Source organism: Kitasatospora sp. NPDC087315, assembly GCF_044744345.1.
Lineage (GTDB): Bacteria > Actinomycetota > Actinomycetes > Streptomycetales > Streptomycetaceae > Kitasatospora.
Map to the genome: position 1 here is coordinate 122523 of NZ_JBIUYD010000004.1, position 112803 is coordinate 235325.

The window sequence follows — 112803 nt, forward strand, 5'->3', positions numbered from 1 at the left end:
TCCACCGGGCCCAGGGCGAGGATGCGGTCGGCCGTGCGGGCGAAGCCCTGGTCGTGGGTGATCAGGAGGGTGGTGCGCCCTGTCATGAGGTGGCGCAGCGGGGTGATCACATGGGCGGCGGCCTGCTGGTCCAGGCCCGCGGTGGGCTCGTCCAGGATCAGGACGGGGGTGTTGCGCAGGAAGGCCCGGGCGATGGCGATGCGCTGGCTCTGTCCGCCGGAGAGCTGGAAGCCGTCCTCCCCGATCTCGGTCCGGTAGCCCTGCGGCAGGGCCATGACGAAGTCGTGGGCACCGGCGTTGCGGGCGGCGTTCTCGATCTCGCTCCGGGACGCCTCCGGCCTGCCGTAGGCGATGTTGTCCCGGATGGTGGCGTGGAAGAGCGGCGCCTGCTGGGGCAGCAGGGTGATGGCCTCGCGCAGTGAGGCGAGGGTCAGGTCCCTGAGGTCGTGGCCGTCGAGGCGGACGGCTCCGGCGTCCGGGTCCAGGAAGCGGATCAGGAGCTTCGCGAGCGTCGACTTGCCGCTGCCGCTCGGCCCCGTGATCGCCAGGACCTCGCCGGGGCCGATGTCGAAGGTGAGGTCCGTCAGCACCGGCCGGCCGGGGGTGTTCGGGTAGCTGACGCCGACGCCCTCGAAGGACACCCGCCCTTCGACGTCGTGCACGTCGCGGGCGGTGGGACGTTCCTGGACCGGGCTGCGCATGTCCAGGAGTTCCAGCACGCGTTCGGCCGAGGCGCCTGCCGCGCCGATGACGGTGGCCAGCCCGGACAGCTGCTGGGCCGGCTCGAAGAGCTGCGCCATGAAGGCGGCGAAGGCCAGCAGTCCGCCCAGGGTCAGCGCCCCGTGGTCCAGCTCGTAGGCGCCGACGCCGACGACGACGAGTCCGGCGATCACTTCGAGAACGCTGAGCACCGGCGGGTAGAGGCCGGCCACCCGGGCGGCGCCGAGTTCGCTGTTCAGCAGGGCCGTGCCTTCCCGGTGCACGCGCTCGACCTCATGCTTCTCCTGGCCGTGGGTGTGGGCGACGACCGCGTTGCGCAGGCTCTCCTCCAGCACGGCCGTGACGCTGCCGACCCGTCGGCGGACCTGCCGCTCCCGGGCCATGATGCGGCGCCCGAAGAAGCGTGTGGAGAGCCAGAACAGGGGTGCCACGGTCAGGGCGGCGAGCGTCAGCGGCCAGCTCAGGTACACCGCCGCCGCTCCGAACAGCACCAGACTGACCAGCGCCGTGCCCCCGGTGATCAGGCCGGAGGAGACCAGCTGCTCGATGGCGGCGATGTCCGCGGTGAGGCGGGACATCACGTCGCCGCGCCAACGGCTCTCCAGCGTGTCGGGGGTCAGCGTGTGCAGATGGGCGACGGTGGCCGTCCGCAGCCGCAGGATGTACCGTTCGGCCACTCTGGTGGCCGCGTAGCCGCCCGCGAAGGCGAACAGCGCCCCCACGACGGCCACGGCCACCATGGCCCCGGCGAGCGGCCAGAAGGCGGAGAAGTGTCTCGGCACGAGCACGTCGTCGATCAGGTACTTGAACAGCCAGACCGACACCACCTCACCGAACGCGCCCAGGAGGAGCAGGCCCGCGCTGACCGGCAGCCACCGCGCGTCGGGGTGCACCCACGGCCAGAAGCGCCGGAAGGCCTCCCGCAGCGGGACGGTACGTGCCGCCGCCACCGGTCCCTCGGCTCTCAACGCGCTCGAACCGCTCGATGCACTCGATGCGCTCGATGGGCTCGATCCGCTCGACCCGCTCGACCCGCTCGATGGGCTCGATCCGCTCGATCCGCTCGCCAGGGGATCGGCCCGGGGTTCCAAAGACATCGCTTCGGCCACAGAATCACTGCCCAATCATGGAAGCAGGGACCGGCGGCGTACCGCCGGTCCCCGGCATGGGAGTTAATCCCAGCTCGACCTAGGAGATCAGTACCACCAACGGTCACGGCGTCCGTATCCGAAACCCCGGCCGTATCCGCGGCCACGGCCGAAGTCGCCGCGACCGAAGTCACCGCGTCCGAAGCCGCCGCGTCCACGTCCGAAGTCACCGCGACCCCGGCCTCGACCCCGGCCGAACCCGCCATCGAAGATTGCCATCATGGTGTCCTTTCTGTGATGGCACACCGCCGGACCCGCGTCGCCCCTGTAAGGCAGGCTGCGGCTGAACCGACAACATAGGTATGCCATTGATTGGAAAGGGGGTTCTTGCCACCCACACGCTTGGCGCACGGGTCGAACCCGTTTCCATACCTCCATTATCCGCCTTCGCCAGGAATGCGCGCCCGGGGCAGAGGGCGGGTGACATGCACGTGCACGTGCACCCTCACCTGGTGACATGCACACTCACTCTCGGCTGGTGACAGGCGTGTTCACCCTCGGTTGGCGATGGCCGCGGCCAGTTCGGCGACGCCCGGATGCCTCGGCACCCCGTGGTGGCCACCGGCCGGTTCGACCACCGCCGGGGGGGACGGCGGAGTAGCCGGAGTGCCCTTCGGTGAACGAGTAGTTGTCGCCCGCGGCCTTGCGGACGGTCACCGACGCGCTTGTCCGACGTTCCGTCAGTTCTGCGAAACCGTCATCGAATTCACAGGTCTCGCCGACGATCCCGGCGATCCCGGCGATCCGCCGGATCAACTCCTCGTCCGGCTCCGGAAGAAGGCGGTGGACGAAGGCGACGAAGCCGTCCGCGTCCCCGGCCTCGGCCAGGCAGCGCTCCAGCCCGCGGCCGCCGATCGAGCCGGTGAACACGGAGAAGGGGATCGCCACGTACGCCGGGACGCGGCACCCTGGCCTGCCCGGGTCCGTACCGGCGGGACGGGGCCCCGGGCTCAGGCGGGCAGCGGTGGGGGCCTGCTCAGCCGCGGCCGAGGAGGCGGCGGAGGAGGCCCGGGCGGGGTGCCACGGGCTTGGGCTCCGCGGCTTCCTCGGCCTCCGTGGCCTTCTCGGCCTCCAGGGCTTCCTCGGCCTCCTCGGCACCCTGGGCCGCCCTGCCCCCTGTGGCCTCCGGGTCCTCCGCTTCGGCGGGGGCCGGCGCCTTCGCCTGCTCGATCGCCTCCCGCTCGCGGTGCTCGTCCTCCTCGGTGGGTTCGGCGGCACGGGCGAGGTCGTCCCGCTCGATCAGGCGACGGGCCAGGTCGAGATCGGCCTCGTCCAGCCACGGGCAGGCCAGCACGAGGGTGCAGACCGACCGCAGCACGGTCACCTCGCGCCGCTGGGACGCCTCGGCCGAGTACCGCAGCCGGGTCCGGAGCTGGGCGGCGATGTCGGCGCGGACCTCGGGGTGCGTCCAGCCGATCGCGGTCAGGGCGAAACCGGCCGCCTCGACCACCCAGTCCTCGGAGCCGAGCAGCAGGTCGAGCAGTACCCGGCGGCGGTCCGAGCCCTCCCACGGCTGGTCGGTGCGGTGGTGCGCGATGCCGAGGCAGGCGAAGGACTGGACGGCGCGCACCCAGAGTTCGGGCTGGTGGGCCAGCAGCGCCTGCCCCAGCTCCTCCTCACGCGGCGCGGGCGGGTGGGCGAGCACGCCGACCAGGTCGTCCAGCGGCAGCGCGGCGAGCCGGACCGCGTGGTCGTACGCGGCGGGCAGGCTCGGCCAGACGATCTCGGCGGTGCCCCGGACGAGTTCGGCGCCGCTCGCCGAGGGCGGCGCGACGGCCGGGCGCGGGTCGGTGCCGTCGTACGTCCAGACCCGGGTGCCGACCTCGCACAGCGGCAGCCGGGGGTCGGGGTCGAGGACGGCCCGGTACTCGACGGTCGCCCGGGGCAGCGCCAGGTGGAGGGCCAGCAGCGAACTGGGCGGCTCCAGCGCCGAGACGGTGCACGTGATCTCGTTGTCCCGGCCGGTGTCGGACGACTTCAGGACCTGGTGGAGGACGTTCACCGTGGCCTCGGTCGCGCCGGGTACCATGCCCAGCCAGGGCTGCCGCCTGCAGAGCCGGGCCAGCAGATCGGGTGCGTAGTCGTGCTCGGGGTGGGCGCGGTAGTGGTCGACCAGCGCGACCAGGTGGGCGGTGCCGCCGTCGACGGCGTGCCGCAGGCCGTGCAGCGCCGGGCCCGCCTTGGGGTGGTCCGGCTCGGTGGCGAGGACCCGGTCCAGCCAGGGCAGCCCCTCGGCGGGCCGGCCGGTGGCCCCGTACAGCTCGGCGATGTCCACGGCGAGGTAGGTGTCGGAGGGGTCGCGGGCCAGCTCCGCCTCCCAGACCTCCAGCGCGCGGTCCGGCTCGCCGTGGGCGCGCAGGGCGTTGCCGAGCATCACGGCGGGCAGGTACTCGGGCGCGAGGCGGTGGGCGTGCTCGGCGAGTTCCACGGCGCGCGCGGTGGCACCGAGGCGCCGGGTGAGCCCGGAGACCACGGCCAGCAGCAGCGGGTGGTCCGGGTGACGGGCCACCACGGCCTGGGCGAAGTCCTCGAACGGCTGGACGGCCGGGCGCAGTTCCTCCGGCAGCGGGTCCGGGAGGGTACCGGCGGCCCGCATCACCGCCTGGGCGACGGCGTCCGGGGAGACCAGCTCCGGCAGGTCCTCCCGGCCCAGCCAGGCGGTGTGCGCCCAGGGCTTGCCGGGCTCGTACTGGATCGCCGAGGCGAGCAGCGCGACGGCGGCGTCCCAGTCCCCCGCCGCCGCCTCGACGTGCGCCCGGCAGACCACGGTGCCCAGGTACACCTGCCCGTCGAGCGGGAACAGCTCCCGCGCCGCCTCCGCGCCGCCCGCACGGGCCCACAGCTCGGCCAGCGCCTCGTGCAGCTCGGGCAGTTGGGGGTCGGTGGTCATCGCGTCCGCGAGGTGGTCGGCGGCGTGCGGGAGGTCCCCGGAGTCCATGGCCAGCCGCGCGACGGCCACCTCCCCCTCGGCCGCCAGTCGCTCGTCGCAGCCGTCGGTGTGCTCCATGGTGTCGCGTCCCCCGTCGATCCGTTCCAGCCGTGCGCGGACGAGGCTATCCGGCGGCGGCGACGGCGAGATGATCACCCCCCGGGGTGGGAGCGGGGGTGCGGGACCGATGGCGCGGGGACGACGCGCCGCAGCCCATGGGCTGCGGCCTCGTTACGGCAAGCACTACCCCATTACCAGGGTGCGATCCAGAGGTACACCCCACAGAGCACGGCGGCGGCCAGCAGCATCTGCGCCATCATGGCCGGCGGCCACGTATCCTCGTCCGACTCACCCTTCCGCTGTGCCTCCATCAACCGCTGTGCCAGCTTCCGGCGATGGCCGATGGCGCCCAGCGGGAAGACCAGGATCCCCGTCACGTACATCACCAGGATGGTCGTCGGCTCCATGTGCTTCACCGCGTAACTCGCATACGCGAAGGCCGCCATGGCGAGCGGTGCCAGCGCGGTCTGGATCCGGTACGTGCGCGTGGGCATCCCCGGTACCAGGACCGCCAGGAACACCGCCGTCGCCAGGACGGCGATCCACCACCACGACACCACCCCGAGTCCGAGTGGATACACGTCAAACCCCCCTTGCTGCTGCCGTGCGACCCACGCCGGGCGCGGCCCCCACGGCCCCGTTCAGCCACGGACGTTCGATCACGGACGTCCGCTCGCAGCCAGCCTAACCACAGGCCCGGACGCCCCCGAACCGACCCGGGCCCGAGCGGCCGCGCCCCGCCGAGTCGCGCCCGGAGCCACCGGGGCTGGACGGGCCCGGCCTCACCGCACCGAACAGGAACGGCGCGACGCCCCCGCCCCCACGGGTCAGAACGTCTGGCCCTGGGCGGGGCGCCGCCGGGCGGCGTGGACGAGCAGGGCCAGAACGGCGGCGCCGGCCACCAGGAGCACCACGCCCAGGATGATGGCGAAGGGGGTGGACGCGTGCTGCTCGGCGGCGATGGCGTCGTAGTTGCTCGCGGGCGGCCCGCCGCTGCCGGTGATCACCCGCCCGGCGAGCGGTCCGCAGTAGTCGCCGGGGTACATGGTCGAGCTGCCGCACGTGACCGGTCCGTCGTCCGGCAGGCCGAGGTAGAGGCTCAGCCCGCCGAACCCCATGAGGACGAGCGGGGCGGCGAACGCCCACACGTCGAGCTTCTGCTGAGTCATCGTCACTCTCCTTGGCAAGCAGTCGATTTACCGAGTCATTACCCCTTTTCCCGCTCACTCTGTCACGCCCCCGCCGAATGCGGGGCGGCCCGGAGTCGCCGGTGTCCCACCACTCCCGCCCGCCCGGGTCGGTGGTGGACGAACGGCCGGACCGCTCGGCGCGCGGCCCGGTCGGGGAGGCGGGCACGAACGGCGGGCTTCAACTGGGCACTACCCCACCACCCGTAGGACTCGCGGGGTTTCGCCGGGCTGTACCGGTCGCCGCCGTGGAATCATCGGACGCCGGGTGGACGTGGATCGGGAGAAGGGTGGTGGGTGGACGTGGCCGCCGACTGGGAGTGGGACGACTCGTTGTTCTCGGGCACGGCCGCCTACTACCGGCGCGGAAGGCTCCCCTACGCTCCCGGGCTGGCCGATGTGCTCGCCGGGGTTCTGAGGCTCGACGGACGGGGGCGCCTGGTCGACGTGGGGTGCGGTCCTGGCACCCTTGCGGTGGGCCTGGCCGACTTGTTCGGCGAGATCGTCGGTGTGGACCCGGACGGCGGGATGATCGCCGAAGCCGGGCGCGCGGCCGCCGAGGCCGGGGTGGCCTGGAAGGCGCGGTGGGTGCGGGCCCGGGCGGAGGATCTGCCCGCGGGGCTCGGAACGTTCACCGTCGCGACCTTCGGCCAGTCCTTCCACTGGATGGACCGCGGGCCGGTGGCGGCGACCATGCGGGGCATGCTCCGACCGGGGGGCGCACTGGTGCACATCTCGGATCTGAAGACGGAGACCCGTTCCGTGGAGGGCCTTCCGCACCCGGCGGTGCCCGGTGCGGCCGTGGACGCGTTGGTCGGGCGGTACCTGGGGCCGGTCCGACGGGCCGGCCGCGGGGTGCTGCCGCACGGGACGCCCGACGACGAGGCCGCGGTGCTCGCCCGGGCGGGGTTCTCCGGCCTCCAGCGCCATGTCGTCCCCGGTGGGCAGGCGTTGGAGCGTACGCGCGACGAGGTGGTCGCCCAGGTCTTCTCGATGTCGTCCTCGGCCCCGCACCTGTTCGGCGCGCGCCGGGCCGGCTTCGAGGCGGACCTGCTCCGGCTTCTGCGGGAGGTCTCCCCGTCGGGCCTGTTCTCCGAACGGCAGCCGAGCACCGAGGTGTTCGTCTGGTGGAGGGACCGCACCGGGCTGTGATCGCGTCCGACCTCGGGATCGACGCCCCCGAGTTCGACGAGCCGCAGTCCCGCACCCCGCTGCCCTGAGGCGCCGCACTTCCCTCGCCCGGCCACCGCGGCCCGGTCGTGACCAGGCGCTGTCAGGAGCGTTAGTTCTCCTGTGAAGGTGATTGAAGACCGCCGGGTGCGCCGTACGCGCAGTGCGCTGGGTGCGGCGCTGGTCGAGCTCGTGCTCGAGAAGGGGTTCCACACGGTCACGGTGGATCAGCTGGTGGAGCGGGCCGACGTGGGCCGCGCCACGTTCTACGCCCACTACCGGGACAAGGAGGACCTGCTCGTCTGGGTGGTCCGCGACCTCGCGCTGGACCGCGTGCGCGTCATGCCGGCGGTCGAGCAGGCCGACGCCGGGGCCGAGGGGATCGCCGAACTGCCGCTGCTGCACCTGTTCCAGCACGCCGAGCGGGAGCGGCCGGCCTGCCAGGTCATCCTTCGCGGCGAGGGGGACGGCCGGGCGCTGCGGGAGTTCACCGGGATCATCGGCGAGCTGGCCGGGGACGTCTTCCGGAGCCGCTGCCGGCAGGCCGGCGTTCAGCCGCGCGTCCCGCTGGAGGTGGTGGCCCGGGCGTGGACGGGAGAGGTCGTCGGGGTGCTCTCCTGGTGGATCGAGGGCGGCACGGGTCTCAGCGCCGCCGAGGTGACCCGGTACCTGTGCGACTACTCGGCCTACGGCCGGATGTGGGCCTCGGGCCTGTCCGACGCGCCCGCCCTGGGGAGCCGGGAAGCCGCCCCGCCGCCGAGGACGTGAAGAGGAGCGGCGGCTGATCCGGTAGCCCCTTCCGCCGCAGGGTGGTTGCCGGCCTGATCAGTGCCCGGGGTGGGCCGCCGTGGCGGCGAGCGGCTCGCGGCCGGGCTGCGGTACGGGGGTCCGCCCGGGGGCGAGGTAGCGGCTGCGGACCGCGGTGACGATGTCGGCGCTCGCCTGTCCGGTGCCGTAGGGGGAAGGGAGCCTGGCCAGCCGTTCGGCAGCGGCCTCGTCGTCGAGCAAGTCCCTCAGGGTCCGGGCGAGTTCGTGACCGGGCCGGGCGAGGCGGGCGAAGCCGGCCTGCACGGCTTCGGGGCGCTCGGTGGAGTTGCGCACCACCACGAGCGGGCGCTTGAGCACGGTGCACTCTTCCTGGACTCCGCCGGAGTCCGACACCAGCAGGCGGCAGTGCCGGGCCAGGGCGAGGAAGGCGGCGTGGTCCAGTGGCTCGATCTGCCGCAGCCGGGCGATCGAGGCCCGCAGGCCGAACGCGTCGACGGCGGCCTGGGTCCGTGGGTGCAGCGGCAGCAGCACCGGTATGTCCAGGGCGGCGAGTTGGTCGAGGATCTGGGCGAGCCGTGCGGCGTCGTCGGTGTTCTCGGGGCGGTGGATGGTCGCGAGTACGTAGCCGCCCGGGGCGACGGCGTGCTCGGCCACGATGCGGCGGGCCTCGGCTTCGGCGGGCAGGGTCTCCAGGGTCGCCTCGACGACGGTGTTCCCGGTGATCACCACCCGGTGCGGTTCGATGCCCTCGCGCAGGAGGTGCGCGGCCGCGGTCGGGGTGGGCGCGCAGTGCAGGTCGGCGAGCGGGGCGATGAGGCGGCGGTTGGCCTCCTCGGGCATGTCGGGGTCGAAGGAGCGCAGGCCGGCCTCGACATGGACGACGGGGATGCCGGCGCAGTGTGCCGCCAGCGCGCCGGCGGCGGCGGTGTTGGTGTCGCCCTGAACGACGACGGCGGCCGGCGGGCGTGCCGCGAGGTGGTCGCTCAGCGCGCTGACCATGTGGCCGATCTGCCGGCCGCGCGGCTCGCCGCCGACGCCCTTCAGCAGGTGGTGCGGGCGGGGAAGGCCGTACTGCGCGAAGAAGGCGGTGGTGAGGGCCGGGTCCCAGTGCTGGCCGGTCCACACGACGCGGGCCTGGGGGCCCAGGAGGCGGACCACACCGGCGAGTTTGACGATTTCCGGCCGGGTTCCGAGGACCAGGGCGACATCGGTCGAGGACATGGCGCTCCGAAGGGGGCGAGAGGCGGGATGAGGTCGGTGCAGTAACAGCAGACGGTAGGGAGGGGATTCGAAGAAAAGATCAATACATGCCCCTAATGTCACCCAATTGGCCCAATAAAAGCCGGTTCACCCCGGGCGCTATCACCCGTTCGGCGGACAACGATCGGCCCGTCGGGCCGTCAAGGGCGAGGTCAGGGACGGGTGCCGGATGCGCACCCGCCGGGCGGCTCCGGTGCCGGATACCTGGTCACCAGCAGTTCGTGCTCGGCCAATTGAGGCAAATGAGTGATTTCCCCTCAGATGGGCGCGGCACCGGTCAGATCATCCGGCCGATGCAGCAACATACGGGCTGGCCAGATCGGAACAATCCGGTCAGAACGAGAGGAACTGTCCATGTACGGACCCATTACCGGCGGCCTTCCCCCGACTGCGGCCGGCGGCGGCATTCTGGCCTCGACCGGCTCACCCGGCCTCGGCATCGCGACCGCGGCCGCCACGGCGCTGGTGCTGGTGGGAGTCGTGCTGATCCGGCGCAGCCGGCTGGCCGCCGACACCGCCGACACGGCGGAGCCGACCGATCGGAACCGCGGCGGGGCATAGCCGGCACCAACGCCCGGACACCGGCCACACCTTGTCGTTCCGCCGGGTGCCGGAAAACCGCCCTCGGCCCGCCCCGGAGCCCATTCCGGAGCCCCTACCGGATCAGCCGGCGGTACGGGCCGGGGCGCCGATTCCCGCCACCCGCCCTTCCCCCAGGGGGTTTTCCTCGTGACCGCAGACGCGTACCCGCAACGTTCCCAGCCGTCGCGGCCGGCCCGCTCGCAGGTGTCGCACCCCGGCCGCACCCCGCTGCCCGGCCGGGTGTTCGGTCCGCTGCTGCTGGGTCTGTGCGGGTTCCTGGTCGCCGGCGAGCGCTACTACCGCTTCCACGAGATCGCCGGAGCGCAGTGGCTCGTCTCCCACACGCTGGGCCTGAAGACCATGCTGCTCACGTCCCCCGACGCGCCGGTGCTCTACGCCGGCGACGACGGCGGCTTCGGGCGCGGGATCGCGCTGACCACCGGTTGCAGCAGCGCCCTGCTGATCGCCCCGCTCGCCCTGCTCTCCGGCGTCCTGCTGCTGTTCAGCGCGCGCAGGCCGACGCGGGTCCTGCTGGGCTTCGTCCTGGCGGCCGCCCTGATCGGCGCCACCAACCTGGGGCGCCTGACGTTGATCGTCGCCATGCAGCACCGCTACGGCGACGAGGGATTCGGCTGGACGCACGTCCTGTTCGGCTCGGTGCTGATGATGGCCGCCGCCCTGGTCGCCCTGCTGTTCTTCCTCCACATGATCACCCGAACCTCCACCCACGACGTCGAGGATGGCGCGCCGTGACCCTGCTCGACATCTCCATCTCCCTCTCCTTCGTCCTGGGGGTGAGCTTCCTCGCCTATGTCGCCGTCATCGTGCGCAACTTCCTGCGGGCCCGCCCGGACACCCCGGGTGACCCGACCCGGTTCAGCTGGCACTTCTTCATCCCCTGCCGGGACGAGGAGGCCGTGATCGGCACCACCCTGGACTACCTCGCCCGGCACTTCCCCGAGGCCCGCGTCTGGGTCGTCGACGACCACTCCAACGACCGGACGGCCGAGGTGGTGCGGGCCCGGGCAGGCGCGGGGCAGCCCGTCCAACTGGTCGGCCGCCGGCTGCCACAGGCGCGGACGGGCAAGGGCGACGCCCTGAACGCCGCCTACCAGGCGCTCGAAGCCTGGCTGCCCGGGAACGCCGACGCCGACCGGGTCGTCGTGACCGTCCTGGACGCCGACGGGCGGCCCTCCCCGGGGATGCTGCACTGCTTCGCCGGACCGGCGTTCTTCGGCGACCCGGCCATCGGCGCCGTCCAGGTCGAGGTCCGGATGTCCAACCGCGACGTGGCCGTGCCGCTGCCCGGCCGGGGGCGCCTCGCCAACCGGTTCGCCCGCCTGCTGGCCCGGTTGCAGGACATCGAGTTCCGCGGGCCGATCTCCGCCATGCAGATCACCCGCCGGTACACCCGGACCGTCAACGTGGGCGGCAACGGCCAGGCCAACCGGCTCAGCGCACTGCGCTCGATCGACCAGGGCAGCGCCGAGCCGTGGGGCAGGGCGCTGCTGGAGGACTTCGAGCTCGGCCTGCGGATGATGCTCGGCGGCTGGCGCAACGGCTACACCACGGCCGCCTGGGTGGACCAGGAAGCCCTGTGGAGCGTACGGCAGTTGATCACCCAGCGGGTCCGCTGGGCACAGGGCGCGATGCAGTGCGCGCCCTATCTGCGCCAGGTCTGGCGATCGCACCGCTTCAGCACGACGGGCTTCCTCGAAGTCCTCTACTTCATGGTCCAGCCCTGGCTCCAGGTCATCGGCCTGGTCGTGTACACCGTGCCGATCGCCGCCTTCGCCTACAACTCGGTCGCCTACCCCGAGTTCGTCCTCTCCTTCCTCAGCCGGGGCGGCGCTCCGCTGATCGCGCTCTACCTGCTCGTGGGGGTCGCCGAGTTCGCCGTCTGGGGGCCGGTGTACCGGCGTCGCAGTGAACCGGGGATCAGCCGCCGGGCCGCGCTCGGCTACGGCCTCGCGCTCGCGGTCTATGCCGCGACCACCTACCTCGTCGCGGTCCGCGCCTTCTGGCGGATCGTGCGGCGCAAGAACTCCTGGCACAAGACGGCCCGCACGGCAGAGCCGCCGCCCGCCGTCCAGGAGATCGCCACCGCCTGACCGACGGAGCTTCTCCCCGGCCGGTGATCCGTGGCCAAAGCCACGACCGGTCGGCGGAGTCGATGACCCGCACCTCACCCGTATCCCGTGACAGATCCAGTGGTCTGCCAACCGAAAGGCCCGACCTGTGAGAACTCGCACCCACGTCCGCGTCCTGGCCGGCACCGCGCTCGCCGCCGGAATCCTCGCCTCCGCCGCCCCGGCGTACGCCGCCCTCCCCTCCCCCGAGGCCGACGCCTATGTCGTCTCCTCGGACGCCCTGAGCGGGCTCGTCGCCGTGTCGCCGACGCCGCACTCGACCTACCCGTCGGGCGGCACGCAGACCCTCGTCGGCCTCGACCTCGGGCCGTTCAGCACCACTTCCGTGCTCACCGCGACCACCGCCGGCAACCCCGCCGACGGCACCTCGACGGCCTCCGCGACGGTCGACAGGATAGGGCTCGACCTCGGCCTCGCCCAGGCGTCCCTGACCGGCATCAACACCACCTGCAACGCCACCCCCGCCGGGGCCACCGGCAGCGGCACGATCGCGGGCGGGACGGTCACCATCGCCGGGATCCCGACCACCCTCCAGGCCAACGCCCCCGCCAACACCAAGGTCAGCATCCCCGCCATCGGCACGATCATCCTCAACGAGCAGACCACCGACGCCAACGGCGTGCTGACCGTCAACGCCGCCCGCTTCGCCCTGCTGCCGGTCCTGAACGGCGCCAACCTGACCATCGGCCACTCCCAGTGCGGCGGGGCACAGCCCGCCGAATCGGTGCCGATGATCAACCCGGCCGTCGCCGGGGCGACCGGGGGCGTCGCGCTCGCCGGCGTCCTCGGCGCCGTCCACCTGCGCCGCCGGAACGCCCAGGGCACCGCGCCGACCGCCTGACGGGCGGGCGCGCCCGGCGCAGGGAGGGTGTCCGGCCTGAGGTCGTCCCCGGACGACGAGCCGGACACCCTCCCCGGCCTCCGCGTTCGGCCCGGCGGGCGCGCGTCAGCCGGCCGCGTTCCGTCGGGCGAACGCCGGTGCCAGGTGCGTCCAGACGACCAGGACCGCAGCGACCGGGATCATCGCCGTTCCGGCCGCCAGCCCGTCCGCGGCGGCCTTGCTCAGGTGCTCGCGCAGGATGTCCACGAGCAGGAAGGCCACGGCACAGCCGACGATCGTCCCGGCCAGCCCTACCCGGACCGACGGCCGGTGGCGCGCCCACCACCCCCCGGCGTACATGGTCGCCGGTGCCCAGACCGTCAGTCCGGGATCGTCGAACAGGAGCGCCACCAGGTAGGCCCCGCCCAGGAACAGCCAGACACCCGTCAGCAGTCCCAGCGCCTGCCTCACCGAGATCCGGCCTTTCACGGGCCCGCCTTTCTCAACCCCGCCAACGTGGAGGTGCCCAAGGCTACTCAGGGCCGAAGGACCGCACACCGGTCGAGTCCGTCGCAGTCCAGGACAGCGGTGGCCTCGACCTCGACCAGGTGCTCGGGCAGGTCCAGTGCCGCGACGCCGATCAGGGTGGCCGGGGGTGCGGGGGCGGTGCCCGGCTTCCCGGCCGCCCGGGCGATGCGGACCTGACGCGCGCGGACTCGCTGGCACGGGAGATCTTCTCGGACGTCGCGAACAAGTGGGCGCTGCTGATCGTCGAGTCCCTCGGCGGCCCTCCGGCGCGCACTGATCTCCCCGCTGTTCCTTGACGTTCGGTTTCTCGGGCCCTCTGCGGGTACGCAGAGGGCCCGAGCAGCTTCAGGAGTGGGAAGTCGGACGGTCGACGGGCCGGCTTCCGGCCCAGAGGTCGCGCATGGCCCCATGCCACGCGTGCGTTCACTACCTCAGGAGTTCGGCGAAGCGATCCAGCGCACGATCGGCACGGTGGCGGTCGCCGGTGGCTGTGAGATCGAACAGCAGACCCCGGAGAACGGCCATGACCAACGTGGGCGTGACGGTGTCGTCAGGGCCGGTGGAGACGTCCCGGAATGTGGCACCGAGGGTGTCGAACCAGTCCGTGATCGCCCGCCCCTGGTCGGGATAGGCCTCGGGGTGGAGCAGGCCGTCGGCGTGCACCTCGAAGAACAGCCGGACGAACGGCGCACGTTCGTCCGCGCTGATCCACGCCCAGATGCCACGCAGCCGCTCCTGCACGGAACCCGTCTCCGGCGGAAGGTGCCCGGCCAGGCGCACCGCACCTCGGCGCCGGGCCTCGGCGAGGACCGCGGCGACCAACTCCTGTTTGCTGCCGAAGTCGTAGAGCAGCATCCGTGGGCTGGTGTCGAGGGCTGCGGCCAGTGGTCGCAGGCTCAGCCCGGCCAACCCGTGCGCCAGCACGTAGTCGGTCGCCCGCGCCAGTGTGCGCTCACGCCGGGTGGGATCTGCGGGTCGCCCCACGGTGGATCTCCTCTCGGAAACCTGAACTGAAACAGCGTCAGCAAATATATGGTACGACTGTTTCAATAACGAGGGGAGACCACCATGCCCACCTTCGACCGAGCACTCGTCCTGGGCCCCGGGAGTCACGTCGGCACGGCCTGGATGGCCGGCCTGGCCTACGGGTTGCGCCGCGACGGCGTGGATCCGGGCGAGGCCGATCTGACCGTCGGCACGTCGAGCGGCGCGATCGTCGGAGCACTGCTCGCCACCGGGCAGAACCCGGGTCGGCTCGCGACTTCGGCTCGCCCGGCAGCTCACCGGCTCAAGGCGGACCCCGAGCGGACGGGCGCGGTGTTCGCCGTGCTCGGCGACCGCAGCCTGGAACCCGGCGAGGCCAGGCGTCGCGTCGGCCGGCTCGCGCTCGACAGCACCGACCCCCAGGCCGATGAGGCGCTGATCGCGGGGCGCGCCGCCTTGATCGGTGCGGACGCGTGGCCGGAGCGGCGACTGCTGATCACCGCCGTGGACGCGACCACCGGTGAGCCCGTGGTGTGGGACCGCGACAGCGGAGTGCCGCTGGTGCACGCGGTGGCGGCGAGCAGCGCCTTCCCCGGAGCCGCGCCGCCCGTCGCCATCGACGGCCGGCGATACATGGACGGTGCGCTGCGTGCGGGCACCAACGCCGATCTCGCGGCCGGTGCCCGCACACTGGTCGTGATCGAGCCGATGGCCCACCTGTTCCCCCGAGAGCCACTCGACCAGCAGCTGGCGGCCGTGGGGGCGGACACCGTGGTGACCATCGGCCCCGATCCGGCCTCGGTGCGCGCTTTCGGCTCGAACCTGGGCGACCTGGCAGCCTGGGAACCGGCCTACCAGGCGGGTCTTCGCCAGGCCGGCGACGTCGCCGCGCGACTCCGCCCCGCGTGGAGGGCAGAAGCCAGTGCGACCTGACCGCCGATCAGGTCGGTGACACGTGGGCGGTGGCAGCCCGGCGGACGAGTCGCCGCGCCGGTCGACCCCTCCGGCAGCACAGCGGCGAGTTGGTCCCAGGGTGGTTCAGCCTGCCATGACGGCAGTACAGGCTCAGGTCTCCCAGGTGATCGCAGAGCGTCGCGACTTCGCGGTCGCCAAGACCGGATCCCGCACTCCTGGGAGTGACGGTATGCCTGTCGCCCTCGGCACCGGCCTCGCGCTCACCGTCGGCGTGCCCAGTGCCGACGCCGACGACTACCACCCGTCCAGGGTCCCGAACGTCGTCACCCTGGGCAGCGCCATCAGCCCGCACTGCCTGGAGATCGGCGGCTGGAGCACCGGCAACGGCGCACCCGCCCAGCAGTGGTCCTGCACCGGCGGCGCCAACCAGAAGTGGCTCTGGATCCACGTCCCGGGCGGCGACTACACCTTGCGCAACGCGTGGAGCGGCAAGTGCCTGGACGTCCCCGCCGGGGCGAACACCAACGGTGTCCGCATCCAGCAGTGGGACTGCTGGAACGGCAACAACCAGATCTGGTACACCTACGCGGCCGGCCAGGGTTATCCTCCCGTCAATTACTGGGGACCGCGTTGGGTTGTGATCAAAGGGCAGTCTGGGTTAGGTCTTTGATCACAACCCGATACGGTCCCTAGGCCCGGTCCGGGCCATCCAGGAGGACCGGCAGGGTGCGGTGCCCGTTGGAGATCAGCGAGTCGACCGGCTCCAGCTCGACGCCCGGGACGAGTACCAGGTGCGGGAAACGCTCGAACAGTGCGCGCAGTGCCGTGCGGGCCTCCAGGCGGGCCAGCGGTGCGCCGAGGCAGAAGTGCGGGCCGTGCCCGAAGGCGAGGTGGTCCTTGACGTCCCGGGTGACGTCGAATTCCGCGCCGCTGTCGCCGTGCCGCGCGGGGTGGCGGCCGGCGGCGGCGTAGGAGGCCAGGATCGCATCGCCCCGGCGGACGGTCACCCCGCCCGGCAGCTCGATGTCCTCCAGGGCGTAGCGCATCGGAAGGTGCGCCAGGGGCGCCTCCCGGCGCAACGACTCCTCGACCACGTCGTCCCAGCCCGCCTTGCCGGCGCGCACCAGGCCGAGCTGGTCGGGGTGGGTGAGCAGCAGGGAGATGGAGTTGTCGATCAGGTTGACGGTGGTCTCGTAGCCGGCGGCGACCACCAGCATGACGGTGTCGAGCAACTCCTCCTCGGTGAGGGCGCTGCCGTCGCCCTCGGTGTCGCGGGCGGCGATCAGCAGGGAGGTCATGTCGTCGCCGGGCTGCTCGCGCTTGGTGGCGACCAGCGTCGCGATCACCGTGTAGAGGGCCACGTTGTTGGCCTGGGACTCCTCCGGGGTGAGGGTGGTGTCGAAGACCCCGTCGACGTGCCGGCTGAAGCCGTCGCGCAGTTCGTCGGGCAGTCCGAGCAGGTGGGCGATGACCAGGATCGGCAGCGCGCGGGCCAGGTGCTGCCGCAGGTCCACCGGCGCCCCGCCGGTGCCGGCGGTGGCGATCGTGTCGATCAGCCCGGCCGTCATCCCCTCGATCCGGTCCGCCAGAGCGGCGACCTGGCGGGGGGTGAAGGCCGCGCTCACCAGGCGGCGCAGCCGGCGGTGGTGCTCGACGTCCGTCGTGGACATGTTGCGGGCCGTCACCCACAGGGCCAGCGGCCAGCCGGCCGCCACCGACCCGTAGTCGGGCCAGTGCTGCGGGCCGTTCTTGGCGATCCTCGGGTCCTTGAGCAGCGCCTCCAGCAGGTCGGGGTCGGACACGGCCCACGCCTGCACCCCGAGGATGTCGGCGGGCGTGGCGGGCCCGCGCGCGATCAGCTCGGCGCTCTCGGCGTCGCGGGCCCGCCCGGTGGGGTCCAGGACGAGCACTGGGCGGTTGACCGGACACTCCAGGGGGCGGTTCAGCGGGGCCGGCCGATTCTCCAACTGACGCTCCACGAGGGCTCCTTCACACGGGTTGAGGTGACGGGTCACGCACGCATGTTCGAGAATGGTCGGCCGCCCGTCACCTGTCGAGTGCGCATCCCCTCGCCCCCGCGCGCCCCAGCGCGCCTCCGCGCGCCCCTGGGCGCGCCCCCGCCCGGCCGCCGAACCGCCCGCCGTCGCCTGCCCCGATTGACGAGGACCGTCAACTCACGTGACCCGCGAGGACCGGGCGAAGGCGATGGACGGCATGACGACGATCACGATGCCTCGACCGACGCCCCGTCAATTCGTGCAGGCCGGCGGCGGGGCGCGCTACGCGGTGGCGGTGGACGCGGTCGGGACGGGGCTGCTGCGGCCGTTCCTGCTGCTGTACGGGATCACGGCGCTCGGGCTGGGCGCGGCGGCCACCGGCCTGGCCATGACGGTGGGGATCGTGGAGCCGATGGCCGCGCGGCCATCGGCTCCACCGACTTGCGCCGCCCCTCCAGCAGCAGCCCCCGCACATACGCCTGCCCCCAGCGATGCTGATCCGCGCCCCACAGGCATGGATGGAGCCGACCCGACTGGACTCCGCAGCCCGGGCAGGACGCCCCGACCACCGCAGACCTCGCGTCCATGACCGCCGGAAACAGCAACCCCTCCAGCCGGACCAACACCTCGTTCACGAGCCAGAAGTGTCAACGGCAGCACGACGGCGCCCGACGATCTTCAGGCAACCTCACGAGGACGGCCGGGGATCAGCCATCACGCAGCGTGAACCTCTGCCCGCCGAAGACAGCCAGCGGTTTCCCGGGCCCTCTGCGGACGCGCAGAGGGCCCGGACGGCTTCGGGAGCGGGAAGTCGGACGGGCCGACTTCTGGCGCAGGGGCGCCTGGGGCCCAGCGGTCACCGACGGCGCGCCGATGACCCTGTGCGAGGAGCACGGCTCCGGCCTCGGCAGCTACTGCCGGGTCGCCGAAGCCGTGGTCGCGTTGCTGCACTGGTTCCGCCGCCCGCGCATCCGCCGGGGGATCCGCGACGACATCCACGAAGCCTTCCTTGCCCTGGGCTGCGCCGTCATCTGCCGGCGACGACTGCGCGACACGCCTTGCCAGGAACCCTTGGCACTTACTCGCAGCCGTTGGATCTCAGCACGTCGACCTCGCAGCCCGGCGCGGACGGGTCGAAGCCGTGCTCGACCAGCCAGCGGACCGCCAGCAGGCTTCGCAGCGACCACCACGCGCGGATCACGTCGAGGTCGACGTCGGTGCCGTAGCCGGCGACGACGTCGCCAAGGTGCTCCTCGTGTCCGAGCGTCAGGACGGCGAGGTCGAACAGGGCATCGCCCCGGCTCGCCTCGGACCAGTCGATCACGCCGGTGATCTCGTCACCGTCGACGAACATGTGGGCGACCTGCAAGTCGCCGTGCGTGAACACCGGTGTCCACGGCCGCAACGCACCCTCGGCGACGCGGCGGTTGCGCGTGACCAGGTCGGCGGGAAGGACACCGTTCGTGACGAGCCAGGCGCATTCGGCGTCGAGGGCCGATGCGAGTTCGTCAGGGCTACGACCGGGCCATGGCGGCAGCGGCGCGTCGTGCAGCGTCCGTGCGGCGGCACCCGCCGCGGCCCACGCCGCCGGCGACGCGGTCGACGGCTCACCGAGGCGGCCGAGGGCCGTGCCCGGGAGGGCGGCGAGCGCGAGCACGGGCGGCTTCCGCCACAGGACCTCCGGAGTCGGGACCGGCGCCATGGCCATCGCCTCGATCTCGACGTCGGTGCGCATCTGGTCAGCGTCGATCTTCAGGAACACGTCGCCGACGCGCAGGGTCGCGCGCTCCTGATGGGCGACGACCACCTCGACCTTCTCCATGTCGACCATTATCGCGGGACGCCCGCCGATGTCACCGGGGTTTATCGCGGGCGACTGCACGGCTGACCGCGTCCCGCCGCCTGCGGCCTCGCGCACGACACCGACCACTGACCAGGCCAAGTACACCACCTGCCAGGAGTCCCAAAAGCGGTAGGGGAAGCTTTATCTGACCCACGGTCATGGATGGAGCGGAGCGCGCTACCGCAGGAGGTCGAAGCCCGCGCGACCATACGTCGGGCTCGGCACCTGCTTGGCAGAAGTCTGCCGCTCACACGATGTGCCGGCGCAGATCAACCGCCGGACGTGCAGACGCAACAGCGTTCGTCGGCCTACCCGACCGACAACATCCTCACGTCCGCGACCGCCGGAAACAGCACCCCCTCCAGTCGGACCACCACCTCGTTCACGGGCCAGAAGTGTCAACGGCAGGACGGCCGGGGGGATCGGCCATCACGCAGCGCGAGCCTCCGCCCGCCGAAGACGGACAGCGGCCTCCCGGGCCCTCTGCGGGTGCACAGAGGGCCCGAACGGCTTCCGGAGTGGAAAGTCGGACGGGCCGACTTCTGGCTCAGCGGGGTCTAGGGCGGGGCCTGGGGTTGAGGCGGCCCGGGTGCCAGGTGGCGTTGCGGCCGGCGGCTTCGCGGTAGGCGATGCGCTGGACGGCGGTGAGGAGACGGTAGAGGTTGAGGGCGACGTCGGACTCGTCGGCCTCGTAACCGAGTTCGTACAGGAAGGCTTCGAGTTCGGGCCAGTCGAAGTCGTCCGGGACGACGGGCCCGCACGGGTGGTCGGCGTACGCGTCGAAGGCGGCGGCGACGGCGTAGTGCGCGGCGGCGAGGGCGTTGGCGAGCGGGGGCGGCACTTCGGGCATGAGGGTGCCCTTCAGGGAGGGTGGTGCACCGGGGGGTTGGGGGGGGTGAGGGCGGCTGGGGCGGCAGCCGCCCTGGGGCGGGGTCGATCAGCCCGGTATGCCCTGGTTGGGCTCGTCCTCGTCGGCCCTTGCAACGTTGAGGGCGGTGATGACGCCGAGGACGACGGTGAGGATGGCGAGGGCGAGGAGGACCGCGAAGGCGGTGGCGACGAGGAAACCGGTGGTGCCGGGCCTCATCGGCGGATTCCGAGGACGCGGGTGCCGAGGTGGGCGGCGAGGCCGTGAAGGAGCTCTTCGGCCTGGTCGCGGGTGAGCGGGAAGGCGAGCTGTTCGCCGGGGCCGGCGGCCACGTCGAGGTCGACGGCCAGGCGGAGCTGGACGGTGGCGTCGGGGACGTGTTCGACGGTGAGGTAGGGGACGGTGGTGCGCTCGACGTGCACGGCCTGGGTCGAGGAGGTGGCGAGGGGGATCACGACTCCCACGGGTCACCGCCCCGACCGGCGTCGAGGAGGAGGTTCAGGAGGTTGAGGAGAGTGGTGGACGGCGCGGTGCCGAAGTTGACGAGGACCCGGCCGTCCATGGTCCGGTCCGTGGTGGCGGACGGGAAGATGATGCCGAACTTGCGGCCGCGCTCGTGGACTTCGGCGATCAGGCTGGTGATCTGGGCCTCGGTGTAGACGCGGGTGCGCGGGTCGGTGGGCTTGATCGGGTGGCGGCCGCGGCTGTCGTTCACGCGGCGGCGTCCAGCTCGAACCAGACGATTTTGCCCTTTTTACGGGGGTTTGCGCCGAAGCGGTGGGTGAGCTCGCGGACCAGGTGCAGGCCCCGGCCGGACTGCGCGTACGGGTCGGTCGGTTCGCGCTGCTCGGGGAGGTCCGGGCTGTCGTCGCAGACCGAGACGCGGAGGGTGCGGTTCAGGAGCAGGACGACCACGAGGGGCGCGGAGCTTCCGGCGTGCTTCCAAGCGTTGACAAACAGCTCATGAAGGGCGAGCTCGGCGTCGTAGATGGTGTCGTCCGGCCACCCGGCGCCGGTCAGGGCCTCGCGCAACTCGGTGCGGGCGGCGGACCAGTCAGGCGGTTCGGGCAGGTTGAAGGCACACATAGGGGACCTCCGTGGGGATGTGAGGGGTGGTTCACCGGCGGAGATGTGTCGCCGTGAGCCAGGCCAGGGCGGACTGGCGAATGTCACGCGTGGCTGCTCTGCGGTGCGCGGGCAGAAGGCGCCTACTGCCCTTGTTACAGGCGTTACTGACGCTCCGTCGTGTGATCGGTGCAACACTGAGAGTAGGGTGGAGCTAAGCAACATTGCAAGTGGTTCGATGGGTCTCCCGGGTGCTGTCACCCGTTGGTGGCGTCGTGGACGACTTGTGCGCGAGACTGCGTCGACAGGAAAGGAAAGCCGTGGGATACAAGGGGCCGATCAGTCAGCGGCAGCGCCGGTTCGGGGAAGAACTGCAGCGCCTGCGCCTGGCAGCCGGGCTGTCCGCTCCGGAGGCTGGCGCGCTCGTGGGGATGAAGAGCCCGGCGGTGAGCCACACTGAGGCCGGACGGATCACCCTCAATCCGGAACGCCTTGAGATCTGGCTCGATGCCTACGGCTGCACCAATCCGGCCTACCGGGCGACGCTCGCCGAGATGGGACGCAGTACCGGCAAGGGGTGGTGGACGGAGTTCGAGGGGCGGGTTCCACCACTTGCCCTCGAACTCGCCGAAATCGAGGACAGGTCCGTTCGTCTGGACAGTTACGACTCTCTCTACGTTCCCGGAGTCCTTCAGCTGCCCGGCTATACGGAAGCTATCTACGAGGATGCCGATCCCGAAAGCAGATGGGAAGCTACAGCAGAAGTCCGGTTCCGGATGGAACGGCAGCGGATCCTCACCGATAACAAGCAGCGACAGTTCCGGTTTGTAATCCACGAGGCGGCCCTGCGCATGCGTTTCGCTGGTGAAACCGTGATGAGGGCACAACTGCTGCACCTGCTTGAGACGGCAGAGCTCCCCAACGTCACCATCCAGGTGCTGCCGTTCACCGCACCGAAGCACGCACCTCTCTCAGCTTCGTTCCTTTTCTGCGACCCTGGCTGCACCGACCTGTCGACAATCATCCTGTCCGGACCCAAGCGCGCCGAGCACCTTGGTGATCCAGCAGACATCGCGGCCTACCATCAGAAGTTCCAGCAGCTGAGCGACCGTGCACTCCCTGCCATAGGCGCCAGCGAGTCCCTACGTAAACTCGCCTGCCGTGACTCATGGGGGCTTGTTCAACACCTCCTCTACCTGCTCCAGAGCTGAAAGGCACCTGATGTCCCACCTCGTTTGGCAGAAGTCCTCCTACAGCAACGCGGAAGGCGCCGACAACTGCCTCGAACTCGCCCCGGGAGCCGGTGATCTCCGCCATTTGCGCGAGTCCGACGACCCGAACATCGTCATCACCACCAACACCGCCAAGCTCCGCGCCTTCGTCCTCGGCGCCAAAGCCGGCGAGTTCGACCACCTCCTCTGACAACTCCGACTGCCGCACGGGTATCAACCCATCACATCCACCATTGCGGAGGTACCCGTGCAGCAACTTAACTGGCAGAAGTCGTCGTTCAGTGGTCCGGATGACGGCAACAACTGTCTCGAACTTGCCGTCGGGGCAGACGATCTCCGCCACCTGCGCGAGTCCGACAACCCGGACACCGTCATCACCACCAACACCGCCAAGCTCCACGCCTTCATCCTCGGCGCCAAAGCCGGCGAGTTCGACCACCTCCTCTCATTAGGCCACGACGTAGAGCGCGCTGCACGGGGTATCAACCCAGCACATCCACCATTGCGGAGGTACCCGTGCAGCAGCTCAACTGGCAGAAGTCGTCCTTCAGCGGAGGCGACGACGGCCACTCCTGCATCGAACTCGCCCCCGGAACCGGCGACCTCCGCCACCTCCGCGAGTCCGACGACCCGGACGTCGTCATCACCACCAGCACCGCCAAGCTCCGCGCCTTCATCCTCGGCGCCAAAGCCGGCGAGTTCGACCACTTCCTCTGACAACTCCGGCTGCCGCACGGGTATCAACCCAGCACATCCATCGCCATGGAGGTACCCGTGCAGCAACTCACCTGGCAGAAGTCGTCCTTCAGCAACGCAGAGGGCGGCAGCACCTGCCTCGAACTCGCCCCCGGAACCGGCGACCTCCGCCACCTCCGCGAGTCCGACGATCCGGACGTCGTCATCACCACCAGCACCGCCAAGCTCCGCGCCTTCGTCCTCGGCGCCAAAGCCGGCGAGTTCGACCACCTCCTCTGACAACTCCGGACGCGACGCCTTCACGCCCGCCACATGATCACAGCCACTCAAGAAGAGCCGCACCGCGTGCCACGAGCACGAGAAGGTGATCGACACATCCTCAAGTCGGTGCAGGCCAAAAAACCTTGAGGAGGCTGCAAGAAGGTCCTAAACTTGTCCGGTGATCGACAAGGCGCGCGCGTTCGACGAACTCGGCCCCGTTGTCAGCAGGCATCCGGTGGCCAGCGGCAAGCGATGGGTGAATGCCTCCTGGGCACTGGGTATCGGCGTCCCGGTCGGCTGCTTGGGCCTATGGGGAATGCTCGCCACCGGCGATGACGCGTCGGTCGGTGCCAACAAGGCGGTAGGCATACTCATCGGCCTCGGCCTGGCCGGGGTCTACATCGCGGTGACTCAGGCCCTCCGGGCAGTACGTGGCGGATCGGCGGAGTACTTCGAGATGCGCGAGCACGGCCTGGTCCACGGCTCCCGGCAGGGGCCGACGGTCTTCGCCTGGGACCAGGTCGCCACGATCGCCATCCGGACCGCCGACCGGGACAGCGGGCTCGCCCGGCAACTGGGCATCGGGTACCGGTGCGTGCTCCGCTCGGCCGACGGCAGGCGGGTCCGGGTGGACGGACTGGCCGAACGGCACGGCGAGTTGGGCCTCGCGGTGCTCAGCCGGTGCCCGCATGCGACCCGGCTCACCGGCAATGAGTGGGAGCAGAAGGCGGGCGGTCGGCTGCTGGCCGCAGGCGCGGCATGCCTGGCCGCGGTCGTCGCCATGATCCTCTTCATCGCGAGCCGCCCGGACAAGGTGATCACCGACCCCCACGACATCACCTACGTGCGCCACATACCCGGCCTCAGCGACACCCAGATGTTTCTGCTCGCCATCGGAATCATGGTGTGCCTGATCGCGGGCATCACCTGCGTCGTCCTGTTCGTACGGGCTCGGATGATGCGCAGGTGAGGACGCCCTAGGCAGTTGTCCACTGCTCTCGGGCCAGGGATGGATCGGAGGAGCGGCCCCGGCGGGGACACCTGCGGTGTCGCCGGCTCCCCCGGCAGCCCGGAACGGGTCGTAAGCACATCTCCATCCCGGCACCGACCCGCGGTGGCCACCCCCTGGTACGCGTTCATCCCGGCGACCGTGGTCACGGGCCCGGGAATCGGCCGCGTGGTCGCTCCGATGTCCACCGAGGCAATGCGGAACGTCGAACCCCGGCTGGCCGGCGCCGCCTCAGGCATCGACAACACGATCCGTCAGATCGGCTCCGTCATCGGCGCGGCGACGGCCGGTGCTCTGCCACAGGGCCGACTGGCTGCCGAGCTGGCCACCGGCAAGACGTACGCCGACGCGTTCATCGCCACGATGCACGTCACCGCGATCCTCCCGATCACCGTGGTCCTGGCCGGAGCACTTGCCTGCCTGCTGGTACGCAACCACACCAGGGCCGAGCCCGCAGACCCCGTACCGGCTACGGCCACCCGGGAGACGACGCCCGGTCGCTGAGTTCTTACCGGCACCCCGTGTCGGCGAAGACGTGAGAGGTACCGACAACGCACCGCGGTCGGCCCCCGTCGGGCCGGGCGTCGCGCCTCCGGCCCCCGCGGAGCGCTGGTGACGCGGCAGCGGTGGAAGAGAAAGTGCCCGCCCGCGCGACATCCTGACGCCTCACGTAGTCATGAGGGGTATGCACGGGGATCACCGAACAAGGGAACAGGCGGGGACCGAGTGAAATCAGCACAGGAGGACGAGTATCTGGAGTTCGTGGCCGCGAGGGCGAAGGCGCTGTACCGCTCGGCGTACGTCCTCGCGGCCGGCGACACGCACCTTGCCGAGGACCTGGTCCAGGAGACCCTCAGCCGGGTGTACGTGCACTGGAAGCGGGTGGCCGGTGCGGACAACCCGGTGGCCTACGCCCAGACGGTTCTGGTCCGCACCTTCCTCAGCCTGCGGCGTCGGCGCAGCACCGGCGAGCGCCCCACCGGGACCATGCCCGACGGTGCGGCGTCCGGCCCGGACACCGCGCTGCGGCTCACCCTGCTGGACGCGCTCGGCCAACTGCCGCCCCGTGACCGGGCGGTGCTGCTGCTGCGTTACTGGGAGGACCGCAGTATCGAGGAGACCGCCCGGATGCTCAGGCTGAGCAGCAGTGCGGTCCGCTCCCAGGGCACCCGGGCACTCGCCAGGGTGCGTGCGCTGCTCGGCGACAGCCTGTCCGACCTGGTTCCGCACTGAGCACCGGTGCGCGCGGGTCAGAGCCACCACAGAGCCCCCATCGTTGACAGAAAAGGTGACGCCAGCATGCCGTTCGAAGCAGACCTCGCACATGCCCTGGACCGCACGACCGACTCCCTCGAACCCGATCTCACCGCGCTCCTGGGCGGAGCCGTCAAGCGCGGGCGGAGCCGTCGGCGTCGGCGCGCCGCCGGCGTCGTCGCCGGGGTCGGTGCCTGCGCCGTGATCGCGGCAGCCGGCCTGATGCTCCCCGGTGTGCTCGCCGGGATCCGCCCCGCAGGTTCCGAGCTCGAGCCGGCGGCGCAGGCGGCGCCCCGGTCCGCTATCACCGACACCCAGATGATCCAGGCTCTGGAGATGACGTTCCCCGGGGGCCGGTTCAGCGAGGTCACCGGGCAGAGCAACAACCCCTCGGATCCGTCCGGCGGGGCCGTCGCCAACGCCGGTCTGGTCCTCGACGACGGGCAAGGGGCCGCCTACGTCGGCATCTCGGCCGTGCGGCTCAAACTGCCGCTCAGGGACGGCGACGGGCTGAGCTGCAAGTGGAAGCCCAAGCGCGACGCAGCTGACACCTGCACGCTGCGCGAGCTGCCGAGCAGCGCCGAGATTCCGGGCGGGGCCCTGGTGATGTCGGAGCAGAACGCGGCCGAGCACCCGGCCCGTGCCGACACCGCCCGTCGCTGGACGATCACGGTGACCCTGAAGTCGACCGGCGCGCAGCTTCAGATGGTGCAGTGGAACAGCACCGGCGGTGGCACTGGCGCCGATACACCGAAGCCGACCCGCGCCGCGCCCCCGCTCTCCGAGCAGCAGGCGGTGGCCGTACTCACCGGTGCCACCTGGGCGCCGATCCTCGCTGCCGTCGGCTGACCGGTCGCACTGCCGGAAACGGGGGCAGAACCTCCATGGCCTGCTGCGCCGGCAGGTCATGGACGGTCCGGCCGGTACCGTCACCCCGCCACAGGCCGACGTAGTGGTACACCGCGCCGCTGGGCGGCAGGTCGCCCGGCAGGTAGGCAAACTGACGGCCTGTCCGCATCCAGCAGTGGGACTGCTGGAACGGCAGCAACCAGATCTGGTACCCCTACGCGGCCGGCCAGGGCTATCCCCCCGTCAACTACCAGGGCGTTTTTCGAAGTGCTGGTCACAGCCACTCGTTGATGGCTGCGACCAGCACGGTCGCTTCGTAGCGGACGGCAAGAACCGGGTGCGGGGGGCGACGAGGTGCTCGTGCTGCTGCGGGAGCGAGAGGCCGCGTGCCGCAGAGAGGCGGAGCGGTTGCGCGGGGAGGCCGAGCGGACCGCCGGGCCGCTGCGGGTGCGCGAGGACGGGTTGGCCAGGAGAACCGGCGTGCCACCTGCCGGAGGGCACGCCGTCGACCGGATGTCCTCGTCCTGGTCGGACGGTCTCGTCTACTGTTCTTCGGCCGGTTCGCCGTTGGCTGCCGTGGTGTCCGGCGGCAGCGTGTCGGCAGCCGCCCGGGGACGGTCGGGAAGCAGGTGCCGGGCAGGCAGCGGGATGCGCTCACCGGAGGCGTCGCTGGTGAAGGGGATGACACCCGATCCGCCGGGGAACTCGCCGGTCACGTAGTAGTCCGTACGGAACCCGAGGGACGCCTGGGCGCTGAGGGTTTCGCCATTGGCGCGGACGGGCACGAGTTCGTGCTGCTCCATCCACAGACAGCCGGTGCTGCGCGGCGGAATGATGAGCCCGCGTTCCTTTCTCTCCTCGGCCATGGTCGACACGTTGCGGCGGGTTTCGTAGCCCAGTTCGATGGAGGCGGAGACGGAGGCGGTGGTGGTCACACTGGCGCCCATGCCGAACGGTTTGGCGGACGCCTCCACACCGACCGACGCGCCCACGGTGATGCCCGTGGCCACGCTGAAGGAGAAGCCCGCCTCCCGGGTGACCCCCGTGGTGATCGTCTGCGACTCCGGCTGGGCCACGGTTCCGGCGCGGTTGTCGCGGAAGAGGACGAGATCGAAGATCCGGTGGCGGCGGATCCGGTAGAACGGCGAGTTCTGGATCTGCCAGGCCGCGGTGCGGTTGGGGTCGTTGACCAGGACGTAGGGCACGGTCACGGTGCGGTCGGTCACCCTCGTCTGCGCCGGCGGCCTGGCGGGCGACGTCAGGACCGGGATGCCGGGGCCGGGTGCGCGTTGCACGACGGCGGGCAGGTCGAGGATCCAGGTCGTGGGAGTGGGGTTGGGCCGCCCGGCGACGCGCACGGCGGTGAACCCGCCCACGGGCAGGAACAGGCGTTCGTCGAGGTCCCCGTCCGGGTACGGCGGAGTCACCACCGACCACAACCGCGTCCCGGCGCCGTCGAACAGCTGCTCGCCGACCTCGCCCTGACGCGCGTAGCGCCGTCCGTTGTGCACCTGCCTGATGCACACACCGGTCTCCAGCGAGGGCGCGGAAACGGAGGCGCAGTCGCTCAGGGCGACGTATCCCGGCGGAGGTATCGGCCGCCAGACCGCGGAGGACAGTTCATCACCGGCCCCGGGACCGCTGACAACCCTCGGGAGATCACCGATCCGTTCCCACCTCACGCACGGTTGTATCAGGCTCCGGTCGGCGGAGACGTCCCGCAGCAACAGCGACCCCGCGTCCGCGAGGTTCGTCCCGTTCGAGAACTGGAACCCCGCGGGCCACCAACCGCTCTGCCCCACGTGACCGACGAGGATCCGGGGGTGGCTGCTCGCACCTTCCGCTCTGGGGATGATCGATGTCGGCCAGGCCGTCCGAACGCTCGTGGTGTAGTGCAGTTCCAGATCGCCATAGCGTTGGGTGATCACACAGGCTCCTTCGTGCAGAGGACGATTGCCGTGCGGTCTCCTCCAGACCGTACTGCCCCGGCCCCGCCTCGAAGAGGGACAAACAGGCCAACAACACGACGGGCCGCGGGTTCACAACCCGTAGGAAGCGGCAGCGGCCCGTTGCGGTGCGGTGCAGGCATCCGGCAGGCACCGCCCTGTCGCACCGCAAGCCGGCCAGGGGCGAGCGCGCAGAGCCGACCCCAGCACCGTCGCTCAAGTAGACCCGCACCCTTCGGCTGACCGGCCAGGGAGCAGTGGGCCCCGGACGGGCTTCGGCCGTGCGGTTGTCTCGGGCGGCCAGAAGTCGTGAGGCGTGTCGACTGAACCGGCTTCGGCATTTACGCAAGTCAGAGGAAATTTCGCTGTCTCCCGGGTCCGGAGCGAGCGGGGAGTCCCGAACGGGACCTGAGCTGCCAAGTAATAAGTGCCGTCTCAGCGGACCTCTGCCCCGTGGTGACATGGCGCGTCGTCCGGATTCCACGTCGTCGACAGGGCTAACGCCGCCTGATGCAGCACCAGGTGCTCCGGTGCGATGATCAATCGGCGGCTTCGCAACCGCGGCACGCCATCCGGCGGGCCCGGGCCGCACCGCAGCAGCGAACCTACGGAAGGGACTTGGCGTGCGCAGACTCGTCCACTACATCGCCACCACTCTCGATGGCTTCATCGCGGGCCCGGACGGCGCGGACCCCAGCGGACCGAACGGCTTCTGGCCCATACCGGAGGACTACATCCAGCACCTCGTGGCCGAATATCCGGAGACGCTGCCCGTCCACGCCCGGCAGGCACTGTCCGTCACGGCGGGGGGCACCCACTTCGACACCGTGCTCGAAGGGCGGCGCAGCTACGAAATCGGCCTTGCGGCCGGGATCACCGACGCCTACCCCCACCTGCGGCACCTGGTGTTCTCCCGGACCATGACCGAGAGCCCGGACCCGGCCGTCGAACTGGTCGCCGACGACCCGGTGGCGACCGTGCGAGAGCTCAAGCAGCAGGACGGCAAGGACATCTGGCTGCTCGGCGGCGCCGAGCTGGCGGGCTCCCTGTACACCGAGATCGACGCGCTGATCCTCAAGGTCGGACCGCTGACCATCGGCAACGGGATCCCGCTGTTCTCCCGCAGGGCCGCCTTCGACCCGCGCACCTGGACCCTCACCGACCACACCGTCCTCAGGAGCGGCGCGATGTTCCTCACCTACACCCGCGTCACCGGCTGAGCCCTCCGGGCGGGCGGCGCTGCGCGAGGCCGGGCTCGCCGGGCATCCGGGTTGTCTGCCGAGTGCCGGTTCGGACAGTCAGAGGTGAGGCCAAGGATCGGTGCCCGCCTCCTTGAGACGTCGTTCCTCCCGCCAGTTCAGGAAGACCGGCTGGAGTTCAGGAAGACCGGCTGGTCCGGGGAGAACATGCCCATGGGTTGAGGACTGATCTCTTCGGTCAGGAACCCGACGAGGAAGTCGGCCATGCCGCAGTCGTACTCGACCCAGTCGCCATCCCGGGTGAGTACGAGAGTGGTCCACCTGTCGGGATCCGGATCCGCGGTGTCCCGGAACGCTTGGTCGGCACTGCAATCCATGGCCCATGAGAACCTCCCCCGCAGGGCCGGGTCCTCGTCGGGGTCCAGGTCGAGCAGCTCATACCCGCACTCGATCAACTCCTCGAAGCCCAGGGGACCGCGAGCGCCTTGGGCAACCTCCAGCGGCAGCCCTATGGAGAACGAGCAATTGATCGACCCACCACCGTAGGTGGAGGGGCCGCCTCGGCCACCGTCCAGCCATGGGACACCCCGAAGGGGGCTCCGGCATCACGATGCACGGGTGGCCGCACGGCACGGGAGACGAAGCGCACCTTCAGGTGGCGCGTAAGGCCCCGGGGATCAAGCCAATGCCCTGGCCGGATCACCACCCTTGTACGTAGTCAATCGTGCACATAGCGTGACGACCTGTCCGCAATGCGGCTCCCTCGCACTGACGTGAAAGGTGGTTTCGCCATGTCCGACAAGCCCGGGTACGCCGACCTCATCGAGCCCACTCCCGGCGTCGCCGAGGCGAACCGGAAGTCCGTGGAGGCCGTCGAGACCGGCGACCAGACGGGCGGCCAGGACTTCGCCGATGCCAGCCGCGGTCTGATCGCCCTGCCCGGGACCAACGTCATCTGGTCCCGCAAGGACTCCGGGAAGGTCGTCTGGGACTTCACCGCGTACGAGTTCCTCGATCCCGACCCGAGCTCCGAACCGCCGACGGTCAACGGCAGCCTGCAGCGGCAGGGCCAGCTGACCGCCATCGCCGGGCTGTTCCTGGTCCACAGCAGCCGCGAGTACCGGATCTACCAGGTCCGCGGCTACGACCTGTCCAACATGACGATCGTCGAGCACGATGCGGGCCTGGTCGTCATCGACCCGCTGGCCTGCTACGAGACCGCGCGGGCCGCGCTCAAGCTGTTCCGGGACCGGACGGAACTCTCCAAGGAGCAGCGGCCCGTCAAGGGCGTCGTCTACACCCACTGTCACGTCGACCACTTCGGCGGCTCCCGCGGCCTCTTCGCCGAACAGGGCGACCCGCTGGAGCCTGGTGTTCCCGTCGTCGCGCCGGAGGGCTTCCTCGAACACGCGATCAGCGAGAACGTCTACGCGGGCCCCGCGATGGCCCGGCGCGCGCAGTACATGTACGCGGCGCAGCTGGACAAGAGCCCGACGGGCCAGGTCGGTTCGGGCCTGGGCACGACCATCTCCACGGGCGAGGTGACCCTCGTCCCGCCGACGGAATACATCGGCGGCCCGCTCCACCAGCCGGTCCCGAAGGACCGGTGGAAGGACACCTACGTCATCCCCTGGCGGCCGGGGCTGTACGAGTTCGACCTGGCCAGCGTCCAGATGCTGTTCCAGCTGACGCCGGGCACCGAGGCCCCGGCGGAGATGAACATCTACTTCCCGGACGCCCGGACCCTGTGCATCGCGGAGAACGCCACGCACACCATGCACAACATCCTCAGCCTGCGCGGGGCGCAGGTGCGGGACGCGCACGCGTGGTCGAAGTACCTCACCGAGGCGATCCAGACCTTCGGCAAGGAGACCGACGTCCTGTTCGCCTCGCACCACTGGCCGATGTGGGGTGACGAGCAGGGCAACGGGCGCATCCTCGAATTCCTCGACAGGCAGCGCGACATGTACGCCTACCTCAACGACCAGGCCCTGCGGCTGATCAACGCCGGCCGCACCGGGACCGAGATCGCCGAGGAGTTGCCGACCCTCCCGGCGGGCCTGAACGACCACTGGCACAACCAGGGCTACCACGGCTCGGTGAGCCACAACCTCAAGGCGGTCTACCAGCGTTACATGGGCTGGTACGACGGCAACCCGGCCCACCTGTGGCAGCTCCCGCCCGTCCAGTCGGGCGCGGCCTACGTGGAGGCGATGGGCGGTGCCGAGGCCGTGATCGCCCTGGCCCAGCGGGCCTATGACACCGACACCCCGGACGGCTTCCGCTGGGCCGCCGAACTGCTCAACCACGTCATCTTCGGGGCGGCGGCCGAGTCGGGCAGCCCGCTCGCCGAGCCGCAGGTCACCCGGGCCAGGGAGTTGCAGGCCAAGGTCCTCACCCAGCTCGGTTACGGCAGCGCCAACGGCACCTGGCGCAACGCCTACCTCACCGGCGCCCAGGAGGTCGTCAACGGCCCGCAGCCGCTGATCACCAGCCAGAGCTCGGCCGACCTGGTGCGCAGCACCACCCTGGAGCAGTTCTTCTCCGCCCTCGCCCGGAGCGTGGACGGGCCGACGGCCGCGGACCGGCACCGCCTCCCGATCGCCCTCAACTGGGTGTTCACGGACACCGGCGAGAAGTGCACCACGACTCTGCGCAACGGCGTGCTGGTGTTCGTGGCGGACGGCGACCGCCTCCTCGAGGTGCCGGACGCCACCATCACGCTCAGCCGTCAGACGCTCAACGAAGTGGCTCAGACCCCCGGTTTCCGGAGGAACTTCGACCAGGCGGTGCGGGAGAACAAGATCACGCTGGACGGCGAGAAGGCTCAGCAGGCGGCCGACGCCGTCTTCGACACCCTGACCCTCCCCGACCCGAAGTTCCCGATCGTCACCCCGCGCACCCGCTGAGTGTCACGACACCGGGCCGGCTTCACCCGAAGCCGGCCCGGTTCGCGCCCCCTCCCCCGGCGCTTCCCGGTCCTTCCCCGTCCGACTGAAAAGTGATATCACTTTGCTAAGTCCGTGACCGTGCGGACCGAGGACGAGAGGAGCCGGCCCGATGGCCGCTCAAGACCACGCCTTCGAGGGCGTCGAAATGCCCGCCCCCAAGGTCACCGAACGCGTCATCACCGGAAGCGCCGGGCTGCCCGTGCTCGCGCTCGGCCTGCTGCTGCTCCTCGGCAGCGCCGCGACGACCGTCGTCGGCATCGTCCTGGCCGCCCAGAGCGGCTCGGCCGCCGGAATCGCCCTGACCTCGGCCGGCCCGGTCGTACTGCTCGCCTCGGTGATCCTGCTCTGCGGCCTGACCGCCGTGGCCCCCGGCCAGGCCCGGGTGGTGCAGCTGCTCGGCCGCTACCGGGGCACCATCCGCGCCGACGGGCTGACCTGGGTCAACCCCTTCACCTCCCGCCGGCGGATATCCACCCGGATCCGCAACCACGAGACCGAGACCACCAAGGTCAACGACTCCGACGGCAACCCGATCGAGATGGCCGCCGTGGTCGTCTGGCAGGTCGAGGACACCGCGAAGGCCACCTTCGAGGTGGACGACTTCACCGAGTTCGTCGCCATCCAGACCGAGACCGCGGTGCGCCACATCGCCAACAGCTACCCGTACGACGCCCACCAGCCCGGACAGTTGTCGCTGCGCGACAGCGCGGACGAGATCACCCGCAAGCTCTCCGAGGAGATCTCCACCCGGGTCGCCTCGGCCGGCGTGCGGGTGGTGGAGTCCCGGATCACCCGGCTCGCCTACGCCCCCGAGGTCGCGCAGGTGATGCTGCAGCGCCAGCAGGCCAGCGCCGTGGTCGCCGCCCGCCGCTTGATCGTGGAGGGCGCGGTGGGCATGGTGGAGCTCGCCCTGGACCGTCTCGCCGAGCGCGACGTGGTCGAGCTGGACGAGGAGCGCAAGGCCGCCATGGTGAGCAACCTGCTGGTCGTGCTCTGCGGCGACCGGGGCACCCAGCCGGTGGTCAACACCGGCTCCCTGTACCAGTAGGAGGTGCGTCCAGGTGGCGCCGGAGCGAAAGAAGATCCTGCTGCGCCTGGACCCGGCCGTCCACGACGCACTGGCCCGCTGGGCCTCGGACGAACTGCGCAGCACCAACGCGCAGATCGAGTTCCTGCTCCGCCGGGCCCTGACCGAGGGCGGCCGGATGCCGGGCGGCGTACCCCGCCTGCCCAGGCGCGGCCGCCCGCCCAGGGACGGCGAGCCGGAACCGGACCAACACCAAGCTCCCTGAGGACGGTTGGAGTCCCGCCATGGAACTGCCCGGCACCCTGCCCGGCCAGCTCTACCTGCTGGCCCACGACCCCGAACGGGGCCGCCTGACCGGTACGCACAACCTCGAACCGCTGCTGCGCGCCGCGGCCCTCACCGACCTCCTCCAGCGCGGCCTGCTCCGCGACGCGAACGGCAGGCCGGAGGTCACCGGCCGGGCCCCGGCCGGGCTCGACCCGGTGCTCGCCGGCATCCTCACGGAGCTCGCCGACGGCCGGCCCCGCCGCTGGAGGAACTGGATCGGACGGCGCCGGCGCACCACCCGCGCCGTCCGGGACGGCCTCGCGGCCACCGGCTGGATCCGCCTCGACGAGCACCGTGTGCTCGGCCTCTTCCGCACCGTCCGGCCCACCCCGCGCGACCCCCGGGTCCGCAAGGCCCTGGCCGCCGCGGTCTCCTCGGCCCTGCACGGACCGCTCTCCCGGGTCGAGCCGGGCGACGCGGCGCTGGTCGCCCTCGCCGACGCGGCCCGGCTCGCTCTGGTCCTGCCCCCGAAGCTGCGCCGCGAACAGCGGGAACGGATCGCCGCACTCGCCGCGCTCTGCGGCCCGGTCCCGCGCGCCCTGCGCCAGGCGATCGCCGCCCGGGACAGCGCGGCGACCTGACCCCGGCAGGGTCCGGAACGGTATCGCGGCAGGTGAGGCGCCCCGAGGCCCCCGGGCGGGGTGTGGCTATCCCCCCGCGAAAGTCTGATGCTGGCCGCAGCGCGCGACGAACGCTTCCCGGGAAATGATCATCCTCAGTTCCGCGAGAGCGAGTTGAGGAGTGATCGGCATGACGGGAAAGCACCTGCGGCGACGGACGCTGCTGACCACGACGGCCGTCGCGGCGGGAGCCCTGCTGGCTCCCGCCGCGGCCCAGGCAGCCCCGACGGCCCAGGGAGCCCCGGCAGCCCCGGCGACGGGCGGCGGCGGGCAGGGCCCGGTCCGCGCGCTGGAGCGGGCGGCCCACCCGCTGCGGTCGACGGAGCCCGGGACGGACACGGCCGACCTGCGGCCCCTGGGGGCGATGATCGGCGGCGCCAAGGTGGTGGGCCTCGGCGAGGCCACGCACGGCTCGCACGAGTTCTTCGCCATGAAGGAACGGGTCTTCCGGTACCTCGTCGAGGAGAGGGGATTCACCACCTTCGCCCTGGAGATGAGCTGGCCCGCCGGACTGCGGATCGACGAGTACCTCCAGGGCGGCCGGGGAGACGCACGCCGGATCGTCAAGGAGGAACTGGGCGAATCCCCCTGGGAACGCGAGGAGTTCGTCAGCCTCATCGAGTGGATGCGGGACCACAACCGCCGCCACCCCGGCCACAAGGTCCACTTCATGGGCGACGACATCGGCGCCCCCAAGGTGGGCGACGACCTCTTCGCGCGGGTGACGGGCTACGTGCAGCGGCAGCACCCGGAGCTGCTGCCGCGCTTCACCGAGCTCTACAACGGCCTGCGCCCCCTCGACGACAGCTTCGCCTACCTGGCCGGCCCGCTCGCGGAACGACAGCGGCTCGCCGCCAACGCCCGGCAGGCCCTGGAGCTGCTCACCGGCCGACAGGGCGCAGGCGGAACCGAGTTCGAGTGGACGGTGCAGCACGCCCGGTCCATCGCCCAGACCGCCACGTTCCTCGCCTTCGACCTCGCCGACCCCGCGGTCATCCCCGTCGCGATGCTCTACCGCGACCAGCTGATGGCCGACAACACCGCCTGGTGGCAACGGCACACCGGCCACCGGATGCTGCTGTCGGCGCACAACTCCCATGTGGGGTACGTGACCGACATCCCCGAGACCTACCCCAAGGTGCAGGGCGCGTTCCTGCGCGACCTGCTCGGCAAGGACTACCTCCCCATCGGATTCACCTTCGACCGGGGCTCCTTCCTGTCCAAGGACCAGAGCCTCGGCGGCCCGTGGAAGAAGTACACCGTCGACGCGGCCGGGCCCGGCACCAACGAGGAAACCCTCGACAAGGTCCGCCACCGGGACTACTACCTCGACATCCGCACCGCCCCACCCGCCGCCCGCACCTGGCTGGACACCGCCCGCCCCACCCGCAGCATCGGCACCGAATACCCCGTCCCCCTCGCCGACATCCGGATAGCCTCCAGCTACGACGTCCTCATCCACCTCCACCGCATCCGCGAAGCCGACCAGCTGCGCCCCTAGCCGCTGACCGAGGGGCCGGTCTGGACCCGGCGCCGGTCCGGGTCCGGGCCGCGAGGAGATGTGCGGCCGCCGAACCCCGCCCGCGCCGGGCCGGTCAGACCTGGTTGAGGCCGCCGTCGACGAAGAGTTCGGCTCCGGTGGTGAAGGAGCTCTGGTCCGAGGCGAGGAAGAGGGCCGCGGCGGCGACCTCGTCGGGGCGCCCGATCCGGCCCAGCGGAATCCTGGCGACGAGCTCGTCCACCACGGGCGCCTCCCCCGCGCCCAGACCGCTGACGGCGGGAGTCTCGATCGGGCCGGGGCTGATGGCGTTGACCCGGATGCCGCGGCCCGCGAGCTCGGCGGCCCACGTGCGGACGAGGTTGCGGTCGGCGGCCTTGGTGGCGCTGTAGACGCTCATCGACTCGACGCCCCTCGACGCGTTGGTGGAGGAGAGCACGACCACCGAGGCGCCGTCCGACAGCAGGGGCAGCGCCTTCTGGACGGTGAAGATCGCCCCCTTGACGTTGATGCCGAAGGTCCTGTCGTAGTGCTCCTCGGTGATCTCCCCGAGCCGGGCGAACGCGCCGACACCGGCGTTGGCCACCACGACGTCCAGCCGTCCGCTGCGTGCCTCGATCGCCGCGAAGAGCCGGTCGAGGTCATCGAGGTTCGACACATCGCTCTGGACGCCTACGGCCCGTCCGCCGATGGCTTCCACGGCCTCGTCCAGCTCGGCCTTGCGCCGGCCGGTGAGGTAGACGGTGGCGCCTTCGGCGGCGAACCGGCGGGCGACGGCGAGACCGATCCCGGCCGAGCCCCCGGTCACCAGGGCGATCTTTCCATCCAGCTGTCCCATGGTTTCCACTCCCTTGACCAGCACTGCTTCGACCATCACTGGAGCTGCTTCTGGTGGGAGCGCCGAACCCCCGCCGGGAATTCCCCGGGGCGTTCCGTGTCCACCGGCGCCGCCCGGCCCCGGAAGGGGCGCGGAGGCGCCGCGTGCGCGGCCGCCGGGATGCGAGCCACCCGGGTGTGGTGGAAATGTGGAAGAGAGAGCCCGGCACGGCCCCGGCCCCTTGCCCTGGCCGCGCCACCGGGTTCCCGAAGGCCGTGTGCACCGGATGAGGACGATCGAGGACTCGCACAGACCTGCGGCGGTCACACGCCGACCGCCCGGAGGCCCCCGTCGCTCACCCTCCGTAGCGCGAATCGATGCCGGATGCGTGCTCTGCCGAATCGAGGCGGTACCAGTGGATCTCAGGATGTCGGTCGAAGCCCGGGAGGCGTTCCTCGCCGGCCCGCACGTGGGAGTCCTGGGGGTGGACGACACGCGCGACGGCGGCGGACCGCTGCTCGTCCCGCTCTGGTACTCCTACCGGCCGGGCGGGCCGGTGACGATCCAGACCGGGCGGGAGACGCTGAAGGCCCGGCTCATCCGCGGTGCGGGCCGGTTCAGCCTCTGCGCGCAGGTCGAGTCGGCGCCCTACCGCTACGTCAGCGTGGAGGGGCCGGTGGTGGCCGTCGAGGACCCGCTGCCGCCGGCCGAACGCGAGGAGCTGGCCCGCCGGTATCTGGACGCGGACACGGCGGCGGCCTACCTGGACGCCAACCAGCGGCAGCTGGCCGACGACGTCCTCATCCGCATGAGGCCCGAGAGATGGCGGACCGCCGACTTCGCCGCCTTCGCCGAGGAGTTCGAACCGTAGCTTCCCGCGCACGCGGTCGGTGCGCGGCAGAGAGCGTGACATCCCGATGAACACCCGAACAACGACGCATCACGCGACGGCCGAGCACGCCGCGGCGGTGCCGTATCCACGCGATCGGTGCCTCCACGAGCTGTTCGACTCCAGGGCGGCGCACCGCCCGCGGGCCATCGCCTCCGTCCAGCACGGCCGCAGCATCAGCTACGGCGAACTCAAGCTCCGCTCCGACGCGTTGGCGGCCCGGCTGCACGACTCCGGCGTGCGGTACGGCGACACGGTCGGGGTGTGCGGGGCCCGCTCTCCGGAGGCGCTGGTCGCGTTCCTGGGCATCCTCAAGACCGGTGCGGCCTACGTCCCGCTCGACGACGCCTCACCGCCCGCGCGTCTGCAGGCGATGGCCGAGGACGCGGGGGTGCACACCGTCGTCGCACTGCCCGGCAGCTCCCGCCGCATCCGGCGCGTGCGTTCCCGCATCGACCTGGGCGGCCCGGCCCCGGCCGCCCGGACCGGACCGCCCGCCCCGACCGCCCCGGCCGCGGTACCGCAGGCCCGGGCACTCCCCGCGGACTGCGCCTACGTGATGTTCACCTCCGGCTCGACCGGCCGCCCCAAACCGGTGGCGATCCCGCACCGCGGAGTCGTCCGGCTGGCCGCCTCCGACCTGGTCCGGCAGCGGCCGCGACCCGGTGAGCGGGTGCTGCACGCCTACGGCCTCTCCTCGGACGCCTCTTCGATCGAGATCTGGCCCGCGCTGCTCGCCGGCGCCTGCCTCGTGATCGCCGACCAGGAGGAACTGCTGTCGCCGGCCGCCCTGGAGTCGCTCCTGCTCTCCGAACGGGTCGGCGTCGCCTACCTGACCACCGGGGTGTTCCACCACATCGCGCGCACCAGGCCCTCGGCGCTGCGGTCCCTGCGGTTCGCCTCGGCCGGAGGCGAGGCGATGGACGCGGAGCTGGCCCGCGCGATACTGGCGGCCTGCCCGGACACCACCGTGGTCAACTTCTACGGCCCGACCGAGAACAGCGTGGTCTCCACCGCACACATGCTGCACGACCTGCCTCCCGAGGCGACGGCCGTGCCGATCGGCCTCCCCCTGGAGAACTCCACCTGTCATGTGCTGCGCCCGGACGGCACACTCGCCGGCACCGGCGAGGAGGGCGAACTCCTCGTCGGCGGGGACGGGCTCGCACTGGGGTACCTCGGCGACCCCGAGCTGACCGCCGAGCGCTTCGTCGACGACCTCGTCGAGCCCGGTACGCGCCTCTACCGCACCGGTGACCGCGTGGTCCGGCGCCCCGACGGCTTACTGGAGTACCGGTCCCGGGTGGACCGGCAGATCAAACTGCGCGGGCACCGCATCGAGCCGGACGAGGTGGAGACGCGGCTGCGCGCGGACGACGCGGTGGGCGAGGCCGTCGTCGAACGGGACGGCGACGCCCTGATCGGGTACGTGACACCGGCCCGCCCCGGCCGGGCGCTGCCCCTGGACCGCATCCGCGGCGGTCTCGCCACCTGGCTGCCCGCGGCCGCGGTGCCCGCGCGGCTGGTGGAACTCGCGCGGTTCCCGGTGACGGCCGGCGGCAAGGTCGACCGCCACCGGCTGCGCGGGCTGGCGGCCGCCGAGGAGGCCGCCGCCCAGCCGGCGGTGAACGGCACCGCGCCCGGCCCGCAGGACACGGTGGCCCGGATCTGGCAGGTGGTGCTGGGTGTGCACCCGGCACCGGGCGACAGCTTCTTCGACATCGGCGGCGACTCCCTGCTGGCGGCCGAGGCCGTCACCCGTACGCTGACCGCCTTCGACCTCGACGCCCGGCACGGCCGCACGCTCGTCCACAGCCTGCTGCGCTCCCCCACACTGGAGGACTTCACCGCCGCCGTCACCGCCGTCCAGGGCCGGCCCGGCGGGGTGAACGCCGACGCGGGCCCGGTGGACTTCCGCGCCGAGGCACGGCTGGGCTTCACCCTCCCGCCGCCGCGCGGGCCGGAGCCGGACTGGCGCCACCCCGCGGAGGTGCTGCTCACCGGCGCCTCCGGCTTCGTCGGCGCCTTCCTCCTGGCCGCGCTGCTGCGCCGCACCGACGCCCGGGTGCACTGCCCGGTACGAAGCCGGGCCCCCGCCCACGCCCGGCAGAAGGTGATGCGGAACCTCGCCCGCTTCGGCCTCGCCACCCCCGAAGCCGCCGACCGCGTCGTCTGCCTCCCCGCCGACCTCGCCGAGCCCGGCCTCGGACTGGAACCGGGCCGCGCCGACGAACTCGCCGACACCCTCGACCTGGTGATCCACTCGGCCGCGCAGGTCAACTTCATCTATCCGTACGACGCGCTGCGCCGCACCAACGTGGACGGCACCAGGGAGCTCATCCGACTGGCGGCCGGACGCCGGGTGCCGGTGCACTTCCTCTCCACCATCGCGGTGCTCGCCGGCTTCGGAACCGCCGGCGTACGGCACGTCGACGAGGACCTGCCGCTCGACCACGCCGACCGGCTCACCATGGGCTACGCCGAGAGCAAGTGGGTCGCCGAGGAGGTGCTGCGCGACGCCGCGGACCAGGCCCAGGGCCTGCCGGTGGCGGTCTACCGTCCGTACGAGATCACCGGAGACCGGCGCACCGGCGCCTGCAACACCGACACCGCGATCTGCTCGCTGTTCAAGACGATCAGCGAGACCGGGCTGGCCCCCGACATCCCGCTGCCGCTGGACTTCGTCCCGGTGGACTTCCTCTCCGACGCCCTGGTGCACATCGCCACCACCCACCGCACCACCCGCCGGACCTACCACATGACCAACCCCCGCCCCGCGGGCCTGCGCGACATGCTCGACCGGATGGACACGGCCGGCCACCGGATCTCCCGGCTCCCCTACGAGGAGTGGGTGGGCGAGCTCGTCCGGCACGTCGCGCGGCACCCCACGAGCCCCACCGCCCCGTTCGTCTCGCTGTGCGTGGACCGCTGCAAGCAGGCCGACATGTCCGTCAAGGAGATGTACTTCGAGGGCACCTTCCCGACCGTCGGGCGGGCCAACGTCGAGCGCGACCTGGCCACCTCGGGCCTGCACTGCCCTCCCGTCGACGCGGAGCTGCTGGACCGCTACCTGGAGTACTTCTACGCCACCGGTTACATCGAACGCCCCGGCCGCGGCCACCCCGAAGGGGAGCGGGCATGAGCGCGCGGCCACCCGGTGCGCGGGGGCCCGGCGCCGGGCCGGACGTCCTGGGCTTCCCGCTCCCGCCGCCGGGCACCATGGGGCCGCCCGAGGAGTCCGCGCGGCTGCGCGAGAGCTGCCCCCTGGCCAGGGTCAGGATGCCGATGGACGCGACCGCCTGGTACGCCACCCGGTACGAGGACGTCCGGATGCTCTTCGCGGACCCCCGGCTGATCAGGCCGACCATCAACGACTGGCCGTCGCGCCCCGGGCAGCCCGCGGACGACGGGCCGCGCCTGGTCACGATCGCCGAACTCGACGGCCCCCGGCACGCGGCCCTGCGCCGGGCCCTGGCCGAGCCGTTCAGCTCCCGGGCCGTGCGCGACCACCTGCCGCGCATCCGCGGGCTCGCCGGGCGACTGCTGCGGGCGTTCGAGGAGAACGGCCCGCCCGGCGACCTGGTCGCCGGCTTCACCGACCCCTTCCCCCTGCTCGTGCTCTGCGACCTGGTGGGCATCCCCTTCGAGGACCGGGACTGGTTCCTCCCGGTCCTGGACGCGGCCCTCGGCGGCATGGTGACCTCCCAGGAGGGCCGCCGGGTCACCGGCCTGCTGCGCGAGTACGTCGCCGGACTGATCGCCCGGAAGCGGGACCGGCCCGGCGACGACGTCCTGACCCTGCTGGTCCGCCGGTGCGACGACGGCGAGCTGACCCACGACGACGTACTGGCCTTCGGGCTGTCCATGCTCACCGTCGGCTTCGGCATCAGCAGCTTCTTCCTGGCCGACACCGTGCACACCCTGCTCGACCGGCCGGACCTCTGGGCCCGCCTGCGCGACGACCGCGGCCTCCTGCCCGGCGCGGTGGAGGAGTTCCTGCGCTACATGCCGGTGATGAACGGCACCGTGATCCTCCTGGCGACCGAGGACATCGAACTGCACGGGCGGACGATCCGCGAGGGCGACGCCGTCATCCCCGTACCGGCCTGCGCCAACCGCGACGAGCGGGTCTTCGCCGACGCCGACCGGCTCGACCTGGACCGGGCCGGCGCGACCACGGGCCGCGGGGGCCACCTCGCCTTCGGACGGGGGGCCCACAACTGCCTCGGCGCCCACCTGGCCCGCGCCGAACTGACCACGGGAGTCGAGGCGCTGCTCGACCGCTTCCCGCGGCTGCGCCTCGCCCAAGGACAGGAACCCGCCTGGGACGACGAATCCGTGACCAAGTCACCGCTGACCCTCCCGGTCAGCTGGTGAGACCCACCCGGCCACCTCGTACCCGGCCACCTCGTACGCGATCACCTCGTACGCGATCAGGGAGCACCGCCAGTGAGCAGCACACCGCCGCGACCCGCCGTCGACCCGCCCGTCATCGACCTGCCCCTCCCGCCGCCGGGCACCATGGGCCCGCCCACGCAGTACGGGTGGCTGCGCCGGGAGTGTCCGCTGGCCGAGGTCCGGCTGCCGATCGGCGCCACCGCCTGGTACGTCACCCGCTACGAGGACGTCCGGGACCTGATCGCGGACCCCCGGCTGATCCGGCCCACTATCAACGACTGGCCGCCCCGGCCCGACCGGGCCATCGACGACGAGCCGGGCCTGATCACGATGATGGAACTGAACGGCCCCCGCCACGAGGCCCTGCGGCACGCTCTGGCCGAGCCGTTCAGCGTCCGTTCCGTCCGGTCCCGGCTGCCGCGCCTGCGCCGGTCGGCCGACGGGCTGCTGGACGATTTCATGGCCGGCGGGCAGCCCGGCGACCTGGTCGGCGGCTTCCTGGAGCCCTTCCCGCTGCTGGCCATGTGCGAGCTGGTGGGCATCCCCTACGAGGACCGCGAGTACTTCCTGCCCAGGGCGGACGCCGCCCTCGGGGCGATGGTCACCCTGGACGAGGGCCGCGAGGTCACCTCCGAACTGCGCGAGTACATCGCGTCACTGCTCGACCGCAAGCGGCGCGAGCCCGCCGACGACGTCCTCACCGGGCTGGTCCACGCGTGCGGGCCCGGCACCCCGGACGGGGAGAGCGTGGTGAACTTCGGGCTCTCGATGCTGGTCGCCGGCTACCGCACGAGCACCATGTTCCTGGCCGACGCCGTGGTGGCCCTGCTGACCGTGCCCGACCGGTACGCCCGGCTCCGCGACGACCGCGGCCTCCTGCCCGGCGCGGTGGAGGAACTCCTGCGGTACATCCCGGTCATGAACGGCGTCGTGGTCCTCCAGGCCGTCGAGGACATCGAGTTGCACGACCGCAGGATCCGCGCGGGCGACGCCGTCCTGCCCGTCCTCGCCTCGGCCAACCGCGACGAACGGGTGTTCACCGACGCCGACCGGCTCGACCTGTGCCGAGCGGAGAACCCGCACCTCACCTTCGGCCGGGGCGCGCACAACTGCATCGGCGCACACCTGGCCCGGGCCCAGCTGACCGTGGGACTGGAGGCCCTGCTCGACCGCCTCCCCCGACTGCGCCTCGCCGAAGGACAGGCCCCCACCTGGGACGACGAATCCCCGAGCAAGTCACCGCTCACCCTCCCCGTCAGCTGGCACGACACCACCGCCGCTCAAGGGGCCGGCGATCCACCGGAGCAACCACGAAGCCACCGCCCCCCGCCGCCGTGAGGGCGCCCCCGAGCGCCGCGCTCACCGCCGTGTGCCCGAACGGACGCGCCGCCACGAGGTCAGTCGGCAGCCGTGGGCAGCAGGTGCGGCGCGTACTTCTCGACCGCTTCCGTCAGTTGCCTCTTCGACGGGTTCACCATCGCCCGGCCGGCCACGGTCACGGTCGGCACGGTCTCGTTCCCGTCCGCGACCGAGCGGACGAACGCCGCCGCCTCGGAATCCCTCCAGATGTTCACCTTGCTGTACCGCAGCCGCGTGAAGCGCAGACGCAGGAGCAGTCGAGCGGTTCACCCCGCCGAAGCCGCTCCGGCTTCCCTCCGGGGCGGCCGGACGGCCCTCTTGCCGCCCGGCCCTGCCGACACCGCCGCGCGGACCGACCGTGTCAAGGGCTGCCGCAGCACCGGGCGCCGCGTGGGCCGGGTCCACATCCTTCACCCGGCCCCTGACGGACCACCTTCGATTCGAGTTCGCGCACTACCGCCACAGCATCGCGGCCGGGGAGGACATCCGGATCCTCGACCCGCCCTTCCTGGAATTCCTGGAAGAGCGTGGGTGAGTGACGTTCGACCCCGAGCAGCTGGATCGGTCCACAGCCGATCTGGCGGACATGCTCCGCGGCCTTCGAGCGCTTGAAGCGCCCGCGGATCTGGCCGAGGAGCGGTTCCGGGGCGTGGCCCGATGAATACCTTCACCGTTCATGACGATCGATTGACGACCGTGGAGACCTTCACCGGGCGAATCGAATTTCGCAATGCCCGGGATTTCGCCGAACACTTGGAAATATTCACACTGTACGAAGACCTGGCAATATTCGGAGAAAACTCCAGAGACCCCTGGCGACCCGGGCTGCGACACATCGGAAAGATCTTTAGTCCACTACGGAAATCCCCTTGAAGGGTACGAACTCACCCCCTTATCTTCTTCTCCAGGAAAGGGATCCAGCAGGAGGAGAAACCGCCGCAGAGCGGCGACTCCTCGGCGCGGCACCGGCCCGAGCCGCGTCAGGACCGACGGGCAAACCCGTACACGAGCGGAGAACCCCCATGGGTAAGCACGACGACGGCAAGGGCGGCAGCTCCGGCGACAAGCAGCAGTCGCCGAAGGAGTCGGACGGCCAGTGGAAGAGGCCCGTACCGCCGCCCGGTCCGGACGAGGAGAAGAAGTAGGCGCGAGCCGATGAACAAGAACGCGCAGCTGGTCGCCGAACTGACCAAGTCCGGCGCACTGGGCGAAGAGTGGCGGGGCGCGTTCGAGCGCGCCCCGCGCTCTGCCTTCATTCCGGATGCCGTCTGGGCGCCGGACGAGGGCACACCCGGCGGCTATCGCCTGGTCGCCAAGGGCCGGGATCCGCACGGCTGGTGGGAGCTGGTCAACGCCGACGACGTGGTCGTGACGCAGCTGGACGACGGGGATTCCGACGGCCCCGGCGTCGCCACCTCGTCGGCCTCCATGCCCTCCCTGGTCGCGATGATGCTCCGTCACCTCGACCTCGCCGAGGGGCAGACCGTGCTGGACATCGGCACCGGTACCGGCTGGACGAGCGCCTTGCTGTCCGCCCGACTCGGCGACGTCGGCGTGACCACGGTGGAGATCGACCCGGGCGTCGCCGCCGAGGCGGCGCGCCGGCTGAAGGCCGCCCGGTTCACGCCCCGCCTCGCGGTGGGCGACGGCCTGGCCGGCCATGCCTCCACCGCCCCCTACAACCGCATCCACTCCACGGCAGCGGTACGGCACGTGCCCCTCCCATGGATCGAGCAGACCGAGCCCGGCGGGGTCGTCGTGACACCCTGGGGTACGCCGTACGCCAACGCCGGGCTGCTCCGGCTGGTCGTCGGCGGTCCGGGCCGGGAGTCGCACGGCCGGTTCGTGGAGAACGTCAGCTTCATGTGGATGCGGGCACAACGACCGCACGCCGTGACGGCTCCGGGCGTCGGGCCGGTACGTGACAGCGCATCCCCGATGGATCCGGACCTTGCCGAGGAGAACGTCCACGCGGCGTTCGCCATCGGCCTGCGGGTGCCCGGAGTTCGCTCCGTGCACACCTGGGACAGCGAGGATCCGCAGGGCACCTACCGCGTGCAGCTCTCCGACGGCGAGGGCTCCTGGGCCTCCGCGCGCCATCGGCGATGGGATGCCGGAGACGCCGTTCAGCAGACCGGGCCCCGCCGAATCTGGGACGAGGTCTGCGCCGCCCGGCTGCGGTGGCTGAAGGAAGGCAAGCCGGAACTGACCCGCTTCGGGCTGACCGTCGGCCCGGACGGGGGCCAGACCGTCTGGCTGGACAGCCCCGACCACCCCGTCGGCTGACGCCAGGACGAGCCGCTGGAAGCACGCCGGTTCCAGAGTGAACATATGGCTGAGCGTGTCCGTCCGGGTCCGGACCGGGGAGATCGACGACACCGAGGGCAGGCTGGTTCCCGAGTCGTCGAGACCACGTCCACCGGACCGAACCGAGCCCGCGGCACGATTGCCTTCGCGCTGTGCCTGAGCGCCGCGGACGGAGATGTCGCACTGCCGTTTGATCACTATGCCGAGGCGGCCGCGCAGGCGCTAGGTTGGCGCCGTGCCCGAACTGCGAACCGATCGTCTTGTACTCCGTGACTGGCGGGAGGCCGACCTCGGCCCCTGGGCGGCGATGAACGCCGACCCCGAAGTCCGCGAGTACTTCCCCGGCGTCCTCACCCGGGAGCAGAGCGAGGCGTCCGCGGCTCGCTTCCAGGCCGACCTCGACCAGCGGGGCTGGGGGTGGTGGGCGGTCGAGGTGGTGGCCACCGGCGAGTTCATCGGGTTCACCGGGCTGGATCCGGTGGACGACGGCATGCCGTTCACCGGGGTTGAGGCCGGCTGGCGCCTGGCCCGCTCGTCCTGGGGGCACGGTTATGCGACCGAGGCGGCGCTGGCCGTCGTGGACTTCGGCTTCGAGGCCCTCGCGCTGCCGGAGCTCCTGGCGGTGACGACGGCCACCAACCTGCGCTCGCAGGCCGTGATGCGGCGCCTCGGCATGACGCACGACCCGGCCGAGGACTTCGACGACCCGGACGTGCCCGAGGGCCCGCTGCGCCGGAACGTGGTGTACCGGCTGGTCCGTGGCGCGCGGCCGTCCACGGGCCAGTAGACCGACCCGCCGACCGCCCCTCGGAAACCGCTCTCGATCGCACCTGGCCGATCTCCGGCGAAATTCTCCGTACTATGTATAGTGTACTGCGTACGGGATAATCGCCGACGAGAGGGCCCATCGTGCAGATCAACTCCTCCGCCGTTTCACTCACCGTCGAGGACGTCGCCACCTCCTCCGCCTTCCTCCAGCGGCACTTCGGGTTCGCCGAGCAGATGGCGGCCGACGGCTTCGTCTCGCTCGGCCACGAGAGCGCCGGGCTCAACGTCGTCTACCTGCGGCGCGGCCTCGACGTGCTGCCCGAGGGGTTCCGGGACCAGCACGCCGCCGGGCTGATCCTGGCGTTCACCGTCGACGACCTGGCCGGGGAGGAGGAGCGGCTGCGGGGGGAGGGCGTGGAGATCACCATGCCGCTGCGGGAGGAGCCGTGGGGTGAGCGGCTGTTCCAGGTCACCGACCCCAACGGCGTGGTGGTCCAGCTCGTCGAGTGGGTCCAGCGGTAGCGGGCAGACAGCGGTGCCCCTGGCCGGGCCAGGGGCACCGCCTCACCACGAGGCTGAACGACGAGCAGGACCAGGGACGATCAGTCGACCGTCCAGGTGTCGTTGCCCGCCAGCAGGCCGGCCAGGTCGCCGGGGCCGCGGTGGGCGGCGGCGGTGGCCAGCTGGCTCGCCATCAGCTCGTCGTAGACCGGGCGCCGGACGCTCCGCAGGACGCCGATCGGGGTGTGGTGCAGGGCGTCCGCGTCGGCGATCCGGGAGAGCGCGAACGCCGTGGCCGGGCCGGCCGCGTGCGCGTCGTGGACGAGCACGGCGGACTCGTTCTCCGGGGTGACCGCGCCCACGAACAGCTCGCCGTCGGCGGCCCGGAAGACGCCCTGGGCGGCGTCCGCGCCGAACCGGATGGGCTTCCCGTGCTCCAGCCGGATCAGCGCCTCGTCCCGCGTGCCCGGATCCTTCAGCACCTCGAAGGCGCCGTCGTTGAAGATGTTGCAGTTCTGGTAGATCTCGACCAGCGCGGTGCCCTCGTGCTCGGCGGCCGCCCGCAGCACGGACTGCAGGTGCTGGCGGTCGGAGTCGATGGTCCGGGCGACGAAGGTGGCCTCCGCGCCGATGGCCAGCGAGAGCGGGTTGAACGGGGCGTCCAGCGAGCCCATCGGCGTGGACTTGGTGATCTTGCCGAGTTCGCTGGTCGGCGAGTACTGGCCCTTGGTGAGACCGTAGATCCGGTTGTTGAACAGCAGGATCTTCAGATTGACGTTCCGTCGCAGCGCGTGGATCAGGTGGTTGCCGCCGATCGAGAGCGCGTCGCCGTCCCCGGTCACCACCCAGACGCTGAGGTCCTGCCGCGACGAGGCGAGCCCGGTCGCGATCGCCGGCGCGCGCCCGTGGATCGAGTGCACTCCGTAGGTGTTCATGTAGTACGGGAACCGCGAGGAGCAGCCGATCCCGGAGACGAAGACGGTGTTCTCCCGCCGGATCCCCAGCTCCGGCATGAAGGACTGCACGGCCGCCAGGATGGCGTAGTCCCCGCAGCCGGGACACCAGCGCACCTCCTGGTCGGTCTTGAAGTCCCTGGCGGTCTGCTTCGCCTCGTCCTTCGGCACGAGCTTCAACGAGGGAAACGTGTCACTCATCGGTTGTCCTCCTCGTCCAGGGTGCCGATCGCCGCCCACAGCACGTCCGCCAACTGGGCCGCCTTGAAAGGAAGTCCGCGCACCTGGTTGTAGGACTCCGCGTCCACCAGGTACTTGGCGCGCAGCAGCAGCGCCAGCTGTCCGAGGTTCATCTCGGGGACGATCACCCTGTCGTAACTCCTCAGTACCGTCCCCAGGTTGGCCGGGAACGGGTTGAGGTTGCGCAGATGCGTCTGGGCGATGCGGCCGCCGTCCGCCCGGACGCGCCGCACCGCCGCGGTGATCGGACCGTACGTCGAGCCCCAGCCCAGCACCAGGACGCGGGCCTCGCCGTCGGGGTCGTCGACCTCGGTGTCCGGCACGGCGATGTTGTCGATCTTGGCCTGCCGGGTGCGGACCATGAAGTCGTGGTTGGCGGGGTCGTAGGAGATGTTGCCGGTGCCGTCCTGCTTCTCGATGCCGCCGATGCGGTGCTCCAGGCCGGGCGTACCGGGCACCGCCCAGGGGCGGGCGAGCGTCCGCGGGTCGCGCTGGTAGGGCCAGAAGGCGCCGTCCTCGCGGTTCGGGCCGGTGGCGAAGTCGGGTGCGATCTCGGGGAGTTCGTCGACCTCGGGGATCCGCCAGGGCTCGGAGCCGTTGGCCAGGTAGCCGTCCGAGAGCAGGAAGACCGGGGTGCGGTAGGTGACCGCGATCCGGGCCGCCTCCAGGGCCGCGTCGAAGCACTCGGCCGGGGTGGCGGGGGCGACGATCGGCACCGGCGCCTCGCCGTTGCGGCCGAACATCGCCTGGAGCAGGTCCGCCTGCTCGGTCTTGGTCGGCAGACCGGTGGACGGGCCGCCGCGCTGGATGTCGACCACCAGCAGCGGGAGTTCGAGCGAGACGGCCAGGCCGATGGTCTCGCTCTTCAGGGCCACCCCCGGGCCGGAGGTGGTGGTCACGCCGAGCGCGCCGCCGAAGGCCGCACCGAGGGCGGCGCCGATACCCGCGATCTCGTCCTCGGCCTGGAAGGTGCGCACGCCGAAGTTCTTGTGCCGGCTCAGCTCGTGGAGGATGTCCGAGGCCGGGGTGATCGGGTAGGAGCCGAGGTAGAGCGGCAGCCCCGAGCGCTGGGCGGCGGCGATCAGGCCGTAGGAGAGCGCGAGGTTCCCGGAGATGTTGCGGTAGCGGCCCGCGGGCAGCTTGGCCGGCGGCACCTCGTAGGAGACGGCGAAGGTCTCGGTGGTCTCGCCGAAGTTCCAGCCGGCCCGGAAGGCGCTGATGTTGGCCTCGGCGATCTTCGGCTTCTTGGCGAACTTGCCGCGCAGGAAGGACTCGGTGCCGTGGGTGGGGCGGTGGTACATCCAGGAGAGCAGGCCCAGGGCGAACATGTTCTTGGCCCGCTCGGCGTCCTTGCGGGCCAGTCCGCTGTCCTTGAGCGCCTCCAGGGTCAGCGTGGTCAGCGGCACCTTGTGCAGGTGGTACGCCTCCAGCGAGCCGTCGGCCAGCGGGTCGGCCGGGTAACCGACCTTGGCGAGCGCCCGCTTGGTGAACTCGTCGGTGTTGACGATGATCTCCGCGCCGCGCGGCAGATCGGGGACGTTGGCCTTGAGAGCGGCCGGGTTCATCGCGACCAGGACGTTCGGCGCGTCCCCCGGGGTCAGGATGTCGTGGTCGGCGAAGTGCAGTTGGAAGGACGAGACGCCGGGCAGGGTACCGGCGGGGGCCCGGATCTCGGCCGGGAAGTTGGGCAGGGTGGAGAGGTCGTTGCCGAAGGACGCCGTCTCGGAGGTGAAACGGTCGCCGGTGAGCTGCATTCCGTCACCGGAGTCCCCGGCGAACCGGATGATCACCCGGTCCAGCCGGCGGATCGGTTTGGGACGCCTGGGCTGCGGACTGTCCGGCGCGGTGGGACCGGCCTGGCCCGCACCGGGCCCGGAGCGGCCCTCGTCGCCGTCCGAGCCGTCCACTGCCTCTGACTGATCGACCTGACTGGTCACTGCCGCGGACCTCCTCGTGGGCACCAGCCGCGGGCGTGAGCCGTGTGCCCCGTCCGCCTGGTGCACCTCTCGCATCCTATGCGGCCGGGTATCGCCGCTGGCGGGAACGGCCGCATGCGGCGGGAAATACAGAACGACACCACACTTTCGATAGAACACCGACCGGGGTGACGGTCATACCGCGCAGGCCCGGAACGGGAGTCGGGGCAGCCGGGGCCGGGAACGAGCGGCCCCCCGGCAAACGCCCCCAAGCCCCCCGGCCCCCGGCCCCCGGCCCCCCGGGCTCAACAGCGCTCAAGGGCGCTCAAAAGTGGTCAAGCACGCTCAGGAGTTGAGATAGGTGAGCACCGCCAGCACCCGGCGGTGGTCCTCGGGGCTCTGGGCGAGGCCGAGCTTGAGGAAGATGTTGCTGACGTGCTTCTCCACCGCGCCGTCCGAGACGACCAGTTGCCTGGCCACCGCCGTGTTGGTCCGGCCCTCGGCCATCAGCCCCAGCACCTCGCGCTCACGCGGGGTGAGGCCGGCCAGCACATCGCTCTTGCGGCTGCGGATGAGCAGCTGCTGCACCACCTCGGGGTCCAGCGCGGTGCCGCCCCCGGCGACCCGGACCACCGCGTCCGCGAACTCGCGCACCTCGGCGACCCGGTCCTTCAGCAGATACCCCACGCCCCGGGTGGAGCCGGCCAGCAGCTCGGAGGCGTACCGCTCCTCCACGAACTGCGACAGCACCAGCACACCCAGCTCCGGGTACTGGGCACGGAGCGCGACACAGGCCCGCACGCCCTCGTCGGTGTGGGTCGGGGGCATCCGGACGTCCGAGACCACGACGTCCGGCAGGGCGCCGGCGGCGGCCAGGTCGTGGATGGCCTTCAGCAGCGCCTCGGCGTCCCCGACGCCCGCCACGACCTCCAGGCCACGATCGGTGAGCAGCCGGGTCAGGCCCTCCCGCAGCAGTACGGAGTCCTCGGCGATGACGACGCGAAGCATGGTGGCCTTCCGGCTGGGCTGGGCTGACGGGTGTCAGTCTCCCCTATCCTCGGTCCTGCCCGGGCGGAAAATCATGCCGGGGCAGCACCTCACCGCAGCACCTCACCGCAGCACCTCACGGGCGACACCTCACATGGTGCGGATGGCCACCGAGTCGCAGAGCTCCTGCAGCGCCGCCTTGGCCGGGCAGTCCGGCAGCGGGTCGAGCAGGGCCCGGGCCGCCTCGGCCTGCCGCAGCGTCTCCCGGCGGGCGCGCTCCAGCGCGGGGTGGCGGCGCAGCAGCCGCAGCGCCTCGGCGTGCAGCTCGTCGTCGGCGAGGTCGAGGGTGAGCAGCTCGTGCAGCCGCCGGTCGGCCGGGTCGGACTCGTCCACCGGCATCTGCTGGAGCAGCAGGGTCGGCAGCGTGGCCACGCCCTCGCGCAGGTCGGTGCCGGGGGTCTTGCCGGACTCGTCGCCGTCGCTGGCGATGTCCAGCACGTCGTCGGCCAGCTGGAACGCGGTGCCGATCCGCTCGCCGTACTCGGCGAGGATGTCGGTCACCCACGGCTCCGCGCCGGCCATCAGCGCGCCGATCCGGCAGGAGACGGCGATCAGCGAACCGGTCTTGCCGGCCAGCACGGCCAGGTAGTGGTCCAGCGGGTCGTCGTCCGGGCCGGGGCCGGCGGTCTCCAGGATCTGGCCGGTGACCAGCCGCTCGAACGCGTCGGCCTGGAGCCGGACGGCCTCCGGGCCGAGGTCGGCGAGCACCTGGGAGGCGCGGGAGAAGAGGAAGTCGCCGGTGAGGATGGCGACCGAGTTGTCCCAGCGCGAGTTGGCGCTGGGGGCGCCGCGGCGCACGGGGGCCTCGTCCATGACGTCGTCGTGGTAGAGCGTGGCGAGGTGGGTGAGCTCGACGACGACGGCGGCCGGCACCACGCCGGGCGCGCCCGGGTCGCCGAACTGGGCGGCGAGCATCACCAGCAGCGGGCGGAAGCGCTTGCCGCCCGCCTCGATCAGGTGGCTGGCGGTGATGGTGATGAAGGGGACGTCACTCTTCACCGCCTCGGTGAGCGCGGTCTCCACCGCGTCCATCCCGGCCTGGACGTCGCGGGTGAGATCGCGGTCCTGCACGCTGAGCCCAAAGGGTCCCACGACGGTCACGAAGACCACTCCTCTGTCCCTGGTCGATCTAGCGGCCTGGTCCCTGAGTGCCGCCGCTGGCCATACAGGCAGGGTATCCGGTCACGAGTGGATCACTGCACGGGCGTGCGGATCCTGTCATGATCGGGCCGGATGCCCTGATCAGGACGGATGCCGGACACGACGCGTCCGGGCCGCGCGGACAACGGCGCGGCCCGGACGACGGATGCCTCCGGCCGGGGGTCTCAGCGCACGAAGAGCGCGGCCTTCGACGCCAGGTCCAGGAAGTACTGCGGCAGCAGGCCGAGGCCGAGGGTGACCAGGACGCCGGCCCCGATCGCGGTGATCGTGAAGGCGCTGGGCACGGCGACGGTCGGGCCGCCGGGCTGCGGGTCGGAGAAGAACATCAGCACGATGACCCGGATGTAGAAGAACGCGGCCACCGCCGAGCTGAGCACACCCACGATCACCAGCGGGGTCGCCCCGCCGGCCGCCGCGGCCTGGAAGACCGCGAACTTCCCGGTGAAGCCCGAGGTGAGCGGGATCCCCGCGAAGGCCAGCAGGAACAGCGCGAAGACCGCCGCGAGCAGCGGCGAGCGCCGGCCCAGCCCCGCCCAGCTGGACAGGTGGGTGGCCTCGCCCTTGGAGTCGCGCACCAGGGTGACCACGGCGAAGGCGCCGAGCGTCACGAAGGAGTACGCCAGCAGGTAGAACAGCACCGAGCCGAGGCCCTGCTTGTTGGTGGCGATCACGCCGGTCAGGATGAACCCGGCGTGCGCGACGGACGAGTAGGCGAGCAGCCGCTTCACGTCCTGCTGGGTGACGGCCAGCACCGCGCCGACCACCATGGTGAGGATGGCCACGCCCCACATCACCGGCCGCCAGTCCAGCCGCAGGCCGGGGAAGGCGACGTAGAACAGCCGCAGGAAGGCGCCGAAGGCGGCGACCTTGGTGGCGGCCGCCATGAAGCCGGTGACCGGGGTCGGCGCGCCCTGGTAGACGTCCGGGATCCAGGAGTGGAAGGGCACCGCGCCGACCTTGAAGAGCAGGCCGACGGCGAGCAGCGCCAGGCCGATCAGCAGCAGCGCGTCGTTCTGGGTGGTGTTCAGCAGCGCCGGGGTGGCCAGCGCCTTCCCGGAGATGACGTCCGAGATGTCGCCGAGCCGGACACTGCCCGCGTAGCCGTACAGCAGGGCGGTGCCGAACAGGAAGAACGCCGAGGCGAAGGCGCCGAGCAGGAAGTACTTGACCGCCGCCTCCTGGGACAGCAGCCGGCGGCGCCGGGCCAGCGCGCAGAGCAGGTAGAGCGGGAGGGAGAAGACCTCCAGCGCCACGAACATGGTCAGCAGGTCGTTGGCGGCGGGGAAGAGCAGCATGCCGCCGACCGCGAACAGGGTGAGCGGGAAGACCTCGGTGGTGGCGAAGCCGGCCCGGACCGCGGACCGCTCCTGCTCGCCGCCCGGGGTGGCGGCGGCCTGGGCGACGAACGCGTCGACGGCCACTCCCCCGGCCCTCGGCTCCAGCCTCCGCTCGGCGTAGGTGAGCACCGCGACCACGGCGGCCAGCAGGATCACGCCCTGGAGGAAGAGCGCGGGGCCGTCGAGCGCGACCGAGCCCATGGCGAGCAGGTCGACCTTGGTGGAGCCGTAGCCCTGCGCGGCGAGCACCACCACGGCGGTGAACGCGCCGGCCAGGCCGGCCAGGGCCAGCGAGACCTGCGCCCAGTACCGGTGGCGCCGGGGCAGGAAGGCCTCCAGCAGGATGCCGGCCACGGCGGCGCCGAACACCACCAGCATCGGGGAGAGCTGGCCGTACTCGATGTGCGGCGCCGGAATGCTGGGCGTGCTGCCGCCGGCGGCGGCGAGCCATCCGGTGGTGCTCACTTGTGCTCACCTCCTGAGGTGGCGGCGACCGGGTGGGCCGGTGCCGGGTCGGTCTCGTGGACCTGCGACAGCGTCGCGTCCACCGCCGGGTTGATGATGTCGGTGAGCGGCTTCGGGTAGACACCGAGCAGGATGGTCAGCGCCACCAGCGGGGCGACGACGGCGAGTTCGCGCACCTTGAGATCGGGCATCCCGCGCACCTCGGCCTTGACCGGGCCGGTCATGGTGCGCTGGTAGAGCATCAGGGCGTACAGCGCGGCGAGCACGATGCCGAAGGTGGCGACGATGCCGATCGCCGGGTAGCGGGTGAACGTGCCGACCAGCACCAGGAACTCGCTGACGAAGGGCGCGAGCCCGGGCAGCGAGAGGGTGGCCAGGCCGCCGATCAGGAACGTCCCGGCGAGCACCGGGGCGACCTTCTGCACCCCGCCGTAGTCGGCGATCAGGCGCGAGCCGCGGCGGGAGATCAGGAAGCCGGCCACCAGCATCCACGCGGCGGTGGAGATGCCGTGGTTGACCATGTAGAGGGTGGCCCCGCTCTGGCCCTGGCTGGTCAGCGCGAAGATGCCCATGATGATGAAGCCGAAGTGCGAGATCGAGGCGTACGCGACCAGCCGCTTGATGTCCTTCTGGCCGATGGCCAGCAGCGCGCCGTAGATGATCCCGATCACCGAGAGCACCAGGATCGCCGGGGCGAAGGTCCTGGAGGCGTCCGGGAACAGCCCGAGGCAGAAGCGGAGCATCGCGAAGGTGCCGACCTTGTCCACCACCGCCGTGATCAGGACGGCCGTTCCGGCGGTGGACTCGCCCATCGCGTTCGGCAGCCAGGTGTGCAGCGGCCAGAGCGGGGCCTTCACCGCGAAGGCGAAGAAGAAGCCGAGGAACAGCGCCTTCTCCGCGGTGCCGCCGAGCACCAGCCGGCCGTCGGCGATCGCCGAGGTGAGGGTCGGCAGGTCGAAGGTGGCGAAGCCCTGCTCCTGCGCGATCACGTACAGGCCGATCACGGCGGCCAGCATGACCAGGCCGCCGAGCAGGTTGTAGAGCAGGAACTTCACGGCCGCGTACGAGCGCTGGCGCGCCGAGTCGGGGCCGCCCGCCCGGTCGCCGAAGCCGCCGATCAGGAAGTACATCGGGATCAGCATGGCTTCGAAGAAGACGTAGAACACGAAGACGTCGGTGGCGTAGAAGGAGACGATCACCATCGCCTCGACCGCCAGGATCAGGGCGAAGAAGCCCTGCGTGCGACGCCTGTTCTCGAAGGTGCCGTCCGGTGCGGTGGGGCCGGGCCCCTCCTGCCCGTTGGCGGGCGCGGCCGCTCCAGGATCGGCGTCGTGCCAGGAGGCCAGCATCACGACCGGCACCAGGACGGCGGTGAGCAGGGCCAGCACGGCGCCGATGCCGTCCACGCCGAGCGAGAAGGTGATGCCGAAGGAGCGGATCCAGCTGTAGGACTCGGTCAGCTGGTAGCGCGCCCCGCCGGGCTCGAAGCGGGCGGTCACCACGGCCGCCAGCGCCAGGGTGACGGCCGAGACGCCCAGGGCGACGGCCTTGGTGGTCCGCCGCCGGGCCTCGCTGGACCCGGCCGGCAGCGCGGCGGTCAGCACCGCGCCGGCCGCCGGGACGGCACAGGTGGCGGTCAGCAGGGCACTCATGCCTTACCTCCCTGACGGCCTGTTTGTTTCCTGTCCATCAGACGGACCTCATCAGGAGAGTCGTGGCGACCAGAACCAGCGTGCCGCCGAACATGGAGAGCGCGTACGAGCGGACGTAGCCGTTCTGGATCCGCCGCAGGCGGCTGGAGACGCCGCCGATGACGGCGGCCAGGCCGTTGACGAAGCCGTCCAGGCCCCGGCTGTCGAAGTAGACCAGCGCCGCGGTGAGCGCCGAGCCGGGGCGGACCAGGACGGCGTGGTTGAAGTCGTCCTGGAGGAGGTCCCGGCGGGCGGCCCGGGTGAGCGGCGAGCCGACCGGCGGCACCACCGGGACGGCGGAGCGGCCGTACATCAGGTAGGAGACCGCCACCCCGGCGAGCATGCAGGCCGTGGTGAGCAGGGTGACCACCAGCGGGGCGAGCGGCGAGTGGCCCTCGTCGTGGCCGGTGACCGGCTCCAGCCAGGTGAGGAAGCCGCTGTTCAGGGTGAACAGCCCACCGGCGAAGACCGAGCCGAAGGCGAGCAGGATCATCGGAATGGTCATGGTCTTCGGCGACTCGTGCGGGTGCGGTTCCTGGCCCTTCTCGTCCGGCTGCCAGCGCTTCTCGCCGAAGAAGGTCAGGAGCATCACCCGGGTCATGTAGAACGCGGTGACCGCGGCGCCGGTCAGGGCGCAGAGGCCGAGGATCCAGCCCTCGGTGCCGCCCTTGGCGAAGGCCGCCTCGATGATCTTGTCCTTGGAGAAGAAGCCGGACAGCCCCGGGAAGCCGATGATGGCCAGGTAGCCGAGGCCGAAGGTGACGAAGGTGACCGGCATGTACTTCCGCAGGCCGCCGTAGTGCCGCATGTCCACCTCGTCGTTCATGCCGTGCATGACCGAACCGGCGCCGAGGAAGAGCCCGGCCTTGAAGAAGCCGTGGGTCACCAGGTGCATGATCGCGAAGGCGTAGCCGATCGGGCCGAGGCCGGCCGCCAGCACCATGTAGCCGATCTGCGACATGGTCGAGCCGGCCAGGGCCTTCTTGATGTCGTCCTTGGCGCAACCGACGATCGCACCGAAGAGCAGGGTGACCGCGCCGACCACCACGACGGCGGTCTGGGCGTCCGGCGCCAGGTTGAAGATCGCACCGGAGCGGGTGATCAGGTAGACGCCGGCGGTCACCATGGTGGCCGCGTGGATCAGGGCCGAGACCGGGGTCGGGCCCTCCATGGCGTCCCCGAGCCAGGACTGCAACGGCACCTGGGCGGACTTGCCGCAGGCCGCCAGCAGCAGCATCAGGCCGATCGCGGTCAGCTTGCCCTCACTCGCCTGGTCCGCCGCCCCGAAGACAGGCTCGAAGGCGAAGGAGCCGAACTCGGCGAACATCAGCATGATCGCGATGGAGAGGCCCAGGTCGCCGACGCGGTTGACGATGAACGCCTTCTTGGCGGCCGTCGCGGCGCTCGGCTTGTGCTGCCAGAAGCCGATCAGCAGGTACGAGGCGAGCCCGACCCCCTCCCAGCCGAAGTACAGCAGCAGGTAGTTGTCCGCGATCACCAGCAGCAGCATGGCCGCCAGGAACAGGTTGAGGTACGCGAAGAAACGGCGCCGGCGCTCGTCGTGCGCCATGTACCCCACCGAGTAGAGGTGGATCAGCGTGCCGACACCGGTGATCAGCAGGACGAAGGTGATGGAGAGCTGGTCGAGCCGGAACGCGATGTCGGCCTGGAAGCCGTTCACCGGTACCCAGCTGAACAGGCGTGTGGTGACGGCGCGTTGCTCGGCGTCGCGGCCCAGCATGGACGCGAACAGCGCCAGCCCGAAGCCGAACGAGAGCGCGGCGAGCGCGGTGGCCAGCCAGTGGCCGAACCGGTCGAAGGCCCGGCCGCCGAGCAGCAGCAGAGCCGCACCGGCCAGCGGAGCCGCCACGAGCAGCGGAATGAGAGAGTTCACCGAAGGTCCTCCGCCTACAGCTTCATCAGGTTGCTGTCATCGACCGAAGCGGAGTGCCTGGTCCGGAAGATGGCGACGATGATGGCGAGGCCGACCACGACCTCGGCCGCCGCGACCACCATGGTGAAGAACGCGATGATCTGGCCGTCCAGGTTGCCGTGCAGCCGGGAGAAGGTGACCAGGGCGAGGTTCGAGGCGTTGAGCATCAGCTCCACGCACATGAACAGGACGATCGCGTTCCGCCGGATCAGGACGCCGGAGGCGCCGATGGTGAACAGGAGGGCGGAGAGATACAGGTAGTTGACCGGATTCACTCCGTGCCCTCCTCGTGGTTGGTCGGGACCGGCTCCAGCGACCTGCGCGGGCCGGTGGCCGGCGGGCGCTCGGACGGCGGGCGGCCCAGCCAGTCGGCGGTGGTGGACTCCAGCTCGGCCATCCGCCGCAGCATCTCCTGGCTGACGTCGCGGATCTGGCCGCGCTCGCGCAGGGTCTCCATCACCGAGTCCTCGGCGACGGTGCCGTCCGGCAGCAGGCCGGGGATGTCCACCGCGTTGTGCCGGGCGTAGACGCCGGGCGCGGGCAGCGGCGGCAGCTGGATGTTGTCCTTGACCCGCTGGGCGGCCAGCTCGCGCTGGGTCTTCGGGGCCTTCACGTGCTCGCGGTGGGTGAGCACCATGGCGCCGATCGCCGCCGTGATCAGCAGCGCGCCGGTGACCTCGAAGGCCCAGACGTACTTGGTGAAGATCAGCCGGGCCAGGCCCTGGACGTTGCCCTCGGCGTTGGCCTCGGCGAGGCCGGCGAAGGTGTCCAGCTTGGCGTTGGCGAGGCCGGCGACCAGCAGCACGCCGAAGCCGAGCCCGCACAGGAGCGCGGCGAACCGCTGCCCCTTCAGCTGCTCCTTCATCGAGTCGGCGCTGGTGACACCGACCAGCATCACCACGAACAGGAACAGCATCATGATCGCGCCGGTGTAGACCACGATCTGCACCACGCCCAGGAAGACCGCGCCCTGCGCCATGTAACAGACCGCCAGCGCCATCATGGTGGCGGCCAGGCAGAGCGCGCTGTGCACGGCCTTCCTCATCAGCAGCATGCCGAGCGCGCCGCCGACGGCGATCACCGCGAGCACCCAGAACTGGACGGCCTCCCCGGTAGAGGTCGTCCCGGTGACGGCAAGGACCGTGCTGCTCCCGGCCAGGACGGTGGCGGCCACTACCGCACCTCCTTCTCGCGCTCGGTGCGCTCCTGCTGGACCGTCCCGGGCGCCGCCGCGATGATCTCGCCCCGGTAGTAGGCGCCCTCGTCGGCGCCCGGGTAGATCGCGTGCGGGGTGTCGACCATGTCCTCGGAGAGGCCGACCAGCAGCTGCTCCTTGGTGAAGATCAGGTCCTTGCGGGAGGAGTCGGCCAGCTCGTACTCGTTGGTCATGGTGAGCGCGCGGGTCGGACAGGCCTCGATGCAGAGCCCGCAGAGGATGCAGCGGGCGTAGTTGATCTGGTAGACCGCGCCGTACCGCTCGCCGGGCGAGTAGCGCTCCTCGTCCCGGTTGTCCGCGCCCTCGACGTAGATCGCGTCGGCCGGGCAGGCCCAGGCGCACAGCTCGCAGCCGACGCACTTCTCCAGGCCGTCCGGGTGCCGGTTCAGCTGGTGGCGGCCGTGGAAGCGCGGAGCGGTGGGCTTCTTCTGCTCCGGGTACTGCTCGGTGAGCCGCTTCTTGAACATGGCCTTGAAGGTCACGCCGAAGCCGGCGGCCGGTCCGAGGACGGACGGCCTCTCGGTCGGGTCGGGCCCGGTTGTCTCGTCGGACGACATCGCGGTCAGCTCCCTTCGGAATGGTCGGCCCCGTTGAGGGCGTCCTGGAGTTGCTTCGGGGCGCGGCTGCGCCGGCGCGGGACCGGCGGGAGCTCCTGCCCGGGCAGCGGGGGCACCGGGTACCCGCCCGCCATCGGGTCGAACCGCTCGGCGGGCGGCGCCCCCTCGGCCGCTGTCGCGGCGGGCTCCGGCGGGCGCTTCGCGAAGTCCCGCACCAGGGCGAGCAGCAGGATCGCGGCGACCGGGGCGCCGACGTACAGCACCACCTCGCCGAAGCCGTAGCCCTCGTTGCGCAGGGCCCGGACGCTGGCCACCATCACCAGCCAGACCAGCGAGACCGGGATCAGGACCTTCCAGCCCAGCTTCATGAACTGGTCGTAGCGCAGCCGGGGCAGGGTGCCGCGCAGCCAGATGAAGAAGAAGAGCAGCAGCTGGATCTTCAGAATGATCCAGAGCATCGGCCACCAGCCGTGGTTGGCCCCCTCCCAGAAGGTGGAGACCGGCCAGGGCGCCCGCCAGCCGCCCAGGAAGAGCGTGGAGGCGACGGCCGAGACGGTGACCATGTTGACGTACTCGGCCAGCATGAACATCGCGAACTTCAGCGAGGAGTACTCGGTGTTGAAGCCGCCGACCAGTTCGCCCTCGGCCTCCGGGAGGTCGAACGGCGCCCGGTTGGTCTCGCCGACCATGGAGATGATGTAGACGATGAACGACACCGGCAGCAGCACCGCGAACCAGGTCGGCTGCTGCGAGGAGACGATCTCCGAGGTGGACATCGAACCCGAGTAGATGAACACCGCCGCGAAGGACAGGCCCATCGCGATCTCGTAGCTGATCATCTGCGCGGACGAACGCAGCCCGCCGAGCAGCGGATAGGTCGAGCCGGACGACCAGCCGGCCAGCACGATGCCGTAGATGCCGACCGAGGCGGTGGCCAGGATGTACAGCAGCGCCACCGGGAAGTCGGTCAGCTGCAGCGGGGTCCGGGTGCCGAAGATCGACACCTCGTCGCCGGCCGGGCCGAACGGGATCACCGCGAAGGCCATGAAGGCGGGGATCGCGCAGACGATCGGGGCCAGGATGTAGACGACCTTGTCGGCGCCCTTGACCACCAGGTCTTCCTTCAGCGCCAGCTTCACGCCGTCGGCGAGCGACTGCAGCATGCCCCAGGGGCCGTGCCGGTTGGGCCCGATGCGCAGCTGCATCCAGGCCACCACCTTGCGCTCCCAGACGATCGCGATCAGCACGGTGCCGACCAGGAAGGCGAAGCAGAAGACCGCCTTGAGCAGCACCAGCCACCAGGGGTCGCGGCCGAAGAAGCCCAGGGTCTCGTACGCGGCGAGGTTCACTGCTCCTCCTCGGGGGTCGCGGCGGTGACGGCGGTGGCGCTGTCGGGGGCGCTGTCGGAGACGGTGGCCGCGGCGATGGTGACCAGGTGGCCGACCGTGGTGCCGAGGGTCCGGTAGGCGCCGCCCGGGGTGGAGTTGAGCGGGATCCAGACCGTGCGGTCCGGGATCGAGCCGGTGATCTCCAGCGGCAGGGTGAGCGAGCCGGCCGGCCCGGTCAGCCGCAGGGCCTCGACCGCGCCGACCTCCTTCGCGGTGACCGGGGAGATCCGGGCGACGGCCGCGTGCCGGGTGCCGGCGAGGTGCTGGTCCCCCTGCTGGAGCGAGCCGTTGTCCAGCAGCTGGCGCCAGCCCGCCAGCACCGCCTGGCCGGTGGCCGGCCGGGGCAGCGGCGCGGGGTGCGCGGCGGGGGCCGTCTGGTGGTCGCCGGTCCACGGTGTGAACCGGTCCAGCTCCAGCCGGGCGGCCCGCACGTCGGGCAGGCCGAGCCGGTGGCCCAGCGCGTCCGCCAGCATGTTCAGCACCCGCAGGTCCGGGTGCAGATGACGGCCCATCTGCTGGTCCGGCTTGAGCGCGGCCTCGAACATCCGCACCCGGCCCTCCCAGTCCAGGAAGGTGCCGGCCTTCTCGGCGACCGCGGCGACCGGCAGCACCACATCGGCGTGCGCGGTGACGGCGGACGGGCGGAGCTCCAGCGAGACCAGGAACCGGACGGCGGCCAGCGCCTCCTCGGCCTGCGCCGGATCCGGCAGGTCGTCCGGGTCGACGCCGCCGACCAGCAGCGCGTCCAGGTCGCCGTGGGCGGCGGCCGCGAGGATCTGCGCGGTGTCCCGGCCGACCCGGGTCGGCAGTTCGGCCCCGCCCCAGACGGCGGCGGCCTCGGCGCGGGCGACCGGGGCGTGGACCGGACGGCCGCCGGGCAGCAGCCCGGGCAGTGCGCCGGCCTCGACGGCGCCGCGCTCACCGGCCCGGCGCGGGATCCAGGCCAGCCGGGCGCCGGTCGCGTGTGCGAGGCGCAGCGCGGCGGTGAGCGCACCGGGGACGGCGGCCAGCCGCTCACCGGCCAGGATGACGGCGCCGGGGGTGCGCAGCAGTTCGGCGGCGCGGCCGGCGTCGTCGCCGAGCGGCTCGTCGGCGGCGAGCGCGGTCAGCCACTCGGTCTCGGTGCCGGGGGCGGCGGGCAGCAGCGCGCCGCGCAGTTTGGCCAGGCCGCGGGAGCCGTACGCGGCGACCGAGAACACCTTCAGGCCGCGGGCGCGGTTGGCCTTGCGCAGCCGCAGGAAGACGATCGGCGACTCCTCCTCGGGCTCGAAGCCCGCGAGCAGCACCGCCGGCGCCGCCTCCAGTTCCTCGTACGTCACGCCCGTGCCGTCGACATCGGTACCGCGCCCGGCGACGGCGGCGGCCAGGAAGTCCGCCTCCTCGCCGCTGTGCGGGCGGGCCCGGAAGTCCACGTCGTTGGTGCCGAGCACCACCCGGGCGAACTTGGCGTAGGCGTAGGCGTCCTCGACGGTGCTCCGGCCGCCGGTGAGCACCCCGGCCCGGGTGCCGCGCAGGCCCTCGGCGGCCCTGGCCAGCGCCTCCGGCCAGGAGGCGGGCACGAGTTCACCCGTCGCGGGGTCGCGGACGAGCGGGGTGGTGATCCGGTCCCGCTGCTGGGCGTAGCGGAAGGCGAACCGGCCCTTGTCGCAGTTCCACTCCTCGTTGACCGCCGGGTCATCGCCGGCCAGCCGGCGCAGCACCTTGCCGCGCCGGTGGTCGGTGCGCTGGGCGCAGCCGGAGGAGCAGTGCTCGCAGACGCTCGGCGAGGAGACCAGGTCGAACGGCCGGGAGCGGAAGCGGTAGGCCGCCGAGGTGAGCGCGCCGACCGGACAGATCTGGATGGTGTTGCCGGAGAAGTACGAGTCGAGCGGCTCCGCGTCCCCGATGCCGACCTGCTGGAGCGCGCCGCGCTCGATCAGGTCGATGAACGGGTCCCCGGCGATCTGCTGGGAGAAGCGGGTGCAGCGGGCGCAGAGCACGCAGCGCTCGCGGTCCAGCAGCACCTGGGTGCTGAGCGGGATCGGCTTCTCATAGGTGCGCTTCATCCCCTCGAAGCGGGAGTCGGCGGCGCCGGAGGACATCGCCTGGTTCTGCAGCGGGCACTCGCCGCCCTTGTCGCAGACCGGGCAGTCCAGCGGGTGGTTGATCAGCAGCAGCTCCATCACGCCGCGCTGCGCCTTCTCGGCGACCGGCGAGCTGAGCTGGGTCCGGACCACCATGCCCTCGGCGACCGGGATGGTGCAGGAGGCGACGGGCTTGCGCTGGCCCTCGACCTCGACGATGCACTGCCGGCAGGCGCCGGCCGGGTCGAGCAGCGGGTGGTCGCAGAAGCGCGGGATCTGGGTGCCGATCTGCTCGGCGGCCCGGATCACCAACGTCCCCTTGGGGACCTGCACTTCGACGCCGTCGATGGTGAGCGTGACCAGGTCGACCGCGGCCTTGGAGGTGGATGGCTCTGTGATCGTCACGCGTGCACCTCCCTTTCGGTGGCGGACTGGTGGCCGGAGCGGTGGGCGTCGGCCCAGACGGTGGAGGCGGCCGGGTCGAACGGGCAGCGGCGCTCGGCGAGGTGCTGCTCGTACTCGGCCCGGAAGTACTGGAGCGAGGAGACGATCGGGCTGGCCGCGCCGTCGCCGAGCGCGCAGAAGGACTTGCCGTTGATGTTGTCGGCGATGTCGAGCAGCTTCTCCAGGTCGCCGTCGACGCCCGAGCCGCCCTCGATCCGCTTGAGCAACTGGACCAGCCAGTAGGTGCCTTCGCGGCAGGGCGTGCACTTGCCGCAGGACTCGTGGGCGTAGAACTCGGTCCAGCGGGTGACGGCGCGGACCACGCAGGTGGTCTCGTCGAAGATCTGCAGGGCCTTGGTGCCGAGCATCGAGCCGGCCGCGCCGACGCCCTCGTAGTCGAGCGGGACGTCCAGGTGCTGGTCGGTGAACATCGGGGTGGACGAGCCGCCCGGGGTCCAGAACTTGAGCCGGTGCCCGGGCCGGATGCCGCCGCTGACGTCCAGCAGCTGGCGCAGGGTGATGCCGAGCGGGGCCTCGTACTGGCCGGGGTTGGTGACGTGCCCGGAGAGCGAGTAGAGCGTGAAACCGGGGGACTTCTCGGTGCCCAGGCCCTTGAACCACTCCTTGCCCTTGGCCAGGATCGGCGGCACCGAGGCGATCGACTCGACGTTGTTGACCACCGTCGGGCAGGCGTAGAGGCCGGCGATGGCCGGGAACGGCGGCCGCAGCCGGGGCTGGCCGCGGCGGCCCTCCAGCGAGTCGAGCAGCGCGGTCTCCTCGCCGCAGATGTACGCGCCGGCGCCCGCGTGCACGGTGATGTCGAGGTCGACGCCGGAGCCCATGATGTCCTTGCCGAGCAGCCCGGCCCGGTAGGCCTCGGCGACGGCGGCCTGGATCCGGCGCAGCACCGGGACGACCTCGCCGCGCAGGTAGATGAAGGCGTGGTCGCAGCGGATCGCGTAGGAGGCGATGATCATGCCTTCGATCAGCGCGTGCGGGTTGGCGAACAGCAGCGGGATGTCCTTGCAGGTGCCCGGCTCGGACTCGTCCGCGTTGACCACGAGGTAGTGCGGTTTGCCGTCGTTCTGCGGGATGAACTGCCACTTCAGGCCGGTGGGGAAGCCGGCGCCGCCGCGGCCGCGCAGACCGGAGTCCTTGACCAGGGCGATCACGTCGTCCGGTGCCATCGCGAGGGCGGCCTTCAGGCCCTCGTAGCCGGCGTGGCGGCGGTAGGTGTCGAGCGTCCAGGGCCGGGCGTCGTCCCAGGAGGCGGAGAGTACCGGGGTGAGCAGCTTCTCGGCCGGCTCGGCGGAGGTCATCACGCTTCCGTCCCTTCGTGCCGGGGCGAGACGACCTTGGTGCCGCCGGTGCCGGGCAGGGCCTCGCCCCTGGCCAGGCGCAGGCCCGCGAGCGAGGGCGCGCCGCCCGCTCCGGACTCGTCCACGGCACCGGGGCGCTCGTCGGGGAAGCCGGCCAGGATCCGGGCCGACTCCTTGAAGTCGCAGAGCCTGGCGCCGCGGGTGGGGCGGACCTCCCGGCCCGCTCGCAGCTCGTCGACCAGCCGCTTGGCGCTCTCCGGGGTCTGGTTGTCGAAGAACTCCCAGTTGACCATCACCACGGGGGCGTAGTCGCAGGCGGCGTTGCACTCGATGTGCTCGATCGAGATCTCGCCGTCCTCGGTGGTCTCGTTGTTGCGGATCCCGAGGTGCTGCTGGAGCTCCTCGAAGATCTGGTCGCCGCCGAGCACCGCGCAGAGGGTGTTGGTGCAGACCCCGACGTGGTGCTTCCCGGCCGGCCGGCGCCGGTACATGGTGTAGAAGGTGGCGACGGCGGTGACCTCGGCGGTGGTGAGGTCCAACTGCTCGGCACAGAACCGGATGCCGGTCGGGCTGACGAAGCCCTCCTCGGCCTGGACCAGGTGCAGCAGCGGCAGCAGCGCCGACCGGGCCACCGGATAGCGGCCGATCAGCTCCTTCGCGTCGGCGGCCAGCCGGGCGCGTACCTCCTCCGGGTACGGCCCGGCCGGCATCGCCGGCATCCCCAACTGGACGTCTGTCACCGGTCCACGCCTCCCATCACCGGGTCGATCCCGGCCACCGCGACGATCACGTCGGCGACCTGGCCGCCCTCGCACATCGCCGCCATCGACTGCAGATTGGTGAACGACGGGTCCCGGAAGTGGACCCGGTACGGGCGTGTCCCGCCGTCGCTGACCACGTGCACGCCCAACTCGCCCTTGGGCGACTCGACCGCCGTGTACGCCTGTCCCACCGGGACCCGGAAGCCCTCGGTGACCAGCTTGAAGTGGTGGATCAGGGCCTCCATCGAGGTGCCCATGATCTTGCGGATGTGGTCGAGCGAGTTACCCACCCCGTCCGGGCCGACGGCCAGTTGGGCGGGCCAGGCGATCTTCTTGTCGGCCACCATGACCGGGCCGGGCCGCAACCGGTCCAGGCACTGCTCGACGATCCGCAGCGACTGCTTCATCTCCTCCAGACGGATCAGGAAGCGGCCGTAGGAGTCGGCGCTGTCGGCGGTCGCCACCTCGAAGTCGTAGTTCTCGTACCCGCAGTAGGGGTCGGACTTGCGCAGGTCGTGCGGCAGGCCGGTGGCCCGCAGGATCGGGCCGGTGGCGCCGAGGGCCAGGCAGCCGGCCAGGTCGAGGAAGCCGACGTCGACCAGGCGGGCCCTGAACACCGGGTTGCCGGTGGCGAGTTTGTCGTACTCGTGCATCCGCGAGCGGATGGTCTTCACCGTTTCGCGGATCTGGTCGACGGCGCCGGGCGGCAGGTCCTGGGCGAGGCCGCCGGGGCGGACGTACGCGTGGTTCATCCGCAGGCCGGTGACCAGTTCGAAGACGTCCAGGATGAGTTCGCGGTCGCGGAAGCCGTAGATCATCAGCGTGGTGGAGCCGATCTCCATGCCGCCGGTGGCCAGGCAGACCAGGTGCGAGGCGATCCGGTTGAGCTCCATCATCAGGACGCGGATGACGGTGGCCCGGTCCGGGATGTCGTCGGTGATGCCGAGCAGCTTCTCGACCGCCAGGCAGTACGCGGTCTCGTTGAACAGCGGGGTCAGGTAGTCCATCCGGGTCACGAAGGTGGTGCCCTGGACCCAGTTGCGGAACTCCATGTTCTTCTCGATGCCGGTGTGGAGGTAGCCGATGCCGCAGCGGGCCTCCTTCACCGTCTCGCCGTCGATCTCCAGGATCAGCCGCAGCACGCCGTGGGTGGACGGGTGCTGGGGGCCCATGTTGACGATGATGCGCTCGTCGTCGGCCCGGCCGACCGCCTCCACCACCTCGCCCCAGTCGCCACCGGTGACGGTGAAGACCCGGCCCTCGGTGGTCTCACGGGCCTCTGCCTCTGCTGCCTCTTCGTAGTGCCGGGTGCTCATCAGCTGTACGACCTCCGCTGGTCGGGCGCCGGGATCTGGGCGCCCTTGTACTCGACGGGGATGCCGCCGAGCGGGTAGTCCTTGCGCTGCGGGTGGCCCAGCCAGTCGTCCGGCATCATGATCCGGGTGAGCGCCGGGTGGCCCTCGAAGACCAGGCCGAAGAAGTCGTAGACCTCGCGCTCGTGCCAGTCGTTGGTCGGGTAGACGCTGACCACCGACGGGACGCGCGGATCGGAGTCCGGCGCGGTGACCTCCAGCCGGATCAGCCGGCCGTGGGTGATCGAGCGCAGGTGGTAGACCGCGTGCAGCTCGCGGCCCTTGTCACCGGGGTAGTGCACACCGCTCACCCCGAGACAGAGTTCGAAGCGGAGCGCCGGGTCGTCGCGCAGGGTGCGGACGGTCCGCAGCAGGTGCTCGCGGTCGATGTGGAAGGTGAGTTCGCCGCGGTCGACGACGGTCTTCCCGATCACGTCGACCGGGTCGAGGCCCTGTTCCTCCAGGGCGCCCTCCAGTTCGTCCGCGACCTCGTCGAACCAGCCGCCGTACGGGCGCTCGCTCGGGCCGGGCAGCACCACGGGGGCGGTGAGGCCGCCGAAGCCGGAGGTGTCACCGCTGTCCCGGGCGCCGAACATGCCCTGGCGGGTGCCGACCACCTCGACCGGGATCTCCCGGCGGGTGGCGGGGACGCCGGCCCCGGTGAGCTCGGCGGACTCGGCGGGTTCGGTGGGCTTGGTCGGCTCGCTCATCGCAGCTGCCCCCGCATCTCGCTCACCGGGGTGGCCCGCAGCGCCAGCGCCTCGCCCAGCTCCTCGGCCCGGCGCCGGTTCACGCCCAGCGGCTCGTGCTGGATCTTGTCGTGCAGCTTCAGGATGGCGTCCATCAGCATCTCCGGGCGGGGCGGACAACCCGGCAGATAGATGTCCACCGGGACGATGTGGTCGACGCCCTGCACGATCGCGTAGTTGTTGAACATCCCGCCCGAGGAGGCGCAGACGCCCATCGAGATGACCCACTTCGGGTTGGCCATCTGGTCGTACACCTGGCGCAGCACCGGGGCCATCTTCTGGCTCACCCGACCCGCCACGATCATCAGATCGGCCTGCCGGGGTGAGCCCCGGAACACCTCCATGCCGAACCGGGCCAGGTCGTAGCGGCCGGCCCCGGTGGTCATCATCTCGATCGCGCAGCAGGCCAGTCCGAAGGTGGCCGGGAAGAGCGACGCCTTGCGCACCCAGCCCGCGGCCGTCTCCACACTGGTGAGCAGAAAGCCGCTCGGCAGCTTCTCCTCGATTCCCATCAGATCCCTCTCAATGCCATCAAGTCCGGTGGTTCGTCCGCCCGTTCAGGCTTGTCCGCCCGTTCACAAAGTCAGCGGCAGCCCCGCGCTCAGTCCCACTCCAGACCGCCGCGCCGCCACACGTAGGCGTAGGCGACGAAGACGGTGGCGATGAACAGGAGCATCTCGACCAGCCCGAAGATCCCCAGGGCGTCGAAACTCACCGCCCATGGGTAGAGGAAGACGATCTCGATGTCGAAGACGATGAAGAGCATCGCCGTCAGGTAGTACTTGATCGGGAACCGACCGCCGCCCACGGGCTGCGGGGTCGGCTCGATGCCGCACTCGTACGCCTCCAACTTGGCCCGGTTGTAGCGCTTGGGGCCGGTCAGTGAGGCCATCACAACGGAACCGACCGCGAACGCCGCCGCGATGGCACCGAGTACGAGGATCGGCGCGTAGGCATTCATAGCCCCCGCTCCCTCCGTCCAGTCGTCCTTGACTGCAGATCGGAACCGACGGGTCACGCTGTGGTGGACCCGCGTTCCGGTTCCCGAGATCCACCCCATGTGAGGCAGTTCACAAAGCCCGGAACGAGCGCATCTTATGCCCGTCGGCTTGTGATCTGCGACACGCAGTTCACGGTGATCTTTGTGATCTACGCCACCCCCGGAATGGTGACGAAAGTGAACATGACCAGAGTTATCGACCCAAAGAAGTCAAATGATCACAAACAGTCGCATTCATCGGTGAAGCGGCTGGTCAGAGCGGTGCTCCTATATCAACTATGCGCCTTCCAGGGCAAATTTCTGGACGTCATTTTGACGTGTTATAGCGCCTCACCCGCAGGGGTGGCGGCCCTCCGAACGCCCGCTTGACCCTTCGTTCACAAGCGCGCGAACCGCTCCGGCGGGCAGCCGTCGGGGGTGCCGGGGGCCGGTCGGGGGCCCGGGGGCCGGGCCGGCTACCGACCGCCGGCTACGGGTTCCCGGTCCTCGGCCTGGTCCTCCGCCCGGGCCGCAGCGGGAGCCGGGGCGGGGACGGCGGTGCGGCGGCCCCAGGCGGTGCCGGCCAGCACGAGGACACCGCCGAGCAGAGCGAGCGGGCCGAGGTGGTCACCGGCCAGGGTGATGCCGAAGACGGCGGCCCAGAGCGGCTCGGTGCCCAGCAGCAGACTGACCCGGGACGGCGAGGTCGTCCGCACCGCCCACATCTGCACGAAGAAGGCGAACAGCGTGCAGAGCAGGGCGAGATGCAGCAGCCAGGCCCACTGCGCCGGCCCGTACCCGGCCGCGACCGTCCACGGCGCGGGCCCGGCGAACGGCGCGACGGCGACGAACACCAAGGCGGCGGCGAGTTGGACCCAGGTCACGGCCAGCGAGTCGGTGTCACGAATGGCCCGGATCCGGGACATCGCCAGCACGTGCACCGTCCGCACCAGGGCGGCGCCGAGCACCAGCAGGTCCCCCGCCGAGGGCGGCTTCAGCCCGCCTCCCCCGGTCAGCAACGCCACCCCGAGCACGGAGAGCCCCGCCGCCGCCAGAAAGGCCCGCGGCAGCGGCGTCCGGTTGACGGCGCTCTCCGCCAGCGGCGTGGTCACCATCGTGAGGCTGACGATCAGACCGGCGTTGGTCGCCGAGGTGTGCACCGCGCCGTACGTCTCCAGCAGGAAGATCCCGCCGAGCACCAGCCCCAGCACCGCCCCGCCCAGCCACTCCCGCCGCCCCATCCCCCGCAGCGCCCGCCACGCGAACACCCCGAGCACCGGCAGCACCAGCCCGAACCGCAGCACCAGGACCGCCACCACCGTCCCCGGCTCCGCCACCCGCTGCACCGCCATGAAGCTCGACCCCCACACCACCGCCACCAGCAGCACGGGCACATCACGCAACGGCGACGAGGACGAGAACAGTGAAGCGCGCATGGGCAAGGTTCCTCCGAGCAAGAGGCAGGGTGAGCAGCCCGTGCGACATCGAACGGAGCGGCGGACAGAGGCGCGGACAGAGCCGCGGACGGCGGCGCCATCCTTGCCCACCGGCCCTGGCCGATCAAGGCTTTTCCACGCCCTGCCCGGCAGCGCCCCGGGTCGTCCGGCGACAAGCCCTATCGCGGACCACGAGGTGGCGGCAACACGTCCACTGCGGGCAACTGCGAGGAGTTCGGAGTGAGCAAGGCGGATCCGGAAGGCGTCGCGGCGACCGGCCACGACGCCGCGACGCCGGGCGGTGACCGAGGTACGGCTGACCGCCTTCAAGACCTTCCACGACGCCGTGCTGCCGCTGACCCCGCTCACCCTGCTCATCGGCCGCAACAGCAGCGGCAAGTCGAACGCGCTGGACGCCCTGGAGGTGCTCTCGCGACTCGCGCAGGGTGAGGACATCCGCGACGCCCTGGACAGCCGGCGGCGCGACGCGGGCCCGGTTCGGGGAGGGCTGGAAGGCTGCCCCCCGCACAGCGAGGACGTCTTCACCCTGGGCTGCACGGTCAGCACGCCATGGAGCCTGCCCGCCACGCTCGATGTCACGATCCAGGTCCGGCCGGACATCCGCATCGTCCACGAGCAGCTCAGCGGGGCCGATCACCGGGGTGTCGTGGTCTGCGACCGTGACCCGGCCACCGGGGCCGGCCGCCTGCGTCCACTCCCCGAACTGGCCGGCTACGCCGCCGCCATGGCCGAGGGAAAGCTCGGCGACGTGGTGACCCGGGGCATCCTGGACGCGGCCGAAAGCCCCCGCGACTACTCCGACTTCGACCGTCTTCTCGGGATCGGCTGACCTGTGGCCCGCTTGGTGACCTTCGTCGACACTTCCGTCCTCCGCAACATCCTGGAGATCCCGAAGACGCTCGACCACCAGCTGGACTCCTACAACTGAGCTCCTTCCACTGGCGGGGCCCGGCGCTCAGGGGGGTGAGCGGCCCGTGGGCCTTCGGCGGCGGCCTCGATGTCGGCCGGGGTGCCGGACTCCACTCGAAATGCGACTGGAGTCGCATTAGGATGAGGATGGCGCGGCGGCACCGCCGGAGCAAGCGCTGACGCGACAGGAGTCCACTTTGAGCGACCGCGCCCCCCAGCCGGGCCACGCCCAGCCCGAGCCCCCCAGGACCCCGACCCCCCGCCCCGGTGGCCGCAGCGCCCGGGTGCGGGCGGACGTGGTCGCCGCCACCCTCGCCGAGGTCACCGCCAGGGGGTACGACGGGCTGACCGTCGACGCGGTCGCCGCCCGCTCCGGTGTGCACAAGGCGACGCTGTACCGCCGCTGGGGCGGGGTGGACGGGCTGGTCGCGGACGCCCTCACCGCCTCGGCCGACCAGGTCTGGCCGCTGCCGGACACCGGGGACCTCGGGCAGGACCTGCGCCGCATCACCCGCGAGGTGTTCGCCGTCTTCACCGATCCGGAGCTGGGTTCCACCCCCACCGCCCTGATCACCGCCGCCCAGCGCTCCGACGCCGGCGCCGCCGCCCTGCGCGCCTTCTTCGCCGCCCGCCACCAGCAGGCCGCCGCCGTGGCCGAACGAGCCGTCACCCGCGGCGAGTTGCCCCCCGGCACGGACGGCGCCGAGGTGGTCAGGGCGGCGACCGCGCCGCTCTACTACCGGCTGTTCGTGACCGGCGAGCCACTGGATGCCCGGGCCGCCGAGCGGGCCGCCGACGCCGCGGCACTGGCCGCCCGCGCCGGGCTGTTCGCGCCGACGGGCGACTGACGTCTACCGGATCCCCACGACGGCATGGATGATGTCGCCATGACAACGCTGCCGCCCACCACCCCCCGGAAGGCCCGTCACGTGAAGCGCGAACACTGGGCGCTGCTCGCCACCGCCACCGTCCTCCCGCTCGCCGCGACCACCGGCACCGCCGCCGCGGACACCCCGCCGCCCGCGCCCCCGGCCACCACCTGCACGTACACCCCGGCCGTGCCCGCCGACAACTTCAAGGGCATCCCGGTCTTCGACGCCGAGAAGGCCGCCAAGCCCTACAGCGCGACCCTGAGGACCAGTCAGGGCGCCATCACCTTCCAGGCCCTGACCGGCCAGGCACCCTGCACCACCTTCTCGTTCCGCTTCCTCGCCGAGCACGACTACTTCGACCGCAGCCACTGCCACCGCCTGACCACCCAGCGGATCTTCGTCCTGCAGTGCGGCGACCCGACCGGCACCGGCAGCGGCGGCCCCGGCTACTCCTTCCCGGACGAGAACCTCACCGGCGCGACCTACCCCGCCGGCACCGTCGCGATGGCCAACGCGGGCCCGGACACCAACGGCAGCCAGTTCTTCTTCGTCTGGAAGGACACCAGGCTCTCCCCCGCCTACACGCCCTTCGGCCGGGTCACCGCCGGCCTGGACGTGCTGCAGAAGATCGCGGCGGGCGGCGAGGACGACCAGAACAGCCCCGGCGACGGCTTCCCCACCCTTCCGGTGAACATCCGCAACGTGAAGATCGCCAAATAAGAACCGGCCAGTGAGAACCGGCCAGTGAGGACCGCCGGGTGAGGACCACCGGGTGAGAACCGGCAGCCGCCGAGCGGGCCCGTCACCCCGCTGCCGTACGGTGGACACCCGCCATCGAGACCCGCCATCGACACCGTACGGGAGCAGCGCCGCATGGACAGCAGGATCTGGGAGAGCGTCGACGAGCTCGTCGCCTGGCTGGACGCGGAGAGCGCGGCCTCCCCGCAGGAGGAGCGCCTGCTGCGCATCCTCAAGCTCTCCGAGGAGGTCGGCGAGGTCGGCGCCGCGGTGATCGGCGCCACCGGCCAGAACCCGCGCAAGGGTGTCACCCACAGCTGGGAGGACGTTCAGCACGAGCTCTGCGACGTGGTCTTCACCGCCCTCGTCGCCCTGCGCACCCTCACCCCGGACGCCGCCCGCGTCTTCGCCGAACGGCTGGCCTACGTCGAGCGGCGCTCGACCGCCGGCCGCCGGCCGCCCGAGGAGAAGAAGGGCCCCGAGTAGGGCACCCCGCCGCGCCCGGAGTCACCCCCGCCGGCCGCCCGCCGCCACCGTCTCGTCCCCGGCCCGCAGCCGGGCCGCGAGGTCGCGCACGTCCTCGTACGAGGTGGGCGCGGCGCGCAGGCCCAGCTCCTCGTGCGCGGCACTGGTGATCTTGGAGAGCCCGCGTTTGAGGTGGCTGCCCGGGATGGACGGCTCGGCGGGCCGGTGCGCGCTCAACTGGTCGGCGGCCTGGTGCAGTTGCTCCAGACTGAAGCGGCCGCGGTTGATCCACCGGGGCAGCGACGAGGTGACCTGGTAGGCCCAGTGCCGGCGGCAGGCCTCTTCGAGGAGGTCGCGGACGGCCTCGACGCGCTTCCGGCTGAGCCCGTTGCTGGTGTACCGGAACTGGTCGCGGTTGAGGTTGAGCAGCTGGTTGTCCTGACCGGTCACCTGGAGGCCGTGCAACTCGTCGACGGTGGCCCGCCGTTCGTCCGGGGCGCGGCGGGTGAGCCGGTAGCGGCCGGACTTGATGGTCAGGATGTGCGCGCCGTGCTCTTCGAGGAAGGAGAGCCAGCGCAGTGAGAAGTTGATCGGCTCACCGGGAACGCCCACGAGGATGAAGACGTGGACCTGGATCCCGGCGTTGTACAGGTTCTCCAGGATGCGGCCGTAGTTCGCCGGGTGGTTCCAGGGCTTGGCCTCCTGCCGCAGGGTCTGCGGATCGAGCGACTCCAGGCCGAGCTGCACCGCCCGGCAGCCGGCCTGGGCGAGCGCCTCGCAGTTCCTCGGGTCGAGCAGCTGGTCCCCGGCGGTCGGATAGCACTGCCAGGTGGCGCGGTGCCCGATGCGGGCGAGTTCCCGGCCGATCCTGATCTGCCGGGGGATGGTGGGGTACTCGTCGACGAAGTCGACACGCTCGACGCCGAGCGCGGCGATGTGCTCCGCGACGCGGCGCTCGGACATCACCCGGGGCTTGCCCAGGAAGGTGTCGCTGCCCGCGGCGATGGAGCAGAAGCCGCACCGCATCGGGCAGTTGGACATCGTGTGGAGCGGCGGCACGAAGTCCGGGCTCCACTGCCGGATCTCCCGGTCGAAGACGGGCGTGGGCAGCGACTCGTAGTCGGTCGGGGCGGGCGTGCGGTGGTTGACCCGTACGGTGCCGCGGTCGCGCCAGATCACCCCGGGCACGGTCGCCGGCGGGCCGGCCGGGGTGGCGGAACTGGCAGACGCGCTCGACCCCTGTGGTCGAGTGTCCCCCAGGGGGCGTGAGGGTTCGAAACCTTCCCCCGGCACCAGGGCCCCGCGCACACGCCGGAGGCGCCGGCGAAGCACCCCCGGCGCCCCGGGCACACCCGTCACCCGGTTGCGCGCCCGCCGTCCCGGACAGCGTGGAGGACGGCTCGGCGGCCGACAACGAGGCGCTCCGCGCACCCGCCCAGCGGTCAGGCGTTCGGCGCGACCTTCGCGAGGCCGTTGATGATGCGGTCCATGGCGTCGCCGCCCTGCGGGTCGGTGAGGTTGGCGAGCATCTTGAGGACGAACTTCATCAGGACGGGGTGGGTGAGCCCGCGCTGGGTGGCGAGCTGCATCACCTTGGGGTTGCCGATCATCTTCACGAAGCCGCGGCCGAGCGTGTAGTACCCGCCGTAGACGTCCTTGAGGATGCGCGGGTACGCCTGGAGGGCGCGCTCGCGGCCGGTCGGGGTGACCCGGGCGTGGGCCTGGACGATGACGCCGGCCGCGATCTGGCCGGATTCCATCGCGTAGGCGATGCCCTCGCCGTTGAACGGGTTGACCATGCCGGCGGCGTCACCGACGAGCAGCAGGCCCCGGGTGTAGTGCGGCTGCCGGTTGAAGGCCATCGGCAGGGCGGCGCCGCGGATCGGGTCGGTCATGTTCTCGGGGGTGTAGCCCCACTCCCCGGGCATGCTCGCGCACCAGGCCTTGAGCACCTCGCGCCAGTCCAGCTCGCCGAAGGCGGGCGAGGAGTTGAGGATGCCGAGGCCGACGTTGGAGGTGCCGTCGCCCATGCCGAAGATCCAGCCGTAGCCGGGCAGCAGCTTGCGCTGGCCGTCCCGGGTGTCCCACAGCTCCAGCCAGGACTCCAGGTAGTCGTCGTCGTGGCGCGGGGAGGTGAAGTACGTCCGGTAGGCGACGCCCATCGGGCGGTCCTCGCGGCGGTGCAGGCCCATGGCGAGCGAGAGCCGGGTGGAGTTGCCGTCGGCGGCGACGACCAGCGGCGCCCGGAAGGTGACCGGCCGCTTCTCCTCGCCGAGCTTGGCGGTGACGCCGACGATCCGGCCGGTGCGGTCGTCGAGCACCGGGCCGCTGACGTTGCAGCGCTCGTACAGCCGGGCGCCGGCCTTCACGGCCTGACGGGCCAGCAGCTCGTCGAAGTCGGCCCGCTTGCGGACCAGTCCGTAGTCGGGGAAGGCGGACAGCTCCGGCCAGTCCAGCTCCAGCCGGACACCGCCGCCGATGATCCGCAGGCCCTTGTTGTGCAGCCAGCCGTTCTCGGTCGAGACGTCGATGCCCATGTCGACCAGTTGCTTGGTGGCACGCGGGGTCAGGCCGTCGCCGCAGACCTTCTCGCGCGGGAACGCGGTCTTCTCCAGCAGCAGCACGTCCAGGCCGGCCTGGGCGAGGTAGTACGCGGTGGTGGCACCGGCGGGGCCCGCGCCGACCACGATGACATCGGCCGTGCTCTCGACGGTCCCCGTGCTCAGGTCGCTGAGGTCGACTGCGGTCTCGGACACGGTGGGCACTCTCCTGGAGCTGCGGCTGGGGGACGGCGGCGTTGTCCCCGGCAGTCTAGTTGCCGCCCCCGGCACGGGATCCGAGGGCGGTACCGAAGCCCGGCCGGCCCAGCCGTGCATAGTGCGTGCACCATGCACATGAACCCCCCGTGGTTACCATGAATGCGGACGTCGCAGGGAGAAACAGCCGCCCGGAGGCACGCGTGAGGGACCATCTGGACGACATCGAACGGGAGCTGATGCTCGTCGGACGCCACCACGCGATGGCCGGCGGGCGCGGCGGCGGGGAGCTGGAGCGCTCCGCCTATCTGCTGCTCTCCCGGATCGAGACGCAGGGGCCGATGTCGATCGGGCAGCTCGCGGAGGCGTTCCAGCTGGACACCTCCACCGTCAACCGGCAGGCGGCCGCGATGCTGCGCGCGGACGTGGTGAAGCGGATCCCGGACCCGGACGGCGGGATGGCCCGCAAGTTCGCCATCACCCCGGCCGGCGCCGAGGCGCTGGCGGCGGACCGCCGCCGTCACCAGGAGGGGCTCGGCCGCGTCCTGGCGGACTGGACGGACGCCGAGGTCGCGGTCCTGGCCGAGTCGCTGACCCGGCTCAACCGCTCGATCGAGGACCTCCAGGGCGTGGTCTGGCCGCGCGGCTGACCCGGGGGGTGCCGGACACCCCCCGGCCCGCGCGGCCGGAGCACGGCGTTACGCGACCTTGTACGCGCGGTGCAGCGCGACGATCCCGCCGGTGAGGTTGCGCCAGGCGGCCTTGGACCAGCCGGCCTCCTGCAGCTTCGCCGCCAGCGCGGGCTGGTCGGGCCAGGCCCGGATGGACTCGGCGAGGTAGACGTAGGCGTCCGGGTTGCTGCTGACCGCGGTGGCGACCGGCGGCAGGGCGCGCATCAGGTACTCGGTGTAGACCGTCCGCAGCGGCGTCCAGGTCGGGGTGGAGAACTCGCAGATCACCAGCTTGCCGCCGGGCTTGGTGACCCGGAACAGCTCGCGCAGCGCGGCGTCGGTGTCCTGGACGTTGCGCAGCGCGAAGGAGATCGTCACCGAGTCGAAGGTGTCGTCGGCGAACGGCAGGCTGGTGGCGTCCCCGGCGGTCAGCGGCAGCTCGGGGTGGCGGCGCTTGCCCTCGGCCAGCATGCCGACCGAGAAGTCGCACGGGACGACCTTGGCGCCGGCCTCCTGGAAGGGCAGCGAGGAGGTGCCGGTGCCGGCTCCGAGGTCGAGCACGAGGTCCCCCGGTCCGGCGGCCACTGCCTCGGCCACCGCCCGCCGCCAGGCGCGGGCCTGGCCGAGGGAGAGCACGTCGTTGGTGCGGTCGTACTTGGCCGCGACGTCGTCGAACATGGCGGCGACTTCGTGCGGTTGCTTGTCCAGAGAGGCTCGGGTCACTCCCCCATTGTTCACCCTGGCCCCGACAGGCCGGGCAAGGGGGCACGCCGACCCGGGCCGGGGCGGCGCCGACGGCCTCAGTGCAGGGCGCGCCGCCCGCCGGAGCGGCGCCGTCGGCGCGAGCGCTTGCCGTGCGTTATCGCCGGCATCCCGTCGGCCAGCGCGTCGGTCGCCAGGGCCATGGTGCTGGCGATCCGGCCCTGGCCGCCGCGGAGGGCGAGCGCCCGGTGGTGCCGGCGGATGCGCACGACGCAGACGACGAAGAGCACCACGGCCACCGGCACACTGAACCGGGCCAGTCCGACGCCGACCGGCTGCGGGTAGGTGTCGCCGCAGATCCGGACGGCGCCCGGGTCGTCGGCGGCGTGCTCCAGGCAGACCGCGTCACCCACCCTGGCCCCGTCCGCGACCGGCAGCCCGGCGGCGGTGTGCGGCTGGCCGACGGCCCGGTAGCTGACGCTGCTGTAGGAGCCGCCGCCGGTGGGCAGCTGGGTGACGACCCCCTCGACTCTCACCGGGTTGGCGCCGATCTTGTCCGCCTGGTCGGCCTGACGCCAGCCGAGAAGGCACATGCCGACGGCCAGCACGGCGCTGAGCACGGCGGCGAGGTACCAGCCACGGCCCATCCGCGGGGATCGCGGCGGGGGGACGGTCGCGGATCGCATGGTTCCTGTCCTGGCTTGCCGTCGGGGCCTGGCACGGGGCCCCGCCACCCGCGGGGGCGGGCGGTACGTGGTGAGGGTACGGAGTGAGCTGTCCGGGATCGTATCCGCTGGCGGGCCCTCAGGTCACGGCGAAGGGTGAATCAGACCATCCACCCGGCACCGGAGTTCGACGGCACACGAAGGAAGTCCCTTGCCCCGTACGCACATCCGACTACCGGCGAGTAGAATGCCGGGCTCAGCGCCGCCGGTACACCAGTCGCCCGGCCAGGACGGTGGCCAGGCAGCCGCCGGGCAGCGGGCCCGCGCCACCGGGGGCGAACACCGCGAAGTCGGCCCGGCCCCCGGCCCCCAGCGGGCCGTGCACGGCCGCCGCGAGCGGCAGGACGGCCAGCGGGTCCAGCGGGCCCTCGGCACCCTCGCCGGGCAGCGCGGTGAGCCCCGAGCGGGCCACCGCGGTCCGGACCGCGGCCCGTTCGAACGGCCCGGCCACCGCCGTCACGCCGAACCCGAGCATCCGTTGCAGCCCGCGCCGGGCGCTCGCGCCGCACGCCGTCTCGTCCGTCGCGTCCGTCACGCCCCCGGGCACCGGCTCACTGCCCGCGTTCTCCCGCGGGTCGGGGTGGTACGCGCGCTCCAGCAGCCAGTGCCCGTACGGGTTGCGCAGGCCGGGGGTGAGCAGGCCCTCCCCCCAGTCGCGCAGCCGGGCCGCCGGGTGGGCGGCCGCCAGCCCGGCGTACGGACCGAGCGCCTCGATCAGCTCGCCGCGCACCAGCACCGCCCCGTCGGCGACGGACGGGGCGGTGGGGTCGGCCGGATCGGGCAGCAGCAGGGCCGCCCGGTGGAGGGTGAGCACGGTCGGGAGCGCTCAGCCGTTGTCGAGGATCTTCAGCTCGGGGTGCGCGGTGCCGCCCTCGATCGCGGTGGAGGCGATGTGCGAGGCGACCCGCGGGTCGACCGGGTCGTTCGCCGGGTCGTCCAGCACCCGCAGGTGCTCGTACGTGGTGGAGCGCTGGGCGGGCACCCGGCCGGCGGCCCGGATCAGGTGGATCAGCTCGGTGAGGTTGGAGCGGTGCTTGGCGCCGGCCGCCGAGACCACGTTCTCCTCCAGCATGACCGAGCCGAGGTCGTCCGCGCCGTAGTGCAGCGACAGCTGGCCGGCCTCCTTGCCGGTGGTCAGCCAGGAGCCCTGGATGTGCGCCACGTTGTCGAGGAAGAGCCGGGCGATGGCGATCATCCGCAGGTACTCGAAGACGGTCGCCTGGGTCGAACCCTTGAGGTGGTTGTTCTGCGGCTGGTAGGTGTACGGGATGAAGGCCCGGAAGCCGCCGGTGCGGTCCTGCACGTCGCGGATCATCCGCAGGTGCTCGATCCGCTCGGCGTTGGTCTCGCCGGTGCCCATCAGCATGGTGGAGGTGGACTCCACGCTGAGGCCGTGCGCCGCCTCCATGATCTCCAGCCAGCGCTCGCCGGACTCCTTGAGCGGCGCGATCGCCTTCCGCGGCCGCTCCGGCAGCAGCTCGGCGCCGGCGCCCGCGAAGGAGTCCAGGCCCGCCTTGTGGATCCGGGTGATGGCCTCCTCGACCGACACCCCGGAGATCCTGGCCATGTGGTCGACCTCGGACGCGCCCAGCGAGTGGATCACCAGCTGCGGGAACTCCGCCTTGATCGCCGAGAAGGCGCGCTCGTAGTACTCCACGCCGTAGTCCGGGTGGTGCCCGCCCTGGAACATGATCTGGGTGCCGCCCAGCTCGACCGTCTCCGCGCAGCGGCGCAGGATCTCGTCGAGGTCGCGGGACCAGCCCTTGTCGCTCTTCGGCGGCACGTAGAAGGCGCAGAACTTGCACGCCGTCACGCAGACGTTGGTGTAGTTGATGTTGCGCTCGATGATGTACGTCGCGATGTGCTCGGTACCGGCGTAGCGGCGGCGGCGCACCGTGTCGGCCGCCGAGCCGAGCGCGTGCAGCGGCGCCGAGCGGTACAGCTCCAGCGCCTCCTCCGGGCTGATCCGGCCCCCGGCCGCGGCCCGGTCGAGCACGGCCTGCAGGTCGGTGCTGGGCGCATCGAGGGTGGTCGCTGCGAGCTCGGACACCTGGCGGCCTTCTCTCTCTCGGGTACTGCTGCGTGGTTCTCGGTACGCCCTGCTCAGCACGGCGTACCGGTACGGCCGAACCAGCCTACGCCAGCGTCCGCGCGCCCCCGCGTCAGCCCGCTTTCCGCAGCGTTCCGGACGGGTTCCCGGCGGCCGGGTCGTCCGAGGTGAACCGGATCGTGCCGTCCTTCTGGAGGGTGAGCGTCTCCGCGTTCGACCCGCCGGTGCACGCCCCGGGCAGCGAGGAGCGGACCAGCCGGGAGACGAAGACCAGCTTCTCCGGCGAGGCCGAGCGGAGCGTCCAGGACCCTTCGCAGCTGACCGGGATCAGGCCGGTGGCGGCGTTGCGGCTGGTGGTGTTCGCCTGCCCGAGCGCGGCCGGGCCGATGGTGAGCGTGGTGGTGCCGGCCGGCAGCCCCTTCTCGGTGGTCATGTCGCCGCTCCAGGTGCCGACGAAGGCCGCCGGGACGACGCTCGGGCCGGCGGCCGTGCCGGGCGGCGGCTGGGTGACGGTCGTGGTGGTGGAGGAGGTCGTCGTCGAGGTCGACGCCGTCACCGAGATGTCCACGGAGGAGGAGGAAGAGGAGGTGGTCTCGGCGGTGGCGGTGGCGTCGGGCTGCTCCAGCCCCCGGTAGACCTGGTGGCCGAGGACGGCGGCCACGGCCGCGAGGACCAGGCCGCCCACCAGCCCGGCGATCCAGCGCCGGCCGCCGGGCTCCGCCGTCCGGCCGGGCTCCGCCGCCGGCACCAGCGTCGGCGTCCGGTCCACCGGCCGGGCGTCCTCCGGCGGCACGGTGAGCGGCGCGGCCGGCGGCGCCCCGGCCGTGTCCGGGCCGGTCTCCCCCTCCAGGTCGAGCAGCCGGACGGCGCCGCGCCCGACCTCCTCCGCCAGCCCGGGCGGCAGCCAGCCGCCCCGGGCCAGCCGCCCGGCGGCCGCGCCGTCGGCGTCCAGCCACTGGAGCAGACCGCGCGGGGTGGGCCGGTCGGCCGGGTCCTTGGCCAGGCAGGCGGCGACGACCGGGCGCAGCGCGGGGCCCAGCCCGGCGAGGTCGGGCTCCTCGTGCAGCACCCGGTAGAGCAGCACCGCCACACTCACCCCCTCGCCGAACGGCGGTACGCCGGTGGCGGCGTAGGCGAGCACCGCGCCGAGCGAGAAGACGTCGCTCGGCGGCCCGGCGGGCCGGCCCTCCGCCTGCTCCGGCGACATGAAGCCGGGCGAGCCGACCACATAACCGGACTGGGTGACGCCACTGGTGGCGTCCAGCGCGCGGGCGATGCCGAAGTCGATCAGGCGCGGCCCGTCCAGGGTGAGCAGCACATTGGACGGCTTGACGTCCCGGTGCACCAGCCCGAGCGCGTGGACGTGCGCCAGCGCCTCGGCCAGCCCGACGCCGAGGCTGCGCACGGCCAGTTCGGGGAGCCGCCCGACCGCCCGGACGGCCTCGCCGAGGGCCGGCCCGGCGACGTACCCGGTGGCGACCCAGGGGTGCTCGCCCTCGGTGTCGGCGTCCAGGACGGGCGCCGTCCAGGCGCCGCCGACCCGGCGGGCCGCGGCGACCTCCTGCCGGAACCGGGCCCGGAACTCGGCGTCCTCGGCCAGTTCGCCGCGGACCAGCTTGACGGCGACCGTGCGGCCGCCGGCCGTCCGGCCGAGGTAGACCCGGCCCATCCCGCCCGCACCGAGCCGCCGCAGCAGCCGGTACTCGCCCACCTGGCGCGGATCCTCCGACCCCAGTGCCTGCATCCCGCACGCTCCCCTCGCCGCCCGCCCAGGACGTCCGGCACGTCCGGCACGTCCGGCCCGCCCGGGACCAGCACCGTACCGGGATCAGGCGACGGCCACGGGTACGGGTTCGGCGTCCAGCAGTCGAACGGCGACGTCCGGGGCGAAGCCGCTGTCGTGGGCGACCCGGCGGGCGAACTCGGCGACGCCCGCCAACTGCCGCTCGCCGAGCGAGAAGTCCAGCGCCTCGCTGAAGTACCGCTCCAGCACCTCGGCGTCGAACGCCTCCCAGCGGGCCGCGTGCTCGGCGACCTCGCGGGCCTCCACCAGCGAGAGGTCCCGGGACTCCAGGAACGCCCGGTGCACCGCCGCCGTCAACTCCGGGCTGCGCTCGGCGAAGTCGCGGCGGGCGGCCCAGACGGCGAAGACGAACGGCAGCCCGGTCCACTCCTTCCACATCTCGCCGAGGTCGTGCACCGTCAGCCCCTGGGCGGCGGCCTGTCCGAGGTAGGCGCGCAGGGCCGGGTCGCCGATCAGTACGGCGGCGTCCGCCTCGGCGAGCATCGCGTCCAGGTCGGGCGGGCAGCTGAAGTACTCCGGCCGCACCCCTTCCCGCTCCTCCAGCAGCAGCCGGGCGAGGCGCACCGACGTCCGGCTGGTGGAGCCGAGGGCGACCCGGCGGCCGTCCAGGTCGGCGAGCGGCACCTTGCTGACGATCACACAGGACATCACCGGGCCGTCGCTGCCGACCGCGATGTCGGGCAGGACCAGCAGTTCGTCGGCGTGCCGCAGATACTCCACGCAGGTGATCGGCCCGATGTCCAGCGCACCCCCGACCAGCTGATCGCTCAGCTTCTCCGGGGTGTCCTTGGTGAGGTCGAGATCGAGCAGATTGCCGGTTCTGGCCAGACCCCAGTAGAGAGGGACGCAGTTGAGGAACTGAATATGCCCGACCCGCGGCCTGACCGGGGTGTTCTCCCGGGGCTCCCGCGATTGCGCATCCGCTGCTGACACTGCGCCGCTCCCTTGCTGTTCGTGCGCCTCCCCGCAGGGTATGCCCGCCCTCCGGGAAGCCCCTCACCGCCCTTACGACACGCCCTGTCCACCCCGCAAGTCACCCCTGGTCGTCACAGCGACCGCATGCTAGCGTTGCCCTCAGTTGCAGTTTGATTCCCCTTGCAGTACTTGAAGCCTGCGGAGCATGTAACCGCAGGCTTTTTGTAGTTTTTCAGCAATATCGAAAAACTCCGGACCCGTCCGGAGGCAGGGCGATCAGCGCAGCGGACCGGGCACCACACGGTGTGGTCCCCAACACGCCTCGCAAGGAGAACGGCATGGCTCAGGGAACCGTCAAGTGGTTCAACGCTGAGAAGGGCTTCGGCTTCATCGCCCAGGAGGGCGGCGGCCCCGACGTCTTCGTCCACTACTCCGCCATCAACGCGAACGGTTTCCGCTCGCTGGAGGAGAACCAGGCGGTCAGCTTCGACGTCACCCAGGGCCCGAAGGGCCCGCAGGCGGAGAACGTCACCGCTATCTGACCATCCTCTGATGTTCTGATCGCTCGGGACCCCATCGGGTCCGCCGACGGCCCCCGACGGCCGTCACCATGAGCACAAGAGCAACACCCAAGGGGGCCCGCCGATCCGGCGGGCCCCCTGCCTTGTGCCCCGGCCCGCCCGCGTCGGCCTGAGGAGCCGGGGTCAGGCGGTCGCCGGCGTACCGCCCTTGGCGGACTGGGCCGGGATGCCGGCGGCCGGGGCGTCCCCGTAGAGGTCGCCGGTGGGGCTGTTGTAGGCGACGAGGTCGAGGGTCTTCTCGCGGGCCGCGACCAGGACCGGCACCAGCGCCTGGCCCGCGACGTTGGTCGCGGTGCGCATCATGTCGAGGATCGGGTCGATGGCGAGGAGCAGGCCCACGCCCTCCAGCGGGAGACCCAGGGTGGAGAGGGTCAGCGTCAGCATCACGATCGCGCCGGTGAGGCCCGCGGTGGCGGCCGAGCCGATCACCGAGACGAAGGCGATCAGCAGGTAGTCCCTGATGCCGAGGTCGATGTTGTAGACCTGGGCGACGAAGATCGCGGCCAGCGAGGGGTAGATCGCGGCGCAGCCGTCCATCTTGGTGGTGGCGCCGAACGGAACCGCGAAGCTCGCATACTCGCTCGGGACGCCGAGGCGCTCGGTGACCCGGCGGGTGACCGGCAGGGCGCCGACCGAGGAGCGGGAGACGAAGGCCAGCTGGATGGCGGGCCAGGCACCCTTGAAGAAGTTCAGCGGGTTGAGGCCGCCGGCGAACTTCAGCAGCAGGGAGTAGGCGACGAACATCACCAGCGCGCAACCGATGTAGACGTCCGCGGTCAGGGTCGCGAAGGGCTTCAGCAGGTCCCAGCCGTACTTGGCGACGGACTTGCCGATCAGGCCGAGGGTGCCGAGCGGGGAGAGCCGGATGACCCACCACAGGGCGGTCTGGGTCAGCTCCAGGACGGACTCGCTGAGCTTGAGGACCGGCTCGGCCTTGGCGCCGAGCTTGATGATCGCCGCGCCGACCACGACCGCCATGAAGACGATCTGCAGCACGTTCACCTCGGTGAACGCGGTGACGATGTTGGTCGGGAAGATGCCGGTCAGGAAGTCGATCCAGCTACCGGACGACTTCGGTGCCTTCAGGCCCTCGGTGGTGAGGTTGGTGCCCTGGCCGGGGTTGGTCAGCAGGCCCAGGCCCAGGCCGATCGCGACCGCGATCAGCGAGGTGATCAGGAACCAGAGGAGTGTGCGAACGGCCAGCCGGGCCGCGTTGGTGACGTTGCGCAGATTGGCGACGCTCACCACGATCGCGGTGAACACCAGCGGCGGGACGGCCAGCTTCAGCAGCTGGACGAAGATCTTGCCGATGGTCTCCAGGGTGGTCGCCAGCCAGGAGATGTCGGCGGAGCGGGCCAGGTAGCCGAGACCGACACCGAACACGAGGCCGGCGACGATCTGGACCCAGAACGGGGTCTTGCGGATTCTGGCGAGCACGGACGGCGACGAGGTCGCCTCGGGCGCTGTGGACATGACGGTGCGGCTCCGGGAAGGGCGTTGCTGACGGTGAGATGAGGCGGGGAAGGCGACACGGCGCACGAGGCGAGCGGGGAGGGCTCAGCCCTCGTCAGGGGCGTGCCGCCGGGATACAGCTCATGGCGCGACAACGGCGCGGGCTGTCCACAGCACCCGGCAGGCGGCACACGCGGGCGGCCGTGGGCGTCGAGCCCATGCCGTGCGTCCGGGGTGCGCCTGAGGTGGTCATGGCCGTTACGTTAGCAGTAAAGGTTTGAGATCTTCAAAGTGTTTGTTTGAGATGCGGACACGAACCACGCTGACACCCCATCAGATCAGCCACCCGGGCCGATTGACCGGCAAGTAGTTATACGTATAACTTTGACGGCGCCCCGCTCACCCCTGCCCAGAACCGGAGACCCGTCCATGGGCTACCTCGCCCTGCTCCGCGCCCCGCACGTCGGCCGGCTGCTCCTCGGCACCCTGCTCGGCCGGCTGCCCGCCGGCATGACCGCCCTGGTGATCGCCCTGGCCCTGCGCGAGGCCGGCGCACCGTACAGCCGGATCGGACTGGCCACCGCCGCGTACGCGATCTCGGCCGCCGTCGGCGGGCCCGTCCTCGGCCGGATCGTGGACCGCACCGGGCAGCCGCGTGTCCTGCTCGCCTCCGCCGCGGTCGCCGGCGGCGGGTACGCGCTGCTGGCGCTCGCGCCCGGCTCGGCGCTGGCCGCGCCGGCCGGCGCCGCGATAGCCGGGCTGGCCATGCCGCCACTCGAACCGTGCCTGCGCTCGCTCTGGCCGGACGTGGTCGAGGAGAAGCAGCTCGACACCGCGTACGCCTTCGACTCCGCCTCGCAGCAGATCCTCTACGTGGCCGGCCCGCTCGCGGTGGCCGGCATCGCGGGCGTGTTCAGCCCGGTCGCCGCGCTCTGGGTGGCGGCCGGTCTCGGGCTGGCCGGTGCGCTGGTCGTGGCCACCGCGGGCCCGGCCCGGGCCTGGCAGGCCCCGCCGCGCGAACACTCCTCCGGACTGCTCGGGCCGCTGCGCTCCCCCGGCCTGGTGCTGCTGCTGATCGGACTGGCCGGGGCCGGCTGGGCGGTCGGCGCGCAGAACGTGCTGTTCATCGCCTACGCCGAGGAGCACGAGGGCGGGCTGCCGGGCGGCGCGGGGACGCTGCTGGCGCTGGCGGCGCTCGGCGGCCTGCTCGGCGCGCTGGCGTACGGCGCGGTGCGGTGGCGCAGCAGCACGGCGACCCGCACCTGGGTGATGGCGGTCGGGATGGCGCTCTGCTACCTGCCGCTGGTGCTGGTGCCCGGGCCCTACCCGGCGGCCGGACTGGCCTTCCTCTCCGGGATCGGGCTGGCGCCACTGCTGGCGGCCGCGTTCGTGCTGGTCGCCGAGCTGGCGCCGGTCGGGACGGTGACCGAGGCGTTCGCCTGGCTGGTGACGCTGTTCGCGACCGGCAACTCGCTCGGCTACGCCGTCTCCGGCAACCTCGCCGAGGACTCGCTGCGCTCGGTGGCGCTCTGCGCGGCGGGCGGGATCGGGCTGGGCGCCCTGCTGCTGTTCGGCGCCCGCCGCTGGTTCCGGCCGCTGCCGGCCACCCCGGCCGCCGAGCCGGTGGCGGTGCCCGCGGGCTGACGGTATTTCACCCGTACGGGTCAGCCCCGACGGCCGCCCGCCGGAGCGGTGGAGGAGCGCAGCACCAGCGAGGTGGTGAGCGGGGGGACCGGCGCGACCGGGTCGCCGCGGAGCAGCCCGGCGAGCGCCTCGACCCCGGCCCGGCCCAGCTCCTCACCGGGCAGGTCGACGGTGGTGAGCGGCGGGGTGAGGAGCTGGGCCACCGGAATGTTGTCGATACCGATCACGGAGAGGTCGGCGGGGACCCGCAGCCCGAGCTCGGCGGCGGCCTGGTAGACGCCGGAGGCCACCACGTCGTCGTCGCAGATCACCGCGGGCGGGCGGTCCGGCCGCTCCAGCAGCCGGCGGGCGGCACCGCGGGCGGCGGGCTGGCCCTCGTTCAGGCTGACGCCGAGCTCGACGACCTCCAGGCCGAGCCCGGCGGCGGCCTGTTCGAACGCGGCCTGGCGGACCCGGAAGGTGTACGCGGCGTGGGTGGAGCGCAGCCGTCCGATCCGGCGGTGACCGAGCCCGGCCAGGTGCTCGACGGCGGCCCGCATCCCGCCGGCCACGTCGAGCTCGACGGTGGGGCGGGCGCGGTCGGTGCCGGGGTCGGCGTCCAGGAAGACGGCCGGGGTGTCGGCGGGCAGCTCACCGAGCTGGCTGTCGTCCGGGGAGCAGATCAGCAGACCGTCGAAGCGGCTGGTGGTGGCGGCGTCGGCGAGGGTGGCGCTGCCCCAGCCGGAGCTGACCACCACGGCCAGGCCGTGCCGGCCCGCCTCCTCGTGGACGCCCTCCAGCACCCGGCCGAAGAACGGTCCGAGGATGTTCGGCACCGCCAGCAGGATCATGCCGCTGCGGCCCAGGCGCAGTTGGCGCCCGGCCGCCTGCGGGCGGTAGCCGAGGCTGCGGGCGGCCTCCCGGACGCGCTCACGGGTCGCCTCGGAGACCCGTCGGCCGGCCTCGGAGCCGGAGAACACCAGGGAGACGGTGGCCTGCGAGACGCCGGCGAGCCGGGCCACGTCCCGCCCGGTGGGCCGGCGGACGGGGGCCGGCCAGGTGCCGGCGACGCTCCCGGCACGGGCGGCCGGGCCGGCCGGCTGCTCACGGTCGGCCCCGGGGGCGGCGGCGGGAACGGGCACGGTTGCGGCGGGGGTCAGTTCTGCAGGGCGGTCGCCGCGCGGGCGGCGTCGTCGGCGGCGTCCTCCTCGGCGTTCTGGGCGGCGATCCGGTCGGCCGTCCGGGAGCGGATGCCGGTGACCTTGTCGGAGATCTGGGCCGACATCTCGTCGCGCTGCTTGCTCAGCAGGACGTAGCTGAGCGGCGCCGAGACCAGGGCGGCCAGCAGGAAGAGGAAGATCACGCCGGCCTGGCCGCTGACCGGGATCACCCCGAAGTGGCCGAGCAGCAGGGCGACCAGCAGGCAGCCGAGGAAGATGCTGACCCGCAGGGAGGTGTAGCGGAGCGTGGCGTGCGGCTTGGTGCTCACATTGCTGCTCACTGGGGTGACACATCCTTCACTGCGCGGGGAGTGGGCCGGTCTCCCAGTGAAGCATGCCCCACGGGCGCCACGGGGAACGGGTCGGCCGTCCCCCTCGCTCCACCGCCCCCCCACCGGCCCCGGTGTCAGCGCAGGTCGAGCCACATGGTGACGTCGTCGCGGTCGTCCCCCGGGGCGACCCGGATCGCCGCGGGCACCCGGCCGACCTCGACATAGCCGGAGCGGGCGTAGAACGCCTCCAGGCCGAGCCCTCCGCGCAGGGTGAGCCGCAGGCCGTCCAGGCCCCAGTCCCGGGCGACCCGCGCGGCCTCCGCCATCAGCTCGGCGCCGTAGCCGCGGCCCTGGAAGTCCGGGTGCACCATGACCCGCTTGAGCATCCGCCAGTGGTCCATCGGCCCGAACCGCATGGACTCGAAGAACAGCAGGCCGGCGAGCCGGCCGGTGCCCTCCTCGTGGGCGATCAGCAGCCGGTCGGGCCGCCCCGGCTCGACCCCGGCGAACTGCTCCTCGGCGACGTCCCGGACCTCGCCCTCCGTCACCGGTGCCACGAACCCGACCGCGCCGCCGGCGTTGGTGACGTCCGTCCAGAGCCGGACTATGGCGGCGCGCAGGTCGGGGTCGAGCTCGGGGTCCAGGGTGAAGGAAAGCGTCATGGGCGCAGAGCCTAACCGCCCCTTACGACAATGCCGGAACGGAACGGTCCGGATGGTCCGGACAGTCCGTGCGATCCGTGCGGTCCGGACAGTCCGGGCGATCCGGGCGGTCCGGGCGCAGCGCCAGACAGAGCAGCACGGCGACCAAGCAGAGGACGCCGGCCCCGTACCAGGCGAGGTCGTAGTCGCCGAGCGCGTCCCGGGCGAGGCCGGCCAGCCCGGCCACCAGGGCGGCGCCGATCTGGTGGCAGGCGAGCAGCCAGCCGAAGACGATCGGCGCGTCCTCGCCGAAGTGCCGGCGGCAGAGCGCGACGGTCGGCGGCACGGTGGCCACCCAGTCCAGCCCGTAGAAGATCACGAAGGCCAGGATCGGCGGCTCCAGCGAGCCCGCGAACAGCTGCGGCAGCAGGAACAGCGAGAAACCGCGCAGGGCGTAGTAGACGACCAGCAGCGTCCGGGAGTCGAGGCGGTCGGTGAACCAGCCGCTGGCTATCGTGCCGATCACGTCGAAGACGCCGATCAGGGCCAGCAGGCTCGCCGCGGTGGTGACGGGCAGACCGTGGTCGTGGGCGGCCGGGATGAAGTGGGTACCGACCAGTCCGGCGGTGGTCGCGCCGCAGATCGCGAAGGAACCCGCCAGCAGCCAGAACGCCCGGCTGCGGGCCGCGTCGCGGAGCACCCTCAGCGAGCGGGTCAGCACCCGCCCCTGGGCGGCGGGGGCGGGCGGCGCCTCGGTCGCCCCGTAGGGAAGGAGGCCGAGGTCGGCGGGCCGCTCGCGCATCAGCAGCAGCACCGGGACGGCGACCGCACTGCCCGCCAGCGAGACCACGACCACCGCCGAGCGCCAGCCGTGCTGCTCCACCAGCCAGGCGCCGATCGGCAGGAAGACCAGGTTGCCGGCCGCGCCGGCGGCCGTGAGCACACCGGTGACCAGCCCCTGGCGGGCCTGGAACCAGCGGCCGGTGACGGTGGTGGCGAAGGCGCCGGCCATCGAACCGCTGCCGAGGCCGACCAGCACGCCCCAGCAGAGCACCAGTTGCCAGGGCTCGCGCATCAGCAGGGTGAGGCCGGAGCCGACCGAGATGGTCAGCAGCGCGCAGACCACCACCAGCCGGACGCCGAAACGGTCCATCAGGGCGGCGGCGAAGGGGGCGGTGAGGCCGTAGAGGGCGAGATTGACGGAGGTCGCGCTGGAGATCGTGGCCGTCGACCAGCCGAACTCGTTGTGCAGCGCTTCCATCATCAGGCTGGGCGTGGAGCGGAAGCCGGCCGAGCCGAGCAGGACCAGCAGGGCGACGGCGGTCACCACCCAGGCGTAGTGCGGCCGGCGCCAACGGGCGGTCGGCCCGGCGGTGGGGAGTGCGGGGGCGGTGGGCGGTGCGGGGGCGCTGGGGGCGGTGGGGGCGTTCCGTTCGTTCACCAGGCCGAGTCTCCCGAACGGCCCCGACCGCCACGAGTGGCCTGACTGCCAGCTTTCGCAAGGATCGGGCCACCGACGGGGCGTACGCTGGACCGACGCTCAGAGCCGACGAAAGGACGCCGGAATGACGCACCGGGTAGCGGTACTGGCCCTCGACCAGGTGGTCGCCTTCGAACTGGGCATCCCCTCCCGCATCTTCGAGTCGGCCAAGGACCCGGCCGGCGAAGCGCTCTACCGGGTGGCCACCTGCACCGTGGACGGCCGCCCGGTCGAGACCAGCACCGACTTCCGGATCGCCGTCGAGCACGGCCCCGAACTGCTGGAGCAGGCCGACACCGTGGTGATCCCGGCCTCCATGGACCCGGGCCCGATGCAGGTGGACGCCGTGGTCGGGCCCGAACTGACCGCCGCGCTGGCCCGGATCAGGCCCGGCACCCGGCTGGTGTCGATCTGCACCGCCTCCTTCGTCCTGGCCGCCGCCGGCCTGCTGGACGGCCGCCCGGCCACCACCCACTGGCGCTACACCGACCGCTTCGCCGCACTGTTCCCGAAGGTCCGGCTCGACCCCGACGTGCTGTTCACCGACGACGGCGACGTCCTCACCTCCGGCGGGGTGGCCGCCGGGGTCGACCTCTGTCTGCACCTGGTGCGCCGCGACCACGGCAGCGCGGTGGCCAACGCCGTCGCCCGCACCTGTCTGGTGCCGCCGTGGCGGGAGGGCGGCCAGAAGCAGTACGTGGAGGTGCCCGGCCCGGCCGACGAGGGCGGCGCCGGCACCGCGTCCGCCCGCGCCTGGGCGCTGGAACACCTGGACCGACCGCTCGCTTTGCGCCAACTCGCCGACCGTGCGGGCATGAGCGTACGGACCTTCACCCGGCGGTTCCGCGAGGAGACGGGCAGCAGCCCGGGCCAGTGGCTGACGGTGCAGCGCACCGAGCGGGCCCGGCAACTGCTGGAGGGAACGGACCTGACGATCGACCAGATCGCGCGGGAGTCCGGCTTCGGCACCGCGGCCTCGCTCCGGCTCCAGCTGCGCGGACGCCTGGACGTGGCGCCGAGCAGATACCGGCAGGCCTTCCGGGCGGTGGAGCAGCCGGCCTGAGCCACGACGGGCCGACCGGACCGGGCGAGCCGGGCGGCTGCGGGCCGAGTGGTCAAGTGACCGAAAGCCGGTGTCCGGTACGGGCGATTTGGATGGCGGCAGGCCGCACGCACCCCGAGCACGGCACGGCAGGCCGCCATCCAATCGCGACGCACGGGCCCTAAACCCGCGCACCGACACTCCGCACTCGCCAAGGAGCCACCACACGACCGGCAGACCGCGACCCCCCTGCTGACATGATCCCCCTGGACAGCAGCACCGCAGCGGCGTTCAAGTGTTCCCTCGGCGTCCCCTCGCGACGGAGAGCTGCTCCCAAGAGTGATCAGTCGGATACGTCACGTCAATGGTTTGTCAGAAATTCGGAATGGTTGCGTCAGGTTTCGGCCCGATGATCGCAGGCCGGGAAGAAGGAGCCGCCCGAGGAGCCGTCCGGGCCTCAGGGCGCCAGCGCGGCCCAGTCCGCACCGGCCAACGGATCCGCCGGCCGGGCGTCCGCGCCGATCTCGCACCAGACCCGCTTGCCCGAACCGTCCGGGTACCAGCCCCAGCGGTCGCAGAGCAGCTCGACCAGCTCCAGTCCGCGCCCGTTGGTGGCGTCCGCGTCCGCTCCGGCGTGCCGGGGGGCGGGGGCCACCTGGCTGGCGTCCGCGACCTCGACCCGCAGCGGGCCCACCGTCGCCGACTGTCGCACCCCGCCCGCACCGGAGCCGCAACTCTCCCCGTCCACGGGGAAGCAGAGCCGGAGCACCGCCGGACAACCGGTGTGCACCACGGCGTTGGTCACCAGCTCGGAGACCACCAGCACCACCGTCTCGGCGATCGGCGCGTCCGGGTCCACACCGTGGTTCAGCAGCCGTGAGCGCACCCACCGGCGGGCCCGGCCGACCTCGGCGGGGTCCGCCTGCACCGCAAGCTGTACTTGAAGAACCTGCACCGCTCCACCACCCGCACTCGCAGTTCGGCCATCGTCTCGATCGAGGCCGGATCGTCCAGCCGGCCGGCCCTGACGCCCACCGAAGGCCGGGCCGCCGTACAACTCGCCCGCGCCATCCCGTCCGTCGCGCACTGGCTGCGTCACGAATACGCCTCAGGATGGTTCGGCGAGCGGACCGCAGCAAGCGCTTCGGGCATATTCCAGCGATCGGGGGACAGGGCAGTGCATACTGTCCCGTTCACTCTCGCGAGCCCCGCGCCGGCTGCCGTCCGGCCCGGACCGAGCCACCGGACACGCAGTGGCGAACCTACCGCCGGACGCCCCCGACACCGTGCCCGCCACTCGCGAACCACCCGTGCGACATATGTCCAACGGCCTTCGAACAGCGGGATCGGCGGTCGATCGCACGATGTGACGATCCGAAGCCCGGGGTTCCATTCTTCACGGAATCCGTCCGTCCCCGGAAGACCGCGGGATACCGTTGACCACGGCAGCGGCCCCACGGCGGAAAACCCCACGGCAGGAGGGTGGTGACCGATGACCACCCCCGGCAGCGCCCCGCGCTGGGACGAACAGCTCCAACGGCGCCTCGCCCGCGGCGAGGAGACGGCGCTGGGCGAACTCTACGACCAGCTCGCACCGATGGTGCACGGCCTGGCCGGGCGGATCCTGGCCGACCAGACCGCCACGGACCGGCTCACCCGCGAGATGTTCGCCCATCTCTGGGAGCACCCCGAGGACTTCGACCCCGCCCAGGACACACTGCGCTCCTGGCTCGGCGCCCTGACCCACCGCCGCGCGGTGGACCGGCTGCGGACACGGCCCGGCGCCTGGGCCCTCGGCGCCTGCCCGCCCCGCGAGGCCGCCGACCGGGAACAGCACCTGCGGGCCTGCCCCGAGTGCGTCGGGGAGGCCGCCCGGCTGCGGGACGCGGCCGACTGGCTCGCCGCCGACGAACCCCTCGACCAGCCCGGCTCACTGCGCCAGCAGGTGCTCGGCTGGTGCCTCTCCCGGCGCCCGGCCGACCTGCCCGTCCCCGCCTGGGGCGCCCCCTACACCGCCGAGACCGCCAAGCTCGACGCCCTGCTGCGCGACCTCGGCCCGGAGGAGTGGCAGGAGGTGGCCGAACTCCCCTGGCACGGCGGCACCGAGCACCTGCGCCCGGCCGAGGTGCTCTGCCATCTCGCCGCCGTGGACGGCTATCTGGCCCTCGCCCTCGGTCTGCCCGACCCCGTCCCGGGCGGCGCACCGCCGCCACCGGACCGCCGGGTGCCGCCGCAGACCCTGGCCCCGCCGGTCCCCCGGGTGCCCGCGCAGGGCGGCCCGCCGTTCGCCGGGATCACCGGGCGCACCGCCCGGCTGACCGCCGAACAGGCCGACCGGCCACCGCAGTCGGTGCGCGCCCGCTGGCGCCGGCAGACCCGTGAACTGGTCCGCTCCGCCGCCCTCGCCCCGCAGGGCAACACCCCCGTCGACTTCGGCTTCGCCGTCGTCCCGCTGCGCGACGCCTTCGTGGACCGGGCCTTCGAGTGCTACGTCCACGGCGAGGACGTGGCACGCGCGGTCGCGTACCCGTACGCCCCGCCCGCACCGCAGCACCTGCGGCAGATGGTGGACCTGGCCGTCCGGATGCTCCCGCCCGCGCTGGCCGGGCTCCGCGCCTCCCGGCCCGGGCCCGCCGCCGCCCCCGCCCACTGGCCGGGAGACGACGGGCGCCCCGGCCGGCGGCTGCGGCTGGTGATCGACGGCCCGGCGGCCGGCGAGTGGCTGATACCCCTGGACGGCCCGGACAGCGGCCCGCCCCTCGGCGAGCCGGTGGCCTCGATGGTGCTGGACGGGCTGGAGTTCTGCCAGCTCGCCGCCGCGCACCGCGACCCGGACCGGCTGCTGGTGGGCGAGCACGGGGACCGGGCCGCGATCCGCGAGGTGCTCCGGGCGGCGCCGCTGCTGTCCCGGCCCTGATCCGCGACCGGCCGCCGCCCGGGGAGCGTGTCGGGCTCAGCCGAAGACGACCGTCCGGGTGCCGTTGAGCAGCACCCGGTGCTCGCTGTGCCACTTCACCGCACGGGCCAGCGCCTGGCACTCGACGTCCCGGCCGAGCGCGACCAGCTGGTCCGGCGTGATGTCGTGGGTCACCCGGGCCACCTCCTGCTCGATGATCGGGCCCTCGTCCAGGTCGGCGGTGACGTAGTGCGCGGTGGCACCGATCAGCTTCACGCCCCGGGTGTGCGCCTGGTGGTACGGCTTGGCGCCCTTGAAGCTCGGCAGGAAGGAGTGGTGGATGTTGATCACCTTGCCGGAGAGCGCGGTGCAGAGCCCGTCCGAGAGCACCTGCATGTAGCGGGCCAGCACGACCAGCTCGACGTTCTCCTTGGCCACCAGGTCCAGCAGCTCCTGCTCGGCCTCGGCCTTGTTGTCCCGGGTGACCGGGATGTGCCGGAACGGGATGCCGTAGCCCTCGGTCAGGTCGCGGAAGTCGGTGTGGTTGGAGACCACCGCGGCGATCTCCACCGGCAACGCGCCGATCCGGGTGCGGAACAGCAGGTCGTTCAGGCAGTGGCCGAACTTGCTGACCATGAGGACGATCCGCATCCTCTCCTCGGTCGGGTGGATCTGCCAGTCCATCCCGAACGAGGCGCCGATCGCGGCGAAGCTGGCCCGCAGCTTGTCGGCGGTGACCGGCTCGGCGGCGGAGAAGTGCACCCGCATGAAGAACAGCCCGCTGTCCCCGTCCCCGAACTGCTGGCTGTCGATGATGTTGCAGCCGGTCATGAAGAGATAGCTGGAGACCGCGTGGACGATGCCCTGCTTGTCGGGGCAGGACAGCGTGAGGACGTACTGGGCGCTGGCCGTCTGCTGTTCCACGGTGGGGTTGTCCCGTCCTGAGGTCGTTGCGTCGTGTGGACGGTCCAGCGTGTCACATTCCGGACAGCGGCCGTCCCGGTGCCCGCACTGCGGGACGGCTCAGACCTGGGTCAGGATGCGCAGCACGTCCAGCGACCGGGGCGGGGTGTCCGGGTCCTCGCCGTCGTTCACCGCCAGCTTGACGTGCGCCTCCCGGGCCGCCCGGACGGCCTCCGGCCAGCCGTGGTGACCGAGGTAGGCGGAGGCCGGGGCGTCCGCGCCGACCTGGTGCAGGATCCGGACCACCCGCAGCACCGCGACGTCCACCACGGCGGCCTCGGCCGAGTCCCGGAAGATCGTGCCCACGTACTTCTCCGCCGACCAGCGGTCCAGCCAGGTGTCCTCGACCAGCCGGTAGACGGCGTCGGTCACGTCGCCGTAGCCCTCGCGGCCGGCCAGCCAGGTGTCCTGCTGGAAACCGGGATCGGACAGCATGTGCAGCGCCGAGCGCAGTCGGGCTCGCCAGCGCCACCAGGGCAGGTCGTTGAGCGGCATGCCGCCCATCGTGCTGGAGCGGTGGCCCGGACGAGAAGGGTTTCGGGCAGACCGGTGCGAAGAATCTGTGCTGGCGGACATGAAGAACGATCGTACGTTCCTCGACCGTTCGGGCTCCACTTCCACATTCCTCCCGTTCTCCGCCTCCTCTACACGCGTCCCCGCCCTGATTTCAGCCCTCGTTCGCCGTCCCTTCGCTTTTCCGCCCTCTCTCCTTGCGGCGTGCGGGCTTGGCTGGTGCCGGTGCGCAGCACAGCGCCCAGGGAGGGAAGACCGATGACCAGCCGAAGGGGCTCGTTCCAGGCTCAGAACCCGATCGCGCGGCACCGTCGCCGCCGCCCGATCGCCGCAGCGGTCACCACCGTGGCCCTGCTCCCAACCCTCTTCTCGGCCTCCGCGTGCGGCGGACCGGCCGATGCCTCGACCGGCAGTGGCGACCTCACTGTGATGACCTGGGCCCCGTCCGGCACCGGCTCCACCGACCGGCCCGGGATGACCGCGCTGGCCGAGGCCATCGGCCGGGACATCAACGCCAAGGGCGGTCTCGGCAACCGCAAGCTGCGGGTCCTGACCTGCAACGAGCACAACACCGCGGACGGTGTGACGGCCTGCGCGCAGCAGGCCGTGGACGCCAAGGCGGTCGCCGTGATCGGCTCGTACAGCCAGTACGGCGACAACTTCATGCCCATCCTGGAGCGCGCCGGGATCCCGCTGATCGGCGGGTACGGCCTGTCCCAGCCCGAGTTCAGCAGCCCGCTGTCGTACCCGGTGGGCGGCGGCATGCCGGCCCTGATCGGCGGCAGCGGCCGCCAGCTGGTCGACGCCGGGTGCCGGGCCGTCTCCCTGGTCCGCCCGGACACCCCGGCCGGCGACAACCTGCTCGGCTACCTGGCCAACGCCCTCAAGCCGGCCGGGATCAAGCTGCTGGACGTCAAGGCGCCGGAGCAGTCCACCGACTACACGGCGGTGGCCCGCAAGGCACTCGGCAAGGACGAGGCCGGGAACTGCATCACCAGCGCGCTCGGTGCCGAGCCGACCGGCAGCCTGCTGGACTCGTACCGCCGGCTGGGCCCGAAGAACACCCGGATCGCCTCGGTGATCGGCAGTGTCCAGCAGTCGGTGGTGGACTCCACCGGCGGCGACAGCGGCCCGCTGGCCGGCGCCTACGTGACCAGCTGGTACCCGCCGGAGTCGGCCAAGATCTGGGACCCGCTGCGCACCGTGGTCCGCGGCGACACCGTCGGCGGGACGATCGACGTCGCCGACCCCGGGGTGCAGAGCACCTGGGTCGCGTACGAGGTGTTCCGGCAGGTGGCCGACCGGCTGGGCGCGGCCGGGCGGCCGGTCACCGCCAAGACGGTGACCGCGCTGCTGGACAGCGGCGACCAGGTCGACGTCGGGGTCACCCCGCCGCTCAACTGGGGCACCACCAACATGCTGCCCAGCACCGAGTCGCCGCGGCTGGTGAACACCTGGGTCACCTACCAGGTGGTCAAGGGCGGGCGGATGACCCTCCAGCAGCCGGGCTTCGTGGACGTCCGCTGGGTGCTCACCGGGAGCAAGCCGCCGGCGTGATCGCCGCGGGCCCGACGGTGGAGGGCCGGACCGGCCGACCGGTCCGGCCCTCCGTCGTCCGTTCCCGGGGGGCCACCGGCCCCTGGACTGTCGGCCCCGCCTACAGGTCCCCGTCGCCCCGGGTCGGCAGGCCGGTCTGGGCCGCGATGGCGTTCCACAGACCGGAGGCCTGCTTCTTCGCGGTGGTGGCGCTGCCGCTGGCCTGGACCGCGTTCTTGTAGTGCTGGTTGTCCAGCTTCTTCGGGTCGCAGGCGCCCGGGGCCTGCGAGTCCCCCGCCCAGGCGGCGTACTCGTCGTCGGCCGTCGCCGAGGCCTGCCAGGCCGCGTTGAGCTGCTCGACCAGCTGCGGGCCGCCCTGCAGCTTGTCCGTCTTCAGCGCCGCGAGCTTGGTCTGCAGCTCCCGGCGCTTGCCCGCGGCCTCGGTCAGCGCCTGCTGGGACTCGGGCAGCTTGTCGCACTTCTGCACCGCGGCCACCGCGCCGACCACCGCCTGGCGGCTGTCGCTGGCGGTGCCCAGCAGGTCGGAGAGCGACTGGGCCTGGGCCTTGACCTCCGGGCTGACGGCCGCGGCGGCCGAACCGCTCGCGGTCGGCGTCGCGGCGCCGGTGCTGCTGCCGGTGGCCACCGGGGCGGCCTGCTTCTCCTTGCCCGGCTTGGGGTCGTCCCCGTTGATCAGGACGGCGACCAGGATCCCGGCCGCCACGCAGCCGGCCACCACACCGCCGATGATCAGCTTTCCGGAGGAACGCCCGCTGCCGCCCTGGCCGGTCGGGACCTGGCCGGTCGGGTAGTCCTGCGCGGGGTAGTCGTGACCGGCGTAGTCCTGCCCGGGGTACTCCGGGGCGGCGGGGTGGTACGGGGCGGCCTGCGGGTACGCCTGGTAGCCGTGGTCCGGCTGCTGCGGGTAGCCCGGCGCGGGCTGCTGGTGGCCCGGCTGGACCGGGTAGCCGCCGCCCTGCGGGTCCGCGCCGGGGTACGGCGGCAGGTACTGGGTCGCCTGGGCGGCATCGGCCTGCGGCGCACCGTACCCGGGCTGCGGCGCGCCGCCCCACGAGCCGCCGCCCTGGGGCGGGACGGCCTGGGTCGGCGGCGTGTGCATGTCCTCGCCGAGGTACTCCGGCTGTCCGGACGGCTGCCCCACCGGCGGGACGCCCGGCTGCCCCGGCCCCGGACCCTGCGGCTGGCCCGGCTGCTGTCCGGGCGGCCGGCCCGGCTCGGGGCGGAACAGATCGTCCAGGTTGAAGTCACCCGAGTTGGGATACGAGCGGCGCTGGCTCAACGCGATTCCTCACCTGTGCACGACCGCGCGCTGACGGCGGACCACATCTCGTCGGTTCTTGGGAGCATCACAGTTCCTTGGACGTCGCGCCCACGCTACCGGTTCACCGAAGCAGGTGACCACGTGGGCGGGACATCCCTCACCGGCCCCTCACGCGACGTACCGACACCTGGTCAGGCGGCCTCCGCCTCCACCCGGGCCTGGAACTCGCGGACCACCCGCTGCTCCCGGAAGGGCTCCAGCCGGCGCCGGAACTCGTCCAGGTACTCCACGCCCCGGTTGGACCGCAGCCCGCTCAGCAGCCGCATCGCCTGCGCGCCCGTCTCGCAGGCCCGCTCCAGGTCCCGCTGCTGCAACTGCGCGGTGGCCAGCAGCACCAAGTCCACCGCGCGGCGCCGGACCCTGGTCGGCGGGTGCAGGTCGAGCGCCCGGCGGGCGTAGTGCTCGGCCTGGCCGGCCTGCTCCAAGTCCCGGTGGCAGTGGGCCAGCTCGTCCGCCAGGTAGGCGTCGTCGAAGTGGACGATCCAGTCCGGGTCGTCCTCCGGACGGCGCCGCTCCATCGCCTCCAGCGCCTTGGCGGCCACCGCCTCGCACGAGCGGGCGTCCCCGAGCAGGGCGTGGCCGCGCGCCTCGGCCGCGTAGAACATCGCCATCGCCGTCGGGGTGGCCACCGCGCGGGTGCCCTCCTGCGCGGCGCGGGCGAGTTGGGCGATCTCCCGCGGGTTCCCCAGCGTCGCCGCCAGATGGCTCATCGAGGCGGCCAGCACATAGCCGCCGTACCCGCGGTCGTCCGCGGCCTGGGCCAGCCGCAGCGCCTGGATGTAGTACCGCTGGGCCAGGCCCGGCTGCCCGGTGTCCACCGCCATGTAGCCGGCCAGCTCCGTCAACCGGGCGACCGCCGCGAACAGTTGCCGCCCGGTCTCCTCCCGGTAGGCGCCGCCGAGCAGCCCGGAGACCACACTGTTGAGGTAGTGGACGACCACCGGGCGGACGTGCCCGCTGCCGAAGCGGTGGTCGAGGTCGACCAGCATCGCCGTGGTCGCCCGGATGGCGGCGACATCGGTCGGGCCGACCCGCGTCCCGCCGGTCCGCGCCACCACCGGGTCGGGCGGGGTGATCAGCCAGTCCCGGCTGGGCTCGACCAGGGCGGAGGCCGCCACCGTCGCCCCGGTCAGGAAGTCCCGCCGGCCGACGTCACTGCGCCAGAGCTCGCAGACCTGCTCCAGCGCGGCGTTCAGCGTCGGCGCGAACTGCAGCCCGATCCCGGAGCTGAGGTTCTTGCCGTCGGCCATGCCGATCTCCTCGACCGACACGCTCCGCCCGAGCTTGCGGCCGAGCGCCTCGGCGATCACCGCCGGCGCCTGCCCACGCGGCTGCTGGCCGCGGAGCCAGCGGGCGACGGAGGTCTTGTCGTACCGCAGGTCCAGGCCGTGCTCGGCCCCGCAGAGGTTGACTCTCCGCGCCAGGCCCGCGTTGGAGCAGCTGGCCTCCTGAATCAGCTGCTGCAGACGCTCGTTGGGCTGTCGTGCGACAAGTGGTCTCGCGGCCATTGGGCTTCGCCTCCCCACACCCTCCGGTCCCGGCCGGTGGGCGAAGATTCTGCTGATCTGTTGCCGACTGTCCGACCGTCCAAGGAATCTGACACCAGGTTAGCGATCAGCAACGCCAGCGGGATACCCACGGTGACGATCCCCACCCCCCACGCGCCCTGGTAAATGCTCCCATGCGCCCCCACTGCGCCCGTCCCGGGCCGCCCCAACTCGGTTGCCTCACCGGTTCGGGTGACATTGCCGCCGTGCGACACGCCGTCCCCCGGCGGGCCGTAACCAGCCTCACGCACGGTAGTTGATCAGCCCGTGGAAGACATCCCAGACTCCCCCGACCAGGGCCTGAACGCCGGACCGCCCCAACTGCTCACCGAAGCCGTCGGCCACGCCGAGAACCGCCACTGGGAGATCACCCCGGGCACCTGGCTGGTTGACGGGGACGGACCGGCCGACTGCTCGTGCGGTGACCCGCGCTGCGCGCTTCCCGGCGCCCACCCGGTCGACGCGGACTGGGCCCGCAGAGCGAGCGCCGGTCCGGGCGCGGTGCGGCACTGGTGGACCGACCGGCCGAAGGCCTCGATCCTGCTTCCCACCGGCCGGTCCTTCGACGTCCTGGACGTGCCGGAGGTGGCGGGCTGTCTGGCGCTGGCCCGGATGGAGCGGATGAACCTCCAGCTCGGCCCGGTCATCGCCGTGCCGGCCGCGCCCGGGCGGGTGGGCCGGCGGCTGCACTTCCTGGCGCTCCCCGGAGTCGCGGCCAGGCTGCCGGAGCTGCTGCGCAGGCTCGGCTGGCCGCCGGGGCGGCTGGACCTGGTGGCCCGCGGCGAGGGCGACTGGACGGTGGCACCGCCGTCCAGGGTGGGCCCCGCCGGTTTCGCCCAGTGGGCCCGCCCGCCCTCCGCGGCGAACCGCTGGCTGCCGGACGGCGCCGAGCTGATCAGCCCGCTGGCGTACGCGTGCGGGCGCGAGGCCCCCGCGGCCGACGCCCGGCCGGCCCAGCCGGCGGCGGTGCGCTGAGGCCGGCCGGCCCACTGATTCACCGTCCCGTGAACGGCCGCCCTACGCCTATCGGGTGAGGGCGTGCGATGCGCGACACCCCGCGCACGGCTGACGGGCCTTGTCTCCCACCGGAGACGGGGTCCGTCACACGCCTGTGCGGATAAGGCTTCCGTGTACCCGCTGATCAACGGCGGAAGCCCCTCGTACGAGTGACAGCGCTCAAGGATTGCCATGATCTGCCGAGGGGAGAAATTTCACCGAGAGGGGACGCCGGAAGGGTCGCTCGGACGGGGAAGCCGGGCGAGGCGGTCGGGAGGGACGGAGGGGAACGGGAGGGACCGGGAGGGGACGGAGGGGCCGCGCCACCGGCCGAGCTCGGGGAGGTCCGGTGGCGCGGAAACAGGAGGGGACGGGGAGGGGCTGGGGGCGAGCAGGGCCCGGTGCACGGGGCACCGGGCCCTGCTCATCGGCTCGTCGCCCGGGTCCGTCGACCCGCGCCCACCGGTCCGCCGTCGGCCTCGCCGGCGTCAGACCTGGGCCACGAACACGTGCTGGGCGATCTCCTTGCCCAGCTCCGCCGCGTCCTCGCCGGTGCCCACCAGCACCCCGCCGACCCCGGCCGAGACCCGGACCGTCGAGCCCGGCCGGATGCCGGCCCGGCGCAGCGTGCGCATCAGCTCCTCGTCCGTCTGGATCGGCTCCCCGATCCGGCGGACCACCACGCTGGCGCCGCCGTCCCCCGGCCGCACCGCGTCCAGCGTGACGAGCGCGGCGTCGAAGCCCTCGCCCTCCGCCTTGGTGTCACCCAGCTCGTCCAGGCCCGGGATCGGGTTCCCGTACGGGGACTGGGTGGGGTGGCCGAGCATGGCCAGGACCTTGCGCTCGACCGTCTCGCTCATCACGTGCTCCCAGCGGCAGGCCTCCTCGTGCACCTGCTCCCACTCCAGGCCGATCACGTCGACCAGCAGGCACTCGGCGATGCGGTGCTTGCGCATCACCCGCACCGCGAGCCTGCGGCCCTCCTCGGTGAGTTCGAGGTGACGGTCCCCCGCGACCTGGAGCAGTCCGTCCCGCTCCATCCGGCCGACGGTCTGGCTCACCGTCGGGCCGCTCTGTTCCAGGCGCTCCGCGATCCGGGCGCGCATCGGGGTGATGCCCTCCTCCTCCAGCTCCAGGATGGTGCGAAGGTACATCTCAGTGGTGTCGATCAGCCCAGACATCGCCGCTGGCTCCGTTCCTCGGTGTCCTCACCGCCAATTCTGACGTACCGCACCGACTACCGGGCCCGCACGACGGACACGGGCCCCGGTTTTCGTCGCCGTTCCCGTGGCTGTTGACAGCGGCGCCGGTCAGGCAGCACGGTGCTCGCCGTAGCTTTCTCCACCGGCGGTCCGGATCGTCCGGGCCGCCCCACCCGGCCGGCGCCCCCACCGGCAGAGAGCGAAGGCAACCGATGAACGAGCTGGTCGACCGGTACTTCGATGCCGCGATCGCCCACCTTCAGCGGGTCCGCACCGAGGAGGCCGAGTCCATCGAGGCGGCCGCCACGCTGCTGGCCGAGGCTGTCACCGAGGGGCGCCGGGTCTTCACCTTCGGCTCCGGCCACTCCTCGCTGGCCGCCCAGGACGTGGTCTACCGGGCCGGCGGACTCGTTCCGGTGAACCTGCTCGACGTCCCCGGGATGGCCGGGGTGACGGTGATGCCGGCCCCGCTCTCCAGCGCGCTGGAGCGGGTCTCCGGCCTGGCCACCACCACCCTGGACCTCACTCCCGCCACCGCCGGGGACCTGCTGTTCGTCATCTCGCTCTCCGGCCGCCAGATCATGCCGGTCGAACTGGCCCAGTACGCCCGTGCCCGCGGTCTGAAGGTGATCGGGCTGACCTCGCTGGCGTACCCGGCCGAGGTGGCCTCGGCGCACCCCTCCGGCACCTATCTCAAGGACCACTGCGACGTGGTGCTGGACAACAAGATCGCGGTCGGCGACGGCGAGCTGACCCATCCGGCCGCCGAGACCACCTTCGGCCCGGTCTCCACCATCGTCGCCAGCGCGCTGATGCAGGCCGTGGTCGCCTCGGCGGTCGGCCGGCTGGCCGACGCGGCCGCCGCCGGCACCGGCGCCACCCCGCCGCTGTTCCGCTCCGGCAACGTGCCGGGCGGCATGGAGTGGAACGCCAAGCAGATGGCCGACAACGCGGAGCGGATCTTCTACACGTTCTGATCCGCACGCTCCGGTCCACGTTCTGGTCCGCACGTTCCGATCCGGCGCCGGGGCCGCGCTCGCGGCTCCCGGTGCCGGTCCCCGCCCCGGCACCGCGATATGGGACAACCTCGGAGGCTTCCCGGCCATTGCGGCCCGGCCGGACGCCCCACCAGGCGTACCGGCCCGCCGCCCGGGGCAGGAGAGCGGTGCGACCGGAGCGACGGGTGGGGGCCGAGGATGGCGTCGGATGCGGGTCCGATGGGGTGGGTGCGCGAGCACGAGCTGCTGCCCGAGCTGTTCTGGGCCGCCGACTCGGCCTCGCAGCAGGGGCAGCGGCGGGCCGTGCTGCTCTCCGCCTGGGAGCTGGTCCTGCTGGTCGCCGCCGCCGCGACCGGCTCCGCCGACGGCGACCCCTGGGCCTGGCTGGCCGCCCTCGCCTATCTCGGCGCCATCGTGCTCGCCCTGGTGATCAGCCGACAGAACCCGCAGGGCCTCTGGTACGAGGGCCGGGCCGCCGCCGAGTCGGTGAAGACGCTGGCGTGGAAGTACGCCGTCCGCGCCGACGCCTACCAGCCGCCGCCGCGCAGCCTGCCGGACGCCGAGGGCCTGTACAGCTTCCAGCTCGGCCGGGTGCTGCACGCCTTCCGGGGCAGCCGTGCGGTGGGCGCGGGCACCGGCACGGAGATCACCGACGCGATGCGCGACCTGCGCGGCCGGCCGCTGGCGGTGCGCCGCGAGGTGTACCTCAGGGAGCGGATCCAGGTGCAGCACGACTGGTACCGGGCCAAGGCCCGGTACTGCGCCCGGGCGGGCTTCTGGACCGGGGTGCTGGGCGTGGTGCTGCCGCTGCTCGGCCTGGTGCTGGCGGTGCTGCGGGCGATGGGCGAGTTCGGCTACGACGCCCTCGGCACCGTCTCGGCGGTGGCCGCGTCGGTCACCGCCTGGGCGCAGTTGCGCCAGTACCGGCCGCTGGCCGCCGCCTACCGCCTCGCCGCCGACGAGCTGGAGCTGATCCGGCACCAGCTCGCCCGGCTCGACGTCGGGGCGGCCGGCGCCGAGGAGAGCTGGGCCCGGCTGGCCCGCGACGCCGAGGACGCGGTCTCCCGGGAGCACACCACCTGGCAGGCCCGCCGTGAGGTCCGCGCCACCACCGACCGGGACCACTGAGGAGGCCGCGCGTGTCGTTACGGATGGTCAAGGCCGCGGACAACCGCGTCCTCGCCGTCGAGACCCTGGGCGACCCGCGCGGCCGGCCGGTGTTCCTGCTGCACGGCATGCCGGGCAGCCGGGTCGGCCCGCACCCGCGCAGCACCGTGCTGTACCGGCTGGGCGTGCGGCTGATCTCCTTCGACCGGCCCGGCTACGGCGACTCCACCCGGCTGCCCGGCCGCCGGGTGAGCGCGGCGGCGGCGGACGTCCGGACCATCGCCGACGAGCTCGGGTTGGCCGGGTTCGCGGTGCTCGGCCGCTCCGGCGGCGCCCCGCACGCGCTGGCCTGCGCGGCACTGCTGCCCGAGCGGGTCAGCCGGGTGGCCGTGCTGGTCAGCCTGGCGCCGCGGAACGCGGCCGGCCTGGACTGGTACGCCGGGATGACCCCGTCCAACGTCCGGGCGTACCAGGAGGCCGAGCGCGGCCGCGAGCGGATCGCGGACGCCATGCAGTTCCGGTCCCAGCAGATCAAGGACGACCCGGTCAGTCTCCTGCAGGGCCTGCGGTCCGAACTGCCGTCCACCGACCGGGAGGTGGTCGCCGACACCGGGTTGCGGAGGATGCTGCAGAGCAACTACCGGGAGGCGTTCCGGCACAGCGCCGACGGCTGGATCGACGACGTGCTGGCGTTCACCACCGACTGGGGTTTCAAGGTCGAGGACATCGCCGTGCCCGCCTGGCTCTGGCACGGCGCCGACGACCAGTTCTCCCCGGTCGAGCACTCCCGCTGGCTGGCCGACCACATCCCCGGCGCCGCGCTCTTCCTGGAGCCCGGCGCCGCCCACTTCGGCGCCTTCCGGATGATGACCACCGCGCTCAGCTGGGCGGCCGGGTAGCCGCCGCGGCCGGTCCTGCCGGTCCTACCGGGCCGCCGTCACCGGCGTCACCGGGGCGCCGCCGGCCAGCACCGCCAGCACGTTGTCCACCGCGAGGCCGCCCATCGCCTGCCGGGTGCGGACGGTGGCGCTGCCCAGGTGCGGGGCCAGCACCGCCCGCTCCTGGGCGAGCAGCGCCGACGGCACCTCGGGCTCGCGTTCGAAGTTGTCGACGGCGGCCGCGAACAGCGCCCCGGACTCCAGTGCGGCGGCCAGCGCGAGCTCGTCCACCACTCCGGCGGTCATGCTCACCACGACCGCGCCGGGCGGCAGCCGGTCCAGCCGGCGGGCGTCCAGCAGATGCCGGGTGGCGGCGCTGAGCGGGCAGGTGACCACCAGGACGGCGGACCGCGCGAGCAGGTCGTCCAGCGGCAGCCAGGTGGCGCCGTCCGCCTCCCCGGGCGGCAGCTCACGGCGGTTGTGGTAGGCGACCGGCATGTCGAAGGCCCGGGCCCGGCGGGCCACCGCCTGCCCGATCCGGCCCATGCCGAGGATGCCGAGCGGGGTGCCGGCCAGCTCCAGGCCGAGCAGGAAGTTCGGCGCCCAGGCCCACGGCCGCCCGGAACGCAGCCACCGCTCGCCCTCGCCGAGCCGCCGGGTGGCCGCCAGCAGCAGGGCCCAGGCCATGTCGGCGGTGGCGGCGGTGAGCACGCCGGGCGTGTTGCTGACCTGCACCCCGCGTTCGGCGCAGGCCGCGAGGTCGATGTTGTGGTGGCCGACCGCGTGGTTGGCGACGATCCGCAGCCCCGGGCCGGCCGCGTCCAGGAACTCGCCGTCCACCACGTCGTCCAGGGTGGTGATGACGGCGGACCGGCCGCGCACGGCCGCCAGCAGGTCACCGCGGGCCATCGGGAGGTCCGTGTCGTGGCAGGTGGCGGCATGGTGCGCGGTGAGCCGTTCGGCCACCCCGGGCGCGAGCCGTCGGGTGACCAGGACCGGGGGCAAAGAGGACAGTTGGGTCATAGGGCCCGCAGCGTACCCTGCCGCGGGCCGCCGGGCGCCTGCGGCAGGGTACGCCGGCCGGACGGGCCGCCGGTCACACCGGCTGCGGTTCGAGGTCGCGGTTGATCCGCTTCCAGCCCCGGGCCGAGACCGTGTTGGGGTGCTCCTCGCCGAACTGGCGGATCAGCTCGGCGACGGCCTTGGCCCGCAGCTCGGCGGCCTGGGTGTGCCGGCCGGCCGAGCGCAGGGTGACGGCCAGGTTGGCCTGACAGGCCACCGCGTCCGGGTGCCGGGGGGTGTACCGCGCGCAGAGGCCCTCGTAGGCGGTGCGCTCCAGCTCCTCGGCCCGGGTGTACTGGCCGTCGTCGCCGTAGGCGTTGGCCAGGTTGATCATCGCGTTCAGGGTGAACGGGTGCTGCCCCCCGACGGTCCGCAGCAGCGCCTCCACGGTGGCCTGGCCGCGGTCGATCGCCTCCCGGATGTCCCCGCTGCCGCGCAGGTAGATGCCCAGGTTGTTGCCACAGGCCAGGGTGAACGGGTGCTCGTCGCCGAACAGCCGCCGGTGGCCCTCGAACACCGTGATGGCCAGGTCGCGGGCGGCCTCCTTGTCACCGGAGGCGCTGTAGTCGGCGGCCAGGTTGAGCGCGCAGGCCAGGGCGTCGGGCGCGTCGGCGCCGTAGCGCTCCAGGTAGCGCTCGTAGGTCTCCTTGGTGATCCGGCGGGCCTCGGCGAGCTGGCCGGCCTTGCGCAGCGAGACGGCCAGCGACTTGGCGTTGCGCAGGTTCTCCGGCAGGTCGGGTTCCAGCACGTCGCCGAAGTCGTTGGTGACCTCCTGGAGCAGGTCGGCCGAGCCCTTGTAGTCGCCGAGTTCGCGCAGGTCCCGGGCGAGGTTGGACTTGGTGGAGAGGGTGTAGGGGTGGCGCGCGCCGAGCACGGCGGTACGCCGGTCCAGGGTCTCCCGGTCGAGGTCGCGGGCGGCCTCGCTGTCGCCGACCAGCCGGTAGTCGATCGCCAGGTTGTTCGCCATGGAGAGCGTTCGCGGGTGCTCCTCCCCGAACAACTCCCTGAACTGGTCGAGGATTTCGCGATCCATGTCGAGCGCGGACTGGAACCGGCCGAGCGCCCGGCGGTCGGCCCCCAGCGATCCCGCGGTCATCAGGGTGTACGGGTGGTGCTCGCCCAGCAGCACCCGCTGGCGCTCCAGGGTGGACTCGTCCAGGGCCAGCGCGTCGGCGTAATTGCCCTGCGAGCGCAGCACGTTGGCGAGCTGGAAGCGCAGCAGCAGGGTCTGCCGGTCGTCCGTGCCGAGCTTGCGGGTCCACTCCGCGTCCAGCGCGTGGCCGAGGTCGCGGGCGCGGTCCAGCTCGCCACGCTTCCACAGGTAGCGGACCCGGTCGATGAGCAGCTGGCGGGTGTCCGCCTCGTCGCAGTTGTGCGCCTTGGACGGCGACAGGTGCGGCCAGATCTCGTCGAACGCGGGCCAGTTGGCCGGGTCGTCGGTGTCGCCGAGGACGGGCCGGGCGCCGGTGAGGATGCGGTGCACCTCGTGGACGGCGGTCTCCTGCTCCTCGTCGCTCATCTCGGACCGGATCACCGCCTGGACCAACCGGTGCACCTGGAAGCTGTTGCTGCCGGCGTCGACCTTGGCGAGCGCGTACCGGCCGATCGCCTGGATCACCTTGCCCAGCATGAACTTGTCGTTGAGGTCCTCGTCGTACTTCACCAGCGCGCGGATCATCTGGTCGCTGTAGAAGAGGTTCATCGAGATCGGCTCCGGCGCGAAGAACGCGCAGAGCTGCAACAGCCGTACCGCCGCGGGCGACTGGGTGCGCAGCCGGGCGATGGAGACGTTCCAGGTGGCGCCGACCGGCGTCGGGTAGTCGGCCGGCCGGGCGACGGCCAGCGCGCGGGCGGCCTCGGCGTGCAGCTGGGCGACATAGGTGCCGACCGGCGTGCCGGTGGTGTCCAGCCAGGCGGCGGCGACCTCGACGGCCAGCGGCAGGTCGCCGACCGCCTCCGCGACCCGGTCGGCGTCGGCCCGGGAGAGCCCGCGGGCGCGCCGGCAGAGGTGCTCGACGCTCTCGCCGCGGGTGAAGACGTCCACCTCCAGCGCCTCGGCGTGGCCGGACCAGGCCTGGTTGCGGGAGGTGACCAGGATGTGGCCGGAGCCGCCGGGGAAGAAGCGGCGGATCTCGGCCGGCTCGTCGGCGTTGTCGAAGATCAGCAGCCAGCGGGAGGTCGGCACCCCGCGGCGCAGGGCCTCCCGGGCCGCCTCGGCGGCCTCGGTGACCGAGTCGCCGACCCGCAGGCCCAGCCGGCGGGCCAGATCGGCCAGGGCCGGGGCGACCAGCTCGGTCTGCTCGGCGTCGATCCACCAGACCAGGTCGTAGTCGGACATGAAGCGGTGCGCGTACTCCAGCGCCACCTGGGTCTTGCCGACGCCGCCGAGGCCGTACAGGGTCTGCGGGGTGGGCAGCACCGCCGCCATGCCGCCGCGCAGCTGGTTGCGCAGCTGCTCCAGCACCGCGGAGCGGCCGGTGAAGGACGGGTTGCGCGGCGGCACGTCCCAGACCTGCGGCTTGCTGCCGGGGAAGCGCGGCCCGGTGCCGGTGGTGTCGGCGAGCGTGACCTCGGACCGGCCGAGCGCGCGCAGCAGGGTCTGCACGGACTGCACCTCGTCCCGGCCCACCAGGTCGACCGGGTTGCGGTTGCTGAACGGCGCGGTGAGCCGGACGTCGCCGACCCGGACCGGCACCAGCTGGCGGCGGGTGCCGGACGGGTCGGAGCTGACCACGGACTCCCAGAGCGCGCGGGCCTGCGGCGAGCGCTGGTAGGCGGGCGAGAGCACGGCGACCGTCCGGTAGGCGGCGTCGATGCCGCGCTCGGTCTCCTGCCGCGGGTCCGAGCCCGCGCTCAGGTCGCGGGGCAGCACCCGGAACCCGGCCCGGGTCAGGACGGACTCGATCCAGTCCGCCCACATCCGGTCCTCGGGGACGTAGGAGAGGTAGAGGTCGGCCGGCACGGACGGGCGGCGCCGGGTGAAGGCGTCCACATAGCGCAGCCGGACCTCCTCGTCGACGGTCGGCAGCGAGGCGGCCCGGCCCTCGGTGATCACACCGGTCAGCCGCTCGCAGGCGGCGAGCATCGAGGTCGGGGTGCCGCCCTGGTCGCCGAAGGTCGCCAGGATCTCCTCGTAGGCGTAGAACGGCCGGTACGGGATCTCCACCGAGCCCCAGTAGTGCGCGAGTTCATCGCCGCTCAGGCCGGCCGGCAGCCCGTCGAAGCGGATCCGGGCGAGCGCCCGGCCGGCGTCCGCCTTCTCCTTCTCGCCCTCGTCGATGCGCATCGGCACCGGCAGGATGCGGATGCCGCGCTCGCGGTAGCGGTCGTGGATGTGCTGGGCGATCCGGGAGGCGCCGTCGATCGACTGGTCGCTCAGGGTGAAGCAGACCACCAGGTCGTCGGGCATCTGCACGGTGCAGATCTCGGCGATGTCGGAGAGGCCGGTCCGGGAGTCGATCAGCACGTAGTCGTAGCGCTTGCGCATGTCGGCGCGGAGCGCGTCGAAGAACTGCCCGCCGTCGAAGCGGTCGTAGAAGATGTCCCAGTCCAGGTGGGTGACGGCCTCGGAGTAGTCCCGGTTGAACTGGCCGGCGGAGAGGAAGTCCAGGCTGCCGCCGCCGGGGAAGCCGGGCCAGGCGAGCGAGAGGGCGTGCGGGTGCACCCGGGCGAAGTCGAGGTGCCAGCCCTCGGCGTGCTCGACCGGCCGCAGCGCCTCCTCCCGGTACTCGGCGATCAGGTCCATCATCCCGGTGGTGCCGGCCAGCGCCGTCGGGTCGAGGAACGGGTGGAAGAACTTGGCGAGGCCAGGCGCCTCCAGGTCCCAGTCCACGGTGAGCACCCGGAAGCCGTTGGCCGCCAGGATCCAGGCGGTGTTGGCGAGCGCCATGGTGCGCCCGGTGCCGCCCTTGTAGGAGTAGAAGGTGATGATCCGGCCGTTCCGGTCCTGCTCCGCCTCGCGCTGGGCGGCGAGGTCGGCGGCGCTGAGGCCGCCGATGCGGAGGTTCCTGGTGCGGTTGTCGCTCATAGGGTTCCTCCCCCGGGCGGCATCCCGTCGTCCGGGCGGTCGCCTCCGTCACGTGCTGGATGGTCGTGGCCGAATGGTGCGGATCCGGATCCGGGTCCGTCCCGTCCGCGCCCGTACCGGAAAGCGTCCCGCAGACTGGGCCTCGGCGCCGCCGGTTCGTCCGGTTCGTTCCTGGTCCGGCCCTCGAAGGCGTACTTGGCCTTCATCGCGGCCCGGGGCAGCGCGTCGTCGAACTCCTCCAGGCTGGCCAGCCCGGGCGGTCCTCCGGTCGCGCCGAGAAAGCTCGGACGAGCCGAACGATGGGTGAACTTCAGTGCCTGGTCACTGAGTTCGCCAAGCTCACCGTGGCGCTCGACGCAGTCCGGGTCCTCCAGGTTCCACGGCTCCAGGACACTCACCCAGGCCGAGTCGGAGCGGTCGAAGCGGCGGACCAGCTCACGGCGCCGCTCGTCCCGCAGCGCCCAGCGGTCCAGCAACAGCAGACCGGGCGCGGCCGGGTCGCCGCCCCCGGTGATCGCCTCGGCCTCGTCGTCGAACTCGTGCACGGTCGCCTGGAACCCCAGCTGCCGTGCCAGACGCACCGCGTGGTCGGCCAGTGACCGACCGGCGGCCGGCCGGTACGGGTGCCAGTCGGTGCGCTTGGGCCCGTAGAAGTCGGGGTTCCGGTCGGGCGGCAACTCGCCCTGGTGGTAGGAGAGTACGGAGATCCGCAGCTGCTTGGTGGGCGCGGCCACATTGAACGCGCTGGGCTGCGACTGGAATTCCAGCCGGCGGCCGACCGGAATCACCGTCTCCTCGGCCACCTCGACGATCCGCCGGGCCAGCCGGTGCACGGCCAGCTCGTAAGCGGACCGGAAGTAGCTGAGCTTCATCAGCGCGTACAGGCCCTCGGTGGCGTAGTCCGGGCCGAAACTGGCGTGGTTGAACTGGAGTTCGCTGGCCACCTGCGGAAGCTTGTAACGGCTCATCGGCGCCCAGAGCACCGGTACGATACCGCTTGTCCGCTCCGAGTCGATGTTCGCCGGATAGACCGGCCGCCGGGTGAACGAGTACCACTCCTGCCCGCACGGGACGCTGTTGAAGTACCGCGGCGAGTACAGCGGCACGAACACCCGGCAGGTGGCCAACTCCTCCGAGAGCCGCTCGGCCCACAACTCGCCCTGGTGCATGGACTCGTCCATGAACCCCACCGACACCCCGGCGGGCGCGGTGGTCAACTGCAGCACCGCCTCGCAGAGATCCCGGTACAACTGCCGCACCCAGTGGTTGGGGTCACCGGCCCCCCGGGCACCGGACTTCGGGGTGTGGGCATAGCTGAGGAAGAAGTACGGCCGGGCGGAGTCCTCGTCCCAGCCACGGTCGTTCACACGCGCCTCCCCCTGGCCCGTCGGCAACCTTGATCCCGCAGCCCCCGTGCGCGGGGCTTCAGTGTAGGAACGAACGACACCCCAATGGAATAGCACAACAAGCCGCACCAATTGACATGCCCGAAACGATCGCCCCCACACGGGCCGCCCGGGCGCTGCCCTCCGCCCCAACGGCACTCCGGCGCTGCTCCGGCGCTGTCCCGGCGCGCGGGGAGGCGCCCCCGGTGGCCCGTCACCTGCACCCGTTCGTCGTTCCTGGCGATCCCGAAGGAGTAGCCTCGTACCGGCGGAAGTCCGGCCGGCTCAACAGCCTGGCGCTCGCTCCGCTGGACACTGCCGCCACCTCACCGTCGCCGGCCTCCCGGGACTTGAGGTGATTGATCCGGCACATCCGCTACAAGGTCCGAGGAAGGCAGCCATGGCCCAGCTCAACTGGGAGAAGTCCAGCTTCAGCAACGACCGAGCCGACTGCATCGAGATCGCGACGGACGGGGACCTCGTCCACATTCGCGAGTCGGACAACCCTTCCACCGTCGTCACCACGACCAAAGCCAAACTCGACGCCTGGATCCGAGGCGCGAAAGCCGGCGAGTTCGACCACTTCACCCCCTGACCCGGGCTTCGTTGGATTCGCGGCCCGTGCCCCGACAACCCGGGGCACGGGCCGCAGTCGTTCAGCCCAGGAGCGCCCCTCACACCTGGCCGCACGCCCACGGCTTCCCTGCGGCCGGGTTCGCCAAAGACGTAGGTCCAGCCCCGTCCGGAAGTCCGGCTGAAGCGAGCCGCCACACAGGATGTCAGCCCGCGAGGAGCAGGCGCGTCTCGTCACTCACCTCGGGCAGCTCGCCCCGGTCCGCCCAGGTCGAGTCGTCGTGCTCGGTGAGAACGATCGGCCCGTACTTCCCGACGGCGACCGCGAAGGTGAACTGCCGTGTCAGCAGGCCGTCGCCGGAGGTGTAGTCGAAGGTGCCGACGTAGCCGGTGACCTCGGAGACGGTGAGACCGGTCTCCTCCATGACCTCCCGGCCCAGGGCCGCCTCCAGGTGCTCGCCCGGCTCGACTCCGCCACCGGGCAGCTCCCACAAGCCGCCGAGAAAGTCGTCGGGCTTCCGCCGCAGCAGGAGCACGCGGCCCGCCTCGTCGGTGATCAGCGCGCCGACGACGAACTGCCCGACACCTGCGCCCACCGCTTCGGCCAACAGGCCGGGGACGAAGTCGGGTTCCGTGGCAAAGAGAGAGGTCACAACAACTCCTTGTGGTGGTCGATCACCTTACGGGCCGCGCGTACGTACTGCTCGGCCAGCGGAAGATCCTCCTCACGATGCCAGACAGGCAGCTTGATCGTGCGCCGGTAGGTGTGCTCGGCGACCGGGAAGTCCCCGTCCACGTACCGCCGGTGAGAGTTCGGGTGGTCGGGGAACAACGGGCCGGGTCGCCGGTACAGGGGGAGCTGATTCATCGGGCGCGTCGAGCCGGGCCGGTCGAACTCGGTGGCGCCTTCCGCCACCAGAGCGCGATGGA

The 112803-nt window shown here is 72.0% G+C and carries 108 protein-coding genes, 1 tRNA gene and 3 pseudogenes (2 of these 112 running past the window's edge); 49 read left to right on the plus strand and 63 right to left on the minus strand.

The window, feature by feature from the left end:
- The 5 genes from ACIO5D_RS07510 to ACIO5D_RS07530 all read right to left on the minus strand — a co-directional run.
- A protein-coding gene (locus ACIO5D_RS07510) for an ABC transporter ATP-binding protein (RefSeq protein WP_400657074.1) crosses the window boundary here: on the minus strand, positions 1-1670 show its 5' portion. Its footprint begins 25 nt before the window's first position; only the first 1670 of its 1695 coding nucleotides appear in the window; the start codon lies at positions 1668-1670; its stop codon lies beyond the left edge, outside the window.
- A 663-nt stretch (positions 1671-2333) separates the two neighbouring features.
- A complete protein-coding gene (locus ACIO5D_RS07515) occupies positions 2334-2756 on the minus strand; it encodes a hypothetical protein (protein WP_400794244.1) in 423 nt (140 codons plus the stop codon).
- 88 nt (positions 2757-2844) lie between these two features.
- The gene (locus tag ACIO5D_RS07520; RefSeq protein WP_400794246.1) at positions 2845-4875 is read right to left on the minus strand and encodes a tetratricopeptide repeat protein; all 2031 of its coding nucleotides are present in this window, start codon (positions 4873-4875) and stop codon (positions 2845-2847) included.
- Between the two features lie 173 nt (positions 4876-5048).
- Positions 5049-5438, minus strand: a complete 390-nt coding sequence (locus ACIO5D_RS07525) for a hypothetical protein (protein ID WP_400657083.1) — start codon at positions 5436-5438, stop codon at positions 5049-5051.
- Positions 5439-5684: 246 nt separating this feature from the next.
- Entirely contained in the window at positions 5685-6026 is a 342-nt protein-coding gene (locus ACIO5D_RS07530) for a hypothetical protein (protein WP_363606879.1), read from the minus strand.
- 321 nt (positions 6027-6347) lie between these two features.
- Between ACIO5D_RS07530 and ACIO5D_RS07535 the strand changes: the two genes are divergently transcribed.
- On the plus strand, positions 6348-7196 hold the full coding sequence (locus ACIO5D_RS07535; protein WP_400794389.1) for a class I SAM-dependent methyltransferase: 849 nt from the start codon (positions 6348-6350) through the stop codon (positions 7194-7196).
- A gap of 141 nt (positions 7197-7337) precedes the next feature.
- A complete protein-coding gene (locus tag ACIO5D_RS07540; RefSeq protein WP_400794248.1) occupies positions 7338-7982 on the plus strand; it encodes a TetR/AcrR family transcriptional regulator in 645 nt (214 codons plus the stop codon).
- A gap of 57 nt (positions 7983-8039) precedes the next feature.
- On the opposite strand, the gene wecB is transcribed toward ACIO5D_RS07540, so the two are convergent.
- Positions 8040-9203, minus strand: coding sequence for a non-hydrolyzing UDP-N-acetylglucosamine 2-epimerase (gene wecB / locus ACIO5D_RS07545; RefSeq protein ID WP_363606876.1), 1164 nt, complete (start codon positions 9201-9203; stop codon positions 8040-8042).
- A 393-nt stretch (positions 9204-9596) separates the two neighbouring features.
- On the opposite strand from wecB, the gene ACIO5D_RS07550 reads away from it, so the two are divergent.
- The 4 genes from ACIO5D_RS07550 (at position 9597) to ACIO5D_RS07565 (ending at position 12815) form a co-directional block, all read left to right on the plus strand.
- Entirely contained in the window at positions 9597-9803 is a 207-nt protein-coding gene (locus ACIO5D_RS07550; RefSeq protein ID WP_363606875.1) for a hypothetical protein, read from the plus strand.
- Positions 9804-9971: 168 nt separating this feature from the next.
- A complete protein-coding gene (locus tag ACIO5D_RS07555; RefSeq protein WP_363606874.1) occupies positions 9972-10577 on the plus strand; it encodes an archaeosortase/exosortase family protein in 606 nt (201 codons plus the stop codon).
- Entirely contained in the window at positions 10574-11935 is a 1362-nt protein-coding gene (locus tag ACIO5D_RS07560; RefSeq protein WP_400762844.1) for a glycosyltransferase family 2 protein, read from the plus strand. Before ACIO5D_RS07555 ends, ACIO5D_RS07560 begins: the two co-directional genes overlap by 4 nt.
- 127 nt (positions 11936-12062) lie before the next feature.
- The gene (locus ACIO5D_RS07565; RefSeq protein ID WP_400762842.1) at positions 12063-12815 is read left to right on the plus strand and encodes a choice-of-anchor P family protein; all 753 of its coding nucleotides are present in this window, start codon (positions 12063-12065) and stop codon (positions 12813-12815) included.
- A 105-nt stretch (positions 12816-12920) separates the two neighbouring features.
- Here ACIO5D_RS07565 and ACIO5D_RS07570 read toward each other — a convergent pair whose 3' ends face one another.
- Positions 12921-13283, minus strand: coding sequence for a hypothetical protein (locus tag ACIO5D_RS07570; RefSeq protein WP_400794250.1), 363 nt, complete (start codon positions 13281-13283; stop codon positions 12921-12923).
- 212 nt (positions 13284-13495) lie between these two features.
- Here ACIO5D_RS07570 and ACIO5D_RS07575 point away from each other — a divergent pair.
- A pseudogene (locus tag ACIO5D_RS07575) lies at positions 13496-13579 on the plus strand (transcriptional regulator); the annotation flags it as partial.
- A gap of 169 nt (positions 13580-13748) precedes the next feature.
- Here ACIO5D_RS07575 and ACIO5D_RS07580 read toward each other — a convergent pair.
- Positions 13749-14306: a TetR/AcrR family transcriptional regulator gene (locus tag ACIO5D_RS07580; protein WP_363606868.1), complete on the minus strand. Its 558-nt coding sequence runs from the start codon at positions 14304-14306 to the stop codon at positions 13749-13751.
- An 84-nt stretch (positions 14307-14390) separates the two neighbouring features.
- Between ACIO5D_RS07580 and ACIO5D_RS07585 the strand changes: the two genes are divergently transcribed.
- Together ACIO5D_RS07585 and ACIO5D_RS07590 are read left to right on the plus strand one after the other, a co-directional pair.
- A complete protein-coding gene (locus ACIO5D_RS07585; protein ID WP_400794252.1) occupies positions 14391-15239 on the plus strand; it encodes a patatin-like phospholipase family protein in 849 nt (282 codons plus the stop codon).
- Between the two features lie 211 nt (positions 15240-15450).
- On the plus strand, positions 15451-15891 hold the full coding sequence (locus ACIO5D_RS07590; RefSeq protein ID WP_400794254.1) for an RICIN domain-containing protein: 441 nt from the start codon (positions 15451-15453) through the stop codon (positions 15889-15891).
- A gap of 19 nt (positions 15892-15910) precedes the next feature.
- Here ACIO5D_RS07590 and ACIO5D_RS07595 read toward each other — a convergent pair whose 3' ends face one another.
- From ACIO5D_RS07595 to ACIO5D_RS07630, 8 genes and pseudogenes are all read right to left on the minus strand, one after another.
- Complete coding sequence (locus ACIO5D_RS07595) at positions 15911-17155, minus strand: cytochrome P450 (RefSeq protein ID WP_400657131.1); 1245 nt, start codon at positions 17153-17155, stop codon at positions 15911-15913.
- Between the two features lie 479 nt (positions 17156-17634).
- Positions 17635-17730: pseudogene (locus ACIO5D_RS07600) on the minus strand (transposase); the annotation flags it as partial.
- Positions 17731-18296: 566 nt separating this feature from the next.
- On the minus strand, positions 18297-19040 hold the full coding sequence (locus tag ACIO5D_RS07605; protein WP_400657099.1) for a phosphotransferase family protein: 744 nt from the start codon (positions 19038-19040) through the stop codon (positions 18297-18299).
- Between the two features lie 568 nt (positions 19041-19608).
- On the minus strand, positions 19609-19911 hold the full coding sequence (locus tag ACIO5D_RS07610) for a hypothetical protein (RefSeq protein WP_400657101.1): 303 nt from the start codon (positions 19909-19911) through the stop codon (positions 19609-19611).
- Positions 19912-19998: 87 nt separating this feature from the next.
- Positions 19999-20148, minus strand: coding sequence for a hypothetical protein (locus tag ACIO5D_RS07615; RefSeq protein ID WP_363606855.1), 150 nt, complete (start codon positions 20146-20148; stop codon positions 19999-20001).
- On the minus strand, positions 20145-20393 hold the full coding sequence (locus tag ACIO5D_RS07620) for a hypothetical protein (RefSeq protein WP_400794256.1): 249 nt from the start codon (positions 20391-20393) through the stop codon (positions 20145-20147). The genes ACIO5D_RS07615 and ACIO5D_RS07620 overlap by 4 nt, the downstream gene beginning before the upstream one ends.
- The gene (locus ACIO5D_RS07625; RefSeq protein ID WP_400762824.1) at positions 20381-20644 is read right to left on the minus strand and encodes a hypothetical protein; all 264 of its coding nucleotides are present in this window, start codon (positions 20642-20644) and stop codon (positions 20381-20383) included. Before ACIO5D_RS07625 ends, ACIO5D_RS07620 begins: the two co-directional genes overlap by 13 nt.
- Positions 20641-21015: an ATP-binding protein gene (locus ACIO5D_RS07630; protein ID WP_363606850.1), complete on the minus strand. Its 375-nt coding sequence runs from the start codon at positions 21013-21015 to the stop codon at positions 20641-20643. Before ACIO5D_RS07630 ends, ACIO5D_RS07625 begins: the two co-directional genes overlap by 4 nt.
- 299 nt (positions 21016-21314) lie before the next feature.
- Here ACIO5D_RS07630 and ACIO5D_RS07635 point away from each other — a divergent pair, with 299 nt between their 5' ends.
- The 9 genes and pseudogenes from ACIO5D_RS07635 to ACIO5D_RS07675 all read left to right on the plus strand — a co-directional run bounded on the left by ACIO5D_RS07635 (position 21315) and on the right by ACIO5D_RS07675 (position 26295).
- Positions 21315-22205, plus strand: coding sequence for a helix-turn-helix domain-containing protein (locus ACIO5D_RS07635; RefSeq protein ID WP_400794259.1), 891 nt, complete (start codon positions 21315-21317; stop codon positions 22203-22205).
- Between the two features lie 10 nt (positions 22206-22215).
- Positions 22216-22416 carry a DUF397 domain-containing protein gene (locus ACIO5D_RS07640; protein ID WP_400794261.1) on the plus strand — a complete coding sequence of 67 codons (201 nt, stop codon included), beginning with the start codon at positions 22216-22218 and terminating at the stop codon, positions 22414-22416.
- Between the two features lie 57 nt (positions 22417-22473).
- Positions 22474-22635, plus strand: a pseudogene (locus tag ACIO5D_RS07645) (DUF397 domain-containing protein); the annotation flags it as partial.
- A gap of 107 nt (positions 22636-22742) precedes the next feature.
- A complete protein-coding gene (locus tag ACIO5D_RS07650; protein ID WP_400794263.1) occupies positions 22743-22943 on the plus strand; it encodes a DUF397 domain-containing protein in 201 nt (66 codons plus the stop codon).
- 57 nt (positions 22944-23000) lie between these two features.
- Complete coding sequence (locus tag ACIO5D_RS07655) at positions 23001-23201, plus strand: DUF397 domain-containing protein (RefSeq protein WP_400794265.1); 201 nt, start codon at positions 23001-23003, stop codon at positions 23199-23201.
- Between the two features lie 160 nt (positions 23202-23361).
- On the plus strand, positions 23362-24153 hold the full coding sequence (locus ACIO5D_RS07660; protein ID WP_400794267.1) for a hypothetical protein: 792 nt from the start codon (positions 23362-23364) through the stop codon (positions 24151-24153).
- Between the two features lie 219 nt (positions 24154-24372).
- Positions 24373-24696: a hypothetical protein gene (locus tag ACIO5D_RS07665; protein ID WP_400794269.1), complete on the plus strand. Its 324-nt coding sequence runs from the start codon at positions 24373-24375 to the stop codon at positions 24694-24696.
- A gap of 222 nt (positions 24697-24918) precedes the next feature.
- Positions 24919-25425, plus strand: coding sequence for a SigE family RNA polymerase sigma factor (locus ACIO5D_RS07670; protein WP_363606828.1), 507 nt, complete (start codon positions 24919-24921; stop codon positions 25423-25425).
- A gap of 66 nt (positions 25426-25491) precedes the next feature.
- Positions 25492-26295 (plus strand): hypothetical protein, encoded by an 804-nt coding sequence (locus ACIO5D_RS07675; protein ID WP_400794271.1) that lies wholly within the window; start codon positions 25492-25494, stop codon positions 26293-26295.
- Positions 26296-26837: 542 nt separating this feature from the next.
- Here the strand turns inward: ACIO5D_RS07675 and ACIO5D_RS07680 are convergent.
- Positions 26838-28223, minus strand: a complete 1386-nt coding sequence (locus tag ACIO5D_RS07680) for a hypothetical protein (RefSeq protein WP_400794273.1) — start codon at positions 28221-28223, stop codon at positions 26838-26840.
- Positions 28224-28864: 641 nt separating this feature from the next.
- Between ACIO5D_RS07680 and ACIO5D_RS07685 the strand changes: the two genes are divergently transcribed.
- The gene (locus ACIO5D_RS07685; protein ID WP_400653754.1) at positions 28865-29461 is read left to right on the plus strand and encodes a dihydrofolate reductase family protein; all 597 of its coding nucleotides are present in this window, start codon (positions 28865-28867) and stop codon (positions 29459-29461) included.
- A 137-nt stretch (positions 29462-29598) separates the two neighbouring features.
- On the opposite strand, the gene ACIO5D_RS07690 is transcribed toward ACIO5D_RS07685, so the two are convergent.
- A complete protein-coding gene (locus tag ACIO5D_RS07690; RefSeq protein WP_400794275.1) occupies positions 29599-29895 on the minus strand; it encodes a hypothetical protein in 297 nt (98 codons plus the stop codon).
- A gap of 336 nt (positions 29896-30231) precedes the next feature.
- Between ACIO5D_RS07690 and ACIO5D_RS07695 the strand changes: the two genes are divergently transcribed.
- The 5 genes from ACIO5D_RS07695 to ACIO5D_RS07715 all read left to right on the plus strand — a co-directional run bounded on the left by ACIO5D_RS07695 (position 30232) and on the right by ACIO5D_RS07715 (position 35866).
- Positions 30232-32349, plus strand: a complete 2118-nt coding sequence (locus tag ACIO5D_RS07695) for an alkyl/aryl-sulfatase (RefSeq protein ID WP_400794277.1) — start codon at positions 30232-30234, stop codon at positions 32347-32349.
- A 151-nt stretch (positions 32350-32500) separates the two neighbouring features.
- Positions 32501-33439: an SPFH domain-containing protein gene (locus ACIO5D_RS07700; protein WP_400653751.1), complete on the plus strand. Its 939-nt coding sequence runs from the start codon at positions 32501-32503 to the stop codon at positions 33437-33439.
- Between the two features lie 13 nt (positions 33440-33452).
- Positions 33453-33683 carry a hypothetical protein gene (locus ACIO5D_RS07705; RefSeq protein ID WP_363607807.1) on the plus strand — a complete coding sequence of 77 codons (231 nt, stop codon included), beginning with the start codon at positions 33453-33455 and terminating at the stop codon, positions 33681-33683.
- A 19-nt stretch (positions 33684-33702) separates the two neighbouring features.
- The gene (locus ACIO5D_RS07710) at positions 33703-34326 is read left to right on the plus strand and encodes a GPP34 family phosphoprotein (RefSeq protein ID WP_400794279.1); all 624 of its coding nucleotides are present in this window, start codon (positions 33703-33705) and stop codon (positions 34324-34326) included.
- A 169-nt stretch (positions 34327-34495) separates the two neighbouring features.
- On the plus strand, positions 34496-35866 hold the full coding sequence (locus tag ACIO5D_RS07715) for an erythromycin esterase family protein (RefSeq protein ID WP_400794281.1): 1371 nt from the start codon (positions 34496-34498) through the stop codon (positions 35864-35866).
- A 94-nt stretch (positions 35867-35960) separates the two neighbouring features.
- On the opposite strand, the gene ACIO5D_RS07720 is transcribed toward ACIO5D_RS07715, so the two are convergent.
- Positions 35961-36701, minus strand: a complete 741-nt coding sequence (locus tag ACIO5D_RS07720) for an SDR family oxidoreductase (RefSeq protein WP_363607810.1) — start codon at positions 36699-36701, stop codon at positions 35961-35963.
- Positions 36702-37107: 406 nt separating this feature from the next.
- Here ACIO5D_RS07720 and ACIO5D_RS07725 point away from each other — a divergent pair, with 406 nt between their 5' ends.
- From ACIO5D_RS07725 to ACIO5D_RS07740, 4 genes are all read left to right on the plus strand, one after another.
- Positions 37108-37551 carry a pyridoxamine 5'-phosphate oxidase family protein gene (locus tag ACIO5D_RS07725; protein WP_400794283.1) on the plus strand — a complete coding sequence of 148 codons (444 nt, stop codon included), beginning with the start codon at positions 37108-37110 and terminating at the stop codon, positions 37549-37551.
- 46 nt (positions 37552-37597) lie between these two features.
- Complete coding sequence (locus ACIO5D_RS07730) at positions 37598-40711, plus strand: amino acid adenylation domain-containing protein (protein WP_400794285.1); 3114 nt, start codon at positions 37598-37600, stop codon at positions 40709-40711.
- A complete protein-coding gene (locus tag ACIO5D_RS07735; RefSeq protein WP_400794287.1) occupies positions 40708-41946 on the plus strand; it encodes a cytochrome P450 in 1239 nt (412 codons plus the stop codon). Before ACIO5D_RS07730 ends, ACIO5D_RS07735 begins: the two co-directional genes overlap by 4 nt.
- Positions 41947-42018: 72 nt before the next feature.
- Positions 42019-43305, plus strand: coding sequence for a cytochrome P450 (locus ACIO5D_RS07740; protein ID WP_400794289.1), 1287 nt, complete (start codon positions 42019-42021; stop codon positions 43303-43305).
- A gap of 59 nt (positions 43306-43364) precedes the next feature.
- On the opposite strand, the gene ACIO5D_RS07745 is transcribed toward ACIO5D_RS07740, so the two are convergent.
- Positions 43365-43541, minus strand: coding sequence for a hypothetical protein (locus tag ACIO5D_RS07745; protein ID WP_400794291.1), 177 nt, complete (start codon positions 43539-43541; stop codon positions 43365-43367).
- Positions 43542-43684: 143 nt separating this feature from the next.
- Here ACIO5D_RS07745 and ACIO5D_RS07750 point away from each other — a divergent pair, with 143 nt between their 5' ends.
- From ACIO5D_RS07750 to ACIO5D_RS07770, 5 genes are all read left to right on the plus strand, one after another.
- Complete coding sequence (locus tag ACIO5D_RS07750; RefSeq protein WP_400794293.1) at positions 43685-43861, plus strand: DUF6879 family protein; 177 nt, start codon at positions 43685-43687, stop codon at positions 43859-43861.
- Positions 43862-44348: 487 nt separating this feature from the next.
- On the plus strand, positions 44349-44471 hold the full coding sequence (locus ACIO5D_RS07755; RefSeq protein WP_363607816.1) for a hypothetical protein: 123 nt from the start codon (positions 44349-44351) through the stop codon (positions 44469-44471).
- 10 nt (positions 44472-44481) lie between these two features.
- The gene (locus ACIO5D_RS07760; RefSeq protein WP_400794295.1) at positions 44482-45612 is read left to right on the plus strand and encodes a methyltransferase domain-containing protein; all 1131 of its coding nucleotides are present in this window, start codon (positions 44482-44484) and stop codon (positions 45610-45612) included.
- 256 nt (positions 45613-45868) lie between these two features.
- Entirely contained in the window at positions 45869-46420 is a 552-nt protein-coding gene (locus ACIO5D_RS07765) for a GNAT family N-acetyltransferase (RefSeq protein WP_400794297.1), read from the plus strand.
- 122 nt (positions 46421-46542) lie between these two features.
- The gene (locus ACIO5D_RS07770; protein WP_363607818.1) at positions 46543-46923 is read left to right on the plus strand and encodes a VOC family protein; all 381 of its coding nucleotides are present in this window, start codon (positions 46543-46545) and stop codon (positions 46921-46923) included.
- A gap of 80 nt (positions 46924-47003) precedes the next feature.
- Here ACIO5D_RS07770 and ACIO5D_RS07775 read toward each other — a convergent pair whose 3' ends face one another.
- The 19 genes from ACIO5D_RS07775 to ACIO5D_RS07865 all read right to left on the minus strand — a co-directional run bounded on the left by ACIO5D_RS07775 (position 47004) and on the right by ACIO5D_RS07865 (position 69909).
- Positions 47004-48056, minus strand: coding sequence for a 2-oxoacid:ferredoxin oxidoreductase subunit beta (locus tag ACIO5D_RS07775; protein ID WP_363607820.1), 1053 nt, complete (start codon positions 48054-48056; stop codon positions 47004-47006).
- Complete coding sequence (locus tag ACIO5D_RS07780) at positions 48053-50032, minus strand: 2-oxoacid:acceptor oxidoreductase subunit alpha (RefSeq protein WP_400794299.1); 1980 nt, start codon at positions 50030-50032, stop codon at positions 48053-48055. Before ACIO5D_RS07780 ends, ACIO5D_RS07775 begins: the two co-directional genes overlap by 4 nt.
- A gap of 324 nt (positions 50033-50356) precedes the next feature.
- The gene (locus ACIO5D_RS07785; RefSeq protein WP_363607822.1) at positions 50357-51019 is read right to left on the minus strand and encodes a response regulator transcription factor; all 663 of its coding nucleotides are present in this window, start codon (positions 51017-51019) and stop codon (positions 50357-50359) included.
- 129 nt (positions 51020-51148) lie between these two features.
- Positions 51149-52159, minus strand: coding sequence for a polyprenyl synthetase family protein (locus ACIO5D_RS07790; RefSeq protein ID WP_363607823.1), 1011 nt, complete (start codon positions 52157-52159; stop codon positions 51149-51151).
- A 224-nt stretch (positions 52160-52383) separates the two neighbouring features.
- Positions 52384-54021: an NADH-quinone oxidoreductase subunit NuoN gene (gene nuoN, locus ACIO5D_RS07795; RefSeq protein ID WP_400757335.1), complete on the minus strand. Its 1638-nt coding sequence runs from the start codon at positions 54019-54021 to the stop codon at positions 52384-52386.
- A complete protein-coding gene (locus ACIO5D_RS07800; protein WP_363607825.1) occupies positions 54018-55673 on the minus strand; it encodes an NADH-quinone oxidoreductase subunit M in 1656 nt (551 codons plus the stop codon). The genes nuoN and ACIO5D_RS07800 overlap by 4 nt, the downstream gene beginning before the upstream one ends.
- Before the next feature lie 37 nt (positions 55674-55710).
- On the minus strand, positions 55711-57606 hold the full coding sequence (nuoL, locus tag ACIO5D_RS07805) for an NADH-quinone oxidoreductase subunit L (RefSeq protein WP_400653740.1): 1896 nt from the start codon (positions 57604-57606) through the stop codon (positions 55711-55713).
- Between the two features lie 14 nt (positions 57607-57620).
- Positions 57621-57920 (minus strand): NADH-quinone oxidoreductase subunit NuoK, encoded by a 300-nt coding sequence (gene nuoK, locus ACIO5D_RS07810; protein ID WP_363607827.1) that lies wholly within the window; start codon positions 57918-57920, stop codon positions 57621-57623.
- Positions 57917-58819: an NADH-quinone oxidoreductase subunit J gene (locus ACIO5D_RS07815; protein ID WP_400653739.1), complete on the minus strand. Its 903-nt coding sequence runs from the start codon at positions 58817-58819 to the stop codon at positions 57917-57919. The genes nuoK and ACIO5D_RS07815 overlap by 4 nt, the downstream gene beginning before the upstream one ends.
- Positions 58819-59418: an NADH-quinone oxidoreductase subunit NuoI gene (nuoI, locus tag ACIO5D_RS07820; RefSeq protein WP_400653738.1), complete on the minus strand. Its 600-nt coding sequence runs from the start codon at positions 59416-59418 to the stop codon at positions 58819-58821. The genes ACIO5D_RS07815 and nuoI overlap by 1 nt, the downstream gene beginning before the upstream one ends.
- Before the next feature lie 5 nt (positions 59419-59423).
- Positions 59424-60767 (minus strand): NADH-quinone oxidoreductase subunit NuoH, encoded by a 1344-nt coding sequence (gene nuoH, locus ACIO5D_RS07825; RefSeq protein WP_363607829.1) that lies wholly within the window; start codon positions 60765-60767, stop codon positions 59424-59426.
- On the minus strand, positions 60764-63274 hold the full coding sequence (locus ACIO5D_RS07830; RefSeq protein WP_400794301.1) for an NADH-quinone oxidoreductase subunit G: 2511 nt from the start codon (positions 63272-63274) through the stop codon (positions 60764-60766). Before ACIO5D_RS07830 ends, nuoH begins: the two co-directional genes overlap by 4 nt.
- On the minus strand, positions 63271-64632 hold the full coding sequence (gene nuoF / locus ACIO5D_RS07835) for an NADH-quinone oxidoreductase subunit NuoF (RefSeq protein ID WP_363607831.1): 1362 nt from the start codon (positions 64630-64632) through the stop codon (positions 63271-63273). The genes ACIO5D_RS07830 and nuoF overlap by 4 nt, the downstream gene beginning before the upstream one ends.
- Positions 64632-65351, minus strand: coding sequence for an NADH-quinone oxidoreductase subunit NuoE (gene nuoE / locus ACIO5D_RS07840; RefSeq protein WP_400653771.1), 720 nt, complete (start codon positions 65349-65351; stop codon positions 64632-64634). The genes nuoF and nuoE overlap by 1 nt, the downstream gene beginning before the upstream one ends.
- A 17-nt stretch (positions 65352-65368) precedes the next feature.
- Positions 65369-66709, minus strand: a complete 1341-nt coding sequence (locus ACIO5D_RS07845) for an NADH-quinone oxidoreductase subunit D (RefSeq protein WP_363607833.1) — start codon at positions 66707-66709, stop codon at positions 65369-65371.
- Positions 66709-67455 carry an NADH-quinone oxidoreductase subunit C gene (locus ACIO5D_RS07850; RefSeq protein WP_400794303.1) on the minus strand — a complete coding sequence of 249 codons (747 nt, stop codon included), beginning with the start codon at positions 67453-67455 and terminating at the stop codon, positions 66709-66711. Before ACIO5D_RS07850 ends, ACIO5D_RS07845 begins: the two co-directional genes overlap by 1 nt.
- Entirely contained in the window at positions 67452-68006 is a 555-nt protein-coding gene (locus ACIO5D_RS07855; protein WP_363607835.1) for an NADH-quinone oxidoreductase subunit B family protein, read from the minus strand. The genes ACIO5D_RS07850 and ACIO5D_RS07855 overlap by 4 nt, the downstream gene beginning before the upstream one ends.
- An 89-nt stretch (positions 68007-68095) precedes the next feature.
- Positions 68096-68455: an NADH-quinone oxidoreductase subunit A gene (locus tag ACIO5D_RS07860; RefSeq protein ID WP_014137597.1), complete on the minus strand. Its 360-nt coding sequence runs from the start codon at positions 68453-68455 to the stop codon at positions 68096-68098.
- 494 nt (positions 68456-68949) lie between these two features.
- Positions 68950-69909 carry a DMT family transporter gene (locus ACIO5D_RS07865; RefSeq protein ID WP_400794305.1) on the minus strand — a complete coding sequence of 320 codons (960 nt, stop codon included), beginning with the start codon at positions 69907-69909 and terminating at the stop codon, positions 68950-68952.
- Positions 69910-70210: 301 nt separating this feature from the next.
- Between ACIO5D_RS07865 and ACIO5D_RS07870 the strand changes: the two genes are divergently transcribed.
- The 4 genes from ACIO5D_RS07870 to ACIO5D_RS07885 all read left to right on the plus strand — a co-directional run bounded on the left by ACIO5D_RS07870 (position 70211) and on the right by ACIO5D_RS07885 (position 72935).
- Positions 70211-70759: an AAA family ATPase gene (locus tag ACIO5D_RS07870; protein WP_400653734.1), complete on the plus strand. Its 549-nt coding sequence runs from the start codon at positions 70211-70213 to the stop codon at positions 70757-70759.
- Between the two features lie 277 nt (positions 70760-71036).
- Positions 71037-71687: a TetR/AcrR family transcriptional regulator gene (locus tag ACIO5D_RS07875; protein ID WP_400794307.1), complete on the plus strand. Its 651-nt coding sequence runs from the start codon at positions 71037-71039 to the stop codon at positions 71685-71687.
- A gap of 39 nt (positions 71688-71726) precedes the next feature.
- On the plus strand, positions 71727-72431 hold the full coding sequence (locus tag ACIO5D_RS07880; RefSeq protein ID WP_400653732.1) for a peptidylprolyl isomerase: 705 nt from the start codon (positions 71727-71729) through the stop codon (positions 72429-72431).
- Positions 72432-72584: 153 nt separating this feature from the next.
- Positions 72585-72935, plus strand: coding sequence for a MazG-like family protein (locus ACIO5D_RS07885; protein WP_400653731.1), 351 nt, complete (start codon positions 72585-72587; stop codon positions 72933-72935).
- A 21-nt stretch (positions 72936-72956) separates the two neighbouring features.
- On the opposite strand, the gene ACIO5D_RS07890 is transcribed toward ACIO5D_RS07885, so the two are convergent.
- Positions 72957-74093 carry a B12-binding domain-containing radical SAM protein gene (locus ACIO5D_RS07890; protein ID WP_400794309.1) on the minus strand — a complete coding sequence of 379 codons (1137 nt, stop codon included), beginning with the start codon at positions 74091-74093 and terminating at the stop codon, positions 72957-72959.
- Positions 74094-74118: 25 nt separating this feature from the next.
- Between ACIO5D_RS07890 and ACIO5D_RS07895 the strand changes: the two genes are divergently transcribed.
- Positions 74119-74209 (plus strand) — tRNA-OTHER (locus ACIO5D_RS07895).
- Positions 74210-74356: 147 nt separating this feature from the next.
- Here ACIO5D_RS07895 and ACIO5D_RS07900 read toward each other — a convergent pair.
- Positions 74357-75670, minus strand: coding sequence for a geranylgeranyl reductase family protein (locus tag ACIO5D_RS07900; RefSeq protein ID WP_363607844.1), 1314 nt, complete (start codon positions 75668-75670; stop codon positions 74357-74359).
- A 239-nt stretch (positions 75671-75909) separates the two neighbouring features.
- Here ACIO5D_RS07900 and ACIO5D_RS07905 point away from each other — a divergent pair, with 239 nt between their 5' ends.
- Complete coding sequence (locus ACIO5D_RS07905; RefSeq protein ID WP_400794391.1) at positions 75910-76320, plus strand: MarR family transcriptional regulator; 411 nt, start codon at positions 75910-75912, stop codon at positions 76318-76320.
- Positions 76321-76368: 48 nt separating this feature from the next.
- Here the strand turns inward: ACIO5D_RS07905 and ACIO5D_RS07910 are convergent, their stop codons facing one another.
- The 6 genes from ACIO5D_RS07910 to ACIO5D_RS07935 all read right to left on the minus strand — a co-directional run bounded on the left by ACIO5D_RS07910 (position 76369) and on the right by ACIO5D_RS07935 (position 82555).
- The gene (locus ACIO5D_RS07910) at positions 76369-77064 is read right to left on the minus strand and encodes a demethylmenaquinone methyltransferase (RefSeq protein WP_363607846.1); all 696 of its coding nucleotides are present in this window, start codon (positions 77062-77064) and stop codon (positions 76369-76371) included.
- Positions 77065-77141: 77 nt separating this feature from the next.
- Complete coding sequence (locus ACIO5D_RS07915; RefSeq protein WP_363607847.1) at positions 77142-77729, minus strand: hypothetical protein; 588 nt, start codon at positions 77727-77729, stop codon at positions 77142-77144.
- Positions 77730-77964: 235 nt separating this feature from the next.
- Entirely contained in the window at positions 77965-78582 is a 618-nt protein-coding gene (locus ACIO5D_RS07920) for an imidazolonepropionase-like domain-containing protein (RefSeq protein ID WP_363607848.1), read from the minus strand.
- A gap of 12 nt (positions 78583-78594) precedes the next feature.
- On the minus strand, positions 78595-79818 hold the full coding sequence (gene mqnC / locus ACIO5D_RS07925; protein WP_400794311.1) for a cyclic dehypoxanthinyl futalosine synthase: 1224 nt from the start codon (positions 79816-79818) through the stop codon (positions 78595-78597).
- Between the two features lie 112 nt (positions 79819-79930).
- Positions 79931-81562, minus strand: coding sequence for a serine/threonine-protein kinase (locus ACIO5D_RS07930; RefSeq protein ID WP_400794313.1), 1632 nt, complete (start codon positions 81560-81562; stop codon positions 79931-79933).
- A gap of 84 nt (positions 81563-81646) precedes the next feature.
- A complete protein-coding gene (locus tag ACIO5D_RS07935; protein ID WP_363607851.1) occupies positions 81647-82555 on the minus strand; it encodes a menaquinone biosynthesis protein in 909 nt (302 codons plus the stop codon).
- A gap of 320 nt (positions 82556-82875) precedes the next feature.
- On the opposite strand from ACIO5D_RS07935, the gene ACIO5D_RS07940 reads away from it, so the two are divergent.
- Positions 82876-83079, plus strand: a complete 204-nt coding sequence (locus ACIO5D_RS07940) for a cold-shock protein (RefSeq protein WP_057227626.1) — start codon at positions 82876-82878, stop codon at positions 83077-83079.
- A 162-nt stretch (positions 83080-83241) separates the two neighbouring features.
- On the opposite strand, the gene ACIO5D_RS07945 is transcribed toward ACIO5D_RS07940, so the two are convergent.
- Positions 83242-84591, minus strand: a complete 1350-nt coding sequence (locus ACIO5D_RS07945) for a dicarboxylate/amino acid:cation symporter (RefSeq protein ID WP_400794315.1) — start codon at positions 84589-84591, stop codon at positions 83242-83244.
- A gap of 408 nt (positions 84592-84999) precedes the next feature.
- Between ACIO5D_RS07945 and ACIO5D_RS07950 the strand changes: the two genes are divergently transcribed.
- Entirely contained in the window at positions 85000-86214 is a 1215-nt protein-coding gene (locus ACIO5D_RS07950; protein ID WP_363607853.1) for an MFS transporter, read from the plus strand.
- 20 nt (positions 86215-86234) lie between these two features.
- Here the strand turns inward: ACIO5D_RS07950 and ACIO5D_RS07955 are convergent, their stop codons facing one another.
- The 4 genes from ACIO5D_RS07955 to ACIO5D_RS07970 form a co-directional block, all read right to left on the minus strand.
- Positions 86235-87335 (minus strand): LacI family DNA-binding transcriptional regulator, encoded by a 1101-nt coding sequence (locus ACIO5D_RS07955; RefSeq protein WP_400757323.1) that lies wholly within the window; start codon positions 87333-87335, stop codon positions 86235-86237.
- 14 nt (positions 87336-87349) lie between these two features.
- The gene (locus ACIO5D_RS07960; RefSeq protein WP_363607855.1) at positions 87350-87694 is read right to left on the minus strand and encodes a DUF4229 domain-containing protein; all 345 of its coding nucleotides are present in this window, start codon (positions 87692-87694) and stop codon (positions 87350-87352) included.
- Positions 87695-87819: 125 nt separating this feature from the next.
- Positions 87820-88347: a GNAT family N-acetyltransferase gene (locus ACIO5D_RS07965; protein WP_400794317.1), complete on the minus strand. Its 528-nt coding sequence runs from the start codon at positions 88345-88347 to the stop codon at positions 87820-87822.
- Between the two features lie 22 nt (positions 88348-88369).
- Positions 88370-89767, minus strand: coding sequence for an MFS transporter (locus ACIO5D_RS07970; protein WP_400794319.1), 1398 nt, complete (start codon positions 89765-89767; stop codon positions 88370-88372).
- 124 nt (positions 89768-89891) lie between these two features.
- On the opposite strand from ACIO5D_RS07970, the gene ACIO5D_RS07975 reads away from it, so the two are divergent.
- Positions 89892-90869: a GlxA family transcriptional regulator gene (locus tag ACIO5D_RS07975; protein ID WP_400757320.1), complete on the plus strand. Its 978-nt coding sequence runs from the start codon at positions 89892-89894 to the stop codon at positions 90867-90869.
- Between the two features lie 436 nt (positions 90870-91305).
- Here ACIO5D_RS07975 and ACIO5D_RS07980 read toward each other — a convergent pair whose 3' ends face one another.
- Positions 91306-91803: an ATP-binding protein gene (locus ACIO5D_RS07980; protein ID WP_363607858.1), complete on the minus strand. Its 498-nt coding sequence runs from the start codon at positions 91801-91803 to the stop codon at positions 91306-91308.
- 537 nt (positions 91804-92340) lie between these two features.
- Between ACIO5D_RS07980 and ACIO5D_RS07985 the strand changes: the two genes are divergently transcribed.
- Positions 92341-93765, plus strand: coding sequence for a sigma factor (locus ACIO5D_RS07985; RefSeq protein ID WP_400794321.1), 1425 nt, complete (start codon positions 92341-92343; stop codon positions 93763-93765).
- A gap of 36 nt (positions 93766-93801) precedes the next feature.
- Here the strand turns inward: ACIO5D_RS07985 and purU are convergent, their stop codons facing one another.
- Both purU and ACIO5D_RS07995 read right to left on the minus strand, forming a co-directional pair.
- Positions 93802-94668, minus strand: coding sequence for a formyltetrahydrofolate deformylase (gene purU, locus ACIO5D_RS07990; protein ID WP_363607860.1), 867 nt, complete (start codon positions 94666-94668; stop codon positions 93802-93804).
- Between the two features lie 99 nt (positions 94669-94767).
- Positions 94768-95283, minus strand: a complete 516-nt coding sequence (locus tag ACIO5D_RS07995; protein WP_363607861.1) for a hypothetical protein — start codon at positions 95281-95283, stop codon at positions 94768-94770.
- Positions 95284-95478: 195 nt separating this feature from the next.
- Between ACIO5D_RS07995 and ACIO5D_RS08000 the strand changes: the two genes are divergently transcribed.
- Positions 95479-96777 (plus strand): ABC transporter substrate-binding protein, encoded by a 1299-nt coding sequence (locus ACIO5D_RS08000; RefSeq protein ID WP_363607862.1) that lies wholly within the window; start codon positions 95479-95481, stop codon positions 96775-96777.
- 100 nt (positions 96778-96877) lie between these two features.
- On the opposite strand, the gene ACIO5D_RS08005 is transcribed toward ACIO5D_RS08000, so the two are convergent.
- Together ACIO5D_RS08005 and ACIO5D_RS08010 are read right to left on the minus strand one after the other, a co-directional pair.
- Entirely contained in the window at positions 96878-98056 is a 1179-nt protein-coding gene (locus tag ACIO5D_RS08005) for a hypothetical protein (RefSeq protein ID WP_400794323.1), read from the minus strand.
- 173 nt (positions 98057-98229) lie between these two features.
- Positions 98230-99606, minus strand: coding sequence for a transcriptional regulator (locus ACIO5D_RS08010; RefSeq protein ID WP_363607864.1), 1377 nt, complete (start codon positions 99604-99606; stop codon positions 98230-98232).
- Between the two features lie 306 nt (positions 99607-99912).
- On the opposite strand from ACIO5D_RS08010, the gene ACIO5D_RS08015 reads away from it, so the two are divergent.
- Positions 99913-100620 (plus strand): bifunctional DNA primase/polymerase, encoded by a 708-nt coding sequence (locus tag ACIO5D_RS08015; RefSeq protein WP_400653720.1) that lies wholly within the window; start codon positions 99913-99915, stop codon positions 100618-100620.
- 509 nt (positions 100621-101129) lie between these two features.
- On the opposite strand, the gene ACIO5D_RS08020 is transcribed toward ACIO5D_RS08015, so the two are convergent.
- A complete protein-coding gene (locus ACIO5D_RS08020) occupies positions 101130-101822 on the minus strand; it encodes a metal-dependent transcriptional regulator (RefSeq protein ID WP_363607866.1) in 693 nt (230 codons plus the stop codon).
- A 233-nt stretch (positions 101823-102055) separates the two neighbouring features.
- Here ACIO5D_RS08020 and ACIO5D_RS08025 point away from each other — a divergent pair, with 233 nt between their 5' ends.
- From ACIO5D_RS08025 to ACIO5D_RS08035, 3 genes are all read left to right on the plus strand, one after another.
- Complete coding sequence (locus tag ACIO5D_RS08025; protein ID WP_400653719.1) at positions 102056-102820, plus strand: SIS domain-containing protein; 765 nt, start codon at positions 102056-102058, stop codon at positions 102818-102820.
- A 249-nt stretch (positions 102821-103069) separates the two neighbouring features.
- The gene (locus ACIO5D_RS08030) at positions 103070-103969 is read left to right on the plus strand and encodes a DUF4231 domain-containing protein (protein ID WP_363607868.1); all 900 of its coding nucleotides are present in this window, start codon (positions 103070-103072) and stop codon (positions 103967-103969) included.
- A gap of 23 nt (positions 103970-103992) precedes the next feature.
- A complete protein-coding gene (locus ACIO5D_RS08035; protein ID WP_363607908.1) occupies positions 103993-104847 on the plus strand; it encodes an alpha/beta fold hydrolase in 855 nt (284 codons plus the stop codon).
- A gap of 24 nt (positions 104848-104871) precedes the next feature.
- On the opposite strand, the gene ACIO5D_RS08040 is transcribed toward ACIO5D_RS08035, so the two are convergent.
- From ACIO5D_RS08040 to ACIO5D_RS08050, 3 genes are all read right to left on the minus strand, one after another.
- Positions 104872-105849, minus strand: a complete 978-nt coding sequence (locus tag ACIO5D_RS08040; RefSeq protein ID WP_400653718.1) for a 2-hydroxyacid dehydrogenase — start codon at positions 105847-105849, stop codon at positions 104872-104874.
- A 73-nt stretch (positions 105850-105922) separates the two neighbouring features.
- Positions 105923-109915: an FxSxx-COOH system tetratricopeptide repeat protein gene (gene fxsT / locus ACIO5D_RS08045; RefSeq protein ID WP_400653717.1), complete on the minus strand. Its 3993-nt coding sequence runs from the start codon at positions 109913-109915 to the stop codon at positions 105923-105925.
- Positions 109912-111282: a TIR-like protein FxsC gene (locus ACIO5D_RS08050; RefSeq protein ID WP_363607870.1), complete on the minus strand. Its 1371-nt coding sequence runs from the start codon at positions 111280-111282 to the stop codon at positions 109912-109914. Before ACIO5D_RS08050 ends, fxsT begins: the two co-directional genes overlap by 4 nt.
- Positions 111283-111700: 418 nt before the next feature.
- Here ACIO5D_RS08050 and ACIO5D_RS08055 point away from each other — a divergent pair, with 418 nt between their 5' ends.
- Positions 111701-111895 carry a DUF397 domain-containing protein gene (locus ACIO5D_RS08055; RefSeq protein WP_400653716.1) on the plus strand — a complete coding sequence of 65 codons (195 nt, stop codon included), beginning with the start codon at positions 111701-111703 and terminating at the stop codon, positions 111893-111895.
- 184 nt (positions 111896-112079) lie between these two features.
- Here ACIO5D_RS08055 and ACIO5D_RS08060 read toward each other — a convergent pair whose 3' ends face one another.
- Together ACIO5D_RS08060 and ACIO5D_RS08065 are read right to left on the minus strand one after the other, a co-directional pair.
- Positions 112080-112526, minus strand: a complete 447-nt coding sequence (locus ACIO5D_RS08060; protein WP_400653715.1) for an NUDIX domain-containing protein — start codon at positions 112524-112526, stop codon at positions 112080-112082.
- Positions 112523-112803 carry the 3' portion of a hypothetical protein gene (locus ACIO5D_RS08065; protein ID WP_400653714.1) on the minus strand. The gene runs 109 nt beyond the window's last position, so only the last 281 of its 390 coding nucleotides appear in the window; its start codon lies off the right edge, out of view; the stop codon is at positions 112523-112525. Before ACIO5D_RS08065 ends, ACIO5D_RS08060 begins: the two co-directional genes overlap by 4 nt.

Excerpts from the sequence above, each read along its gene's own strand:
- ACIO5D_RS07520 (WP_400794246.1), bottom strand. The coding sequence starts at position 4,875 with ATGGAGCACACCGACGGCTGCGACGAGCGACTGGCGGCCGAGGGGGAG.
- ACIO5D_RS07530 (WP_363606879.1), bottom strand. The coding sequence starts at position 6,026 with ATGACTCAGCAGAAGCTCGACGTGTGGGCGTTCGCCGCCCCGCTCGTC.
- wecB (WP_363606876.1), bottom strand. The coding sequence starts at position 9,203 with ATGTCCTCGACCGATGTCGCCCTGGTCCTCGGAACCCGGCCGGAAATC.
- ACIO5D_RS07550 (WP_363606875.1), top strand. The coding sequence starts at position 9,597 with ATGTACGGACCCATTACCGGCGGCCTTCCCCCGACTGCGGCCGGCGGC.
- ACIO5D_RS07585 (WP_400794252.1), top strand. The coding sequence starts at position 14,391 with ATGCCCACCTTCGACCGAGCACTCGTCCTGGGCCCCGGGAGTCACGTC.
- ACIO5D_RS07590 (WP_400794254.1), top strand. The coding sequence starts at position 15,451 with ATGCCTGTCGCCCTCGGCACCGGCCTCGCGCTCACCGTCGGCGTGCCC.
- ACIO5D_RS07605 (WP_400657099.1), bottom strand. The coding sequence starts at position 19,040 with ATGGAGAAGGTCGAGGTGGTCGTCGCCCATCAGGAGCGCGCGACCCTG.
- ACIO5D_RS07610 (WP_400657101.1), bottom strand. The coding sequence starts at position 19,911 with ATGCCCGAAGTGCCGCCCCCGCTCGCCAACGCCCTCGCCGCCGCGCAC.
- ACIO5D_RS07615 (WP_363606855.1), bottom strand. The coding sequence starts at position 20,148 with ATGAGGCCCGGCACCACCGGTTTCCTCGTCGCCACCGCCTTCGCGGTC.
- ACIO5D_RS07630 (WP_363606850.1), bottom strand. The coding sequence starts at position 21,015 with ATGTGTGCCTTCAACCTGCCCGAACCGCCTGACTGGTCCGCCGCCCGC.
- ACIO5D_RS07640 (WP_400794261.1), top strand. The coding sequence starts at position 22,216 with ATGTCCCACCTCGTTTGGCAGAAGTCCTCCTACAGCAACGCGGAAGGC.
- ACIO5D_RS07665 (WP_400794269.1), top strand. The coding sequence starts at position 24,373 with ATGTCCACCGAGGCAATGCGGAACGTCGAACCCCGGCTGGCCGGCGCC.
- ACIO5D_RS07675 (WP_400794271.1), top strand. The coding sequence starts at position 25,492 with ATGCCGTTCGAAGCAGACCTCGCACATGCCCTGGACCGCACGACCGAC.
- ACIO5D_RS07695 (WP_400794277.1), top strand. The coding sequence starts at position 30,232 with ATGTCCGACAAGCCCGGGTACGCCGACCTCATCGAGCCCACTCCCGGC.
- ACIO5D_RS07700 (WP_400653751.1), top strand. The coding sequence starts at position 32,501 with ATGGCCGCTCAAGACCACGCCTTCGAGGGCGTCGAAATGCCCGCCCCC.
- ACIO5D_RS07710 (WP_400794279.1), top strand. The coding sequence starts at position 33,703 with ATGGAACTGCCCGGCACCCTGCCCGGCCAGCTCTACCTGCTGGCCCAC.
- ACIO5D_RS07715 (WP_400794281.1), top strand. The coding sequence starts at position 34,496 with ATGACGGGAAAGCACCTGCGGCGACGGACGCTGCTGACCACGACGGCC.
- ACIO5D_RS07720 (WP_363607810.1), bottom strand. The coding sequence starts at position 36,701 with ATGGGACAGCTGGATGGAAAGATCGCCCTGGTGACCGGGGGCTCGGCC.
- ACIO5D_RS07725 (WP_400794283.1), top strand. The coding sequence starts at position 37,108 with ATGTCGGTCGAAGCCCGGGAGGCGTTCCTCGCCGGCCCGCACGTGGGA.
- ACIO5D_RS07730 (WP_400794285.1), top strand. The coding sequence starts at position 37,598 with ATGAACACCCGAACAACGACGCATCACGCGACGGCCGAGCACGCCGCG.
- ACIO5D_RS07735 (WP_400794287.1), top strand. The coding sequence starts at position 40,708 with ATGAGCGCGCGGCCACCCGGTGCGCGGGGGCCCGGCGCCGGGCCGGAC.
- ACIO5D_RS07755 (WP_363607816.1), top strand. The coding sequence starts at position 44,349 with ATGGGTAAGCACGACGACGGCAAGGGCGGCAGCTCCGGCGACAAGCAG.
- ACIO5D_RS07760 (WP_400794295.1), top strand. The coding sequence starts at position 44,482 with ATGAACAAGAACGCGCAGCTGGTCGCCGAACTGACCAAGTCCGGCGCA.
- ACIO5D_RS07775 (WP_363607820.1), bottom strand. The coding sequence starts at position 48,056 with ATGAGTGACACGTTTCCCTCGTTGAAGCTCGTGCCGAAGGACGAGGCG.
- ACIO5D_RS07785 (WP_363607822.1), bottom strand. The coding sequence starts at position 51,019 with ATGCTTCGCGTCGTCATCGCCGAGGACTCCGTACTGCTGCGGGAGGGC.
- ACIO5D_RS07800 (WP_363607825.1), bottom strand. The coding sequence starts at position 55,673 with ATGAGTGCCCTGCTGACCGCCACCTGTGCCGTCCCGGCGGCCGGCGCG.
- nuoI (WP_400653738.1), bottom strand. The coding sequence starts at position 59,418 with ATGTCGTCCGACGAGACAACCGGGCCCGACCCGACCGAGAGGCCGTCC.
- nuoF (WP_363607831.1), bottom strand. The coding sequence starts at position 64,632 with ATGACCTCCGCCGAGCCGGCCGAGAAGCTGCTCACCCCGGTACTCTCC.
- nuoE (WP_400653771.1), bottom strand. The coding sequence starts at position 65,351 with ATGCCGGCGATGCCGGCCGGGCCGTACCCGGAGGAGGTACGCGCCCGG.
- ACIO5D_RS07845 (WP_363607833.1), bottom strand. The coding sequence starts at position 66,709 with ATGAGCACCCGGCACTACGAAGAGGCAGCAGAGGCAGAGGCCCGTGAG.
- ACIO5D_RS07850 (WP_400794303.1), bottom strand. The coding sequence starts at position 67,455 with ATGAGCGAGCCGACCAAGCCCACCGAACCCGCCGAGTCCGCCGAGCTC.
- ACIO5D_RS07855 (WP_363607835.1), bottom strand. The coding sequence starts at position 68,006 with ATGGGAATCGAGGAGAAGCTGCCGAGCGGCTTTCTGCTCACCAGTGTG.
- ACIO5D_RS07860 (WP_014137597.1), bottom strand. The coding sequence starts at position 68,455 with ATGAATGCCTACGCGCCGATCCTCGTACTCGGTGCCATCGCGGCGGCG.
- ACIO5D_RS07865 (WP_400794305.1), bottom strand. The coding sequence starts at position 69,909 with ATGCGCGCTTCACTGTTCTCGTCCTCGTCGCCGTTGCGTGATGTGCCC.
- ACIO5D_RS07880 (WP_400653732.1), top strand. The coding sequence starts at position 71,727 with ATGACAACGCTGCCGCCCACCACCCCCCGGAAGGCCCGTCACGTGAAG.
- ACIO5D_RS07885 (WP_400653731.1), top strand. The coding sequence starts at position 72,585 with ATGGACAGCAGGATCTGGGAGAGCGTCGACGAGCTCGTCGCCTGGCTG.
- ACIO5D_RS07905 (WP_400794391.1), top strand. The coding sequence starts at position 75,910 with ATGCTCGTCGGACGCCACCACGCGATGGCCGGCGGGCGCGGCGGCGGG.
- ACIO5D_RS07915 (WP_363607847.1), bottom strand. The coding sequence starts at position 77,729 with ATGCGATCCGCGACCGTCCCCCCGCCGCGATCCCCGCGGATGGGCCGT.
- ACIO5D_RS07930 (WP_400794313.1), bottom strand. The coding sequence starts at position 81,562 with ATGCAGGCACTGGGGTCGGAGGATCCGCGCCAGGTGGGCGAGTACCGG.
- ACIO5D_RS07940 (WP_057227626.1), top strand. The coding sequence starts at position 82,876 with ATGGCTCAGGGAACCGTCAAGTGGTTCAACGCTGAGAAGGGCTTCGGC.
- ACIO5D_RS07945 (WP_400794315.1), bottom strand. The coding sequence starts at position 84,591 with ATGTCCACAGCGCCCGAGGCGACCTCGTCGCCGTCCGTGCTCGCCAGA.
- ACIO5D_RS07950 (WP_363607853.1), top strand. The coding sequence starts at position 85,000 with ATGGGCTACCTCGCCCTGCTCCGCGCCCCGCACGTCGGCCGGCTGCTC.
- ACIO5D_RS07965 (WP_400794317.1), bottom strand. The coding sequence starts at position 88,347 with ATGACGCTTTCCTTCACCCTGGACCCCGAGCTCGACCCCGACCTGCGC.
- ACIO5D_RS07975 (WP_400757320.1), top strand. The coding sequence starts at position 89,892 with ATGACGCACCGGGTAGCGGTACTGGCCCTCGACCAGGTGGTCGCCTTC.
- ACIO5D_RS07985 (WP_400794321.1), top strand. The coding sequence starts at position 92,341 with ATGACCACCCCCGGCAGCGCCCCGCGCTGGGACGAACAGCTCCAACGG.
- ACIO5D_RS07995 (WP_363607861.1), bottom strand. The coding sequence starts at position 95,283 with ATGTCCGCCAGCACAGATTCTTCGCACCGGTCTGCCCGAAACCCTTCT.
- ACIO5D_RS08000 (WP_363607862.1), top strand. The coding sequence starts at position 95,479 with ATGACCAGCCGAAGGGGCTCGTTCCAGGCTCAGAACCCGATCGCGCGG.
- ACIO5D_RS08010 (WP_363607864.1), bottom strand. The coding sequence starts at position 99,606 with ATGGCCGCGAGACCACTTGTCGCACGACAGCCCAACGAGCGTCTGCAG.
- ACIO5D_RS08020 (WP_363607866.1), bottom strand. The coding sequence starts at position 101,822 with ATGTCTGGGCTGATCGACACCACTGAGATGTACCTTCGCACCATCCTG.
- ACIO5D_RS08025 (WP_400653719.1), top strand. The coding sequence starts at position 102,056 with ATGAACGAGCTGGTCGACCGGTACTTCGATGCCGCGATCGCCCACCTT.
- ACIO5D_RS08035 (WP_363607908.1), top strand. The coding sequence starts at position 103,993 with ATGGTCAAGGCCGCGGACAACCGCGTCCTCGCCGTCGAGACCCTGGGC.
- ACIO5D_RS08040 (WP_400653718.1), bottom strand. The coding sequence starts at position 105,849 with ATGACCCAACTGTCCTCTTTGCCCCCGGTCCTGGTCACCCGACGGCTC.
- fxsT (WP_400653717.1), bottom strand. The coding sequence starts at position 109,915 with ATGAGCGACAACCGCACCAGGAACCTCCGCATCGGCGGCCTCAGCGCC.
- ACIO5D_RS08055 (WP_400653716.1), top strand. The coding sequence starts at position 111,701 with ATGGCCCAGCTCAACTGGGAGAAGTCCAGCTTCAGCAACGACCGAGCC.